Origin of the sequence: Neolewinella marina, from assembly GCF_002631205.1 — a bacterium.
Classification (GTDB): domain Bacteria; phylum Bacteroidota; class Bacteroidia; order Chitinophagales; family Saprospiraceae; genus Neolewinella; species Neolewinella marina.
In genome coordinates this window covers 115,344-229,316 of record NZ_PDLO01000006.1, presented here as the reverse complement: position 1 = coordinate 229,316, position 113,973 = coordinate 115,344, and the positions used below count along the sequence as shown (strand labels likewise).

Genomic DNA, 113,973 nt, shown 5'->3' with positions numbered 1-113,973 from the left:
GCAAGCCGTGGACGCCATGGACCGGTTGCGGGACGGGGTGGATCAGTCGGAGCGGGACAGTATTTTTGATTTGGAGGAGGGTTTGTAGTACGGTAGTACAGCAGTACCGTAGTCACACAGTATAGCAGTGTTAGTAGTATGACGCTCAGCAGTGTATTGCCCTGATAGCTGGCTACTGCCTGCTCTTGGCAAGCGTATAGAGATATACAGGGATAGGTGGTATTCCGTCCACGGTCTTCGAGCGAGTATCTGTTGCCCCGGCACTTTTTCCTGAGGACACTACTGGTTTTTGCCCTATTATACAAGGAATATTTACTCTACAGCTCTATTCGCCGATGGGTACCGCCGTTCTACTGTACTGTACTACTGCCGTTCTACTGTACTATTCAGATTCATCATCTTCCAAACCAGTTCCTTCAACAACTCGCTCTCCCCCTTCCCCGCCAGGTTACTGTCTACCCCTTTGCTCTTCAGGTCGTATTCCCGTAGCAGGGCGAAGACGGTGTACATCCCCTTGAGGTCGTAGTTCCTTGCGGTGCGTTCGTAGTCGGCCAGGAAGAAGTCGAAGCGCAAACCGAGGGCCTTCATGATCTCCTGCCGGCTTTCGCGTTTGTGTTGCAGTTCCTTGAGCAGAAAGACCTTGCTGAAGTAGTTGTACAGACTCCCCGTCACCATCGGCAGCGGAGCAGCTTTGGGGTTGCCACGGAAGTACTGCAGGATCCGGGCGGCTTTCATTTGGTCGTGGTGACCGATCGCGCGCTGGAGCTCGAAGACGTTGTAGTCCTTGCTTACGCCAACCTGGTCCTCGACGATCTGGGTAGTTACTTCGGTCCCCTTGGGGAGGTTGAGGAGGAGCTTGTCCAGCTCATTGGTGATCTTGCCCAGACTGGTACCCAGGAACTCCGCCAGCAGGTTGCTCGCCTCGGGCTCGATCTTGTACTTGCGGTCGCGGAGGTAGCCCGTGATCCAGGCCGGCACCTTGTTTTCGTACAGCCCCTTGGACTCGAAGACCACCCCGTTCTTCTTGATGTTCTTGGTGACCACCAGGTTCCCGTTCAGCTTCTTGTGCTTGTGGCTGATGACGAGCACGGTGGTGGGTGCGGGGTTCTCGGCGTACCTGGCCAGCTCCTTGATGTCGCGCATGTCCTGGGCTTCCCGCAGCAGGATCAGCTGGCGCTCGGCCATCATCGGGAAACGGCGGGCGGCGTCCACCACTTGCAGGTGATCGGTGTCCTTGCCGTAGAGGATGGTCTGGTTAAAGGCCCTTTCGTGCTCCTGCAGGGCGTGGGCCTCGATGGCCTCCTCCAGTTGGTCAATAAAGTAGGGCTCCTCCCCGTGTAGCAGGTACACCGGGGAGAAGTCCTTAGCCTTTATCGATTTTAACAGCGCACTGAAATCCATCGGCGCGAAGGTAACGGCCGCCGACGGAAATCACTGCCGCACGGGATCAGTTCCGATCCGCCTTGATCACCATCTGGGCATCGTTGACCGTGCCCTCCAGGGTGATTTCGTCTCCGTCAAGGTCGGCCGTGAACTGCTTGCCGTTGATGTGGACTTCCTGTCCCTCATTCTTGACCTCATACCTGGAAGTCTCGGTTTCGGTTGAGCCATCCACGAAAACGTAGGATTGCTTTAGCTCCCCACTCGTTGGACCGTCCTTCTTGAAGTCCATCTCAAGGGTTGAAATGGAGTAATCCATTTGTTCATACCCGTCGTGGGTGAAGGAGGTAACGTTCCAGTCTCCCTGCAACTTGTTGTTGAGTTCAACGCTTGGGTCGGAGGCGGCAGGATCCCCTCCTGGTGCGCAACCGATGGAAAAGATGCTGCAAAAAAGCAGGACGTAGCCAATACGGCAGAAGGCAATCATAAGTGTGAGGTATGCGCAAGAGCGCGGTTAGAGTAATGCAGTAAAAATATGCATTGCCATTAATCCTAGATATGGGTAGGAAGAAAAAATTATCCGGTCATTCCATACTTTTTATCCTGAGCGCCAGTGGACTACGGAGCTAATCGGCGACGAAATACGCTGTAGACTATAAGTCCAGACGCGCCGGACATTCATACCACAACATACTTGTTATTGCACTTCTGACACCAGCATTATATATTCAGTGACTAACGGACAAAACCGGGTTAACATATCCCTGCCCCGGTGTTTCGCACGGCCCTTCTGCTGCCTTTGGCACCCGCGCGCCGCCGCCCTGCAAACCGAGCGCAGGCCGGCTAAGACATCAGATGATGCCCTCCTGCGCCAGTCAACATCTGATGACGCTCCGGCTCCCTACCCCAGTGCCTCCAGAATCACCCCGCAAGCCCACTCAATCTCCTCCTCGGAGATGGTGAGGGGTGGCGCGATGCGCAGGCTGCGCTCGTTGAAGAGGAACCAGTCGGTGACCAGCCCGCGCTCCAGGCAGCCGGCGATGGTCCACTGGATCTCGCTGAAATCGGCCAGTTCCACGGCCATCCAGAGTCCGGCCGAGCGGACGTCGCGGATGCGGGGGTGCACCAGCCGGCGACGGAAGAGGGCTTCCTTTTCCTTTACCGAGGCAATGAGTTCGGGCCGTTCCACCAGGGTGCGCAGGGTCGCCAGTCCGGCCGCACAGCTCACGGGGTGGCCGCCGAAAGTGGTGATGTGCCCCAGGACGGGATTGGCGGTGAGCGTCTGCATCACCTCCCGCCGCGCCACGAAGGCGCCCAGGGGCATGCCCCCGCCGAAGCCCTTGGCGAGCAGCAGGATGTCGGGCACCACGCCGTATTGCTCGAAAGCAAACAGGGTGCCGGTACGGCCCATGCCGGCCTGGATTTCGTCGAGGATGAGCAGGGCACCGGTCTCGTCGCAGCGCCGGCGCACGGCCTGCAGCCACTCCGGACGGGGGGTGCGCAGTCCCCACTCCGCCTGCACCGTTTCCAGGATTACGGCGGCGGTGTGCTCGGTGATGCGGTCCAGCCCCGCGTCGTCATTGAATTCCAGGTGGGTAATCCCCGGCAGCAGGGGGTGAAAGGCCTGGGTGAAGTCCTTCGGCCACATCAGGCTCGCCGCCCCCTGGGTGCTGCCGTGGTAGGCGTGGGTGGCGGCCACGAATTCCGCCCGGCCGGTGTAGCGCTTGGCCAGCTTCATGGCCCCCTCGGTGGCTTCGGTGCCGGAGTTGGTGAAGTAGACGTTGTCGAGTTCCGGCGGCAACTGGGCGCAGAGCAGGGTGGCCAGCTCGACCTGGGGACTCAGGATGAACTCCCCGTACACCAGCGTATGCATGTAGGTGGCCGCCTGCCGCTGTACGGCCTCCACCACGGCGGGGTGGTTGTGGCCCAGGGCGCTCACGCCGATACCGGCGATGAGGTCGAGGTAGCGTTTACCGGCGGTATCGATGAGGTAGACCCCCTCCCCGCCCGCGATTTCCAGGGCCATGGGCGCCGGACTGGTCTGGGCGATGTGTTTCAGAAAGTTGGCACGCATCCGGCAAAAGTACGCTGACCGGCTACATCCGCTGCAGGTCCGACACCAGCTTGCCCAGCTCCCGGGCGGTCAGGTCGGTCCTGGCAGCAGCCAGGGTGGTCCGCTCGCCCTCGCTGATCACCACCACCAGGTCCTTGATTTTTTCGCGGGCGTAGCGCACCGTCAGCGTCACCCGCTCCCCCTCCGGCGTGCGCACTTCGGCCCAGCGCTCGAAATCCTTGTAGCGTTCCAGGACGTAGAGCAGGTTGACCACGCTGTCCTCCGGCTCCGGGAAATCGTCGTTGTTGTAGGTGACGAAGCGGACCGTGCCTACCTCACCCAGTAGCTGGAACGCCACCCGTTCGGCGGGGTCGTCGGTGGTCGTGGCGGCAACGTCGCTGGCCAGGCCCACGAGCCAGCCGGGTACTTTCACCGCCACGTTCTCCTCGCCCCGGCGGTGCACCTTGATGAAGTCCTTGATGACGGCCTCTTGCGCGACGACGAGGGCGGCGGAACAACAGCAGAGGCAAAGTAAAAGCAGGCGTAACATGGCGGGGGATTTTGGTTGACGAAGATGTTATTCGAGGGCTTTTTGCAGTTGGCCAAGCTTGCTCAGGTCGATTTCCCCCACGAAACTCAGCATGGCGAAGCCGTCGGTGGCCCCCACCAGCAGGAACAGTTCGCGGATGGTGGCGCCCTCGTCCTGGATGAAGGCTTCCACGTTCTGCCCATCCTGGGTGCGCACCTTGAACAGCAGTTCGTAGGCATCGGTCCGGATGCGGTCCTTGGCCTGGCGGTAGAAGGTCAGGGGGGTGGTTTCCGTGTGCAGTACGCGGACGGCCTGCAGGTCCTTCACCACTTCGAGCACGGCGGCGATCTCCTTTTCGTCCATCCCGTCGAGGTCAAACTGAGCATCCTCGAGGAGGGCAAACATCTTGCCGCTTACGTACACGGCCGTGAAGCGCTCGTCATCCACGTACTCACCGAAGTAGCTGGAAATGGCGTCAGCGGCAGCCTTTTTTTGCGCGGACGCGGGTGCCAGGAAAAGCAGCAAGAGCAGGGCAATCAGGTATTTCATGGTAGCATTCGTTGGTGCAGCCGGGGGCTGGGAGGTTATTTAATGGAGGATCTGGTCTGCCTTCCGGAGTTCGCGCAGGGTGATGGCGGTTCCCCGGGTCATGTGTTGGGAGGTGGTGTTCAGGACGGTCCGCAGGAAGCGCATGGCCTCCTCCTCGTCCTTGATCTCGTGGCGGCTCCAGTCAACGGCGGGCGCGCGCTCCGCCACGGGGAAGTCGCTGAGCGGCGGGGCGTACATCCGGTGTACTCCGCGGACCACCAGCAGGAGCAGCAGGGCGGCCGCGAGGGCCAGGAGTACCCGGGGGAGCCGGCGGCGGCGGCGCCGGGCCGGGGGGGCGGTGATGCGGGCTTCCCTTTCCCAGTACCCGAACAGCGGGGCGTAGGGCTTCAGCTCCTCCGCCACGGGATCGGCGGTTCGGAAGTAGTCCTTCAGGGCGGCTTCTTCCGCCAGGGTGGTTTCCCCGGCGAAGTAGCGTTCGACCAGGGCGGTAGCGCGTTCGTGGTTCATCGTTCGACAATTTTTTCCTGCAGCAGCCACTGCCGCAGCTGGCGGCGGCCGCGGTGCAGGTACACCTTCACTTGTTCGGTACTCAGTCCGGTGGCCTCGGCGATCTCGCGGTAGCTCATCCCTTCGATCTCCCGCAGTTGCAGCACACTGCGCTGCTCGGGCGAGAGCCGGGCCATCTGCCGGTGGATCAGGTCGAGGGTATCCCGGGTTTCCAGCAGTCGCAGGGGGGTGAGGCCGTGGTAGTCGGCCGGCGCGGCCGCCCTTTCGTAGCCCGTGCGAGCCTTGCGCGACCGCAGCCGGTCGATGGCCCGGTTGTGGGTCATGCGCATAAGCCAGGCGGGTGGGTTTTCGAGTTGCACGATCTCCTCCTTGCGTTGCCAGCCGCTGATGAGTACTTCCTGGACTACGTCCTCGGCCTCGCTGCCGTCGCCCGTCATACGCACGGCCAGCCGGTAGAGGCGGTCGCGAACGGATTCGACAAGGGAAGAGAAGCTTTGCACGCCGGTACGTTTGTCAGGTACACGGAGCAACCTAGGGGCTTTGTTACAGGGGGAGTGGTTTTTTTCGACGAATTCCCTGGGCTCGACGGACATCGGATGTCGATCCACCCGCCGCGCCCCCTGAGGACATCGGATGTTGTTTTCACGCACCAGGCGTCGATAAGCCCCAAATTGCTGGCCTTCTTGTCCTGGAAAGACCCGCGAAAGCCAGTAAAACCGTCGAAAACCTCCTTTCCGGCCCGCTGAGGACATCGGATGTTGTTTTCACGCACCAAGCGTCGAAAAGCCTTGTTTTACCGGCCTTTCTGCCCGGCAAAGCCCCGCGAAAACCAGTAAAACCGTCAGAATTCCCCTTTCACGCCCGCTGAGGACATCGGATGTTGGTTTAACCCTGCTACACCTCAGCCCCCAGCCACACCTCGCACCCTTCCGTACAATTCTTGCAGATGTCGATCTCGGCACGGCCGGTCAGGAGCTTGCGGCGGAAATCGTCGTAGGCGCCGCCGTTCCACACCTCGGCCAGGGGTTCGGTCTTGACGTCACCGAGGCGGTGGGTAACGTCCTTGTCGAAGCAGCAGGGCGCCACCAGCCCGTCCCAGGTGATGACGCAGCTGTGCCACAGTTTCCAGCAGTGGTTCTGGAGCTTGTTCTTCAGGCCGTAGGTGCCGTCCGACTTCTTGTAGTAACGGGCGTACTGCTCCTGCTCGGGCATGAGGGGGTTGCCGTTTTCGTAGTCGTAGAGCTGGGCGGATTTGAACTTCACCTCGTCGATGCCGATCTCCTCGGCCAGGCGGACCACCTCGCCCATCTGGTGCTCATTGGGCTTCACGACCAGGAACTGGAAGATGAGGTGGGGGGTGGCCGACTTCAGCTCCCGCTTCCAGCGCACGACGTTGCGGGCGCCCTGTAGGACGGTCTCGAGCTTGCCCGATTTGCGGTATTGCTCGTATACCTCCTGGGTGGTCCCGTCGACGCTGATGATGAGGCGGTCCAGGCCGCTTTCAATGGTGCGGCGGGCGTTGGCGTCGTTGAGGAAGTGGCCATTGGTGGAGGTGATGGTGTACACCCCGCGGTCGGTGGCCTCGCGCACCATATCCAGGAAGTCGGGATTGATGTAAGGCTCCCCCTGGAAGTAGAAGATGAGGTAGAGCAGCCGGTCGGCAATGTCATCGAGGGTGCGGCGGAAGAAGTCGGCCCGCAGGTTGCCGGTCGGACGGGTAAACTGCCGCAGCCCACTCGGGCACTCCGGACAGCGGAGGTTGCAGGCCGTGGTCGGCTCGAAGGAAACGGTGAAGGGCTTGCCCCACACCACCGGCCGTTGCAGCCAGCGAGTGGCGTAGTAGCTGGCGATGACCCGGGTGGCGTTGATTACCCGACGTGGCGTGAGCTTCCGCAGAAAATTGAGGGTATCGCGGGGGTACAACTTCGCCATGCGCCAAAGATAAGAGCTTGTTTGGGCTTTGGCCTTCTGACCGAAAATGGGGCTCTTTGGTGCTGACCGAGGCGCCGGAAGTGGATCGTAGCACCGCGAAGCGCGGGGCAGGGGCCCTGCGCTGAAGCCGAAGCCACTTCCGGGAACGAAGGGCAGTAGCAAAGAGACCGTTTGCAGGGCGAATGTTAAAGTCCAAACGAGCTCTAAAAAAGGAACCCGCCGGCGGTGCCGACCGGTAACCCAAAAAGACTGTGTAATCAACTAAGCGCTTGCTACAGCAGCCAACGGTAGGTCATTTTTACCAGGAAATTGTTCCGCACGTCCTGGAGGTCATGCAGATACGCCGAGGCGGTGATAATCAGGACCTCGGAATGTGGCCGTGCGTAGCGAAGGGCTCTTCCGAGGGTCCAGATAGTCGCAGACCGCACCCTCGGAGGTCTTGCAGACACTCCGAGGTGCTGATCATCAGGACCTCGGAATGTGGCCGAGCGCAGCGAAGGACTCTTCCGAGTGTCCGGCTCGCAGAGCCCCCGCGCCCTCAGTGGTAGGCCAAAAACTCGGGCCACAGGCCCGAACGCTGCCCTGCCCATGGTACTGCGAGAATGGAAAATCTATCCTCGCCCGGCCCTGGCAGGGACGGCTGCAAAATAGCGAGGTCAATTCCCAGGAATGGGCCTCGCGGTCATAGTGCGTGAGCCAACCGAATCGGGCCTGGAGACCCTCCACCCGGGGTGGGCCGAGCGCAGTGAAGGGCTCTCCCGAGTATCCAGTTAGAAGCAGACCGCACCCTCGGAAGTCTTGCAGACACTCCAAGGTGCTGATAATCAGGACCTCGGAATGTGGCCGAGCGTAGCGAAGGACTCTTCCGAGGGTCCGGCTCGCAGAGACCGCGCCTTCCGTGGTAGACCAAAAACTCGGGCCGCAGGCCCTCGACCTAAGCACGAGTGCCCCCCAAAAGGAACATCCCCCCCCTCCGGCCGTTTCGCTTCACGAGCTACCCGCATTGCTATGTCACGACGCAACCCGGCACCCGCGCCCGCGCCCGAAAAGAAGAGTTCCTCCACCCTGAAAAAGGTGGTTTACGTCATCATCCTGCTGATCGCGCTTTCCTTGATCCTGCAGGCTTTGGGATTGGGGGTAGTCGACCACCGCGAAGAGAATACCCTCATCGAGCAGCCGCACGTGGAGTAGGGCTAGAACCAGCCGCCCATGAGGCCCTCGCGCCAGGGCCAGGGGATGGAGAGCAGGATGATCGCCAGGCCGATGCCGTAGAAGAGGGCTATGGTTTTCCAGCCCTTGTTGAGCTCCGCCTGCCGCTTGGCGCGGCTGTAACCGATGGTGATGAGGATGACCGCGATGATCATGCCCGCGAAGTGTTCCACGGTATAGAAGCGGATCTGGGGGTCGGCCATCACGTTGCCCTCAAAGCGGACGTAGGGGCTCAGCCACAGGTAAAGGACCAGGCCGAGCAGCAACTGCACGTGGACGGAAATGAGCCCGAGGAGCGCCAGCTTGTCCTTGCCGGGATAGACGGTGCCGCCGCTGCGTCGCGACAGGGCCCGCCCGATGGCGGCGACCAGCAGGACGAGGACGATCCAGCGCAGGCCGGAATGAGCGTGTTGAACGGCGGTGTAGAGTACTCCCATGGTTATTGGCTATGGGGCGCAAGATAGTCCGCCCCGGCTTATTCCTCCTGTCCGAGGAGGTAGGCGTAATCTTCCATCCCGTGGACGTGCTTGAAGATGATGCGCACGATGGCGATGACGGGGATGGCCACGATGGCGCCGACCGCTCCCCACATGACGGTGAAACCGATGACGGCCACGATGGTGGTGAGGGGGTTGATGTCGACTTCGTCGCCCACGATCAGGGGAGTGAGAACGTAGCTCTCCAGGGTTTGCGCCAAGGCAATGGTCCCCAGTACGCCCAGAATCATATTGCCCCCGCCGCCGCTGGCGATTGCTATGGCCACCGCGATGAACCCGCCGATGATGTTGCCCAGGTAGGGAATGATGCTCAGGATGGCCACCAGGAAGGCGATCACGATGGCGTAATCAAGGCCTACGAGAGAGAAGCCGATCCCGTAGAGTACCGACAGGATCAGGATGAGGATGAGGCGTCCCTTGAGGTAATGCTGGGCTACGTTAGCAGCTTCGTTCATGGCTTGGTGGGCCTCACCCCGGTGCTCGTCGGGAGTACGCCGCAAAACGAACTCCCGTAAACGCTCCTTCTGGCTCAGGAAGAGCACGACGTAGACGAACATGAGCAGGAAATCCCCGACCACGCTCAGGGTCTGGGAAAGGGCCCCGGTGATGGTGCCGCTCTGGATGGGCAGTCCCTGGAGCAGACCGCCGCTGCCGCCCCCGGCCTGTCCGCCCGTCGTAGCGGTGCTGTCGGCGGGTGGGGTCGTGGAGGAAGATGGGGCACTTTGGTCGGATCCGCCGTCGCCTCCCGGCAGCATGGGGATCTTCTCCTGCACCCTCTCCACCTGCTCGGTGAGGCGCTGCTCGATTTGCGGCCAGTTCTCGGAGAAGCGGGCGGCCTGCTTGCCTACCGCGAAGAAGATGCCGGCAAAGAACAGCAGGAGGAGGAAGGTGGCCCCGGCAATGGCGAAACCGGGCTTCCACCCCCAGCTGCGCAGCTTGTTGTCGACGGGGTCGAGCAGGATCGCCAGCAGCCCCGCGATGGTCAGTAGGATGAGCAGCGACTTGCCGTAATACAGAATGGCTACCACGCCCAGCAGCGCGAACAGCCGAAGCACGAAATTCACCAACTTGGGGGACACCTGCATGGAATACGTTTAAGTTTTCCCCTTTGATAGGTCGAAGGCGGGGCCTCTGTTCACTCCGGCGTACTTTTGCGGTCCACCCAACTCCCCCGCCGTGGTTTCCCAACAGACCTTTCGCCTTTCCGCCCGCCCCCGCGGTTTCCACGTCGTCACCCGCGAGATCATGGAGCAGCTCCCCGACCTCCCCCAGACCGGCCTGCTGCACCTCTTCATCCAGCACACCTCGGCCGCCATCACCGTGAACGAGGCGGCGGACCCGGACGTGCTCACCGACTTTGAGTCCATCTTCAACCAGCTCGTACCCGAAAACCTCCCCTTCCTGGTCCACACCCTCGAGGGGCCGGACGACATGCCCGCCCACATCAAGGCGGCCATGATCGGCCACAGCATCATGCTGCCCATCTCCGAAGGCCGGCTGGCCCTGGGCACCTGGCAGGGCATCTACCTCTGTGAATTCCGCAACCGCGCCTCAGCGCGCTGTATCGTAGCTACGGTCTACGGTTGACCGCCACGCGAGGTAGCCGTACACGGCCATGATGACGTACAGGACCATCAGCAATGCGAACAGCAGGGCACCGGAGCGGAGGTAGATGTAGACGTAAGCCGCGTCAATGACGATAAAGTAAATCCAGTTCTCCAGTCGCCGTCCGATCAGCAGAAAGGTAGCGATCACGCTGAAGGTGGTGGTGACCGCGTCCAGGTAGGTTTGAGTGGCCGTAGTCAGTGAGCCCACCGTATAACCCAGCAGCAGCCCGGTGGCCAGCCCGCCGCCGAGGGTCAGGGCGTGCTCGAGGATGGACATCCGTTGAATATCCGTTTCAGGGGGCGCCGGTTCCACGGCCAGACCGTCCAGCATTTCGTTTTCGGGGCGGGTACCGCGGGTGCGTTGCCACCGGAAAAGCCCCACGCCGGCCATCACCAGGTAGAACGCCTGCAGCAGGGCATCGGAGACCAGCTGGTACACCACGAACGACTGATACCCCCACAGCGCCGCGCTGAGGGCGGCAAAGAACCAGCACCAGTTGCTGTCGCGGGCCGCCAGGTAGACGTAGGCCAGGGCGGCAGCCGTGGCGATCCACTCCACGGTGTCGGTAGCGTAGACTTGGGCGAGCAGTTCTTCCATGGCGGGCGCCTAGAGCGCCACGTGCATCAGGTCGGCAAAGCGCTGGACGCGGTGGTCGATCTGCTCACGGTCCAGGGTCTGCATGCGGCGGGTACCGAAGTCCTCCACCACGAAGCTGGCCATGGCCGAGCCGTAGATGACGGCCCGCTTCAGGTTCTCGAAGCTCAGGTCGTCGGTGGCGGCCAGGTAGCCCATCAGTCCACCGGCGAAGGTGTCGCCGGCACCGGTGGGGTCCACTACGGTGGGCAGCAGCAGGGCGGGGGCGGAGAAAAGGTTGTCCTCGCTGAAGAGCAGGGCGCCGTGTTCGCCCTTCTTGATGATGAGGATCTTGGGACCCATCTCCACGATCTTGGCGGCGGCCTTCAGCAGGCTGAGCTCGCCGCTGAGTTGGCGGGCCTCCTCGTCGTTGACGATGAGTACGTCGATGCGCCGCAGTACGGCCTTGAGGTCTTCCAGGGCGTGGTCCATCCAGAAGTTCATGGTATCGAGGGCTATGAGCTTGGGCTGCCCCTCGAGCTGGTCGAGAACGCTGGACTGTACGGCGGGCGTCAGGTTACCGAGCATGATGTAGTCGGTCTTCCGGTAGCTGGCGGGCAGCTTCGGGGCGAAGTCGGCCAGGACGTTGAGCTGGGTATCGAGGGTATCGCGGCCCATCATATCGTCGTGGTAGCGGCCGGCCCAGTAGAACGACTTGCCGTCGGGGATCACCTCCACCCCTTCCAGGTCGGCACCGCGGCGCTCGAGGTCGGCCAGGAAGTCGTCATTGAAGTCGCCCCCGATGACGGACACCAGTTGAACGGGTTCCACGAAGTGGGTGGCGGCCATGGCGATGTAGGTGCAACTGCCCGCCTCGATCATTTTTACTTCTCCGTAGGGGGTGTAAACGTCATCGTAGGCAAGGGTTCCGACTGCGAGCAGACTCATATTTTTAATTTTAGGCCCGCAAAGATTGCAAAATAAACCCGGACCACGTAAATTTGCGTCCGCTTAAGCGTCCTGCCTCAGTAGCTCAGTTGGTTAGAGCGGCGGACTGTTAATCCGTAGGTCAAAGGTTCGAGCCCTTTCTGAGGCGCCTAGCATACAAACCCCGTTTCCTTGGTTGGAGGCGGGGTTTTGTGTTTTTGGTGGGCTGTGACAGACATCGGATGTTGTCCTCATGACTTTTTGTCAGACATCGGATGTTGATTGGGCGAAAACAGCGCGAAATCGAGCTTTACCGATGTTGTTTCGGCCAAACATCAAGGAAATACTAGCCTGACAAAATTTCAGACATCCGATGTCTGCCATTTTAGCAGGCGGACAACATCCGATGTCTGACAACTCGACAGCTCCTCTACTTCACCTTCCCCTCCCGCAGCTTGTCCAGGTACTGGCGGACCCCGTGGTGACTGATGGTGCGGCCCTCAAAGAAGCTTACGGTCTGCCGGCGCTCGGGAGGACTGGCCTGGAGGCTGGACAGGATGTTCTGCAGGTGCATTTTCATGTGTCCCTGCTGAATGCCGGTAGTGACCAGGCTGCGCAGGGCGGCAAAGTTCTGGGCGAGGCCAGTGGCTGCTGCGATGCACATCAACTCCTCGGCGTCGGGGCGTTCCAGCAGGTTCAGGGAGAGGTCGGCCAGGGGGTGAAGGCGGGTGAGCCCTCCTACGGTGCCCAGGGCCAGGGGAAGGGTTAGCTCAAAGTGGAACACCTTGTCGGTTACCCGGCAGCGGCTCAGGGAGGCATACTGCCCCCCCGCAGCGGCAAAGGCGTGGGCGGCGGCCTCGACGGCCCGGAAGTCGTTGCCGGTAGCAAGCACCACGGCATCGATGCCGTTCATGATGCCCTTGTTGTGGGTGACGGCCCGATAGGGGTCCTCACGGGCAATGGCGACGGCCATTTCAAAGCGGCGGACGAAGTCGGCCGCGTCCACCCCCGAGCCGGGGATGTTCATGTCTTCGATGGGGCAGCTCACCCAGGCCTTCACCGCGCAGTTCGGGGTGTGGTTGCTCAGGATGGCCATGATGATCTCCAGCTCCCGCTCGTCGTCGGAGAGGGCCGCGCTTTCCTCCGCCCAGCGCTCCAGTTCGGCGGCGTAGGTTTCCAGGACGGTGTTGATGAAGTTCGCGCCCATACTGTCGCCGGTACCGAAACTGACCAGCAACTGGTAACACTGGGGATCTACCTGGGGGAAGTGCTTCCACTGCATGCGGCGTACGCCCCCACCCCGCTTCTCCATGCGGGCGGTGATGTCGGCCGTGGCTTCCTGCAGGCGGTCTTCCACCTCCCGGAACAGGGCGGCCCGGCGCTCCGGACGGCCGCTCCAGCGAAAGTGCAGCTGACCGAGCTTCTCCGAGGCGATCACCTCGGCGTGGAATCCTCCGCGGGTGGACCAGTACTTCGCCGAGCTGCTGGCCGCGGCGACCACGCTGCTCTCCTCGATGACCATGGGCACGGCGTAGGTTTTGCCGTTGATGATGAAGTTGGGGGCCACGCCGAAGGGCAGGGGGAAGTTGGCTACCGTATTCTCGCTGAAGTTGTCGAGGACCTCCTGGAGATCCGGGCTGCCGGCTTCGAAGAAGGCGAAATCATCCTCCCCGTATTCCGGCAGAAAATGCTCCAGAAGCCACTGGCGCCGCTGCGCCTTATCGAATTTACTGAATCCGCTGATGCGGTGAGGATCGCGTACTTGCTCGGCCACAGGGGAAGGGTGTAAGATTTAAGGCCGGGGGCGAAGATAGGCCTTGGCCAACTCTAAACCACGCAACTGGGTAGCAACGTAGCGCTGAAGGGTGAGGTAATCCTCCCGGGCGTGGCGCAAAAAGGCCGAGGCCTGTCCGTAGATCGCCGGCAGGGCGGAAAGCTCCGTCAGGTAATATCCGTCCAGGAAATCACTCACCCCACCACTCACGATGACGTTCGCGCAGCGCACCTTGTCGCCCTCTTCTACGACCAGCCGGTTGATCTGCCGCACCATTTCCTCCGCGGAATGGCCTACCTGGGTCAAGCCCCCGTAGGCGGTGCGGGCCAGGGCATCGGAGCGGAAGAGTTCCAGTTTACTGAAGTTGGTACCGCCGTTAGCGGCCGTGTCCAGGGCCAGGATCGGCAGCTGCAACAGGGCGCGCAGACTGGCGGGGCCCATCCCCTGCCCCACTTCCTTGACGATGAGGGGAAGCGTCGGCAACTCGCGGAGCAGTTCGCGGATCGTCTCCAGGGGAGACACCGTAAACCGGTCGCCCTCGGGCTGCAGCCACTCCTGGAAGGGGTTGACGTGCACGATGAGGCCGTCGAGCTGCAGGGCGTCGATGAGCTGGGTAACCAGCCCCGCCTCACCCCGCTCCAGCAAATGCTGCACCTGGGCCGCGCCCAGGTTGGCGAAAATGGGCACTTCGGATCCGGCCAGGGGGCGGACGTTAAAATCCTCGAACCGCTGGTCCTCGTAGAGCAGGCTCCGGCAACTGCCCAGGCCCATCCCGATGCCGAATTCGCCGGCCGCCCGGGCCAGGTTGTGGTTGATGGTGAGGGCCTTTTCCGTGCCGCCGGTCATGCTGCTTACCCACAGCGGGGCCCGCAGGCGCTTGCCGCCCCACGTTACCGGGGGCAGACTGCCCGGTGCCGGGTGGGCCGCCAGCAAAGGCTCATAGTCGAACCGCTGATCCAGGGTAGCGCGATCCGTCTGCGACTGAAAGGCCAACTCAATGTGATCCTCCTTGCGCCCGGGCGCGGTAGGGTCATTGGCCGCCGCGGGGGGAAAGGGGAAGGAAGAGGGTTCGGACATAGTACTGCCAACGTCGAAGGAAAAAGAATGGTTTAAGCAAAAAAAGGGAGCACCTGACGGTGCTCCCTGAAAAAACGGTCTTTCCAAAAAGCAAACACTTGACAAAATCTTGTGCCCTGGTGGGCGGCGGTAAGGCATTTCCCGAATTTATCGGGCCTGAGTAAACCGATACCGCGCTAAATATCTTTGGGTTCTAGAACTTAATCTTTTCGTTACCGTCGGTCAATGAAGAAATCATCCGTTGTCGTTTTCGTCATCCTCATTTTGTGCCTGGTGGCTTTGTCGCTCCTGATCTCTCAGGTGCTTTCCGCTTCCCGGGAAGACACAACCGGGTTCGAAGATAATGTCAATTATACGGAACTGCCAAAATCCTACCCGATAGATTCAACCGACCTCCGCACGGAGACGGTGGGAAGCCGGGAATCCGGCCTGCAACAGGAGCAGCAATTCCGCGACCTCGTACCCGCAACGGCCAACGACACCATGGAAACCGCGGCCGGAGACTCAACGGGCCGCTTCCTGGTCATCGCCGGTACCTTCCGACAGGAGATCAACGCCCGCACCCGGGTTCGTGACTTGGTCCAGGCCGGCTTCGCCGAAACCGCCCTCCGGATTTTCGACCGCGGCACTTACGCCGTGGCGCTGGTCGACCGGACCGACACCTACACCGAAGCCCGGGAACTGGCCGGGCGCGTTCGCTCGGCCGGTTTTGAAGCCGACGTCTACCGCAAACGGTAATGCCTAGCCTTGGTAGGCCAGCATGCCGCCCTCCAGGTTGCGTACGTTCTTGAAACCCGATTGCCGCAGCAATTCCTGGGCCATGGCCGAGCGCTTGCCGCTGCGGCAGTACACGATAATCTCCTGGTCGCGGTAGGGGGTCAGTTTATCCATCGACATGCTCAGTTGTCCGAGCGGGACGTGGATGCCGCCGACGTTGAATTCCGCCCGCTCGTAGTCCTCGCGGACATCAAGCAGTACGTAGTCGTCCTTGCCTTCCTTTTCCCGTTTTTTGAGTTCGTCGACGGTTGCTTCCATGTTGCTAAACTGTTTCTCAACCCAACAAGGAAAAAAGCAAATAGGTTAGTGCCTGACAATCTTTTGACGCCCGGCGCGGTCCCCGACGCGGTATTCAAGCAGGTAAATCCCGCGGGGCAAGTCGCTCAGGTCCAGGCGATCAACCCCCTGCCCCGCCTTAACCGTACGCCCGGCCAGATCCAGCAGCCGGACGTGCAGCTCCGCCAGCGAAAGGGAAGGCGACAGCCGGAATGACAGGGTGCCGCTGGTCGGGTTAGGGAACACTTCCAGTGGCAGGTCCGCCTCCGTATCATCGGTGGCCGTGGGCATCACCTCCGCTCCGGAAAGCAGGGGCCGGATCATGATGGCGCCGCCGGTCGATCCGCTCAGGGACTGCCAGCCGCTGCCGGCATCGAAGAACTGTACGTCTGCAACGGGATTGTTCCGGTCGAAACCCACCGGCAGGGAACGGCTGGCCGTAGCCTGCCGCCACCCGACGAAGAAATCACCCGCGGGAAGGTCCAGGGGTTCCGGCAGGGCGTAGCTGGTGAAGGCCTGTAGGGAATCGGTGTAGAAGTCCTCGGCGTAGAGCACGGGCTCGCTGGCGCTGTAGAGCAGCTCACCGGGCTGCCCGTCCTCCCCGGCGCCGTACACCACGAGGTTAAGGGGTTGGTCGCCCACCCCGCCGAGTCCGCGCGGCAGCCGGATGCGAATCCCCACCAGCTGGTCGGGCACGAAGGCCGTATAGCGTTGGACGATCACGTTGCCGGACTGCCCCTCAATGGCCACCTCCGCGGTGCCGTCGTCGTAGGCGAAGTAGTCGTCCAACACGGTCACCTGGGTCGCGGTGTTGTTGGCGGCAATGAAGGGAGAGAAGCCAGGGTCCTCGGTGGCCACCGTGAGCGAGTAGGTCGTCTCCAGCCGGTAGTCCTGCTCGGGGTCAAGGTCGAAAAGGAAGCTGCGGATCGCCTGGTAGGTGGGCAGCTGGTCGAAGGTGGCGCCCCGGATCTCCAGGCTGAGGGGGGCAATGCCGTTGTCCTGGCCAAAGTACGATGAGGGGAATAGCCCCGCTCCGGATATAAAGGTGGGAACGGCCCGGTGCCTCACCTCGTAGGTCGAACGGGTAACCGGGGTAACGTCGGCGCGGTGGTTCCAGAGTTTCAGGAAGATGCTGTCCACCAACAACGCCTGGCCGGCGGCCTGGAGGTGGCGCACGGGCAGACTGGTATAGGGGGCCACCAGCCGGAAAGGCTCCTCGCTGAGGGCCAGGTCCTGGGTGACCAGCGAAGTGGACTGGTCGCTCAGCTTCACGTAGTCGAGGTTCCAGTTGTCGACCGCCCCCTGCTCGGTGCTCAGGTTCACGAAGCGGAACTGGAAGCCATCGTAGAGGTATTCATTGGGTACCGGGACCACTACGCCCGTAAAGGCACTCACCTCGGTGTTGGAGGTGGTAGTGGGCAGGCCTTCCCGGGCGAATACGGTATTCCAGTTGCCCTGGGCAGAGAGGAACTGTACCAGGAAGCTGTCCTGCACCTCCGGACGATTGCCGAGGCCCCGGGGCTGAAGGTAGAACGACAGCACGCTGCCGGTCCGGCCGGACAGCTGAATGGGCACCGAGGTCAGGTAGTCGCGGGGTACGCCACGCCGGCCGCTGCCGGTACCGGCGTAGGGCCGTCCGTCCAGGTCGATGGCGTCGAAGGTGGCCACCCCCAGCGAGGGCGGGTTCACCCCGTAGCTGCGGTTGACGAGCACGTCCTCGTCCTGCCAGAGGGACGTGGCGGGCCGCACGCCCGCGTAAGAGAAGTCGTCGAAGAAGGGCAGGGCTACCGCCGGCCGGTCGATGGTGAAGGTGGCCCGGTAAGTATCGCAGAGGCCGAGGTCGTTGCAGACGGTGACGCAAACGGCGTCCGTCCCCCCGTAGCGGCCGGCCTCATAGGTGAAGTCGTTGTCCTGGCCGAGGGTACCGGTAAACGACAGCCGCTGGCCCCGGCCGGCGTAGTCGTCCGCGCAGCCCGCGATCGTCCGGCAGAAGGCACCCCCGGGCAGGAGGGAATCGGCCGGGATGCGGATGGCGGTGGTGGATTCCGGGGCCACCAGGCGGTTGCCGAGCTCTACGGTGCGGGGCGCGCGCTGCACAAGCACCACCAGCTGGGTGGTGTCGGAGCATACCCCACGGGGTGAACAGACCGTAAGTCCAAGGGTATCCAGCCCCTGAACCACCCCCGGCAGGGCCGTATACACCACGGTATCCGACCGGAGCAATACGGTCCCGAAGTTCAAGTCATCGCAGCCGATGCAGCGGTAGTCGGTCAGGTCACTGCCCAGTCCGGCCGTATCCAGGTCAATGCGGACCGAGCGGTCGCCACCGGAAATGATCCGTTCCACGCCGGGCAGCTCGGGGTCGCCACACACCACCAGCCCTGACGCCGCCACTCCGGGCCGCCCGTCAAAGAGCTGGGCGTGCTCCGCCAGGGGTACGATGCGCTGGGCGGCCAGGGGGCTCAGCAGGAGGACAAACAGGGGGAACAGGTAATGCTTCATGTCTCTTCTTTGGCCCCTACCGCGGAGGTGAAGGGTGGATGGTTGATCGACGGTGCCCGCTTAGGGGCATTCTTCCGGCAGATCGTCGCTGAGGAATACATCGACCCGGCTGCCGGCTTCCACGGTGGTGCCCGCCGGCGGGTCGGTGCGTACGATCCAGGCTTCGTTCCGGTCGGCTACGTCACCGACGATGCGGCCCACGAGCAGCTGGCTGCCGGTGATGGCGAACTCCCCGGTACCGAAGGTCTGACAGCGGTAGTCGCCCACCGTCACGTCGTCGCCCTTGCGCTCGGTAATGACGAATTCCACGGTACTGCCCATGGGTACCTTTACCCCTTCGCGCAGGTCCTCGTCGGTAATTTTCTTGCCGTCGTAGTAGAGGTAGAGGATGGTACCGTCTTCCTGCCGGGCGTCGAATTGCCGTTCCCGTACCCGGTAGTTGATGTTTTTCACCTTGAGCAGGCGAATGTACTGGTTGTAGTCGTAGTTGCCCACCAGGCTGGGCAGCTCCACGTCGGGGGCCTCGTCGCTGAGGATGGTCAGATACACCGTGCGGTTGTTCTTGACGCGGCTGCCGATGCGGGGCTGTTGCTGCACCACCAGTCCGGCGGGTTGCTCGGGGTCGAAGGCGCCGACCGTCACGTCGATCTTCAGGTCATTGGATTCGGCCAGTTGCCGGGCCTCGTCGATCAGCATTCCCTCAAAGGTGGGGATCGCCATGCTTTCTCCGTGATTGGTGTACCAGTTCAGTCCCGTCTTCAGCAACAGGAAGAGGATCCCCAGGAAGATGAGGGCGGCCACCACGTTCTTCAGCAGCGGCCCGAGAAAGGAGGATTTTTCCGGCGTTTCTTCTGTCATGGGCGGGGGCGCGGCCGCGGGTGCCGGGTCCGGGCGGGAAGCCGGGGGCTCAGGCGCGGCAACGGTGGGCACTACACCACCCCGGCGGACGCGTTCCTTCGCAAAATCCAGGATGGCGGCAATGAACTGATAGGGCTGGTAGCCGGCGATGGCCGCCTGGTGGAAGATGGCGGTGGCGGGGGTGATGCCGGGCAGGCTGTTCACCTCGATCACTACGGTCTCGGCCCGCCCATCGGGGAAGATCCGTACGAAGGCGTCGATACGGCAGTAACCGGTCACGCCAAGCAGGCGGGCGGCGCGCTCCAGGTCGCCCTTCACCTGGTCGGCCACGTAGTCGTAGCCGTAGGACTTGGTGGCCAGGCGGGCGGGGGTCAGGTTTTGCCCCTCCCCGGCCAGGAATTTTTCTTCCAGGCTCAGGATCTCGCCGCCGGCCAGGGCCTCACTGGGTTCGAAGACCTCATAGCGGATGCGGCCGTCCGGTGCAAAGTGGGTAAGCATGCCCCCAGTGATCTCCAGGAACTTTTCCGCCCCCGCCGCGGTGATGGCCACCTCGAAGAGGATGGTGGATTTGCCCAGGGGCCACTCCTCCTTTTCTCCCAACTTGAGGGTACGGCGGGCCGCTGCCTCCTGGGCGGACCCGGGGCGGAAGGTGAGTTCGCAGTAGGCCTCCAGTTGCTCGCGGTTGCGCAGCAGAAGGACGGCCGAGCTGCAGCCGTCGTCGACCGGCTTGGCGATCAGGGGGTAGGTGAAGCGGTCCTCCACCCGGTTGTAGAAGGCGCGGGTGTTGAGCAGGAAGTCCTCCCGGCGCCCTAGCCACTGCTGGGTGACGGGCAGTCCGCCCTGCTTGAGTACCTGCAGGGTCTCGTACTTGTCGATGGTGATCGAAGAGCTATCCGGCCCGGAGCCGTTGTAGGGCAGCCCCAGCCGCTCGAGTTTGCGCTGTACCTGCCCGTCCTCCCCCGGTCGGCCGTGGAGGGCGATAAAGACCAGATCGGCCACTTCCGGCAATTGCTCCAGGGGAACGTGCCGCGGAGCGAATACCACGTCAGGGTCCGCGTAGCGCGCCGTAATGGCCCGGCAGCTGCGGCGGATCTCGTCGATCACCGGGTGTTCGGCCGGCTTGATGAGCTTGTCGCGGATGTCGTCGGCGTTGTCCTTGAGCAGGAGGTTTACCGGCAGCTGGTACAGCACGAAGTCCTCCCCTTCCTGCCCCGGCGCCAGGGGCGCGGTGAGGAAGAGGGGCAGCGGACGGAACCGCTCGCTGGAACTCAGCTTTTCGTAGACGTTGCGACCGCTCTCCACGCTGATGTGGCGCTCAAAGCTGGTGCCCCCCAGCATTACGGCCACCCTTTCCTTGGCACCCGCGCTCGCCGCCAATGCATCCAGCTCCGCGTCCAGGCGGTCCATGAGTTCCGTGTGGTCCCGCTCCTGCAGGCTGGTGCGGATGATGTAGGTGAGGAATTGGGAAGGGCTCAGGCCGATCTCGGCGGCCTGGTGGAAGAAGAACGACGAGGGCATCATGCCGCTGGTCGTATTGGGGTCGTTGAGGTAGATGGTGCCGTCGGCGGTGTAGAAACCGTCGATGCGGGCGTAAACCGCGAAGCCCAGCTCGGTGAACAGCCGCTCGGTTTCCCGACGGATGCGCTGGATGGCCTCGGCGGGCAGGTTGATGGGCGTCACCTTCCGGCTGCGGCCGGGCAGGTACTTGCTGCGGTAGTCGAAGAGCTCCCCCTGGAACTTGACGATCTCCGTGGGGGGCAGGGCCACTACCCCACCGTCAGGCTGCCGCAGGACGATGGTGCTGAATTCCTTGCCGTCGATGAAGCCCTCAATGATCACCCGCTCCTCACTCTGGTGGCCTTCCAGCACCACCAGGGGGTGGCCGTCATCCGCTACGGCCGCTTCCAGGTAGTCGAAGAGGTCGTCCGGGGTGTAGATCGTCAGGCGGTGGTCGCCCCGCTGGGCGTCCAGGGGGAAGGCGATGCCGTCGCGCAGGTCGCTGACGCGGCGGACGTACTCGATGCGGTCGGCCGGACTGCGGTCGGCGTAGTCAGCCAACAACAGCGGCTCCCGGAAAAAGGCGGCGTTCACGGCCCGCTCGAAGCCGGCCAGCCCGGCTTCCTCCTTCAGGATGGATACCCCGATGCTGCTGCCCTGCCGGGCGGGGCGCACCACCATGGGCCAGCCGATGCGCTCCACGGAGCGGTGGAACAGCTCCTCGATGTCGGCGGTGGGCAGGGATTCCTGCTCGATCACCAGGATCGGGGGGGAGGGGTAGCCGGCCTTGGCCATCAGTTCTTTCTGGAGCGCCTTGTCCATACCCACCTCGCTGGCTTCCACGCCGCTGCCGGTGTAGGGCACGCCGGCGTACTCGAGTTCGCGCTGCAGCACTCCGTCTTCCCCGTATTCCCCGTGGAGGGCCAGGAAGGCAATGTCGATCAGTTCGGGCAGTTCCTCGCGGCGGAGGCGGCGGCCGATGTGGCGGCCCATGTCCTCCAGGGCAAGCTCGTCCAGGGGCCCCAGGCTCTCCTGGTAGACCTGGAAGGCGTGGCGGCTCTCGGGGGCCAGGGCCACGGGCGGGAAGAAATCGCGGATGCTGCCGCGGTAGAGGTACTGCCAGTCCAGCAGGTACCACCGCCGAAAGCTGTCGACGAAGATCGGGACCGGCTCGAAGAGGGATTTGTCCAGGTTATCGTATACCGTACGGCCCCCGGCAAAGGAGATTTCACGCTCCCGGGAGGGGCCGCCGAAGAAGATACCTACTCTGATACTCATACGCTGGATTGAGAGCCCCGCGGGGCCTGGCTGAATGGGCCGCGAAGTTACGGGCTTGGCGGGACTTGTCTACCGAAGCCGGAGGGGCGGCAGAGCCCGGTCAGGGGAAAAAACGAAGCACATTTCGTCAAAGCGGGGCTTGCGCAGCCAGCTCTGCAGGGGACGGCTCAGGGCGTAGGGTTCGGCCGGCAGGCCCAGCAGGTTGGTGTCGAGCTCCCCGTTGTCGTTCTCGTCGTGGAAGACAGCAATGGCGTAGCGCTTGCCCACCCGCAATCCATCGATGGCCAGGCGGGTGCTGCCGGTGGAGCGCACCGGGTGGCGGACGAGCCGCGCGCGCTCCCGGTTCAGGAAGTCCTCCTCCGATTCATAGATGCCCACCCATAATGAGCCCTGGCTGCTGCGGATGTTGGCCACCTCCAGCACCAGGGTGGCGGCCGGCGACCCACCGGGTGGGGCGACGGCGAGGAAAAACAGCGACAGGACCAGCAACAGGCTTCTCACGTACCTTATAACAGAGCGGGCGGCCCCTTTGTGAAAAGGAGCCGCCCGCGGATTACGTTTGGTCGGATACCCTACCCTACTTCACGATAGCATACTTATAGGTACGGTCGGGGCTGTCGGGGTAGACCCCCTCCAGGGTGACGGCGCCCTTGCTGCTCTCCAGCAGTCGCTTCAGCTGGTCGACGTTTTCTACCTGACGGCCGTTGACCTTGGTCAGGATGAAGCCGGGGCGGACGCGGGTCTGCTCGGCCAGCAGGCCGTTGCCCAGGCTGGTTACGGCTACTCCGCCCTTGAGGTTCAGCTGGCTTACGTCTTTCTCATCCAGGTTTTCGAACTCCGCGCCCAGGGAGGCCACGGCGGCGGGTTTCTCGGCGGGCCGGACGATGCCGGTGGTTCCTTCGGAATTCTTCAGCACGACGGTGAAGTCGCGCTGCTTGCCGTCGCGCTCGGCGGTGATGGTCACCTGGTCGCCGGGGCGGTGGCGGCCGAGCTGCTCCAGTAGGGTGCTGCTGCGCAGGGTGCGGACGCCGTCGACGGCAACGATCACGTCGCCGGACTGGATGCCGGCTTCCTGGGCGGCGCTGCCTTCCATTACTTCAGCTACGTAGACGCCGTTGTTGCGGTCGATGTCGAGCTCACGGGCATAGGCCGTATTCAGCTGGCGGATCTGGGCGCCGAGGAGGCCCCGCTGTACCACGCCGTATTCCCGCAGGTCCTCGGCCACTTTCTTGACGATGGCGCTCGGCACGGCGAAGCTGTAGCCGGCGAATACCCCCGTGGGGCTGCTGATGGCGGTGTTGATCCCGACGAGGTCACCGTTCTGGTTCACCAGGGCGCCTCCGCTGTTACCGGGGTTGACCACGGCGTCGGTCTGGATGAAGGATTCGATGGCCAGGTCGCCGCCGCTGCGCCGCACGATGTCGATGCTGCGCCCCTTGGCGGAAACGATGCCGGCGGTTACCGTGCCGGTGAGGCTGAAGGGGTTACCCACGGCCACTACCCACTCGCCGATGCGGACGTCGTCGCTGTTGGCGAAGGGAATGGTGGGCAGACCGGTTTCCTCGATCTTCAGCAGGGCGATATCGGTGGTGGGGTCGGTCCCGATCACCTTGGCGGTGTAGGTACGCTCGTCGTTCAGGACCACCTCCAGGGTTTCGGCGTCCTCGATTACGTGGTTGTTGGAGACGATGTAGCCGTCGCTGCTGATGATCACGCCGGAGCCGCTGCCCTGCTGCAGGGGCATCTCACCGGGGGAGTTGCCGCCGCGTCCGGGGTTGCCGAAGAGGTCGCGGAAGGCGTCCGGCAGCTGGTCGGGGTCGATGCCGAAGGGCACCTGACCGCTGGCCCGTCCGGCGGGTTTGCTGGCCTTGATGTGGACCACGGCCGGCAGGGCCCGTTCGGCGGCAATAACGAAGCCGTCGGTCGGGGCCGGTACCACGCGGGTGCCGGGGGCGGTGGAGAAGGAAGTCAGACTGGTGGGTGTATTCGCGACCTCAACGTATCGGGTATCACCCCACCCCAGGTAATTCGCACCGCCCAGGGCGATGAGTCCTCCCAGAACGGCGACGAATACGATTAAGAGAAATTTCTTCATTGGTTGTTGCTGTTTATTTGTTCCACTCGGAGAAAGCAGGCAGAAAGCACGGCAATAAGACGGCTGTGCCGCAATTATGGTTGGTCGCCCGTCGGCTTCTTAACAGTCTTTAACGGCGGATTGATCACCCCCGGCACCGGCGGGCCGGGCCGGGGGTGATTTCCGTTACGCCAGGGGCACCTCTTCGGCCTCCAGTTCGCCGGCCCGGGCCTGGCGGAAGACCACTACATCGTCGAATACGTCCAGGATGATGCGGCTGCCGGACTTGATGTCGCCCTGTAGCATCTGCTTGGAGAGCTGCCGCAGTACCCGCTTCTTGATGACGCGCTTCAGCGGCCGGGCACCGAACTCGGGGTTGTAGCCCTCGGCGGCCAGCCAATCCATGGCCTCCTCGGCTACGGAGAGGTGGATGCCCTGGTCGGCCAGTTGTTGCTTGACCAGGCTCAACTGGAGCTCCACGATCTGGCGGATGTCGCCGCGGCCCAGCGGTCGGAACATGACGATGTCGTCGATCCGGTTCAGGAACTCGGGGCGCACGGTCTGCTTCAGGACGTTGAAGAGGGTATCCTTCGTTTCCTCGACGATCTCCTCCTCGTTGCTCGGGTTGATCTGGGAGAACTTCTCACGGATGATGTCCGACCCGATATTCGAGGTCATGACGATGATCGTGTTCTTGAAGTTCGCCACCCGCCCCTTATTGTCGGTGAGCCGCCCGTCGTCGAGCACCTGCAGCAGGATGTTGAAGACGTCGGGGTGGGCCTTTTCGATCTCGTCGAGCAGCACCACGCTGTAGGGCTTGCGGCGCACGGCTTCGGTGAGTTGTCCGCCCTCGTCGTAGCCTACGTAGCCCGGAGGGGCACCGACCAGGCGGCTCACGGCGTGGCGTTCCTGGTACTCACTCATGTCGATGCGCGTCATCATGTCGGCGTCGTTGAAGAGGTACTCGGCCAGGGCCTTGGCCAGCTCCGTCTTGCCCACCCCGGTGGTACCCAGGAAGAGGAAGGAACCGATGGGGCGGTCCTGGTTGCTCAGTCCCGTCCGGTTCAGGCGGATGGAGTCGGCCACGGCCTCTACGGCCTCATCCTGACCGATCACCCGGCGGTGGAGCTCATCCTCGAGGAGGAGCAGCTTTTCCCGCTCGCTCTGCAGCATGCGGGTAACGGGGATGCCGGTCCAGCGGGCCACGATTTCCGCGATGTCCTCGCTGTCGACCTCCTCCTTCACCAGCATCTTGGCTTTCGTCTGCATCTCACTCAGGCGGCCGGTATACTCCTGCAGCTCGGCTTCGGCCTGGGGGATCTGACCGTAGCGGATTTCGGCCACCTTGGAGTATTCGCCGGAGCGTTCCAGGCGCATGGCTTCGTTCTTCAGTTCCTCGATGCGCTGCTTGGCCCCCTGGATGCCCAGGACCACTTCCCGCTCGCTTTCCCACTGGGCACGCAGTTCGTTGCGGCGCTCTTCCAGGTTGGCGAGGTCCTGCTTGATGCGGTCGGTCTTGGTCACGTCGTTTTCCCGCTTCACGGCTTCCCGCTCGATTTCCAACTGGCGTATGCGGCGCTCGAGCTCGTCGAGTTCCTCGGGCATGGAGTTCATTTCCAGCCGCAGGCGGGCGGCGGCCTCGTCGATGAGGTCGATGGCCTTGTCGGGCAGGAAGCGGTCGGTGATGTAGCGCTCCGACAGCTGGACGGCGGCGACCACGGCCTCGTCCAGGATGTTGATCTTGTGGTGGGTTTCGTAGCGCTCCTTGAGGCCCCGCAGGATGGAGATGGCGTCCTCCTCACTCGGCTCGTCGACCGTCACCTGCTGGAAACGGCGCTCGAGAGCCTTGTCCGACTCGAAATACTTCTGGTACTCGGCCAGGGTGGTGGCACCGATGGCGCGCAGCTCCCCGCGGGCCAGGGCGGGCTTCAGGATGTTGGCGGCGTCCATGGCCCCCTGCCCCTTGCCGGCGCCTACGAGGGTGTGGATCTCGTCGATGAAGAGGAAGATTTGTCCCTCAGCCTGGGTGACCTCATTGATGACGCCCTTGAGCCGCTCCTCGAATTCACCCTGGTACTTGGCACCCGCGATCAGCGCCCCCATATCCAGGCTGTAGATGTCCTTGTCGCGCAGGTCCTCGGGCACGTCGCCGTTGACGATGCGGTGGGCCAGGCCCTCTACGATGGCGGTCTTACCCACGCCGGGTTCGCCGATCAGGATGGGGTTGTTCTTGCTGCGACGGGCCAGGATGTGGAGTACCCGGCGGATTTCCTCGTCGCGACCGATCACCGGGTCGAGCTTGCCGTCGCGGGCGCGCTCGTTCAGGTTGATGGCGTACTTCTCCAGGGAGTTGTAGGCGTTCTCGGCGCTGTTGGAGGTGACCCGCTTGCCACCGCGCAGCTCGTCGATGGCCAGCTTGAGTTCCTTGGTGCGGACGCCGGCGTCCTTGAGTACCTGTCCGGCCGGGTCATTGATCTTCAGGGCGGCCAGCAGCAGGTGTTCTATGGACACGTACTCGTCCTTCATATCGCGGGCCACCACGTTGGCTTGCTGGGCCAGCTCGACGCCCGCCCGGCTCAGCACCTGCTGGGCACCGGTGACCTTGGGCACCCCGGCCACAATGCTGTCGATGGCCGACTTGATGGCGGAAAAATTGACGGCCAGCTTCTTGAACAGGAAGGGCGTTACGCTCTCATCCACTTCAAAAATGGCCTTCAGGATGTGCGCCGGCTCGATCGACTGCTGCTGGTTGCCCACTGCAATCTCGCTGGCCCGCTGTAGCACCTCCTGGCTTTTGATGGTAAAGTTGTTGAAGTTCATGATCGTTATGGTTGTCGCTCGGCAGCGGGGCTGTCAATCCGGCACCCGCCCCCGCGGAGTATTCAATAAATTCGGGAAGGCCCCAAGTGGTCCGTCCACGCTACCATAAGATAGGCAAAGTACGCGCCCGATGCATGCATCGGACTTTTTGTCACCCTGCCCCGGCTTTCTTATGCCATATTTTCAGTCGAGGCCGCGGGTGCGGGGCCTGGCAGGAATTCCGGACCGGCAGCAACCGTTTTCAGCGGATCTACGACCTCCAATCCGGATTCAGAACATCCACGAACGGATTCAGAACAAGGGGGACAAAACATGCTCCTACATCAATTTTCCCTCCCTACGTTTGTATCACAGAGAACGAGTAGAGAGAGTTACTATTTGCAAAGTTTGATTTCGAGAGAGAGATAATTAGCATTCACTAAATGAACACACAATTTTATAACACAAGCAACGCAAGGTTATAATCCCAAAAAGGGAGACACATTGTTACACACACCGCTCCGCCCGGATCACGCTCAGTGGTCTGGGCGGTTGCTTTATGGCCCCTCACCGGCGGAAAATCACCGATGGGTGAGCCCTCATCACCCGGACTCCCGTTCAGAACAAGTTTGGCGGCATTCAGAACAAGGGGTCCGGAAACGTTGCCCAGGTGGAATAAGTGTCCCTACATTTGTACCAACAGAGAAAGAGAGCGTTTAGAGAGACGGCGCTCCGCCATAATCAGGTTTTTTGAGAGACACGAATTGATTTCAGAGACAGAAGTACACAATTTCATAGAGCATTAGCATACAAGCTTACATTTCAGAGAAGAGACACAATTGAACAAGCATTGAGACGCCCGGATCATCTGTATGATCCGGGCGTTCTTTTTTTCTGCCGACACCGCCCCGGCCTCCCCGACTCCGCCACAACCTCCTCAGGCCTAACGCCTTATAAAATACTGTCTTGGGGTGTGGATTCAGAACAAGCAGGGCCGGATTCAGAACAAGGCGGGTGAATTATTCCTCCAGTCCGCCCCCCCGACCCTACGTTTGTATCAACACGGAAAAAGAGAGACGACAGCAAGTGATGAGAGACACGAGCTGCTTTTTCCAGCACTAACACAGTTTTTAGAGAAAAAAATTCCCTGGTTATTCAACACCGCTTACAACACTTACAACAACACGAGAATACATGTTCTGAGCCTTCCAAGTAGAGAAATGTCAAGTCGCCTGCGCTGTCTTTAATGATGCCGCAGGCGATTTTTTGCCCCTTAAATTCAGATATACCAGTTAGCGTCTCTCATTATAAATTCTTCATGAATACCGTATCAGAGGGATGCTGGCAGGAACCGGCATCCTTCCTTTGGTTATTAGCAGGTAATACTACAACTCCACCCGGACTCAGAACACGACGGGCCGGATTCAGAACATCCCGCCCCGAAAATTCCCCTCCGCCCCGCTGCCGCTCTATGTTTACATTCAGAGAGCGCGCGGAAACGCTTGAGACACGTTTCCGCCAATGTTTTGAGAGAGAGAGATTCAGTGAGTGTATTAAGCCGTTGCTGTCCGGCTTTTTGAAGGCCGGACAGCAACACTATTCGAAAATAGAAATTTACACCTCCCTATTCAGCGCATTAGTATCGGGTGGTTTTATACTCCCAAAAACATATTGGATTTGGAAATTTTTGATTCGCCCGGACCACCATCGTGGTTCGGGCGGGTACTTTTTACACATACCAGATTTGATACCGCCTACCTTGAGAAATATTTCCTCAAGAAGCGGTTCCTCAAAGCAGCAACCCCTGATTCAGAACAAACAGCCCCGGATTCAGAACATGGGATTGTCACCCTCCACGATTCGGCCGGTGCCCTTCGTACTTTAGGAAACCCTCTTCCGATGGCCGCGAAACCGATTGTTTGTCCTTCACCCTCCGGCCGAACGTCCATAAACCTAAGCTTCCCCCTGCAACCCTCCATTAACCGATTTCCCCAAAGATGAAAACCCGTCGAAAGCTTCCCGCGGATTGTGTCCGCAACTAGGCAGGATGCCCGATCGCAGGCCACCCCAGGGCGGCTAACCGATTGTGTTCCTTACCTTTACCAACGAAGTTTTTAGTGGGCGCTTATCACGGTCTGAATCGGCCAGGTGGTATATCTCATGAAAATTCAACCTGTGAACCTACTTCAAAAACTGCTGCTGTCCCTTGCCGTCCTTTCGGCGGCCGCCTTGTCCGGGCAGAGCGAAACCATGTGGCGGCAGTTGTTCGCAGCGGAAGAGTTGATCAGCGCGGCCAAATGCGACAGCGCCATCACTACCCTCGACAACCTGGACGCTTCCCTGGCCTGTGATGACCCCGAGCCCTGGGAGCGCAACTTCCGCTTGCTCATCCGCCTGAAAGAATGCAACGCCCTGGTCCGTGCGCGCCGTTTCGGCGAGGCCACCGAGGCCCTGCTCCACCTGATCGACGACGCCCAGCGTTTGCAGCGCAATTCGATCCTGGCCGAAGCCTACATCCGCCTGGCCTTCATCCATCAACACCAGCACCAGCCGGAGGAATGCCGTGACTTGCTGCAGCAGGCCGACTCCCTCATCCAGCAGCACGGGATCCGTTCACTGGTACCCCTGCTGAACAACCGGATCGCGGGCTACCACCGCTACTTCGGGGACATGGATGAGGTTGAAAAGCACGCCCGTACGGCCCTCACCAGTGCCGAGGAGCAGAACAACGCCCACCAGGTGGCCCTGGCCCACTTCAACCTGAGCTTCTACTACCGGTCTACCGACCTCCAGGCCAGCCAGCGGCACCTGGAAGAAGCCACGGATTACTACTACCACACCGGCAGTATGGGTGATTACTTCGCGATGACGCTGGTACTTACCGGACTGAAGATCGAGAGCGGCAACATGGAAGAGGCCCTGGCCGCCAACGATTCCTCCCTGGTCTATGCTGCCATGGTCATCGAAAAGGACAGTACCTACCTCAACCGGCTGTACGACTACCGGGCCACCATCCTGAAGGAACTCGGGCAGACCGATTCCGCCTGGCACTACCTGAAACTGGCCCACGCCGCCGAACTCGACCACGTCGACCGGATGAACCAACAGAACGCGGTAGCCATCGAAGAACGCTACGACAGCGAAAAGAAGAGCCTGCTGATCGCCGAGCAGAGCAAGATGCTGGCCTACGAACGCTCGCGGGTGGCGCGGGTCATCCTCATTTTCGTACTGGTGGTGGTCATCCTGGTGCTCGCCTACCTGGTCACCAACCGCGTGCGGCGCTCCCGGGCGGCCCTGGAGCAACAGCAACTTACCGAGGAGAAGAACCAGCAGCTGTCCGAATCCCTCGCCCAGCAGAAGCTGCTGCAGGGGGAAGTCCACCACCGGGTAAAGAATAACCTGCAGATCATCATCAGCCTGCTGCAGATGCAGATGAAGAAGCTCAACGACCCGGTAGCCCGCGGCCAGCTGGACGCCATGGCCGGCCGGGTGTACAGCATGGCGGCCGTCCACGAGATCCTCTATCAGCAGGGCCGGGTGGGCGAAATAAACTTCCGCACCTACGCCCAGAAGATCTGCCAGCACTTCGAGATGCTCTCCGAGCTGCCCCACGCCAGCGAATTCGACCTCGACGTCGGCAACCACTGGTTCAACCTGGAAACAGCCATCCCCCTGGGAACCATGTTCAACGAACTGCTGACGAACAGCTTCAAGTACGCCGTGGTCTCCGGCCAGCAACTGCGCATCAGCGTGAAGCTCACCGAAACCGACGACGGTATGTTTCTGCTGGAATACCAGGACAACGGGCCGGGCTTTTCCGCCCCCTCCGGCCAACAGGAAGAAGGACTCGGCAGCTACCTCATCCGCGGCATGAGCCGGCAACTGCGCGGCCGATTGGAAATCAGCAACCAGAACGGGGCCAACACCCGCATCTGGTTCCGCCGCAAAAATGACCCCGCGGAAACGCCGAAGAAAAAACGCAAAACCCGTACATTGGTAGCAACAACTACTGCCTAAGCCCTTCCCTAACCGCCCCCGAGCGCATCCCTCACGCTCATGTCCCAAACACCCCCCCCTGCCTCCCCTGGTCGCCGCATCCTCATCGTGGAGGATGAGTTCATCATTTCCGACACCATAGCCGACCAGCTACGGGAACAGAACTACATCGTCACGGGAGAAGCCATCTCCTACGACGAGGCCGTCGAACTGTACGAAGCCTCCCCGCCGGATCTGGCCCTGCTTGACATCCGCCTCAGCGGGCCGGAATCGGGCATCGACTTCGCCCATTACCTCCTCGAACAGGAAGACCCCATCCCCTTCATCTACCTGACCTCCCAGGTGGATGAGCAGCACATGGCCCTGGCCCGGGAGACCTACCCGGCCGGCTACCTGAGCAAGCCCGTCCAGATCAGCAGCCTGCTGACCACCATCGACGTCGCCCTCCACAACCACCAGTCCCGGCAACGGGAAGAGACGGTGACCGTCAAAACCGGCCAGGCCACCCACATCCTGCCCCTCTCGGCCATCCAGCATTTACGCGCCGACCACGTATACGTCCAGGTCACCCTGGTCGGCCAGAAGCCCCTCGTGCTGCGCCGCTCACTGAGCGACCTGGTTTCCGAGATCAACCACCACAGCATCGTCCAGACCCACCGCAGCCACGCCGTAAACCTCCAGCACGTGACGCGGTACGAGCACCGTTCCGTGTTCGTGGACGACGTGGCCATCCCGATCAGCGACAAGTATCGCGAGCAGGTGATGTCGCTGCTGTAGGCGGTATCCAGGATGTATCTTCACGTCCGCCCAATACCCCCTGCCATGCGCCTTTTGCTCTTCCTCCTGTTCCTGGCACCCGCGCTCGCCGCCGCCCAGGAAAAGGTGACCCCCATCGTACCCTTCGGCGGCATCTACGAAGTGCCGGAAGCCACTGTAGTGCCGGACCCCGAGCTGGAATACCACCTCATCGTCGACGTGGTCAGCGGCGCGGAAACGCCCGATACCCTGGTGCAGGGCCTCTACAACGTCGCCCGGATGCTGAACCTCTTCTCCGTGGGCGGGGTACCCGCCGAACAGGTTCACGTAGTCCTGGCCATCCACGGCTCGGCCGCCTTCGGGGTCATGGAGAACGATCTGTACCGCGAACGCTTCGGGGTGGACAATCCCAACCTCCCACTGATCGAAGCCCTTCACGGGGCCGGCGTCAAGCTGACGGTCTGCGGGCAATCACTGCGCGGCCGCGAGATACCCCTGACGTCGGTGGCCCCCCAGGTAGAAATTGCTACCTCCATGCTCACTACGGTAGCCATGTACCAGATGAAGGGCTACGCGATGCTGAGGTTCTAGGCCGGCGCGGCCGCGGGTGCCAGGTAACTCAGACTTTCCCGGAGGTGCCCGATGCATGAGCGCAGGTATTCGTATTCATTAAGGAAGAGCCGCTTTTCGCGGGTTGCCCCTCCGCCTTCAGCGAAGTAGGCCAGGGCCGCGGAGGTATCTACGGGTTCGGATGAGGGTCCGTCGTACGGGATATCCTCCAGCAAGGTCCGGCAGGCCAGCAGCCGGTTGCTGAGGTCCCGGATAAGGGTGGAAAAGTGGGCGTGGGGAACGCTGACGGCGTGGTACTGCAGATAGGTGCCCAGGTAGGCAATGGAGGAAAGTACCTGGTGGTGATGGGCCACGATGCGGGAGAGCCGTTCCGGAGCGAGGCGCTTGTGGCTGGGTTCCCGAACGGCGCGGCCGTAGCTGTCGTCGAGTTCCCCCAGGCAGACGAAGGCGTGGCGGCGGGCAATGCGGTAAGCCAGGCTGTCGTCCTTCCGGTCGAGGTAGAGGTTAGACTCCTCCAGCAGGTAGTCGCTGCTGCTGTCTAGGGCCCGGGCCACGAGCTTGTGGATCGACCGGCTCTCCCAGGCCGGCCAGAGCAGACGGCTGGCCCCGAACGCCAGGGTGGCACCGATGATGGTATCCACCACCCGGTAGGCGATCACGGCGTAGGCATCGGGGTGCAGCAGGGCGTAGAGAAACACCAGGTTGAGGGTAACGAAGAAGGCCGAAATGCGGAAGTCGCGGTCCAGGTAGGTAAAGAAAAAAGGCATGGAAGCGGTCCCGATCAGGGCGTAGGCCACCGGGCTGTCGGTGACGAAGACTACGGCTGCGGCCACGGCGGCCCCGGCCAGGGTGCCTACGGTGCGCTGGACGGAGCGATCCTTGCTCTGCACGTAGTTCGGCCGCATGATGACCACCACCGTCAGGATGATCCAGTAGGCGTTCTGCAGGGCGAAGTAGCGGCCGAAGAGGTAGCCCAGCAGCACCACCACCGAAAGCCGCACCGCGTGGCGGAAGATGGGGCTGTCCTTGGACAAGTGCTTGCGCAGCAACGACCAGTCGGTACCCAGCCGGGTGCGGAGGCGCGACTTCGCTTCCCGCGAGAAGACCGCGTGGTTGACCAGCCCGCGGGTGTCGGCCAGCCGCTCGATGGACCGCAGTTTGCCGATCTGCTTCTCCAGGTTGTCGCAGAGGATGTACAGGTAGTGGGCGGTGGGGGAATCCGGCAGGCGGCCGTCGGTAAGCCGCAGTTCCCGGCTGATGGTGGCCAGCTCTCCGGACAGGTTATCCGGATAGGGAGAAACGAAGTTGCGGGACTTGAGGGCCACGCGGCGCAGGGCAGTGGACACCCGCTGCAGCACCCCGGCCAGTTCGGCGGTGGGTCCGGCCGCCAACCGGGCCTCGGGGCGGACGGGGACCGCCGCGCCCAGCTCGACCAGGTCGACCAGGTCGAGGTAGAGGACGCCCTCCCGCGATTGCTTGCCGAGGCTGTCGCGTTTGGGCGACTGCCCCAGGAAGTAGTCGGTGAGCACCTTGCGGATCTCGTTGATCTGGTTGTGGGTGCGGATCAGCTCCGGCCACAGCGCGTCGGGGTCCGGGGCGGTCAGTTGCCGGCTTTTCAAATGTAGGTAGTCGGCGGTGAGCTGGATACATTCGTTGAGCAGCCCCACCCGGTAGCGCTTGTAGCGGTAGGGGTGGATGACCAGGTTGAGCAGGATGAACCACAGTCCGCCCAGGCAGAGCAGGCCGGCGTTCACCAGGATATCCCAGCCCGACCGGGGAAAGGCGTAGGCCAGCACGATGGCCATCAGCCCGCTGAACGACACCAGGCCCGCCCGCTTGCCGAATACCGACAGGTAGGCGGTGGTGAAAACCAGGACCGGCAGTACGACGGCATGGAGTTCTCCCGCGCCCAGTACGAGGTGGATGAACGACATATTGACCGCCGCCAGCAGCACCCCATACACCATGGTTTTGAGGTGGTCCACCTTGTGGCCCGGCAGGTCGCAGAGGGAAACCAGCAGTACGCCCACGGCACAGCTGATTGCCGTATTCAACCCGGCCAGCGCCTGAGCCAACAGGAAGATCGACAGGGCGGCCAGTACCGTGAAGACTCCCTTGGAGAAGGCATAATCCTTGGCCAGCCCGACGATACGCCGCTTGAGCCGCAAGGCTACCCGGTCTGCTTCCATCAAATCGTTGTGAGTACGTTAGGTCATAACTACCCTTCAAACCGGAAAAGGGTCACCCCGGCCCGGTCTTTTTCGGGTCACCCAGGGGCGGACCTGCCGTTTTCCCTACCGTATTGTACTTTGAGCTGGCTCACCTTAACCTGCCTGTCCCTTGATCCAGCTCATCCAACGCGCCCAAGCTTTCCGCCAACGCCCGGCCATCAGTACCGGGGAAATGGAGATTTCCTACGCCCAACTGCTGCAGCGGTCGGAGCGCCTGGCCCGGGCGCTGCTGGGGGGCAATCCAGACCTCAACGAGGCCCGCATTGCCTTCCTCGTAGCCCCCGGCATCGACTACGTGACCCTCCAGTGGGGCATCTGGCGGGCGGGCGGCATCGCCGTGCCGCTGTGCGTCAAGCACCCCTTGCCCTCCCTGCGGCACGTCATTGAGGATGCCGGGGCGTTGTTTGTCGTCTACGGACCGGAGTTCGAGGAGACGCTGCAGCCCCTGTTTGGGTTGGAGGATACCGTCTTCGTGGCGGTTGGCGACCTGGAGCAGGGTTCCGGGCAGTCACTACCGGAGGTCGCGCCCGACCGCCGTGCCATGATCCTGTACACCAGCGGTACCACCGGCAAGCCCAAGGGGGTGGTCACTACCCACGCCAACATCGAGGCTTCCATCCGTTCCTTGGTCGACGCCTGGCGCTGGTCGGAGGACGACCGCATCCTGAACATCCTCCCCCTTCACCACGTCCACGGCATCGTCAACGTGCTGTGCTGCGCCCTCTGGAGCGGGGCCTGCTGTGAATTCCTGCCGCAGTTCAGTCCGGAGGCCGTCTTTGCCCGCTTCGCTACCGGCCGGATCAACCTCTTCATGGCCGTGCCGACGATCTACTACAAGCTCATCGCCCACTACCGGGAGTTGCCCGCCGATCAGCAGCAGCGCATCTCGCGGGCGCTGCGGGATTTCCGCCTCATGGTGTCGGGCTCCGCCGCCCTGCCAGTGTCGGTGCTGGAGACCTGGCGGGAGATCAGTGACCATACCCTGCTCGAGCGCTACGGCATGACGGAGATGGGCATGGCCATCAGCAATCCCTACTCCGGAGAGCGGCGGCCGGGCTACATCGGTCAACCCCTCCGGGGCGTGGAGGTCCGCCTGGTCGACGAAGACGACGCGCCAGTGGCCGAGGGGCAGCCCGGAGAAATCCAGGTGAAGGGCGACAACGTCTTCCGCGAATACTGGAACCGCCCCGAGGCCACCGCGGCGGCCTTCACCCCCGACGGGTGGTTCCGCACGGGCGACATTGCCGTCTGGGAGGACGGTGCCTACCGAATCCTGGGTCGCAACTCGGTGGACATCATCAAGTCGGGCGGCTACAAGATCTCCGCCCTCGAAATCGAGGAAGTCCTGCGCAAGCACCCCGCCGTGCGGGAATGCGCCGTAGTGGGGCTGCCGGACGAGGAATGGGGGGAGGTCATCGGCGCCAGCCTCATCGTTGCCGGTCCCGAACCCGACCTCCAGTCGCTGACCGAGTGGCTCCGCGAACGGCTGCCGGGCTACAAGCTGCCGCGGCGCTACATTTTCCAGGATGACCTGCCCCGCAATGTCATGGGCAAGGTGACCAAGCAGGAACTCAAGCAGTACTTCGCATGACCATCTACGGGGTGGCCCTGCTCGCCTTTTGTTTCCTGGCCGGCAAGGTGACCGGTACCCTGCTGGGCGCGGCCATCGGCATCAACGGCGACGTGGGAGGGGTCGGCTTCGCCATGCTCCTGCTCATCTTCCTCAATGCCTGGCTGAAGCGGCGAGGCTGGATGGACGGCCCCACCACCGGCGGCCTCCTCTTCTGGAGTTCGATGTACATCCCCATCATCGTGGCCATGGCCGCGGTGCAGAACGCTACGGCGGCCCTCTCCGGTGGCTGGCTCGCCCTGATCGCGGGGGTGGCGGTCACGGTGGCCGCCCTGCTGCTCGTCCCCCTGCTGTCGCGCATCGGCCGCCCCCAATCCACCCGACCATGAGTGAGCTCATCACCGATGTGCTGGTCCGGAACGGCCTGGTGTTCGCCTTCCTCTTCGTGGGGCTCATCATGCTGTTCTCCTTCTGGGTGGCCCGGCGGGTGCTGCGGGGACTCATTCCCGGGGTGGCCCTGGCCATCCTGCTGGGCCTCGGCCTGGCCTTTCTGGGTGGGGAGCGGGGCATCGCGGAATATCCCCTCTTTGCCGGGATGGCCCTGCTGGGGGGCGCCATGCTCCGCGATTTCGCGGTGGTGGCCACCGCCATGGGGGCTGACCTGGACCAGATCCGTCACGCCGGGCCGGCGGGAGCGGTGGCCCTCCTGGTCGGCATCCTGCTATCCTTCTTGCTCGGCACCCTCATCGCCTGGTCCATGGGTTACACCGACCCGGTGAGCCTGGCCACCATCGGTGCCGGGGCCTGCACCTACATCGTCGGGCCGGTGACCGGCACGGCCCTGGGCGCAACTTCGGAGGTAATGGCCATCAGCATCGCCACGGGGGTGGTCAAGACGATCGCCACTACGGTGCTTACGCCCCTCATTGCCCGGCGGGTGGGGCTCGACAACCCTCACTCCGCCCTGGTGTTCGGCGGATTGTTGGGCACAACCAGTGGCGTGGCGGCCGGCCTGGCGGCAACGGATCCGAAGCTGGTGCCCTACGGAGCGCTTACGGCTACCTTCTATACCGGCCTGGGGTGCCTGCTCTGCCCATCGGTGCTCTACCTGTTGCTGCTGGCGCTGGCCGGGGGCTAGGTCAGGCGCGGGCGATCACCTGGTTGAGGTCCGGCAGCCGGTCGAGGAACTCCCGGGTGAGCCGCAGCTGGTTCCGGGCCCGCAGGAGGTTGTGGTCGGGGGAAGCGATCTTGTAGTAGACGTCGCCGGCGAGGTAGTCGGTCAGGAAGCGCACGCCCATGATGAAGGTCATATAGGCGCCCGACAGCCCCAGGTAGCGGAGCTCCAGGGGGGAGAGCACGTCGCGGGTCACTTCCAGGTAGCCGGTGGCGAAGCCCCGGAACTTTTCCATGTCGACGGTCACCAGGCTCAGGTCCGCCTCGTCCTCGGTGGCCGTACCGATGCCGGACCGCACCGCATCGCCAAAGTCGAAGTGCACCAGCCCCGGCATCACCGTATCCAGATCGATGACGCACTTCCCGCGGTCCTGGGGGGTCAGCAGGACGTTGTTGAACTTGGTATCGTTGTGGGTGACCCGGCGGCGGAGTTCTCCGCTCTTGTCGAGGCGGTCGATGACGAGCAGCTCATCGGCCATATCGCGGACCTGCCGGATGGACTCCGCGCACTCCCGTTCCCGCCCGTTGACCGGGGTGGCGACGGCCCCCTCGAAGGCCCGCAGCCGACGGTCCAGGTCGTGGAATCCGGGAATGACCTCCGTCAGCCGGTCCTCCGGAAAGTCGTCCAGAAAGCGCAGGAAGTAGCCGTAGGAGCGCGCGCCCTCGTAGGCCTGTTCGGGGGTGGCCACCAGGTCATAGACGTGGAGGCCCTGCAGGAACTCAAAGACCCGCCAGTAGTTGCCGTCTTCCTCCCGGAGGTAGGGGGCCCCCTCCAGGGTGAGGACGACGGTCAGGGTAGTCTGCTCGTTGGCCGGGGCGGGGGCCGCGGCGATCCGCCGGCGAATGTGGTCGGTGACCAGGGTGATGTTTTCCATCAGGCCGGCCACGTCGGGGAATACGCGGTGGTTGATCCGCTGCAGGAGGTAGTCGGGGGCCGCGGGATCGGTGTTACGGACGCGGAAGGTGTCGTTGATGTGTCCCCCGCCGAAGGGGTCGATCTGGTCAATACCGCCGTCGAGGCGGAAGCGCCGGGCAATGTCGTACATAAGCGTGGGGAGGGGGGGCTAGCAGTCCATTACCGGTTCCTCGGGCTTGGCCCGGCTGGCCCGCAATACTTTTTCGTAGTAGGCTTCGTACTGGGGGATCATACGGTCGATGTCGAAGCGTTCGGCCTGCTTCAGGGCGGCGGCGCGGAACCGCTGCAGGGTCTCCTCACTCTCGAAGATCTTCATGACGTCCTCGGCCATCTTGTCGACCATGCCTACGCCGGAGGTGAAGCCGGTGACCCCGTCGAGGTTCACTTCCGGGATGCCGCCGACGTTGCTGGACACCACGGGCACCTCGCAGGCCATGGCCTCCAGGGCGGCCAGTCCGAAGCTCTCGCTGGCGGAGGGCAGCAGGAAGACGTCGGCCACGGCCAGCAGTTCCTCCACCGCGTCCTGCTTGCCCAGGAAGCGGATGTCCTTGGTCAGGCCCAGCCGCCGGCTCAGGTCCTCGCACTTGTTGCGCTCCGGCCCGTCGCCAATGAGCAGCAGCTTGCTCGGCGTCTGGTCGTTGATGATCTTGAAGATGTAGATCACGTCGTCGACCCGCTTCACGGGCCGGAAGTTGGAGACGTGGATCAGGATGCGCTCCCCCTGGGGGGCGATGGCCTGCTTGAAGTGGTCCTTGTTGTTCCGCTTGAAGCGCTCGAAGTCGATGAAGTTGTAGATCACCTGGATGGGCCGACAGATCTCGAAATTGTCGAGGGTAGCCTGCTTCAGGGCATCGGAAACCGCGGTTACCCCGTCCGATTTGTTGATCGCGAAGGTGATGGTGGGGGCAAAGGCCGGGTTGGAGCCGACCAGGGTGATGTCCGTCCCGTGCAGGGTGGTCACGAAGGGTACGTAGCGGCCGCGGCTGATGAGGATCTTGCGGGCCATATAGGCCACGGCGGCGTGGGGCACGGCGTAGTGGACGTGCAGCAGGTCGATGCCGTAGTTCTCGACCACGTCGACCAGCTTGGAAGCCAGGGAGGTCTCGTAGGGCGCGAACTCGAAGAGGGGGTAGTCGGCCCCGCTGTCCACCTCGTGGTAGAAGACGTTTTCGTGGAAGAAGCCCAACCGCGCCGGCCGCCGGTAGGTGATGAAGTGGATCTCGTGCCCCCGGCGTGCCAGCCCCAGGCCGAGTTCGGTGGCCAGGACGCCACTACCTCCGTAGGTGGGATAACAAACGACGCCGATCTTCATAAAGCTTCTTTTGCGGGAACGCGGGTGCAGGGTCTATTGCAAATGCCATTCGGCGGTAAATAGTTTGCCGCCCCCGGGCGGGTGAACCTCCCCTCCCTCCGTGACCTTACTGCTCTATGACCCAGATCACCCTACTCCCCGCCAACGGGGCGGACGACCTTACCGATGCCATTCCCCCCGATTCCTACCTGCGTACCCTCTCCCCCGCCGGGATCACGGCCCGCCTTCCTGAGGATGCGGCACCCGCGGCCGCCCGCCACCTCGGACAACGCCTGAGCCACCAGGAAGCCAAGCACCTGAAAGATGCCGTGGAGGTGGTTGCCGACCAGGTGAATCCCGCCCTCGCCGCGGCCTTCCTCGGCGGTCTCCAATTGGGCAGCTACTCCGCCGGCCAGCGCAAGGGAGACTTCAGCGCCCACCCCCTGGCCGATACCGTCCCCACCCTGCGCCCCGCTACCCCCGAGGCCGAGCGGGAGCTTACCTTGGCCAGCGTGCAGAACCGGGTGCGGGCCCTGGTCGACGCCCCCGCCAATAAAAAACGGGCCCAGGACCTGGCTGCCTGGGCCGTCGACAGCGGCAAGGCCTACGGCTACGCGGTGAAGGTGCTGGACAAGAAAGCCTGCCTCGACGAAGGCCTCCACGCCCTGCTGGCCGTCAACCGCGGCAGCGAGGACCCGGCCGTCCTCATCGTCTCCGAATACCGCGGTGCCCCTGACCGCCAGGAAGTGACCGCCATCATCGGTAAGGGCATCACCTTCGACACCGGCGGCGTGAGCATCAAGGGCAGCCAGAACCTTCACCTGATGAAGAGCGACATGGGCGGCGCGGCGGCCACCTTCGGCGCGGTGGAGGCGGCGGCACGACTGCAGCTGCCCGTCAACCTGGTCGGCATCGTTCCGGCCACCGACAACAGCGTCGACGCCCTGAGCATCAAGCCCAGCGACGTGATCGAAAGCCACGCTGGCAAGACCATCGAGATCATCGATACCGACGCCGAGGGCCGGTTGGTGATGGCCGATGGCCTCAGCTACGCCGTCAAGCACTTCAACCCCACCACCCTGATCGACGTGGCCACCCTGACCGGCAGCGCCGTACGCACCTTTGGCTACGTCTGCGCCGCCACCCTGAGCAAGAACGAAGAGTTGGTGGAGCAATTCCGCCGCGCCGGCGACGCCGCCGGAGAAAGGGTATGGCCCCTTCCGCCCTGGGACGACTTCGCCAAGGGACTGGAAAGCGACGTAGCCGACGTCAAGAACTTCAGCGGCAACCCCCTCCACGGCGCCACCGACGCCTTCAAGTTCCTGGAAAACTTCACCCACGGCCACGAACGCTACATCCACTTCGACATCGCCGGGGTAGCCCTCAAGCAGGGCTCCTTCGCCAAGGACCGACAGGCCACCGGCTTCGGAGTGCGGCTGTTCGTGGAGTGGCTGCGGCAGCAGCAGTAACCCGCATTGCAATTAAAAAACGAACAAATTGTTTTAAAATTTACTTTGACAGGAAAGCATACCCCATGAAAGTCAAAGTAAACGAGAAGCCCCGCCTGCAGCATGGCCGCCACGTGGTGACCATCACCGAAATCACCGAAGGCAAGAGCGAATACAAGGGCATCCCCTTCTTCGCCGCCCGGATGGAAACCGATGAAGGATTCGTCGAGCAGCGGTTCTACGACAGTGAACCCAGCCAGCCGGTCCTGGCCGAGCTGATGCGGGCCGTCGGGCTGGAAGGAAAGACCCTCGACACCGAAAAGCTCGTCGGCAAACAACTCAGCGTCGAGGTCCACGAGCGTACCTACCCCGACCCGGATACCGGCCAGGAAAAGACCATCACCGAGGCCGGTCACTTCCGGGCCGTAGGGGAGGCCGATACCAGTCAGCAGGGGCAGTAAGCGCTGTCAATGTCAGCCCTCCGTCGAAAGGCGGACGGCATTGGTCAGAATAGCGCGTCGGGGGTTAACCCTTCGCGCTATTCCCGGTTAACCCAGCAGCTATGAAATACCTGCTTACCGCCGGCCTGAGCCTTGCCTGCTCCCTCCTCCTGCTGGCCCAGGAGAATGCCACCGTGCGCGGTTACGTCCGCGACGCTGCCAACGGCGAAAGCCTGATCGGGGCCACCCTCTACCTGGAAGGTACCGGCAAGGGTACCGTCACGAACGAATACGGCTTTTACTCCCTCACCGTACCCAGTGGCGACTATACCCTGGTGGTCACCTACCTGGGCTACGCCGAGCAGCGGGTGCCCCTGGCCCTGAACGGCAACCAGACGCGTGACTTTGCCCTCGGCGAAGCCGGCAGCGTGCTCGAAGAGGTGGTCGTAACCGCTACGGAGGAAGACGACAACGTCAGCACCGTCCAGATGAGCGTCGAACGCCTCGACATGGGCACCATCGAAAAACTGCCCAGCCTGCTGGGGGAAGTCGACGTACTGCGCAGCATCCAGTTGTTGCCCGGCGTGACCAGCGTGGGCGAGGGGGCGGCCGGCTTCAACGTCCGGGGCGGGAGCATCGACCAGAACCTGGTCATCCTGGACGAGGCGCCGGTCTTCAACAGCAGCCACCTGTTCGGCTTCTTTTCCGTCTTCAATCCGGACGCGGTCAAGGGCGTCAAGCTGTACAAGGGTGGCATCCCGGCCCGCTACGGCGGACGGTTGTCCTCCATCTTGGACGTGCGAATGAAAGAGGGCAACAACCAGCAACTCGAAGTGCAGGGCGGCATCGGCACCATCTTCAGCCGACTGAGCGTGGAAGCCCCCCTGGTGAAGGACAAGTCCTCCTTTCTCCTCGCCGGCCGCCGCAGCTACATCGACGTGCTGGCCGCCCCCTTCCTGAACGATGAGCTGGCCGACACCAGGCTGAACTTCTATGACCTGACGCTAAAGACCAATTACCGCTTCAGCGACCGCGACCAGGTGTTTCTCTCCGGCTACCGCGGTCGCGACATTTTCAGCCCGGGGGGCGACCAGGGTTTCAGCTGGGGCAACGTGACCGGTACCCTGCGCTGGAACCACCTTTTCTCCGACAAGCTGTTCTCCAACCTGACGCTCTACTACAGCGACTACGACTACGCCATCAAGTTCGGCGACCAACCCGAGCAGGACGCCTTCAACTGGGACGCCAGCATCGTTAATCTGAGCCTGAAGCCCGAATTCTCCTTCTACCTGACGCCCGACAACGTCCTCCGCTTCGGCGGCCAGGCCATTCACTACCGCTTCGAGCCCGCCAACGCCGTGGCCGTCAGCGCCGGGGAGGAGATCGACATCAGCCTGAGCCGGCAGTGGGCCGTGGAATCCAGCGCCTACCTGGAGAACGAGCTCAACCTTTTCGACCGCCTCAAGCTCAACTACGGCCTCCGCCTGAGCCACTTTGCCTACCTCGGCGGGCGCAACGTCTACACCTTCGGCGAGCCCCTCCGCCGCGGCCTGCCCCGCCCCCTCTCCGGCGTCGGGCGCAGCGAAAGCGGGGAAATCATCAGCGACTGGCTCTACCTGGAGCCCCGCGCCGCCGCCCAGCTGACCCTCAACCCCACCAGCTCCGTGAAGGCCAGCTACCAGCGCACCGTACAGTACATCCACCTGTTGAGCAACACCACGGCCTCCATCCCCCTAGATATTTGGACGCCCAGTACCAACAACATCGACCCCCAGCGGGCCAACCAGTACGCCGTGGGCTACTTCCGCAACTTCTCCGACAACGCCTACGAGCTCAGCCTCGAGGGCTACTACAAACAGCTGTACGACCTGATCGACTACATCGACGGGGCCGACCTGATCCTGAACGAACTGGTGGAGGGGCAGGTGCTCGCCGGGCGGGGAAGGGCCTACGGCCTGGAGTTCCAGCTCAAGAAAACCGAAGGCCGGGCCTCCGGCTGGCTCAGCTATACCCTGGCCCGCACCGAGCGGCTGGTGGAAGGGATCAACAATAATGCGTGGTACCCCAACCGCTTCGACCAGACCCACAACCTCAACCTGAGCGCCTTCTACGAACTCAGCGACCGCGTCACCCTGAGTTCCACCTTCGTCTACAACACCGGTACCCCCACCACCCTGGCCAACAGCGGCTACTACCAGCTCGGCTACTTCATCCCCCACAACGGCGGCAACGCCCGCAACAACTTCCGCATTCCGGACTACCACCGCCTCGACTTCAGCCTCACCCTGGACCCCGCCAAGGACAAGAGCGGCCGCCGCTGGCAGGGGCAGTGGGTGTTCGGCGTCTACAACCTCTACGCCCGCCGCAACCCCTTCACCGTTTACGGTACCCAGGTCGACGGCCGCGCCCCCGCCGGCGGGCCCGTGGAGACCGAGGCCATCAAGCTTTCAGTCGTCGGCAGCATTATCCCCTCCGTATCCTACAACTTCACCTTCCAATGATGCGCACGGCTACCCTCCTTTTCCTGGCCCTCCTGGGCTTCGGCTGCACCGACGTCATCGACCTGGAAACCAACTTCCAGGATCCCCAGCTGGTGGTCGACGCCTGGCTGACCAACGAGCCGGTGCCCCAGGAGATCCGCCTGTCGCTGAGCCAGGACTACTACGACAACCGCCTGCCACCCGGACTGACCAACGCCGAGGTAGTCGTCTGCCGCACGGCCCCCGACAACCGTTGCTTCACCTTCTTCCACCAGGATTCCGGCCGCTACGTCTGGACGCCGGGCCCCGCCGATAGCCTCGGGGCCGTGGGTGCCGAGTTTGTCCTGGCCATCCAGCTGGAGGATGCCACCTACGGTTCCCAGGCCACCATCCGCCGGGTACCGGAGATCGATTCCCTGGTGGTGCGCTACGAGGAGAATCAGCTCGGCTTCGAAGACGGCCGCTACGCCCAGCTTTACGCCCGCGATTTTCCGGGTACCGGCGACGTCTACCTGACGCGCAGCTACCTCAACGATACCCTGCTGAACCGCCCCTTTGAGCTCAACCTCATCTACGACGGCACCTTCGACGCCGGCAGCCGCACCGACGGGCTGGTCTTCATCGCCCCCATCCGCCAGAACGTCAACCCCCGCGACGACGGCGGCGCCTTCGTACCCCTCCAACCCGGCGACACCCTGAGGGTCGACCTGTGGTCGCTCGCCCCGGAGGCCTATTTCTTCCTCGGCGTGGCCCGCGACCAGCTCCAGAACGGGGCCAACGGCATTTTCCAGATCCCCGTGGCCAACGCCCCCGGCAACATCTACAACCTGGCCACCGAGGAGTCCGCCCTGGGCATGTTCAACATCGCCGGGGTGAGCACCGCCGTCCGGGTGGTGGAGGAATAGGCCCGCGGCCGGCAATTTTTCGTCGTTTGTGACGCTTAGTGTAATTTACCGTCTCACCTTGGGCAACCGCGAATGAACCGTTGCCCAGTAGCTTGCCCAATGAATGCCCAGCGGAGCACCGCAATACGGATGCGATAAGTCGATGGAAGACCTGGATATCGTGCAAGCGTACCGCGCCCACCAGCACGCTACCTGCTTCCAGATCCTCTACGACCGTTACGCCGGGAAAGTGTACAGCAAGGCCATGACCATGCTGCACCGCCCCGGAGAAGCGGAGGACGCAACCCAGGAGATCTTCACCAAGATTTTCCTGAGTCTCGGGCAATTCGAGGGGCAGGCCAAGTTTTCCACCTGGATCTATTCGATCACTTACAACCTGTGCATCGACAAGATTCGCAAAAGCAAACGCAGCCGGGAGCTCTTCGCCAGCGAGGTGGAGAATCCGCCGGATACCGCCGAGGAGGTCCCAGACGAGGCCCTCATGAGCATGCAGGTCAACGAACTGCGGTTCGTGCTCCAGCAACTGACCGAAGCGGAGCGCACCCTGCTCCTGATGAAATATAAAGACGGCGTCAAGATTCGCGCCATTGCCGAGCTCCTCGGCAAGAATGAATCGGCCGTCAAGATGCAGCTCAAGCGCATCAAGGAGAAGGCCAAACGCATCCACGACAAACAATTCACCTCCATAGCCTAACGCCATGAACAGTTTCCTCGCATTGCAGGACCAGGACCTGGCCGCCTTCAACGGGGAGCGGCGCGCCGGTGTACGCAAGCGGGTGGAGCGGGAATTGCGCACGGCCGAGTTCATCGCCAGCATCGTGGAGCTCTTCGGCCCCGTCATGGCCGACACCCTCAGCGCCCTGAGCGGTGGACAGGGCATTGGCGCTGACGAAACCTACCGTACCTTTTCGGCCTCGGAAGACGACGACCCGTTAGGGGAGCCGCCCACCGTACCGACCGGACCCGGCTAGCGCGTCCGTCAAGCGAATATTATGAATTCAGCCATCGACCTCCTGCGCCTGCAGGCCTATGAACTGCTATCGGTCATCCCCGCCCTGCTCAAGGCGGCCTTTATTTTCCTCGTCGGCTACCTGGTGGCCCGCGTGCTTTACCAGGTTGTCCGCCGGCTGGTAACGGCCACCGGCCTGGACCGGCTTACGGAACGGCTGATGAGCATCGACTTTTTCCGCCGCTCCACCGTGCGCGTCTCGCCGAGCCGCATCCTGGCCGCCTTCGTCTACTACTTCACCCTGATCGTCTTCACGATGGCGGCCGTCAACGCCCTGGGCATGGATATGCTCTCGGCCCTGATGGGCAACCTGGTGGCCTACCTGCCCAACGCCATCGTGGCCTTCCTCATCCTGATCGGGGGCATCTTCCTGGCCGATTTCGTCAAGCGGATGGTCGTCTCGGCCTGCCGCTCGCTGGGCATCCCCTCCGACAACCTCATCGGCAACGTCGTCTTCTACTTCATCCTGCTCAACATCATCCTGATCGCCCTGCGGCAGGCCCAGTTGCAGACGGAGTTCATGGAGACCAACATCAGCATCATCCTGGCGGGGGTCGCGGGTGCCTTTGCCATCGGGTACGGCCTGGCTTCCCGTCACATCATGAGCAACATCCTCGCCAGCTTCTACAACCGCAACCAGCTGCGGGTGGGCGACGAGATCAGCATCGACGGCAAGCGCGGCGAGGTGGTACAGCTCAACAACGTGAGCATCACCCTGCGCTCCGAGGAGTCGGAATACACCATTCCCTTCAGCAAACTGAGCACCGAAGGCTTCGAAATGCACAGCCGCCGGGAGGTGGCCGGCCCCCGCCTGCCCCCCCACCGCGGCGCCTAAGCCCCGGCAGGCCTTATTATTGCGGTACCGATCGTTCCGGAAACCGCCGCGCTGCGCGCGGCACGCCAACACCAACCGCATGAAGACCCGCCTGCTCCCCCTGCTCCTGTTCCTGCTTTGCACCTGCGCCCTCGCCGCCCAGGAGAAGGAACCCGTCCCGGAAGGCTGGCGCGTCGGCGCCGGCATTGGGCTGGACATCACCCAGCTGCTGCAGATCAACCCCAAACAGGGTGCCGGGCAGAACCGCCTCGGCTTCGGCAGCGCCATCAACAGCTTCGCCAAGTTCCGCCGCGGGCGGCTCGACTGGGACAACACCCTGCTCTGGCAGTTCGGTCTCCAGCGCCTCGGGGCGGGCATCGTTTCCCAGGGGCTGACCTCCAAGATCCCCTTTCAGAAAACGGTCGATGAGCTGCGCCTCGGCAGCAAGTACGGCTACCGCATCAAGGAGGACGGCAAGCTGTTCTACTCGGTGAATGCCACCTTCCTGAGTCAGTTCTTCCCCACCTACCAGTTCCCCGACATCTACTCCGGCAACTTCATTTCGGACTTCGCGGATACCGGCCGCAGCCCCCTCTCGAAGTTCCTGGCGCCGGCCACGGCCACCCTCTCGGTGGGTATCGACTACCAGCCCAACGAGAACGTATCCATCTTCTTCTCGCCGGTGAGCTCGAAGTTCATCATCGTGGCCAACGACAGCATCGCTAGCCGCGGTGTGCACGGCAACCCGGTCAGCGGGGAGGCCAACGAACTGGGCATCTACCCCGAATTCGACAACATCGACCCCCAGATCGGTGCCCTGGCCCAACTGGGCTACGCCAACAGCTTCCTGGAGGACGACCGCATCACCTTTACCTCCAAGCTGGGTCTCTACAGCAATTACCTCCGCAACCCCCAGAACGTGGACGTGGACTGGCAAAACAGCTTCACCTATGCCCTGACGGAGCACCTGCAGTTCACCCTCTTCGCCAACCTGTTCTACGACGACGACATCCGGGTGCGGATCACCGACTACTCGGCCCCGAACGGCACCGCCGGACTGGGCAAGCGCGTCAGCTTCACGGAACAGATCCTGATCACCTACGCCCGCACCTTCTAGGGTGGCCAAGGGATTCCACCCCAACGTAGCCCACCCGGTCCTGGAGCGGGCGCGCGACTGTACGGTCTGCGCCCCGGCCCTGCCGCTCGGTCCCAACCCTATCTTCCGCATCCACCCCGAGGCCCGTATCGCCCTCATCAGCCAGGCCCCGGGGCGGCTGGCCCACGAATCCAGCGTCGCCTACGATGATGCCAGCGGCCGTCGACTGCGCGACTGGCTGGGGGTGACGGAAGCGGAATTCTACCATTCGACCACCTTCGCCGTATTACCCATCGGCCTCTGCTACCCGGGGAAAGGCAAGGGTGGTGACCTGCCCCCGCGGCCGGAGTGCGCCCCCCTATGGCAGGATGCCCTGTTGGCCCTGATGCCGAAACTGGAACTGAAGCTCCTCATCGGTGCCTACGCCCAGCAGCACTACCTCGGCCCCCGCCGCAAGCGGACCCTGACGGAAACCGTCCGCCACTACACCGAATACCTGCCAGAGTACTTCCCCGCCCCCCACCCCAGCCCGCGGAACGGCATGTACCTGCGCCGCAATCCCTGGTTCGAGTCCGTCAACGTGCCCGACCTCCAGCGGCGGGTGGCGGTCATCCGGGGCGCGGACTAGATCGCGCTGAGCCCGCCGTCCATCCCGATGACCTGTCCGGTGACGAAGGCGGCCTGTTCGCCCAGCAGGAAGGCGGCCAGGGCGGCTACTTCTTCCGGCTTGCCCACCCGGTCGAGGGGGTGACGGCCGGCCGCGGCGGCCCGCTTGTCGTCGGTAGCCAGCAACTTCCCCGCCAGGGGGGTATCGGTGAGGGAGGGGGCGATGGCGTTCACCCGCACCGCGGGAGCGTACTCGGCGGCCAGGCTGCGGGTGAGCCCCTCGATGGCTCCCTTGGCGGCGGCTACGGCGGCGTGGAAGGGCATGCCACGCTGCACGGCCACGGTGGAAAAGAGCACCACGGAGGCCGGACGGCCACTCCGCTTGAGGGCACGCTCGGCGGCCTGCAGACAGCGCACGGCCCCCACGACGTTGATCTCGAAGGCGCTGCGAAAAGCGTCGGGCCGCAGGCTACGGAAGGACCGCAGGTCGATGTTGCCCGGGCAGTACACCAGGCCCTGGAGTTCTTCGGGGACGTTGGCGGACAGGTCGGCGGCCGCATCGGTGACGTCCACCGCGGTAAATTGAACGGCAGCGGGAAGGTCGCGGGCCTCGCGGGCCCAGACATGGACGGTATGGCCGGTGTTCAGGAGCTGGTCGACCAGGGCCCGGCCGATGCCGGAACTGCCGCCGACGATGAGAAAGGTGGACATGGTTAGGGGGGTTGTGCCCGGGGAACCGGACTTTTCCAGCCTAACCACAAATGGTGCAAACGGTTTTGGGATTACCCCCGGCCCGGACGCAAAACGACCCGGCCGGCGCGGGGCCGGTCGGGTCGTTGTTGAGATTTGGGTCTCGGTGAGGGGTCTAGTTGACCGACTCGCTGAGTTTCTTGCCGGGCTTGAACTTCACTACGTTCTTGGCCGCGATCTGGATGGTCTCATTGGTGCGGGGGTTACGTCCCTCGCGGGCGGGCCGGTTGTTCACCGAGAAGGTGCCAAAGCCAACCAGGCTTACGCTGTCGTCGCTCTTCAGTGCTTCCTCGATACTGGCGAGGGTGGCGCTCAGGGCGCTTTCTGCTTGGTCCTTGGTGAGGCCGGATTTATCGGCGATGGCCGATACGAGTTCTCCTTTGTTCATTTGATAGGAATTTGGATAGTTAAAAAAGGGTGGTTTGGGTTTACCGCCTGATGATGGTTGCGTTAGGTAGTTTATCGACGGGCGCGTAACGCCATGCCTCAATTCCCTAGTTCAGCCGTACAAACGTATGAAAAAGCGCTGTGTTTATCCCGCTTTCCTTATTTTGCTAGGCTTTGCGGTCCTTTTTTCCACCTCCTGCAGCCGCAGATCGGGCTGTTACGGCATCCAGAAAACCACCAAGCCGGACAAGCGCAGCAAACCGCCGGGCAACCGCGACCTGTTCGGCCACCGCATGCGCTAGTCGGCGGACCGCTCCCGGGGCGTCGGCCGCAGGGACACATCCAGCAGTTCCTCCCCATCTAACCGTTTGATTTCCCGAATTTTATACGGACGTTTTTTCTGGCTTTCGTAGTAGGTGCGCATCAACACCTCCACCACGATGCCCACCGTAACGAGCTGTATCCCGGCCAGCACCAGCATGGCCCCCAGGATCAGGAGGGGTTTGCCCCAGATGTCCTGCCCCAGCAGTTTCAGGCCCAGCAAATAAACGTTAATGAGGGCCCCGATGGCAAAAAGGGCCAGCCCCGCCTGGGCGAACAGGTGCATGGGCTTCTGCAGGTACTTCTTCAGGAAGACCATCAGGAGCAGGTCGCTCACCACCTTGAAGGTGCGGCCGAGGCCGTACTTGCTTACCCCGAACTGCCGGGCGTGGTGCTTCACAGGTACCTGGGTAATGCGGGCGCCCTCCAAGCTGGCGAGTACCGATATGAAGCGGTGGAGCTCGCCGTAGATCCCCAGGTCCTTGGCGATGTCGGCGCGGAACACCTTCAGGGCGCAGCCGTAGTCGCGCAGGTGCACCCCGCTCAGGTGGCGGATGATCCAGTTGGCGATGCGGCTGGGGACCTTGCGGGTCATGCGCCCGTCCTGCCGGTTCACCCGCTCGCCAACGACGAGGTCCCAGTCGCCCTCCTCCACCAGCCGCAGCATGTGGGGGATATCGGATGGGTCGTTCTGCAGGTCGCCGTCGAGGGTAGCGATGAACTCCCCCCGCGCCACTTCGATGCCGGCCATCAGGGCGAGGCTCTGGCCGTAGTTCTTGCGGAGCTCCACCACCACCAGCCGGGGGTCGGGGAGGCTTTTGAGCAGGGCTACCGATCCGTCGGTACTGCCGTCGTCCACGTAGACGATCTCGTACTCCATGCCCGACAGGGCCGCGTGGATGCGGTCGATCAGCGGCTCGATATTCTCCCGCTCATTCAGGATGGTGACTACGACGGAAAGCTGCACAAACAGGGGACTTTGGGGCCGCAAGGTACGACTTCCCGCCGCGGCTATCGCCTGATGGGCAGGCCGGTGCCCATGCCGTCACGGAGTTCCTCGTCGGTGGGGACCGCCGGAACGGGGGGCTGCAGGGCTCCCACCGGGTACCACCCCTGCTGGTGGCGCAGGTAGAGGGAGTCGGTAGCCATGATCTGCAGTTGGGGGTACTGCCGGGGGCTGCCGATGTAGGCCGCACTGGCGTCAAAATCCTGAAAATGCCGGGGCACCACCGCCCCCAGGGCTTCGGTCAGGTACCAGCCGGTAGCCGGCTCGATCAGGGTATGCCCGTAGATGGCCAGCGGCTGGTCAGCATGGCGTTCCGCCACCACCCGCGCCGTATTCCGCACGGCCGGTCCGCGTTCGTCGGTGGCGGCGCGAACCGGCAGGATGAACAGGTCGAAGGCCACTCGCAATACCAAAAGGAAGCAGCACAGGAGCAGGAGGAAGTTGCGCCGGTCGCGCCAGCCCGCCACGGCCACGGCACCCGCGACCGCGCCTACCACCAGGCTTTTGATCCACGGCTGGCCCACTCCGGCTACCGCCGGCAGGAGGGGAACGAAGGGCAGGCCTACCGCCACCACCGTCATCGCCCCCAGCAAGAGGTAGCGCAGGGTAAGGTAGGTACGGCTCCCCCGGGACGCGTGCGAGCGGTGCAACCACAGCAAACTGGCGAACAGCAGGGGGAAGAGCATCAGGAGGTAACGGGGGTAAACGTTCGGCGAGAGCCAGTACACCGGCAGGTGCACCACGAAGGCGAGCAGGCAGAAGGCCGCGAAATCGCTGGTCAGCAACCTCGACCAGCTCCCCCGCCGCAGAAGGTAGGCCAGCAGGATCGTCCAGGGCAGGAAGTGGTAGCTCATCTCGAAGGGGAAGGCCAGCAGGTGGCGCAGCGTTTCCCCGGCTCCGTGGGCCACCGCGGTCCGCTTGCCGCTCTCCACGAAGAGGCGCTGGGCCACCTGCGCCAGGTCGACGTACTGCCCGTAGGTGTAATAGTAGGTGCCCAGCAGGAGCAGGCACCCCACCCCGCTGAGCAGGTGGGCCGGCCGGAAGAGCTCGTGCCAGGAGCGCTGCCACCCCACCACCGCGAAGACCGTAAGGCCCTGGAAAACGATGGCGGGCAGCCCCTTGAGCATGAAGGCCACGGCGGTGAGCAGGTAGGTCCAGCCGAAGGCCCGCCACCACTCACCCCGCCGGCCGTAGTAATACAGCAGCATGATCTGGGTGTAGATGACCCAGCTGAAGCAGACGTCGATGAGCGCCAGCATGCTGTCCCAGAACAGCATCCGCCCGCAGGTGATGACCGTCAGGGCGTGGACGAAGGCCAGGTAGCGGCCGAAGTGGGGGCGGCTGAACAGGTAAGTGGTGAGGCCAAACCCCAGCAGGGAGATCACCGTCGGCAGCCGGGCCGCCCACTCCCCCGCGGCACCGTGGAGTTCGAAGCTCACCGCCAGGATCCAGTTCCAGAGCGGGGGCTTGTTCAGGTAGGCGTCGGCGTGGAGGGTCGGGGCGATAAAGTTGTCAGACCACAGCATCTCCTGGGCCACCAGGGCCCGGATGGCTTCGTCGTCGATGAAGACCGGCAGCCCCAGGTTGATCAGCAGGGCCGGAAACAGGAGGATGATCGCCAGGATGTAGTACCACTTCCGCACCGGGGCGAAGATACGATCAGCGGCCGGGCTCCCGGGTGAAGGTGGTGGTGCCCCCCAGCAGGGCGTCTCCCGCGGCGGTGCGCAGCAGTACGACCACCCGGAAGGTGCCCGAGTCGTCGGTGGCGGGCAGGGGGATCAGAGTCTGCTCACCTTCGGTAGTGCCGGTTTGCCAGAGCAGCAGGGGCGAAAGCCGGGGCACCTCCTCCCCGCTGCGGGGCGTGAAGTTGAGGGCGGGCTGGAGGCCGTGAAGTTCGAGCAGATTGGCGGCATCGTCGGCGGGCAGGTCGGCGGCCGGTCGCAGGCGGTCGATCTGCACCACCCCCTGGCTGCCGAGGGCGGGGAACTGCTCCCGCAGCTCCCGGTTGCCGTAGTAGAAACTGACGCGGGCCACGTCGGCCGGATCAAGTCGGGCTACGTAGTCGGCATCGCGGGTGAGCCGCCCGTCGACGATGAACAGGGGCGTACCGGTGAAGAACCGCTGGGTGGGCGCATTGTACAGCTGGGCGGTGTAGCCGTCGCGGCGCTCGCGGAACCGCAGTTCTCCAGCCACCTCCCGGAAGAAGGTATAGAGGTCCGGGAAAGCCTTGTAGTCCTGGACGTTGTAACTCTTGCTGGCCCGCAGCGGCAGTGGCCGTTCCGGACGCACCTCCACCTCCAATGGGGTTTCCACCGTGCGGTAGAGCTGGTAGATCTTGCGGCGGCGGTGGCTCAGGTCCAGGTACTCGATCACCTCCGCGGTGAGGGGCGGCCGCTGCTCCAGTCGGGGCAGGCGGGGGGATGACAGACTTCCCTTGAGGGCCTGGTCGGTAATGCTCCTCACCTGTACCGTCTTGCTGCCCGCGAAGGCCGGCAGATTAAGCAGGAATTCGCCCGCCGCGTCCGTTTTGCTGAAGTAGGTGGCGTAGGTGGCTCCGTCGAAGACCGGCAGCAGGTTCACGTTCACTGGGGCAGCGTCCGTCGCGGCTAGGATCTGCCCACGGTAAAACAGGGTATCGAGGCAGGCCGGGGTCGGTTGGGCCGGGGCGGAGCTCACCGTTGCTCCGGCAGCGCTACCCACCACCGCATCGTGGTACACGGCCACGCTGTAGGTCCCCGCGGGGGCGCCCGCGATCCGTAGGGCATCGCCCTCTACCCGCAGGTCCAGGTCGTCAGTAGCAAACTCCGCCGCGTCGTTGGTTGCCGCTTCCGCGGTGGCGTTGCGGTCGTCCACGCGGTAGACGGGGTGGCGAAAGGTGCCAAGCGGCACGTCTTCGCCGGCGGCGGAGAGGGCCGTCAGGGCGATGCGGTAGTAGCCCGTGGGCAGGTCGTAGCCCCAGCGGTAGTAGCCCTCCGCGGTGCCGCCGGCAACGTCAGATTTCAGGAAGAAATAGTCCAGCCGACTCCCGTCCGGGGCGTATACCTCCACGCGGACCGTCGGCGGGGCCGGGGCCGGCAGGTAGGCGCGGAACCAGCTCACCTCCCCCGTAGCGTGATAGGGGCGGTCGTGGTGGAGGACGGTGGCGGGCTGGGCCGTCAGTCCGGACAGGAAAATCAAGAATGCAAGCAACAAGGTCAGGCGCATCGGGCGGGGCGGTTAGAAGGACCAGAAAGGGGGCGGCGTCAGGGAGGCGCCGTCGAGCCGCATACAGTCGTCGCAGCTGGTAGGCGGGGCGTTCGGCCGCTCGGGCGGGGGCAGGGGGCAGTAGGTATTGGGGTTGCCGGCCTCCTCCGGGGAGACGGACACCCGCGCCAGGGTGCGGTTGGCCGTGTAGAAGAAGCCGAATACGTTTGGCGTCAGTCCGTTCAGGTCGGTGACGTTGCCGGCCACCGGTCCCGGGGGGCTGCCGAAGATGCTCCGGTCCTGGTCGGCGATGCTCGCGATCTGGGAAAAGTAGTTGAAGGCGGGCGGACTGAGGGCCTCCTGGTAAATGGTTACGTAGTTGCCCTCGGCGTAGAGATGATTGATCCTCACCGTGGCCAGGGGGTAGTCCACCACCCGCTCGGCCGTGGCCTGGCGCCCGTCGAGGAGGAAGAGTCGGTTGCCGGCCAGGGTCTGGCTTACGTAGCAGGTCTTGGGATCGTTGTTGGTGTAGGGGAACTGGGCCGGCTCGTCGGTCAGGGCGTAGTCGACGCTGAGCTGGTAGCGCAGCCGGGCGGGGGCACCGTCGGGGTAGCGCACCGGGGTGGTCACCGTGTAATTGATGCCGGGCACCGTCACCGGCGTGCCGGCGGGGCTGGTGGTCTGGAGGGAAACGAAGGAGCGGCCCGCGGATTCCAGCGGCAGGGCCGGTTGCAGCACGTCGTAGTCGCTCTGGTAGGCCTCGTCGTCCTGGGTGAAGATCGTCAGCCGGTATCCCACCCCCGGCCGGATGGTCATCTCCGGGTGGTTGCGGCCGATGTCGAGGCGGTAGGCGCCGTTGCGGTAGGGGATGGGCAGCGACTGCCCCTCGGTATTTTCCAGGAGCACCCGGGCCGAGACGACCTGGTTCGGCAGGTTGGAGGAGAACTGGAAGAGTCGCTCCAGGTTGATTTCCGCGACGGCGCCGTCGGAGGTTACGGCCAGGCTGCCCCGTACCACGATACCTTCGGGCAGGGCGTCGGCCTGTCCGAGGTCGATTTCATCGACGCAGCCCAGCAGGAGAAGGGCCAGCAACAGGAGGACGGGGACGCGGGTGCCGTGCAAGGGGGAAGGGAGGGCCGGGCTCATCGGGTTTCGATATTCAGGGTGATGGCGGGGAATACGGTACCCAGCACGGCCAGGCGGTTGGCCACGTTGGTCTGGTCGGCCGACTGGGTGTAGTAGACCGAGAAGGCGTTCTTGCGGGCGTAGACGTTGTAGAGGGAGACCGTCCAGCTGGTCTGTACCGTCCGTTTCTGGTTATAGCCCTTGCCCAGGGTGTAGGCCAGGTCGAGGCGGTGGTAATCCGGGATCCGCAGGCTGTTACGGGCGGTGTAGACCGGGACCAGCAGCCCGTTGTCCACCCGGTAGTTACCCACCGGAGCGGTGATCGGCCGGCCGGTGCCGTAGGTGAAGTTGGCCGTCAGGGTATTGCGCTGGTTCGGGTTCCAGTTGAAGGTGAGGACGAAGTTGTGGGGCTTGTCGAAGTTCGAGGAGTAGTAGTCTCCCCCGTTGATGCCGGCCACCTGCCGTTCGGTGCGGGAGAGGGTGTAGCTCACCAGTCCGTTGATCTCGCCGACCTTCTTCTTGCCGCTGAGCTCCAGGCCGTAGGCGCAGCCTTCCCCGATGCGGATTTCGGTTTCCAGCTGGGGGTTCACGATCACGTCGGCGAAGTCGCGGTAGTCCCACAGCTGGTCGATGAGGCGGGCGTAGCCCTCTACCCCCAGCTCCACGTTGTTGTTGTTCAGGTTGAGGAAGTAGCCCAGGGAGACGTTATGCGACAGGAAGGGCGGAATGTACCCCGTGCTGAGCTGGAACTGGGAGCTCGGCGTCGGAGAGGCGCTCAGGTAGATCTGGTTGAGGAACTGGGCCGTGCGGGCGTAGCCGGCGCGGACCGACCCGCTGCGCCCTACCCGGTAGCGGGCGCTGAGGCGCGGCTGCAGGCTCTGGTAAGCGGCGACGGTTTCTCCGGCCCCGTACTCGCGGGTACCGGTCTCGTTGCCGGAGCGGGGGATGCCATCGGTGTATTCCGTGACGGTCGCCGCGCCGAGGAAGCGGTAGTTGGTGTAGCGCAGTCCGGCGATCACGCTGAACCGCTCGGAGACCCGGTAGTCGGCCTCGCCGAAGAAGCTCAGCTCCACCCCCTGCTCCTCGGGGAGCTGGCGGGGGCTCACCAGGGATTCCTCCCCGCCGGGCTGCCGCTCACCGGGGTTGACGCGGTAGTGATCGAGCTCGAGTCCGCCGGACAGCTGCAGGTCATCCGACACCTCGTAGGTCAGGTGGGGCTTGACGATGAGGTAGGCTACCCCGTTGTCGAGGATTTCGGCGGTGGTGGTCCCCAGGTCGGTCTGCCGGCTCTGGTAGTCGCTGTAGGCCACCCCCAGCCGGCCGTAGAAGCGGTCGCTGAAGATGTGGTTGTACTCGCTTTGCCCGAGCAGCGTCCGGTAGCGGAAGCCGAAGGCATTGTTATAGGTGAACTGGTCCTCGGAGCCGTAGCCCGACACCGACAGGGTACCGGTTTCGCCGATGCGCTGGGTGAGCCGCAGGTTTCCGTCGACGAAGAAGGCCGAGGAGTTCTTCACGTTTTCCTGGCTGGCCAGCCGCAGTACCCAGCCGGTATAGCTGCTGCGCACCCCGGCGATGAAGCTGCTGCGGTCCTTCACGATGGGGCCTTCCAGCATGACGCGGCCGGTGACCGGTCCCAGTCCCGCCTTCACGCGGAGGTGGTCGAAGTTGCCGTCGCGTTGCTGTACGTCGAGCACCGAGGCCAGACGACCGCCGAAGCGGGCGGGCATGTTGGCCTTGTAGAGGTCGACGCTCTTGAGCAGGTCGGCGTTGTAGGTGGAGAAGAAGCCCAGGGCGTGGCTGGAGTTGAGCAGGATGCCGTAGTCCTGCAGCAGCAGGTTTTGGTCGATTTCGCCGCCGCGGACGTTGAAGCCCGTGGCCCCCTCGCCGATGGTGCTCACGCCGGGGTTCAGCAGCAGGGCCTTGACCACGTCCGATTCGCCCATGAAGGTGGGGAGCCGCTCCAGCTGCGCCAGGTCGAGCCGCTGTACCCCGGCCTGTACCCGGCCCACGTTGGCGTCGGCGGCCTGCTCGGTGACCACCACCTGTTGCAGGTCGGTGGCCGAGGGCAGCAGGGCAATGTCGAAGCGGCCGTCGCCCTGCACGCGGATCCCGCGCTCCTGCCGCCCGTATCCGACGTAGCCGATCAGGAGCTCGTAGGTGCCGGGGGCCAGGCGCAGGGTGTAATTGCCTTCCGTATCGGTGGTCGTGGCCTGCTCCGTTCCCGTTACCCTCAGGGTTGCACCGATGACGGGCTCGCCGTCGTCGTCGGTTACCGTACCGGAGACGGTAGCCATGCCCGTAGCCCCTAGGGTGGCAAAGCTGCCGATCGTCTCCGGCCCCCGGGCCCCGGCCTCTTCAGCATCCGCATCCACCTGCTCGGCTACGGCGGCGTAGTAGGCCGCGTCGAACTCCGTACCGATGGTGGTTGCCGGCCCGATCACATAGACGTCGCGGTAGGCGATAAAGGACAGTCCGGTGCCCTCCAGGATTGCCTCCAGGGCTTCTCGCGGGGTGGCCTGCTGCAACGACAGCCGCAGCGGCTCGTCCTTTACCTGGGTGTCCTGCCAGAAGATCCGCAGCGGGGTGTAGCGGTCCATTTGTTGCAGGGCGGCCACCCGTCCGATGGACTCGCTTTGCAGGGTAATGGTGGGGCCAGCGTCCTGCCCGGCTACCGGCAATGCCAGCAAAAGGATCAGCAGGATGGGGAAAACGGTAATTTTCATTGGTAATTTGGCGTTCGGGCGCCGTCTGGGCTTTGGTGCTACCGGTCGGAAACGGACCAACCGGCAAAGCCCCGGCAGCCTCTAATGTAATCGATAATTAATTCGGTGTTAAACCACCCCTTGCGTCTGCCCCGACTAAACTACTGGCCCGCGCAGAACATTTAGTAGCTAGCACTCCGTCCGAACCCAACAATCCGGGGCAGCGCGGCGGAGTTCCTAAAAGAAAATCTATGAAAACGAGAGCCCCCCTGCTCTTCTCCGCCCTACTGCTGGTCTTCGTTCTGATCGCCGCCACCCGCCCCACCCACCAGATCGAGGTGCCGCCGGGTGACGCGCCTTCCGTAATCCTGCGGACGATGCTGGCCAATCTGGAGAACTACCACTACCAGCCGGTCGACATCGACGACGCGTTCTCCGAGCGCGTCTTCGACCAGTACCTCAACGACGTGGACGGGGCCCGCCTTTTCTTTACCCAGGAGGACATCAAGGCCTTCGAGCCCTACCGCACCGCCATCGACGACCAGAGCAAGGCCGGGGAGTACACCTTCTACGACCTGGTGCAGGAACGGTGGATGGCCGCCCTCGACAAGACCCAGGCCTGGTACCAGGAAATCCTGGCCGAGCCCTTCGACCTGGACGCCGACGGTACCTTCGTGGACAGTGACGAAAAATCCCCCTGGCCCGCTACCGACGCCGAACTGAAGCAGTACTGGCACGACTACATGAAGCGGGACGTGATCAACCAGCTCGTAGATAAGCGGGAGGAAATGGCCCGGGACACCACCGGACAGGAGTACCCCTCCCTGGACAGCCTCGAAACCGAGTTCCGCGGCAAGATCCTCGAACGCTACGACGACTGGTTCAAGCGGATGCGGGAAATGAAGCCCAGCATCAAGCGCGGGCAGTACCTGAACGCCATGACGGCCGTCTTCGACCCCCACACCAGCTACTTCCGCCCCAAGGACAAGGAATCCTTCGACATCCGCTTCAGCGGCCGCCTGGAAGGCATCGGCGCCACCCTGCAGACCGACGATGAGTACACCAAGGTGAGCTCCATCGTAGTGGGCGGCCCGGCCTGGAAGGGCAAGGAACTCAAGGAAGACGACGTCATCATGGGCGTCCGCCAGGATGGACAGGAGATGGTCGACATCAAGGGCATGCCCCTGGAAGACGTGGTCGACAAGATCCGCGGCAAGAAGGGCACCACCGTCCACCTGAAGGTACGCAAGCCCGACGGCGTCATCCAGGAGATCTCCATCGAGCGCGACGTGATCATCATCGACGAGACCTACGCCAAGTCGCTCATCCTCGACAGTGAGGAGGGCAACGAAAAGGTGGGCTACATCTCCCTGCCGAGCTTCTACGCCGACTTCGAGAATAACGACGGCCGGTTCAGCGCCAAGGACGTGGAGGCCGAGCTGCAAAAGCTCAAGGACCAGGACGTCGACGGCATCATCCTCGACCTGCGCAATAACGGCGGGGGCTCCCTGCGCGACGTGGTCGACATGACCGGCTTCTTCATCCCCGAAGGCCCCGTGGTACAGGTGGCCGGCCGTGGTATGAATAAGGAAGTACTGAAGGACAAGGACCGCCGCGTCCAGTACGACGGCCCCCTCGTGGTGCTGGTGAACCAGTACTCGGCTTCCGCCAGCGAGATCCTGGCCGCCGCCCTCCAGGACTATGGCCGTGCCGTGATCGTAGGCAGCAACTCCACCTTCGGCAAGGGCACCGTTCAGCGCTTCATCGATATGGACCGCACCATCGCCGGCCACGACGATGCGAAGCCCCTGGGCACCGTCAAGCTGACCATGCAGAAGTTCTACCGCATCAACGGCGGCTCCACCCAGCTGCGCGGCGTCACCCCCGACATCATCCTGCCCGACAGCCGCTCCCTGTTGGAAACCGGCGAGAAGGAGCAGATCGCTCCCCTGGCCTGGTCCGAAATCGACCCCGCCAAGTACGACCAGGACATCTACCGCATCCAGCACCTGGATGCCCTGAAGGCCCGCAGCGCCGCCCGCGTGGAGGCCAGCCCCACCTTCAACCGCATCCAGGAGAACGCCCAGCGGGTGAAGCGGCAGCGCGACCGCAACACCTACCCCCTAAGCCTCACCGAGTACGAGGAGCTGCAGCAGGCCGCGCGTACTGAAGCCGAGATGTACGACGACCTCTTTGAGGACGTGGTGAACCCCGGCGTGCTGAACCTGGAAGTGGACCTCGAGCCCATCCTGGCCGACGAAAGCAAGACCGCCCGCAACGACGATTTCAAGGACAGCGTCAGCAAGGACGTCTACATCCGCGAAGCCGTCAACATCGTAGCCGACCTGATCGAACTGGAAGGCAAGAAGGGCGTGGCCGACCGCAAGTAGGCAGCCCCCTTAATTGAAACGAAAAGGCCCCCGGTGCTCCTTTGGGAATGCACTGGGGGCCTTTGCTTTGGAGGGTTCGGACAGCGCCCTAACGTTCCAGCAGCTCCTCCAGGGAGAGCTTTTCCTGCTCTCCCGTCTTCATGTGCTTGACGGAGTACTGCCCGGTTTCCGCTTCGCGGCTGCCGATGATGATCACCCGGGGGGCGTTGCGCTGGTCGGCGTACTTCATCATCTTGCCGAGCTTGGCGGCTTCGGGGTAGAGGTCGGCGTTGTGGCCCGCCTTGCGAAGCTGCCGCAGGAGGTCGAAGCCGTGGACCAGGGTTTCCTCGTCAAGGCAAAGCAGCAGGTACTCCAGGTCCTCGCTGGCGTCGGCGGGGAAGAGTTCGAGCTCCTCCAGCACGTCGTAGATGCGCTCGGCGCCGAAGCTGATGCCCACGCCGGAAAGGTCGCGGCCACCGAAGATGCCCGTCAGGTCGGCGTAGCGGCCGCCCCCGGCGATGCTGCCCATCCGGATGCCGGGGTGGGCGTCGGTGTCCACGGCCACCTCGTAGATGCAGCCGGTGTAGTAGTTGAGGCCGCGGGCCAGGGTGACGTCGAATTCGAGGCGGTTCGTCAGCTTGCCTACGCGGTCGAAGACCTCCTGCAGCTCGGCGATGCCCTGGCGGCCGACCTCGCTGTCCTGCAGCAGGGGGGCTACCTTTTCCAGGCTGGTCACTCCGAGGAATTGCTTGATGACTTCCACGGCACCCGCGTCCACGCCCCGTTCCAGCAGTTCTTTCTCCACCCCGGCTTCCCCGATCTTATCGAGCTTGTCGATGGCGATGGTGATGTCCATCATGCGGTCGGCGTGACCGGCGATCTCGGCCAGGCCGGCCAGGATCTTGCGGTTGTTCAGGCGGATGACGGCCTTCAGGCCCAGGGCGGCGAAGACCTCGTCGAGCAGCTGGGTGAGTTCGGCCTCGTAGAGGAGGGAATCGGAGCCCACGACGTCGGCGTCACACTGGTAGAACTCGTTGTAGCGTCCCTTCTGCGGCCGGTCGGCCCGCCACACCGGGGCGATGGCGTAGCGCTTGAAGGGGAAGGCCAGGTCGTTCTGGTGCATCACCACGTAGCGGGCGAAGGGCACCGTGAGGTCGTAGCGCAGTCCACGCTTGGAGATCTGCGGCAGCACGGCGTCGCTGTCCTGGGCAGCCAGCTGTTGGGTGTCGGCCTTGCGCAGGAAATCGCCGTTGTTGAGCACCTTGAACAGCAGGCGGTCGCCTTCCTCGCCGTACTTCCCGGTGAGGGTGGAGAGGTTCTCCATCACCGGCGTTTCGATGGGCTGGTAGCCGTAGCGGTGGAAATGCTGACGGATCACGTCGAAGATGTAATTGCGCCGGCGCACTTCGTGGGGCAGGAAATCCCGGGTGCCTTTGGGGATAGACGGTTTCATGGGCGCGAAGGTAGGGAAGTCCGATTTACGGTCTAGGGTACAGGCCCGCCTGAGAGGGCCCTACCCCTACTCCGTTGCCGAGATGATGCGGATGACCTTCCCCTCCGCGTCGAGGAATTCGATGCGCGCTGCCCCCGCGGAATCCACCACCGCCCGGAGGCGTTCCTGGCTTTTCCAGTCGCTCAGTCGCAGGGCAGCCATGCGCCGGTTGCTTTCCAGGGCAACCCGCCGCCCCCCGAATTCTCCCGCATCGGCCCGGGTCTTGAAGCGCTGGAGGACGGCCCGCCGCTCGGCCTCCGGAAGCAGCGCCGCGGAGTCGAGCAGCGCCTTGTAGTCGTAGAGGTCAAAGGCCGGCGACCGGTCGTTCACGTAGAAGCCGGCGCGCTGCCGTTCCCCCTGCCCTTCGTACTGCATCAGGGCTACCTGGTCGTGGCGGTATTGGTCCAGCGACAGGTGCCCCAGGGCATAAGGCACCTCCCGGTGGTCGTCGATGCGGTAGATCAATCCGCCGACCTCGTGACCCTCATAGAAGAAAATGAGTCCGGCCGATCCACCCCGGGTAGTTACCGTATCCCCCTCGAGTACCACCCCGGGCATCTGGACGGAGTTGGCCGTCAGCAGGGCCAGGCTGCCGTCGGGCTCCACCACATCCAGCCGGCCGGTGAGGACGACCTTCGCCCGCAGGGTATCGGCTTCGATTACCCTGGCGGCCAGGTCTCCGAGGTAGACGGTCCTGACGGGCCCCGCCGCCAGGAGAAGCACCCCCGCCAGCAGCAGGAACAGGACGGTAGTCAGGCGAGTAAGCAGGCGGACGCGGCGTTCGAGTTGGTCAAGGGTCATGGCGGGGATATTGCGCCGGCGGCAGTGGCACCGGCGATTGAAAAATCTTGGCGGTCTGAGCTTCCCGGACCGGGAACAGCCTCCGGATGGAATTTACAATTCCCCGAGCAAGTCGGCCGCCTGGCTCCGGTAGGGGTGGTTGGCGTCCTGGGTGATGCGCGTCAGCCGGGAGCGTGCCCTGGAGTGGTCTTCCCGGGCCAGGGCGGCCAGGGCGGCGTACCAGTCGGCCGGGTCGCGGTAGGGGCTGTCGGCCGGCAGGCGGGCCAGCCATTCTTCGGCGCGGGCCGGGTCGTTCAGGGCCAGGGCGCTTACGCCCAGGTAGAGGGGGGCGGCCGGGTAGGCGTCGGCCGTGGGCAGCAGTTCCTCGTAGGCCCGGTGGTAGTCGCCGCGGTCGTAGTAATAGAGGATCTGGTTCAGGTCGCGCTCCTCGTAGGTAGCCGGCGGGCTGTCGGCGAAGGGATTCGGGTAGGGCGCGAAGTAGGTGGCGTAGAGCCCCTCGGGGGAGGCCCGGGCGTAGAAGGTGTCGTAGACCAGCCACAGCAGGATGCCCGTGAGCAGTCCGGCCACCACGATCGCCGGCGTGGGGGTGCCGATGCGCCAGCGGTGACGGGGGGAGAGCCTTACGTCTTTCGGGGGCGCGGCCGCGGGTTCCGGGGAATCCACCGGCGGCGGCGGAGGGGTGTTGCGTCCGAGGGTTTCCATCAGGTCCTGCCGCCCGGCGACGGTGATGACCGGAATGTACAGCAGGGAGCCGCCGGGGGATTCCAGTTCCAGCGAGCGCCGGCAGGCGGCAATCTCCTCGGTCAGGGTTTCGGCATCCTCCTCCCGGTCGAGTACCCGGGCGATGACCGCCGGTTCCAGCTGGTGGTAGTCGGCCAGGAGCAGCAGTTCGCGACAGTCATTCCGCGCGTTGAGGCGGGCCAGCAGTTCCCGGCCGGGCTCCTCCAGGCGGACGGTCCGGGGCAGGTAATCCAGCGGCCCGCTGCCGAGGGGGAAATCGCCCTTGCGGCTGGTCTCTCCGGTAAAGTAGCGTTCCGCCACCACGGTGATGTACTCGAATACGTCTCCGGTATAGGGATCGTCAGTCTGTTTCCGCGCTTCGTACCAGGCGATGAGGGCCCTGCGGTAGTTCACCAGTGCCCCTTCCACGGGATAGCCCCGGTCGGCTACCCAGGCCAGGTAGTCGTCGAGGTATTCAGCGTAGTGTTGCCGGAGCTCGGCGAGCAGGCGTCCGTTCTGCATGGGGGCGGGTTACCTGAGGACCAACAGCGGGGGATGGGGCGGGGTTTTCCTGATCAAGGGGTGAAGGGGTCACGGGGTCAAGGGGTGGATGAGTGAATGGGTGAATGGGTGAATGGGTGAATGCTAGTGTTGCTGGGAGCATTGGAATACCGGATACTTGCCCAACCGGTTATTCCGAGGGGCCACCACACCCTGAGGTCCAGAAGATGTCGGGAAACTGGGCGGAGGACCTCGTAGTATCACCCTAGTGCAGCGGGGGATCTGCGAGGTGCTGGACGCAAAGACCGTCATCCGCACCTCGGAATGTGACCAGGTGCAGCACAGAGCTCTTCTGAGGGGGCGGCACAGGCCTTATGACCGCGAGGCCCATTCCTGGGAATTGACCCCGCTAGTTTGAAGCCGTCCCTTCCAGGGCCGGGAGACGGTCGATTTACCAATTGCGGGGCAGCCCGCTGTGCTCGTCGCACCCCGGGCTGAGGGCCTCCCGGCCCGATTTCATAACACCACCGAGACACACTGATGTACACGGAGATAACAATACCACCCCTCCGTGAAACTCCGTGCCTCCGTGGTTTCAGACCCGCACCTTGGCATGTGGCCAGGTGCAGTAAAGGGCTCTTCCCAGGGAGCGGCCTAAGCCTTAGCCATCGTACCTACCCGGGCGATTCATTGGCCGCCGCGGGGAACAAAAGGGGTCCTCATCCCTTAGTAATACCTAAATTCGCGACTCCCTTGCCGCAACGGCAGCGTATACAAACATTTACCCTTTATGGCAGACATCCAAGAACTTAAGAAAATTGCCTCTCAGGTCCGGCGCGACATCATCCGGGAGGTGTACCTCTGCCAGAGCGGTCACCCCGGTGGCGCCCTCGGCAACGCCGACCTACTGGTGGCCCTCTACTTCGAGGTCATGAAGCACGACCCTTCTTTCAATATGGAAGCCGAGGGTGAAGACGTATTCTTCCTTTCCAACGGCCACATCTCCCCGGTCTGGTACAGCGTACTGGCCCGCTCGGGATACTTCCCCGTAGAGGAGCTCAAGACCTTCCGCGCCATCGACAGCCGCCTGCAGGGCCACCCCACCACCCACGAGGGACTGCCCGGGGTGCGCGTGGCCTCCGGCTCCCTCGGACAGGGCGTCAGCGTAGCCTGCGGAATGGCGCTGTCCAAGAAGATGAACGGCGATGACCGCACCGTTTTCGTGTTGACCGGCGACGGTGAGCACCAGGAAGGGCAGATCTGGGAAGCCGCCCTCTTCGCCCCTGACAAGAAGCTGGACAACCTCGTCCTCATCATCGACGACAACGGACAGCAGATCGACGGCGCCACCAAGGACGTGATGTACATGGGCTCCTTCGAAGACAAATACAAGGCCTTCGGCTGGGACGTACAGCACATGGACGGCAACAACATCGAAGAGGTAGTCACCACCCTGAAGAAGGTCCAGACCAAGCGCAACGGACAACCCACCTGCATCGTCATGAAGACCGAAATGGGCATGGGCGTCGACTTCATGATGGGCTCCCACCACTGGCACGGCAAGGCCCCGAGCAAGGAACAGGCCGAAACTGCCCTGAACCAGCTGGAGGAGACGCTGGGGGACTTTCCTGCTGAAGGGATATGAGTAGGTCTTTAGGCCGTTAGTTCTTTAGGCAGTTAGGCCGGCGCTCGCTTCCGGCCCGCTTTTCAATCATCAACCAAGAATATCATAGCGCATGCTATCTCTCGATAAATTACAATCTACCGGCAAGAAGGCCACCCGCGACGGCTTCGGTGCCGGACTCAAGGCCGCCGGTGACCAGCACGACAACGTGGTGATGCTGACCGCCGACCTGCGCGGTTCCATGAAGTCGGAGGACTTCATCAATACCTACCCCGACCGCTTCATCCAGTGCGGCATTTCGGAGGCTAACATGATGGGCGTCGCCGCCGGTCTGGCCACCGCGGGCAAGATTCCCGTCACGACCACCTTCGCCAACTTCAGCACGGGCCGCGTCTACGACCAGATTCGCCAGTCGATCGCCTACAGCGACAAGAACGTGAAGATCTGCGCCAGCCACGCCGGCCTTACCCTGGGCGAGGACGGAGCCACCCACCAGATCCTGGAGGACATCGGCATGATGCGGATGCTGCCCGGCATGACCGTCATCAACCCCTGCGACTACAACCAGACCAAAGCCGCCGTACAGGCCATCGCCGACCACCACGGACCGGTGTACCTGCGCTTCGGTCGCCCGAGCTGGCCCATCTTCATCCCCGAGGACACCAAGTTCGAGATCGGCAAGGCCCTCCACCTCAGTGAAGGCAGCGACGTGACCATCTTCGCCACCGGCCACCTGGTCTGGAAAGCCGTCGAGGCCGCCCGCCAGCTCGCCGAGGAAGGCATCAGCGTCGACCTGATCAACATCCACACGATCAAGCCCCTCGATGAGGAGGCCGTCATCGCCAGTGCCAAGAAGACCGGCGCCGTCGTCACCTGCGAAGAGCACAACAAGTACGGCGGACTCGGCAGCGCCATCGCCGAATGCCTCGCCAAGCACCACCCCACCCGCCAGGAGTTCGTCGCTACCGACGACACCTTCGGCGAATCCGGGGAAGCCGAAGAACTGCTCGAGAAGTACGGACTCGGCACCAAGGACGTGGTCGCCGCCGTCAAACGCGTACTGGGCAAGTAAACCCACCGACCGACACCCAAACAGACGAAGGATTGAAGCCAAGCCGAAAGGCGCTTCAATCCTTTGTTATTTCCGCACGAGTCGTCAGACGAACTTTGGGGGGAGGCCACCAGTCGTCAGACGAACTTTGCGCTAGGCGCAAAGGGTTCGTCGGACGACGGTGGCCGACGAGCCGAAGGCGAGCAGCGCCACCCCTTGACTCCTTATCCCCTTAATCCTTACCCCCACGGCCATGGAAGCGCCCATCAAGATCACCCTAGCCCGCAAGGACTACCAGCTCAAGCAGATCCTCGCCCTCCAGCGGGCCAACTTGCTCGACAGCGTCGACGCGGATACCGCCTCGGCCCAGGGCTTCGTCACGGCCACCCACGACCTGCCCCTGCTGCAGCGCATGACCGCCGCGGCCGCTTCGGTGATCGCCATCCGGGAGCGGAAGGTGCTTGGGTACTGCCTGGCCATGACGCGGGACTTCAGCCAGGACATTCCGGCCCTCACCTACCTCATCGAGCGGCAGGACGGCGTGATGCACCGCGGCCAGCTGCTCGGGGAAAGCGAATATTTGATTATGGGACAGATCTGCGTGGCCGAGGAGGCCCGCGGCCTGCGACTGCCCGACCGGATGTACAAGTACCTGCGCGCCTGCTACCACCTGCGGTACACCTACTGCGTGACCGCCATCGACGCCCGCAACACGCGGTCGCAGCGGGTGCACGAGCGCGTAGGATTCGAGGAACTGGACCGTTTCACCTCCGCCGACGGCCGCGACTGGATCCTGGTGATCTGGAACTGGCGCGACGGAATGGAAGGTTTCGAGAAGGGCTAGCTGTCCTGGAGCATAGGCTCCTCGTCCGTAGCTACGCCCAGTCCGTTGCCCTCCACGTAGGGCAGACCGGGCAGCCAGTTGTCCTCGGCCGCTTCCGGTACGTAGAGGTGGACGTAGAAATCGCTGTCCAGGTCCGCCACGACCATCTGGTGGCCCAGGAAGACAATCTTGGCCCGGTCGATCTCCTCCGGGAACTCCAGCTCCTCCTCCAGGGCGAAGGTGAACGCCCGCTCCTGCTCCTCATCGCGGAATACGAAGTGGAGCACCTCCTCCCCGTCGGGCCGGGCCCGGAACTTTACTTCCGAGACGGTACCAATGGCGCAGAAGGCTTCAGGCGTCTCGTTCACCGAGGCGTTGTAGACCTCCACGAGGGTTTCCGCATCCACGCCCGTGACCGGCAGCACGGCCTCCGGGTCGTCGCAGGACAACAGGCCCAACAGCAGTAAAAACGGCAGGAGGGGAGAGAGAAAGCGCATGGTGGTGGTGTTTGATTCAGGCGGTAGAAGAGCTCCCCGTAATTTACGCATTCTGCCGCGTTCTAACAAGGTGTTTACACCACCCAACCGAAATCTTCCGTTCGCGTTTTGAATGTATATACAACTGACGCCCTATGACTTACCGCACCGTCGCCAATATCCTTCCCGCTCACCCCCTGCAGATGGGCGTCCTTACGGTTTACCAGCCCCTGCCTACCCAGCGGGTGGACCAGATCGACCCCTTCCTGCTGCTGCACCACTTCGGGCCGGTGGAGGTGAAGGCCGGCGGCCGTGACCCCCTGGATGTAGGCCCCCACCCCCACCGGGGCTTTGAGCCCGTGACGTTTTTGTACCAGGGCGGCATCCGGCACCGGGACAGTCGCGACAATACCGGGCACCTGCGCGCCGGCGACGTACAGTGGATGACGGCCGGCAGAGGCATTATCCACAGCGAGCGCGGCAGCCGGGAATTCATGGAAGCGGGCGGCACCCTGGAGGGCATACAGCTGTGGGTGAACCTGAGCCCTGAACACAAGATGGTGCAGCCGCGGTACCAGGACCTGAAGGCGGATACCATCCCCCGGGTAGACCTGGGCGACGGGGCTTCCCTGCGGATCGTAGCTGGCAACTTTGGCGGGCTCGCGGGTGCCGCGCAAACCCACGGTGCCGTGCTGGCCTGGCAGCTCTCCCTGCCCCCCGGCGTGAGCATCGACCTGCCCGTGCCGGAAGCCTATAACCTGGCCGCCTACCTCCTCGACGGCGGGGTGGCCGGCAGCAGCGGCTTCGAGAACCCGGCCCGCACTCTGCTCCACTACCTCAACGACGGTACGGGCATCCACCTGACCAATACCGCCCAGACCCCGGCCCGCGTGCTCGTGCTCGGCGGCGAACCCATCGGCGCACCCGTCGTGAGCCACGGACCCTTCGTGATGAACGACCAGACCCAGATCATGGAGGCCATGCGGGACTACAAGATGGGCAAGATGGGATTCTACGTGGAGGAGTGAGGGAACACGCTTCCGCGACAGCAGCGAGCAAACCTGATACTCAGCCAAGCATCCCGCTCATGACCAGTTGCCGGGGGGGTGGCCTGCCCCGGCCCCATGCTTGTTGTCACATTGTAAAAAACCCCCTATATTAGGTACACGCACCAGTGACCGCTGAATTCCCCCTTCTTTCCGCAGGGCGTGGGTCACTTACCCTGACAAGTTTTTGTGGGGCTGCCTGCCCGCGGGCAGCAGCCGATTCAGCACTATTGAACTACACATGCCATGTTTCCACTCGCCTTTCTCCGATGGGGTCTCCCCCTGTTGGTGCTGATTGCGCCATTATCCCTGACGGCCCAGTCCACCAAACTATACCTGGACATCCCCGGGATCAAAGGGACGTCAACCACGGCTGGGTACGAAAATCTGATAGAAATTCAGGACTTCTCCTGGAATACGGAGACCACCGCATCCGATCCTTCCGCCCCCGGGCCCAGGGATGCCTCGCGGCCATCCTTGTGCACCATCCGGTTGGGCAAGGAAGTCGACATATCTTCCCCTTACCTCTTCAAGAGTACGGTTCTGGGTGAGGTGCACTACCAAATAACGCTCCAACAGGTACAATCATCCATGGACAAACCTTCCCAGGTTCTTGTGGAGTATGTGCTGAACAACGTCATCTTTTCACTCTACGACACCGGAGGAGCCGGAACCGACCCTGGGCAGGAAGTGATTGCCCTTAGTCCCTCCCGGATTGAAATGACGGTATACGAGATTGAACCAGCTACCGGGAGGGTGCGAACAACCCATACTTCCTATTACGACTTCGAAACCGGTACCGGAGGATGAAACGGGGGGCAACAAGGTTGCTCTACTGTGTCCTGCTGTTATTCGGCTGGGGGTATTCGGGCCTGATCAACGGGCAAACCTCCTCCTATGCCGTTGAGAACAGCCGCGTTTCCGGCTACGAGGTGGGGGGCTACTCCATTGCCCCGCTGTCGGAAACCATTGAAAACTCCTCGATCTGTACGGCCGCCGCCGCCGAAGCCCCGCCCCCCTTCCCCCTGCGCATTACCGACCTGGAGGCCACCCGCGACAACGCAACTACCGTGACCCTGAGCTGGGAAATCGAAGAAAGCGACAGCGAATACCGCTGGACGCTGGAGCGCCGCCTGGACGTGGAGGCCGTATTCACCACCGTCCGCGAACTGCCGCGGGCACTCATCCTGCAGCGGGAGTATCTCGACCCCAACGCCCACTCCGGCACCTCCTACTACCGGGTCCGGGGGGAAGCCGCCGACGGAGCCAATATCTACAGCCGCATCCGGGCGGTGGACAACGAATTCCAGCGCCCCGAGCTGAGGGTGTTCCCCACCCCGACGCGCCGCGCCGCCAGCGTACAGCTACCCGATGCGGACCACCCCTTCGCCCTGCGGCTGTCCGACCACTTCGGCCGCACCGTCTGGGCCCGCCGCTTCCCCGCCGCCTCGGCCAATCCCCTGCGGCTCACCTTTCCCGACCTGCCCCCCGGCGTGTACCTTCTCCACTGGTCATCGGGCGCCGCCCCGGGTACGGTGGCCCGGGTGGTGGTGGGGTATTGAGGGGGGTATTGGCTGGGGGTTATTGGCTGATGGGGGGGAAGTCCTCCGCAGAACCTGACTAATCTGAACCGAATAATTCCTCAAGAATCTCGACTACCTATTCATATTTTCGAGCGGCGGCGGGGGTGACGGAACGATCACCTGCGCTACACTCCACAATCAATCTACCGATCGGCAAAAGCGCTTGATCCATTAAACTCAAAATCCCCAAATGAAATACCTACTCCCCTTAGCGTTACTATTGATCGCTATCTCCTGTATAGAGAGCTCAAACGATTCTTTAGACGATTACAATTCAAATCAATCGTCTGGAGAATTATACTATCACGAAGATAGTCGCTATAAATATGAGCACAGGACGGGGCGGGCCGGTGCATACAACTACAACTACGACATTGAAGGCTACGATGAGGATGGAAACTATGTTTATGGCAACATTGATATATCCGGGAAAAATGGCCATGGGTACATTACCACCGAAGATGGGAATGATTTGTCAATTGACATAGAGTGGGTTGATTATGGAGAATTAGAAGGTTACGATGAAAATGGAACGTATTACAATCTAGAACTCGAATAGGATTCGTTAAAGAGTATTTCAGAAAGTGCGTCGCCTACTTTTTTTGCAGCGGGAGTAATATTTGGCGAAGCCCCGTATCAGGTGAGGAGCCCAGAAACTACAACTACGGACGCTCGCAATCTTCGCCGGGAACATGCCGCTGGCCAAATCGCTCACGTCCAGAAAGCAGGTGTAGTGCGTTCCACATGAGCCGAAGCGGACCCAAGTACACCTAAGCGCACCAACTACTAATTGCCAGCTTCAGGAGCATCGTTGTTCCAGATGTCGCGGATACAGACGTATTTCCCATCCCGTTTTTCGAAGACGGAGACGTACTTCCCCGTGGTGACGTTGCCCGCGGCGTCGGTTGAGGTACTGGTTCCCGCTTCTACGAGTAGGTCGCCGGCCGCTTTGATGTCCGTGACCTGGAAGGTAGTGGTAGTGCCCGCGGTATCCCGGGCCATGTCTTCCCTGACCCGGTCCAGGATGGCGGCCTTCCCGCTAACCGCTGGCTGGTTGTTGGGCATGTTGACCGCGTCGTCGGCGTAGTAAACGACTACCCCGTCCGGGTCTTTGGCGTTTTGGGCCTCGGCGTATGCGTCCTCCATCGCCTGGATTTCCGCTCTGAGCTCGTTCATGTGCAGGGCCTGGGCTTCTTCCCTTTCCGGTTCATTGCAGGAAACGAGGGCGAGCAGCAGCATGGCTGCAAGGAGTGGAATTGATGTGATGTTCATGGTGATTGTCTTCTCTAAGTGGAAATGATCGTGGCGGTGTTCCCGGGCGGATGTGTTTGTTCCGGCAGGTTGCCGCACGACAGATTTCTTAATATACAATCTATTTAACTGGTTTTCACCGGATTGTTACTGTCCGCCTGGGTCGTGATTAACCGGCCTCGATGGCTGCGGAAGCATAGCTGTCATAGCAAAGGATGCCCCACTGGATAAGGATCGGTGTCGATCAGGAATTACGACGTGATCAGTTTGGAGGGTCGCCGGCACCTACCTCCTTTACCAGAGAGATTGCAAAAACCTGCTATTTTTCACACTTAGCCCCCCCCAGGCAAATCATTTCTTCCCCCATGCCCACCCCAACGAGCAAAAGGCTGATCCTCACCGGTTTGATTCTGGGAACATTGGTTTCCCTGTACTTCGTGCCGTGGCCGCTGGTCGCGGCGTGGGTGGTGCCCCTGCCGGATACGGTGGTGGAACAGGTTGCGGCGGCTCCGGAGTACGGATTTGCGGGAACGATCGTGTACGTGGACCAGGCCGACCGGGAGCCGGAGTACTACGCGGCGGATTGGCACAACCGGGAAACCCGGGAACCCGCGACCCCGCACGCCCTGTTCAAGATTGCCAGTATCGGCAAGCTGTACGACGCGGTGGCGGTCACGAAACTGGTGGGTGAGGGGCGGCTGTCGCTGGACGAATCCCTGGCTGCCTACCTCCCCGAGCTCGCGGGGCGCATCGAGAACGCCGATCGCATCACCCTGCGGATGCTCGTGCAACACCGCAGCGGCATCCCCAACTACACGGATACGCCGGGCTTCTGGACCGACCCACCCACCAACGAGGCGGAGGCCCTGGCACGGGTGCTCGACCAGTCGGCCGACTTCGCGCCCGGCGAACGCCTTGCCTACTCGAACACCAACTACTTGCTGATCTCCCTGCTCCTCGAAAAGGTGGTGGGCTACGACAAGTTTCGCTACATCCGGGAGGTGATCCTGGACCCGCTGGGCCTGGAGCGTACCTACGGCTCCCTGCACGAGGTGCACCCGGACAGCGTGATGAGCGGCTACTACGTCGGGGTGCCCCACGACATCAAGTCGACGGACTACGGCTCCATGCTGGCCACGGCTGCGGACGTCGGGGTTTTCCTGCGCGCGCTGAACGACGGCACCCTCTTCGCGGAGGGGGAAAGGGAGATCTACGGCTCCCTCTACGCATTCCAGCACACGGGACTCGTGGCTGGTTACCAGAGCATCGCCCGCTACCACGGCGATATCGACGCGGTGGTGGTGCAGTTCACCAACACCACCGATTTCGACGGGTACCACTGGAGCCTTTCGGAATTGCTGTATGGCCGCATCTTGAAGATAATGCGGGGGCAATCCCGCGCGGCTGCACGCTAGGTACTCCGCCCTTCGTGCTGCGGGTGGTGGGTAAGGGAGGGGGTTGAATTGTCCTGGAATGCGGCTGCCATCAGGGCTTCATATTTTAGCTGCGCCACCGTAGGCGGCAGGACTTCCACCTTGCATTCGCTGAGGACTTCCTCTTCCTGCTCGCTTCCCTTCACCAGTTGAATCCGGTAATCTCCTGGTTCACTGGGGGCCCAGGCCCCTACCTGGCGGTCGTCCTTCAGGGTTTGCCCATTCACCTTCCAGGATAGCCCGGACTGCTCCCAGTTCAGCTGGCGACCATTTTCGTCGAATACCGCGGCAATCAGGCTGCCGCGCTTTTTGTAGGGCCACTTGCTTTGGTCGGTGGGTTCGAGGATCAGTCCCCGGGCCTCGGCTGCGGGGGTGGTGACCGGACCGGCCTCCAGCCGGCTGGTACGCATCTCCCGCGTGGCTTCCACGATCAGGCTCACTTCTCCCTGTCCGCTGAGGCTGTTCAGGTCGACGACAAAGTCACCATTCCTTGCTTCCCATCGGGGTTTGACCAGGCGCTCGTCCGCGAGTCTGGCAAACACCTGGACATCATCCAGCATGACGTCGGTGGTGAATTCCAGGATAGCCTGATGCCCGAATGACTTTACGGTAAGTCCGGACAGCTTCGGGCCGGACCGGCCAATGGGGGAAGTGAATACTTCGATGCCGCGAAAGCGGGCGATGAGTTTGCTTGCTCCTGGGAAAAGCGGTATTGCGGCGCGGACGGGCGCTTGTCCGATCACTTTCTTGCTCAGGTCACAGCCGTGGTTGAACACCAGCGGGAGCCTTTCCACGAAGCGGGAATCGCCGTTGTCGTCCACCTGATCCAGTTCCAGCGTAGCCACTCCGGCAAAGTGGGAGGAGGACCGCAGCGCTTCTCTGGTTTCTAATCCCCGGTACAGGGTAAATGCACCGGTTTCGCTCAGCAGGCCTTCAATAAATAGGTAAGTATTCATAACTTCTTTGGGTTTGTTGCTAATACCGGGAGTTCATCATGGTGCGGCCTTCCACCCACAGTTCGGGGCTCAGCCAGCGGTTGTTCCATCCCCGGTAGCTCATCAGGTCAAAGGCCCGCCTCACCGCGCGGTTGCCGGCAATATCGAAGGGGACCTGGTTCAACTGCCCCGTTGGTCGGCCCGGGAGCCGGTGGCAGGGTACGGGTTGGGTATCTGCCCCACCAGTTAGGGCGGGTCCGTCCCAGCAGCCTTCTCCTTCCCCCGTGACGGTATGCCCCAGTCCGACGGTATGCATGATCTCGTGGGCCGCCGTGGTCACGTCCTGGATACTCAGACAGGTGGAAGTAGAGGGCCAGGCCATCATCCCGTCGGGCGTACAGTCGAACGGAGTGACCAGCCCGATCCAGGTGGAGGAATGGGAGGCCGGTGGGTAGCCCTCATTGTCGTTGTGTTCGTAGGCGATGGACAGGGCCAGCTGGTAGAACCCGCCGTCGTGGCAGTAGTTGTCCTCCGTAGTGCCCCGCCGGATCTGGTGTACGCCCGGGTGGAAGGTAATAGCCGTTTTGGGGCTCGGAATTTTGAAAAAGGCCCGGTTGATGAAGGCCGTGGCATTGGGCAGGGACATCTGCGTGCCGTCGGAATTGGCTACCCGCCGGACGGTCACCGGGAAGGCGGCCCGGCCATGCCAGTGCAGCATTTCGGCCCGGTAGCGTACGGGGTTGTAACAGGGATTTGTGGCGCTGATCACCCTGATGTGGGCGGTTACTCCCCGCCCCCTGGCATCCGCGGCGGGAATAAGGAAATTCAGCGAGTGGTTGGTGTCCGTCCGGTCTGGAGTCTCGGGCGCCGTAATGATCGGATTGGGCCCGATGAAATCCGCATTGATGGGTGAGTAGGTGTTTCCGCTGAGCTCCATGCTCCCCGTTACCCGCGTCGGGGCCGGAGACAATGCCCTTACGTATACCCGCAATACGGTATCCATGCCCCGGATGAGTTCCAGGCTGTTGTTGGTTGGGGCGGTGGGATCCGCGAGGTCATAGATCTGAATGGCCTGCGTCTGTTCCACCCCCACGATTTCGAACGGCGGCGGTGCCGGATCGCGGACCTCGACCGATATCACCTGACCGCCGGTATTGCAGCCCCTGCCCAAGGGATTAATGGCCGCCAGTTCAAATTCGTGTATCCCGGTCCGGGACGGAGTAAAGGCAACTGAGTCAACGGCGCCAAGTCCCGACCCCAGGGAGGTTACCGCCCCGCGAAACCGGTGGATGATCTCCACGTCCACCGCGGAGGGGGATACCCGCCAGTTCAGCGTAATGGTTTCTCCCCTCGGGAGGCAATCCCGGCCCGCGGAAAACGAAACCACGTGGGGTGCTCCGACAATCAGTTCGCCCCTTTCTCCGGGTATGGCAACGGTATGTTCGGTCAGGCAGAGCCGGACCCTACGGGGGATATCGAGCCATACCGGTCCGGACACGGCATCTTCCGCCAGGGTGAAGGTGATCCGCTCACTCGTAGCCGAGTCTGGGGTGGTGGAAATCGTCCTTCCCCGGTGGTTCTTGTAGCGAACAGCTACTACCCCGTCAAAGCGCTCCCCGGCAATGGTGATTTGTTCCCCCGGACATGCGTGGCTGGGGCTTACCCGGTCAATCGCGTAGTGGGTCCCCACTCCGTATACGAGGTCGCGGAACCCGATTCCCAGCCGGTGAATCTCCGGGATGATGGAGAAGATGAAACACTCTTCAAAATGCTCCACCAGGCCACCTTCCAACCGCGGGACTTCGGGGACGGGCACTGCAGGATCCGGACTATCAGGCAAGGGAAATGGTTCACCGGGAGTGGGCATCGGCCACTCGTACCAGGGACCACCGAAACCCGGTCCGAAGCCCATTCCGGGTTGCCAACCCTCCCCCGGGGTAAATCCGTTCATGGGAGGGAAGGCAAAAGACGATATCCTGACGGCCGTGTCAAAGGCATCGGCCACCTCCGTTGGATCCGCTTGCTTCACCATGAGTCCGTAGAGTGTATTCAGCTGGTCAGCGGCGGCGAGCGCGTGTTCCAGGCTGGCGGCCAGGGAGGCCAGCTCTCCCGTACTTCTGGCGGAAACCGCTGCGGCTATCATCAGCTGTTCGAGCCGCAACAGGTTAATCAGCCCCGGGGGGCTGTCCTTGGGGAGGCTGGGGGTTGCGACCTTTTTCCTGCCCCTTCTCGAGGATTCTCCGGCATATCGCCCGTTCTGGTACTGCCTCAGCACCCGCCAGCCCAACTGCGTAGGCACGACTTTCCCCCCGTAACTCCACAGCATTTCCCGCAACCGCTTCCCTTGCTGCTGGTCTCCAGATACGGTAGCGGAAGCCAGGTCCAGCAGATTCGACACGCCGTCGAACGGGATGCGCAACTCCTTCAGGTCGTCCGCGGTATATCTCGAGCCTAATGATGCCAGTGTCTTCGAAAGTGCCTGCTTGAACACGAACAGCTCCTCGGGCTCGATCAGGGGGCCGGAGAAAGGAACCGTAGGTGGAGGTGACTCGCCATTTTCCGCGGGCAGGTCCAGGTGAATCTTTACGGTATGCTGGCCGGGGTCCAGGGTGCAGACCAACTCATGGATGGTGTTTTTGAGCACGACGGTGCCGTCGAAAATTCGGAAGAATACGTCGGGACGGCGTTCCAGGCCGAAATCACTGAATTGGGCGTCGTTAAAGTTCAGGTGGAAATGACCCCGGGAATCGGTGTAGGTAATCCCCAGAAAATCGTGAAAGATAAAATCCTTGTCCCAGGCCTCGACCCTCAGGTCAGCTACGCCCTGGCCGGTATTGCGGTTGATAATATATCCGGCAAGGGTAAAACGGGGATCTGTATGCATAACCGATACTGTTGATTAATATCCCCCTGTACAATTTAGGGGAAATAGCCGTTGGTCGCAAGTGGGATATCTCCGGATATACGTATTAATGCGGGGCGAGATATACTGCAGTGATGTTGCTGCGCCTCCTTCCACAAATGGCCCGGACAAACCGTGTATATTCGGTCCGACCAAGTTCAATCCACCATGCTCCCCCGCCCCCTGCTACTTCTTCTCTCTTGGCTGACGGCCATCAGCCTCCTGGCGCAGACGCCTTCCGTACAGCAGTCCCCGCCGCTCACCACCGCCGATCCGGCCAGCGTGGGGATGTCGGAGGCGCGGCTGGCGCGCATTGGCAGCATGCTGGAGGAGGCGATTGCGGAGGGGCAGGTCCCCGGGGCGGTAGCACTGGTGGCCCGCAACGGGAAGATCGTCTACCACAAGGCCTTCGGTACGGCCGCGGCCGACGGGCGGGAGCTGGAGCGGGACGCCATCTTCCGCATCGCTTCCCAGACCAAGGCCATCACCTCCACCGCCGTGATGATGCTGTGGGAGCGGGGGCTCTTCCAGCTGGACGACCCGATCAGCAAGTACATCCCGGCCTTCGCGGACGCCCGGGTGCTCGATACCCTATACGAAGATGGGACCTACGATACCCGGCCGGCGGACAAGCCCATCACCATCCGCCACCTGCTCACCCACACCTCAGGACTGGGCTACGGCGTCATCGACGGCGACCCGCGCTTCAAGCGGCTCTACGCGGACGCGGGGGTCACCGACCTCTTCACCACCGAGGACGTCTCCATCGAGGAGAGCGTGCTGAAACTGGCCACCCTGCCCCTCCACCACGATCCCGGCGCGGCCTACACCTACAGCGAGGGGCTGGACGTGCTCGGTTACTTCATCGAGGTGGTGTCCGGCGAGCCGCTGGATGAGTACTTCCGCAACCACATCTTCGAGCCCCTGGGCATGGACGACACCTGGTTTTACCTGCCCCCGGACAAGCACGACCGCCTCGTGGCCATCCAGCGGCCCACGGACGACGGCTGGGAGAACTACCCCACCACCTTCTACGATCCGGACTACCCGGTGACCGGCGCCCGCCGCTTCTTCTCCGGCGGGGCGGGGCTTTCGAGCACGGCTGAGGACTACGCGGCCTTCCTGCAGATGTACCTCAACGGCGGAGAGCTGAACGGCACCCGCCTGCTCAGCCGCACCACCGTACAGAGCATCATGGCCAACCAGGTGGGCGACCTGCTGAAGCCCGGCGCCTACTACGGACTGGCCTTCGGCGTGGTGGACGAGACCGGTCAGGGCCGCGGTGGACGCGGCAGCGAGGGCACCTTCGACTGGGGCGGCTACTTCAACACCCAGTACTTCGCCGACCCGCAGGAGCAGCTCATCGGCATCCTGATGAAGCAGACCCAGGGCACCTCCAAAGACCAGACGGCGTGGAAGTTCCGCCTGCTGGTGGGCGCGGCGGTGGACGACTGAGGCGGTCTGGCGGCTTACCCCTGCAACCTACCGGAGGTATTCGGCATTAGGCTGCCACCCGGCGCCCGGTGCACCGGGAAAGCCTACCTATGGACCTGACTGCCGTCGCCACTTATTTCTCGGGACTTTCCTTCCTGTTCTTCGGGACGGGCTGCCTGACTTCTTCTTATATGAAAAGCGAGTTCGTCCGCTACGGGTACGATCGCCAGCGCCCCATTACGGGGGTATTGCAGCTGCTGGGGGGCGCGGGCCTGATGCTTGGGTACTGGCTATGGCCCGTACTGGCCTGGCTGCGGGGCTGGGGCTGGTGATGGTGTACGGCTTCAGAGTGCGGATGAAGATTGGCGACAGCCTGCGGGCGGCCACGCCTGCCTTCCTGTACGCCGTGCTCAACCTCTACCTCGCCCTGCACTACGCCGGCAGCTGGTGAGGCAGGCCGGCCTGCGACAAAACCTCCTGCCGGGCTCACCCGCCGGGCACGAAGGCGATGACCAGGCACAGTACCAGAAATAGCGCCGCCGGGAAGGACTTGTAGAGGGGATCGCTGATCTTGAAGTGCATCAGTATCGAGCCGGTGAGCATGGCCGCCAGACCGAGGGCGGCGGGGAACCGCAGCTCCGGGTACCAGATGGCCGCGATGAGCAGGAGCGACAGGACGACCTTGATGAACCCCACGACGTAGAGCGACCAGTCGGGCAGGCCGTAGGAGTGGAACTCCTCCGCAAGGGTGGTGGCGTTGCCGCCGCGCCAGCGGGTGGCTTTCTGGTTCTGTACCAGCCAGACGTTCAGGATACTGAGTCCGACGATGAGCTGGAGGGCGATGATGAAGTATTCCATGGTGCTGCCTTATCTGAAACCGCTGGACAATCCCCCGGCCTGGCGGCTGTGGAACAGCAAATCCCGTATCCGGTTCCGGAGCGGAGGCGGCAGAGGAATAGCAAAGCCTTCCGTTTGGCGCGGGCGCGGGTGCCGGGTTCGGGGGGAATGGCCCGTGGGGGGGTGGTCCGGGTGCCGCCGATCGGCTACATCGTGTTGGAATGCCGTACATTCGCCACCCGTACCGGCGGCACCTGAAAATCTGTACTTTCTTTTGTGAGGACAGGAATTTCGTCTTCTGTTTTCATTCCGGAACAAACACTCATTTTCCGGCCCTTTCGGTCCAACACAACACAAGTATCTATGCTACTGCACCGCCCCAGCCGATGGGTATTACTCCTTTGTCTATGCACCTCATCTGCTTTCCTGCATGCCCAGCTGGAACATTACCTCCACATTCCCACAATCCCCGGTGAGGCGGAACATCAAGACTTTAAGAACTGGATAGCGGTCAATGGATTTTCGTGGAATATTGAATACCCTGCTCCGAATCATGCGAGCGGGAGTCCTTCCACCCCGAGACCGACCATGTGCCCCATTCGGATCGGAAAAAGCTCTGACAAAGCTTCTCCCCTGCTTTTCAGGGCCGCGGCCCTCGTGGAAACATTCCCGGAGATGACCTTAAAAGTCCTTGCACGTGTTGGAGGAAGCGGAAGTCAAGTAATCAGAGAATACCGCTTTACCAATGTATACGTAACGCTGTACGAGGAGGGAGGAACGGCCGGGAATAATGCAGTGGATGAAGTAATTTCCATTTCACCTGGCCAGGTAGAGATTACGCATCACGAGTTCGACCGTACTACTGGCAACCTCAAGGGTACTACCGTTGCCTATTTCGACTTCGCCACAAACACTGGAGGATGACCTTGCGGACCGGTCATCTTTTCTCTTCTTTCCTGCTAATGGTTTGTTTCGGCTTAACAAACCAAATTTCAGGACAACCTTCGGTGTCAACCGTCAGCAGTTCAACCGTTTCCTGCCGCCAGGTAGGCTCCCCCGGAGTTGCCCGGTTGACCGCATCGAGTGGAACCTCCTCTAGTTGCGGCGCGGCAGTTGCTGAGCCGGCCCCCGCTCCCTTGCCCCTGTTGATTACTGATCTGGTGGCCCGTCGCAACGACGGTACGACGGTCACCCTGACGTGGGAGGTGGAGTCCACCAATATTGAATACCGCTGGACACTGGAGCGGCGGTTCGATACGGAAGGCGCGTTCGTGGTCCTTCGCCACCTGTCGGCTACCCAGGTACAGGGCCGCAAGTACTTGGACCCGAATCCTCACTCCGGCACCACTTACTACCGCATCCGCGGCAGCGCCCCGGACGGCGCCGAAAACATGAGCCCCATCCGGGCCGTGGTCAATGACTTCGATCCACCGGCTTTCCAGGCGTACCCCAATCCCGTACACCGTGCGGCCACGGTGCGAGTACCCGCTACGGAGCACTCCTTCACCCTGTCGCTGGCCAACCAACTGGGGCGCCGGGTATGGACGAAACGGTTTGCGGCCCGCGCCCACAACCCCGTTTCCATTACCCTGCCCGACCTACCGCCCGGCGTCTACCTGCTGCGGTGGACCATGGAGGGTGTACCGGCGGCTACCATTCGCGTGGTGGTGGGGTATTGAAGGGGGGGCTGTGCTCCGGTTTTGAAGGTCTGGGCCATGCTGATCCCGGGTGCGCACACCCGTCAATTAAGGCACACCCGTCATTAATTGTGCTATTGCGGGCGGATGCGCAGTACGGCGACGGGCGTACGGTTCCTATCACCTGGCCTCGATTCAGGGGGGGCAAGCGCCGGGCGCACACCCGTCAACTAGTGCACACCCGTCATTAATTGGGCCCCTGCAGGCGTATACGCCTTGCGGGCAGATTTGTGGGGAAGTAGATCAGGGCGGACGGTCCATGGAATGCTGCCTGGAGAGTACAGGGCGGTTGACAATGCCGGTGCTTTCCTATAACTTCCTTGGAAAGCCAACACTCCCGTGACCATAGCTCCCAATTAAGGCTGGCGGTTGTGTTACCTGGCCATTCCAACTCCAGCCATAAAGGATGGGAAAAGGAAATGTGAATCGCGTAACCATAAACCGAACCGCCATGACCTCGATTCGCCAGTTATTTGGTGGCCATTCTACTCCTCATTCCGTGCTCGATCGTGTCCGCCCAGGCGACGGTGGAACAAAAGCTGCGGTACAAAACCGGAAATCCGGCCGACTGGCCAAAAGAACAGGACGCCGTGGTGTCCGCCCCCGGCAACCACAAGGTCCTGCTGGAAAACGACCGGGTTAGGGTACTGGAAGTAACCCTGGCGCCAAACGAACTGGAGCCGGTACACCACCACCAGTGGCCCAGTGTACTCTACATCATAGAGGCCGGCCACTTCATCGACCGCGACGGCGAAGGAAACATCATCATGGATACGCGGGAGATTCCGGAACCCCTGGTTTTCCCGATGACCATGTTCAAGGAGCCCGAAGCCCCGCATTCCGTGGAGAACCTGAGCGACACCCAACCCATCCGCCTGATCCGGGTGGAAATGAAACGGTAGGGTTGGGGAAGTGATGTTTTATGCCGGTCCCGGATCGGAAGTCGAATGCGGCGATGGATCCCCGGCCCTCGCCCTTGCATGCGGCACCTGCGTACGCGCCATAAAACGACAACTTTCTGAGGAGACTCCATCGGCAGATTTCTAGCTGCGAATTGGAAGAAAGTATTGCTCCGGGGTAAGGCCCCTGGTCCAAGTCCTGGGTAGCGGATGCAGGGCTCCTCAGAGTGGGTGGGAGAACCCACCCGGCCACCGCCGCGCTGACGTCCCCCCACCGGCCGCGCCACCGCCCACGCCGGTGGCCTTTCCACCCCGGGTGTGGAAGGGGGGCGGAGGAGGGTTAACGGGCAGATCGTCCCCTGTCCGTCCGGTACCGGGGCACGGCGGGGCAGGCTGCCTATGGAAGTATGGATTACCGGCGGCATTGGTGCGAAATGTGAGCAAGGGATCGGAAGGGATGGCGCACCGGTTCAAACCGAAAATAGGGTAATTATTTTATAAATACAATTTGTTGAACATATTTTCCCCTACTTCCCGAAGGCGAGCGGGGACGGGTCGCGGCGGCTTTCCGGCTGATTGTCAGCAATTTTGGCCTGGCAAGGGGGCTGACAGAACCCCGGATAGTGGCCCGCCGAATTCTATTTTAATTCACTACCTTCGCGGCCACACCAAGCACCTGGCATGGCAACTGTATTAAGCTTACTGAACCACAAAGGAGGCGTCGGAAAAACCACCAGCGCCATCAACATCGGAGCCGGACTCGTTGAACTGGGCAAGCGCGTACTGCTGGTCGACCTGGATCCCCAGGCCAACCTGACGCTCAGCCTCGGTATCCCCCGGCAGTCGGTCACGATCTACGAGAGCATGATGGGCGAATCCGACCTGGTGCCCTTCGAGATCAAGCCCGGCTTTGAAGTCGTCACTTCTAGCCTCGACCTGTCGAGCGCCGAGATGGAACTGGTCAACGAGGCGGGACGGGAATTCATCCTCCGCGAGCTCTTCTCCGCCGTCGACGAAGACTACGACTTCATCATCATCGACTGCCCCCCGAGCCTCGGCCTGCTCACCCTGAACGCCCTGACGAGCAGCCAGCAGGTGATCATCCCCCTGCAGACGGAGTTCCTGGCCATGCAGGGCCTGGCCAAGATCAAGCAGGTGATCCAGAAGGTGAAGCTGCGCCTCAACAAGGAGCTGCACATCAGCGGCGTACTGGCCACCATGTACGACCAGCGCAAGGTGCTCAACCGCGATGTGGTAGAGACCATAAAAAAGTACTTTGGCCCCCTGCTCTTCGAAACTTACATCCGCGATAACGTTTCACTAGCGGAGGCTCCGGCCAACCGTCAGGACATCTTCACCTACAGTCGCTCGAGCCACGGCGCCAAGGATTATCTGAAGCTCTGCAAGGAAATCATTGCACGGACGGAAAATCCCATCCACCTGCGCCCCCGCAAGAAAGACGAACCCGCCACGACCCCCGTCAAGTAAACCGTAATGGCTAAGAAACGCTTCACCGACGACCTTTCCGGACTCTTCGAGGACAACTACCTCACGGGTACCGACACCGCCGCGCAGGAGGACGAGGAGGCCGTGGAGGTAAGCGTACCCGTGCGGACCAAGAAGGCCAAGAAGAAGATCTCCAGCAAGAACTTCACCCAGAACCTCGACGTCTTCCTGAGCGACGACCAGCGCCGCGCCGCCGCCGGCCGCACCGCCGACCGGCAGACGCCCCGCCGCCGTACGGGCCTCGACTACCTCATCCGCAGTACCGTCGAAGACGAAGACCGCGCCGCGCCCACCGAACCCGCCAAGCCCGACACCAAGCGGGTGACCCTCATCTTCAACAAGGAGCACCTGGTCACCCTCAAGGAGCAGGCCAAGGAACGCAAGATGTACCTCAAGGATGTCGTGCAGGAGATGGTCGCCCAGTACCTGGAGAAGTAGGCTAACCAATCCCTCCGTTTTCCGTTATCTTGACCTTACCATTGTCTTCCGACCCGGGTGAGGAACCCCGCCGTGCCCGGAACCGGAAGTAAGCTTTTAAAGGTCAACCTTGATGCGTCTACCCCTTTTCCTCCTGGCCTGCCTCGTGCTGACCGCCCTTTCGGCCCAGACTTCCCGCGTGGAGTTCGGCAAGAACCGGGTGCAGTACCACGACGACTTCGAGGAGTGGGAGAAGTACGAATCCGACAACTTCATCACCTACTGGTACGGCAACAACCAGGGCGTGGGCCAGGCGGTGGTCCAGCTGGCCGAGTACGACTTCGCCTACATCCAGAAGATGCTGGAGAGCCGGCTGAACGAGAAGGTGCAGCTGATCACCTACCGAGACATCACCGACGTCAAGCAGAGCAACATCGGCAGCGAGGAGGTCTTCGAGCTGACCGGCAACCAGTCGCTGCGCACCAATACCAGCTATATCTCCGGCACCGAGGCCAAATTCCTCGGCAACAAGGCCTTTGTCTACTTCAACGGCGACCACACCGACCTGCGCCGGCAGGTGCGCGAGGCCATGGCCAGCGTCTACATCGAACAGCTGCTCTACGGATCCACCGTCCAGGAGGTGGTACAGAACGCCGTGCTGCTGAACCTTCCCCCCTGGTTCAAACCCGGACTGGTGGCCTACCTCGGGCAGGACTGGAGCAGCGAGCTCGACGACCAGCTGCGCGACCTGATGGCCACGGGGGAATATGAGGACTTCAACGACCTGGCCGCCGACTACCCCCGGCTGGCCGGCCACTCCTTCTGGTACTACATCGCCGAAAACCTGGGCAAGCCCACGGTATCCAACCTCCTTTACCTGACGCGGATCAACCGCTCGGTGGAGAACGGCTTCCTCTACGTGCTGGGCAGCAACTACGAAACGGTGCTCTACAACTGGCTGGAGTTCTACCGCAACCGCTTCACCGAAGACAGCCGCGGCCGCACGACGCCCACCGACGACCTGCTGACCATCCCCAACAAGAAGCAACTGCCCGTCACCCAGCTGAAGGTGAGCCCCGACGGCCGCCGGATCGCCTACGTCCTGAACGAGATCGGCAAGTACCGGGTCTATCTCCAGGACGTGGAAACCGGCGAACGGGAGGTGATCCACAAGGGCGGGCAGCGTAACCTCCTGCAGGCCACCGACTACAACTACCCCCTCATCGATTTCTCGCCGACCAACCAGGAGGTGGCCATCATGTACGAGCACCGCGACCAGCCCAAGCTGCTGCTCTACGACCTGAACACGGGCAAGTCGACCACCGACATCCTGGGCATCCGCCTCGACCGGGTGCTGAGCCTGAAGTACTACGACCCCAGCAACTTCCTCATTTCGGCCATGGCCGACGGCTTCACCGACATCTACACCTATTTCCCTGCCTCCCGCCAGGCGGTCAAGATCACCAACGACTTCTGGGACGACCTCGACGCCACCCCGGTGAACGTGCGGGGCCGCAAGGGCGTGGTCTTCGCCAGCAACCGCCCCGACACCTCCCTGCTGCCCCAGCGGCTGGACACCCTGCTGCCCATCGGGCGCTACGACCTCTTCTACTACGACCTGGAGAACAAGCCGGGCGAGCTCGTACGCATCACCAACACCCCCCTGGCCAACGAGCGGCAACCCGCCCCGGTGGACGGCGAGCACTTCGCCTACCTCAGCGACGCCAACGGCATCTACAACCGCTACCAGGCCCACCTGGAAGACTATATCCACCACTACGAACAGCGGATTTACCTCCAGGACGGCACCCAGATCGTGTTGCACGGCGACTCGACCCTGGAGAAACTCGATACAGCCCTGATCGACTCCATCTCCATCTACCCGGTCATCAAGGAACGCGCCGTAACCGAGGCCACCACCAACTACGGCACCAACCTCCTGACCCTGGACGGCAGCAGCAAACTGCCCGTCGGGGTAGAAAGCTTCATCGTGAACGGGGCCACCGCCGTGCGTCGCTTCACCTTCGACACCACCACCACCGTCAGCCTGACGCCCACCGCCTACCGCCGCCGCAGCTACCGGGCCGCCGGACAGGTCGTACCCCAGTTCACCAACGTAGTGAAGGGATCCCCGGACCGGGTCATGCGCCCCAACCGCCGCAACCCCCTCATTGAATCCGACGACGAGGGGCTGCTGTTCCAGACCCGCTTCCAGGATACTGTGCCCCCACCCCCGGCCGTACCGGACCCCGCCGAAGACCTGCTGGCCGAACCACCGGTGAGCGACAACCGCCCCGCCCCGGGCGCCGCGCCGGACACCACGGGCACCCGTCCGCCCCTCACCGTAGTGGGCACTCCGCGACAACAACGCCGCCAACAGGAAGCAGCCGCGGGCGCGGGTACCGTGTTCCGCAGCGAACGGCCCGTACCCCAGCTCAACCGCACCTACCAGTTCCGCCCGGGGCGCGTGACTTCCTACCGTACCACCTTCCGGCTGAACTACGTAAAGACCACCGTCGACAATGAGCCTCTCTTCAACGGGATGAACGTCTTCGCGGCCAACCCCGATGGCTACACCCAGCAGCCCGTCGGCATCCTGATCAAGGGCAACGTGATGGACCTCCTGGAAGACTACACCATCACCGGCGGCATCCGCGTACCCACCAGCTTCAACGGCACGGAGTACTTCCTCACCGGCTCGGACCTCAAGCACCGCCTGGACCGCACCTACTCCTTCTACCGCCGCAATCGCCGCGCCCAGGAAGGGATCTACAACACCTCCACCTTCCTCAACGGTCCCCGCCTGGTCGAGGAGAACACCCTGATGGCCCAGTACGGACTGCGGTACCCCCTCGACATCTTCCGCAGCCTGCGCGCCTACGCCACCCTGCGCCGCGACCGGGTCCAGACCCTATCCACCGAGCTGGCCGCCCTGCAGTCCGAACCCCTCAGCACCGAGCGGGTGGGCCTGCGGCTGGAATACGTATTCGACAACACCATCAACCTCGGCACCAACCTGCGGATGGGTACCCGGTACAAGGTGTACGGCGACGTATTCAAGAGCTTCAATATCTCCTTCGACGAGGGCCTGGACTCCCAGTTTGAGCCCGGTCTGCTCGGCATCGTCGGCATCGACGCCCGCCACTACGAGCGCATCCTGAAGCGGAGCGTGCTGGCCTTCCGGGTGGCCGCCGCCACCAACTACGGCCGACAAAAGATCCTCTACTACCTCGGCGGGGCCGATAACAGCGTCGTCAACAACTTTAACCAGTCGATCCCCACCCCCCAGACCGGCGAGTTTGTCTTCCAGGACCTGGCCAATCCCCTCCGCGGATTCGACATCAATATCCGCAACGGCGGCACCTATACCCTGGCCAACGCCGAACTGCGGGTACCGGCCTTCACCTACCTCTTCGACAACCTGCGCTCCGCCTTCCTCCGCGATTTCCAGATCGTAGGCTTCTTCGACGTCGGCACCGCCTGGGCCGGCAAGAACCCCTTCGACGAAGACAACCCCGTCAACATCACCGAATACCCCGACCAGAACGCCAGCGGCTACAGCCCCGTCCGCGTGCGGGTACGCAGGTTCCGGGAACCCATCGTCTACGGCTACGGCGGTGGCGTACGCACTACCCTCTTCGGCTACTTCCTACGCGCCGATTACGCCTGGGGCGTGGAAACGGGCAATGTGCAACCTGCTAAACTGCACGTTTCTTTGGGGTTGGATTTTTGACAAGGGGTCAAGGGCTGAATGGGTCAAGGACTGAAGGAGTGAATGGGCGGCAAGGCGTAGCATTCACCCCTCGCTTTGCTCGGGTGGGTCCGACACGGGCGTCTCTTTTGCCCCTCGCTTTGCTTGGGTTTGGTTGTCAGACACCCGTAGTTCTACACTTCTCGGCCCGGAGGTGCGAGGGGGCAGCTGGATTACTCATCCCTTTCGTGGAGCACACAGCGTGTCATCTTCCTAGAATACAGAGCAACCTTTTGGAGAGGAGAACGCGGCATTTGGTGCATGCCGAGGGGAGCGAAAGGCAGCTGTCACGCCTTTGCCGCACCTACCCGAGCGAAGCGAGGGATAAAGGGAAACATCATTGACCCCTTGACCCCTTAGCCCCTTGCTCAAACAATCAGCATAGCGTCCCCATAAGCGAAGAACTTGTACTTCTCCTTCTGGGCCTGGGCGTAAGCCTCCAGGATGAGGTCGATGCCGCCGAAGGCGCAAGTGGTGATGAACAGGCTGCTCTTCGGCAGGTGGAAGTTGGTGAGCAGGTGGTCGGGGATGTGGAAGTCGTAGGGGGGGAAGATGAACTTGTTGGTCCAGCCTTCGCTGGTGGCCAGCAGGCGCTCGGCGCTCACGCTGTTTTCCAGGGCGCGCAGGGAGGTGGTGCCTACGGCGCAGACCAGTCCGCCGTCTTTCTTGGTGGCGTTCACGGTATCCACGGCGGGCTGCTCGATGCGGTAGTACTCGGCGTCCATCTTGTGCTTGGAGAGGTCTTCCACCTCAATGTCGCGGAAGGTGCCCAGTCCGAGGTGGAGGGTTACTTCGGCCTTCTTCACGCCGGCCAGTTCCATGCGCATGAGGGTTTCGCGGCTGAAGTGGAGACCGGCGGCGGGGGCGGCTACGGCGCCGACTTCACTGGCGAAGACCGTCTGGTAGCGCTCGGCGTCGCGGCTGTCGGCTTCCCGCTCCAGCAGCTTGGGCAGGGGGGTATTGCCGAGGCCGTGGAGTTCCTTGGTGAACTCGTCGTTCGGGCCGTCGTAGAGGAAGCGGATGGTACGGCCGCGGCTGGTGGTATTGTCGACCACCTCGGCCACCAGGCGGTTGTTGCCGCGCTTGTCGTTGAAGTAGAGCTTGTTGCCCACGCGGATCTTGCGGGCGGGATCCACCAGTACGTCCCAGAGGCGGGCCTGGCTGTTGAGCTCGCGCAGGAGGAACACCTCGATGCGGGCCTGGGTCTTTTCCTTCAGACCGTAAAGGCGGGCCGGGAAGACCTTGGTGTTGTTGAAGACCAGCGTATCGCCTTCGCTGTAGTATTCGAGCAGGTCGGAGAACTGCTTGTGCTCGATTTCCCCCGTGGCCCGGTTCACCACCATCAGGCGGCTGTCGTCGCGCCGTTTGCTCGGGGTTCTGGCGATGAGTTTGTCGTTGAGTTCAAATTTAAATTGCGAAAGTTTGGTCCTCATCCCGGGATAGTATTAATTGCTCTGTGTACACGAAACAGCGCGCAAAGGTAAGAGTTTCCCGATAAATGGCTGGGCCACGGGAAGTAATGCGCCGTCCGCCCCCGCGTCGGGGCCTTTCGTCGAAAACCCGGCACCCGCGGCCGCGCCCCGCCCTATTTTAGCCCTTCAAAGCAACACAGCATGGTCCTCTCCAAGGTTATCGCGGAAAGCTTCCGCCAGGCGTGGCAGCAGCTTACGGGCAACAAGCTGCGCACCTTTCTGTCGTTGCTCGGCATCTCGATCGGTATTTTCTGCATCATCGGGGTGCTCTCCGCCGTGCAGTCCCTGCAAAAGGAAGTCTCGGGCAGCCTCGCCAAGCTCGGCGACGACGTGATCTACATCGACAAGTGGCCCTGGAAGGACAACAGCGACGACTGGTGGGAGTACTACCAGCGCCCCTACCCCGACCACGACGACTACGAGGCCCTGAAGGAAAACCTGGCCACCGCCAACCTGGTCAGCTACTGGACGGTGCCCGGCACCCGTACCCTGAAGTACGAGGGCAAGGCCGTGGAGGGCGGCTACCTCTTCGTGACCACCTACGAGCTCGACCGGCTGTTCAGCATCGAGATCGACCGCGGCCGCTACTGGTCCACCTCCGAATACCGCAACGGCACCGACCGCATCCTGCTCGGCCACGAGATCGCCGAGCAGCTCTTCGGCCCCGTGAACCCCATTGGCCGCGAGGTGAAGATGCAAGGCCGCAAGTACCAGGTGATCGGCACCCTGGCGCCGGCCGGCGACGACCTGGTGAACCCCCTCGACTTCGACGATGCCATCATGGTCACCTACAACAACGCCGCCCGCTTCATCAACCTCAAGACCCGCAACCAGTTCGGCGGCACCATCGGCGTGAAGGCGGCCGGCGGAGTGGAGCTGGAGCGGCTGCAGGACGACATCCGCGGCATCCTGCGCGCCAACCGCCAGCTGCGGCCCCGGGAGGACGACAACTTCGCCCTCAACGAGCTCAGCATGACCACCGAGGCCCTCGGCAACATCTTCGGCGTGCTCAACGTGATCGGCCTGGTGATCGGCCTGTTCTCCATCGTCGTGGGGGCGATCAGCGTGGCCAACATCATGTTCGTCAGCGTCAAGGAGCGCACCAGTCTGATCGGGGTGAAGAAGGCCCTCGGCGCGCGGCAGTACATCATCCTGCTGGAGTTCCTCACCGAGTCGGTCATCCTCTGCGTCATCGGCGGGGCCATGGGCCTGCTCATGGTGGTGGCCATCACCTCGGTCATCAACCTTTTCCTGCCCGGCTTCCAGATCAGCCTGAGCGTGCTCTACGCCATTGCCGGGGTGGTGATCTCCGCGGTGGTGGGCATCTTCGCCGGACTGGTTCCCGCCCTGCTCGCCGCCCGGATGGATCCGGTGGAGGCGATGCGCAGCTAGGGCGAACAAAGGATCCCGGCGTTCGGGTTGCTTGCGGTATGCAGCAGATTCTTTACATCGCGGGCGCCTTCGCCGTCGGGGCCCTGGTCTCCACCTACCTCACCGTCAACTCCCTGCTGGCCGAGCGCGTCGGCTCGCCGGCCCAGGCCAACCTTCTCTACTTTACCCTGGCCTTCGCCCTCACTGCGGCGGTATTCCTGTTTCGGGAATCCCCCTCCGCCCTGCAGCGGTTTTCGGATATCCCCCTGTGGGCCCTCTGCGCGGGGGTGGGCGGTGCCATTGCCCTGTTTGCCTCTACCTACCTCATCGAGGCCATCGGTCCGGACCGCTACTTCGTGGCCGGGGTGGCCGGACAGGTCATCGTCTCCGTCCTGCTGGCCCACTTTGCCTGGTTCGGGGTGGAGGAGAATGCCATCAACTGGCAGAAGGTCCTGGGCGTGCTGCTGTCGGTCGGTGGGGTCGTGCTGGTGGCCCTGGGCAATGCCGCTTCCGCGAAGTAGCTACTGCACCCGCCGCACGGTGGCTTCCCGGTATCCTGCTTCCCGCACCCGGTCGCGCAGTCCGCGGGCCTCGTCCTGGAAATAGTAACGGCCGGTAAACACCCGGTGCACCTTGCCCACGCGGGCGGTCCAGGCGTCGGCGAACCCCTTTTCGTGGAGGGAGTCCACCAGGGCGCGGGCGTTTTCCTCCTGACTGAAGGCCCCTACCTGTACGCCGAACAGCATCTCGTCGGCGGCGAATTCCCGGCGCTTCTGCCGCTCTTCCTTCTTTGTAGCCGTGGTGGCGGCGGGCGCGGGTACCGTATCCAGGGCAACAGCCGGGCTGTCCGGCACCCAGCCGCTGCGGTCGCAGGTGGGGCCCTGGTCGCCGAGGCTCACCACCCTTACTTCCACCTGGGCGGTGCCGGCGCGCAGCAGTCCGATCTTCCGGGCCGCGGCCCGACTGAGGTCCACGATCCGCTCCGGATGGTGGGGCCCACAGTCGTTGACCCTCACCTCTACGGAGCGGCCGCTGCTCACGTTGGTCACTTCCAGCACCGTTCCGTAGGGGTAGGCCTTGCTGGCGGCGGTGAAGTCATCCTTGTCGTAGGCCTCTCCCGTACTGGTGGGCCGGTCGTGGAAACGGTCGGCGTAGTAGCTGGCGATGCCTTCCTGGGGTTGTGCGGCCAGTGGCCACGTGACCAGCAGCAGGAGGAGGAAAAATATCGCGTGCCGGAGGGCGTGGCGGGTGAGTGACATGTCGGTCCGGTTTTGGGCGGCGGGCAAAATAAGGGGAATTTGCCGAGGTGGGGGGTGGGGGTAGTGGTAGTGGTCCATGATTTACTGGTCGGACCACTAAGTCGTCCGACCAAAAAAGCGCGGACCAGAGGGGGGTGTAACAACCTCCACCCAAAAGAGAATCAAGGGGTAAAGCCCACCCCCAGTGGGAATTCGCTAACAAAACCCATACATTTGAAATGAACCACTCATGAACACGCAAGGGCACCGGATGCAGACGCAAACCGAGGACAACGAACTATTCGAAGCAATCAAGCGTGGTCAGTACGAGTTGATCGATCAGCTCTACCTCCACCACCGGGATGCGTTCGTGACCTACGCCCAGCGGCAGTTGTCGGCTACGGAAGAAGACGCGGTAGACTGTTTCCAGGATTCGGTAATCGCATTCTACAAGAACGTGGTCAGTGGTCGCCTTACTGAACTTCGCTGTACGATCCGCACTTATTTATTCAGCATCGGCAAGCGACTGGTCTACCGCCGCAACCACCAGCGCCGGCGGGAACCCCCCACCGACCATGAGTCCGGCAGCAACCCGGCCGACGAACTCGACTGGAGCCTGATCGACCGATTCGAGGAGCAACACAACCGCAAACTGCTGCAGTCGGCGATGGACCAGCTCGGCAGCCCTTGTCGCGAGATCTTGACCCTCTATTATTTTCACCATTATCCCATTGAGAGCATTACGCAATCCGTGGGACTGCCTTCGCCCGGAGCGACCCGCATCAAGAAAATGCGCTGTTTACAATCGCTCAAGCAACTGGTTAACCCCTAAAGCCACCGAATGAACCATGACGAGCAGCAAGAGCGGATCGACGACTATCTGCGGGGCCGTTTGCCTACGCCCCAGGTCTTCGAACGCGACTTACAAGCCCACCCCCAATTGCAATCCGAAATGGAAGCCACCCGCCTGGCCCTCGACGCCATCGACATCAGCGAACACCAGCGCCTGAAAAGCCGCCTTCAACGCCTCGAGGCGGAGCGTGCCCCGGTGGAGGGTGCCGGCGCCCGCGTGATTCCCATCCACCGCCGCAAGCACCGCCGCCTGCTGACCTACGTGGCCGCTACGGCCCTGCTGCTGTTCCTGGCCGGCTACTTCATCCTGGCACCCGACGGAACCGAAAGTGCCCTCCTGGCCGCCCGGACGGTAGAACCCTACGAAAATATCGCCTACCCCATCACCAAATCCGGTGAAGCTACCGATGATGCCCGCGCCGTGGCCTACGTGGCCTACGAAAGCGGCGACTACGCCCGGGCCGCGGAGGCCTTCCGCGGTTTGTCGGATGCCGAGCCGGCCGACCGCTTTTACCTGGCGCAGAGCCTGCTGGCCGAAGGGTCCTTTGATGAGGCGGCTACCCACTTCGGTGCCCTGGCCTCCCGGAACGACTTCAACCTGGCCCCCGAGTCCGCCTTCTACCGCGCCGTGGCCCGCCTCGGCACCGGCGAGGTGGTCGACGCCAAGGCCGAACTGAGCCGGATCGCCGATACCCCTGGCCACCCCTTCCGCGGGGAGGCCGAACGCCTACTCAACAACCTGTAAGTCCATGATGGCAACAATCGGCCTCGAGGACGTGCGCTTCCACGCCCCCCACGGCTTCTTCGAAGAGGAGCACCTCATGGGCAATGAATTCAGTATCGACGTAGAGGTGGATACCCAGGTGGGGGAAGCCGCCACCGAGGACGACCTCGGCGGCACGGTCAACTACGCCACCATCTACTACCTCCTGCAGGCGGAAATGAAAAAACCCACCCGGCTGCTCGAAGCACTCGCCTTCCGGATGGGCAACCGCATCCTGAACCAGTTCGACTCGGTCACCGCCGTGCGCCTAAAACTGCGCAAGCTCAGTCCGCCCCTGGGCGGCCGCGTCGGTGCGGCCTTTGTCGAGGTCAACCTGGGCGCGGGTGGCGCGGCCCCGGCCGGCCAGCACACCTTTGAGGACCCCGACGAGGATGAATTTGGCGACGACGACGATTTCCGGGGCGGCAACTTCGACCTGAGCGGGTTCAACTTCTAGCAAGGCCAGCGGGTGGCGGCCAAACCAATCACCCCGAATACCGCTTATAGAGGGGCCTCACCAAACCGAGCCTATGCAGCGCCTCCTATTCCTTTTCCTTCCCCTTTGCTTCCTGGGGTGTACCAGTCAGCAAATCAACCAGACCCTGGCCACCGTCCTCAACGGCGGCCTGACCTCCACCGACATCGCCAACGGATTGAAGGAAGCCCTCCGCATCGGCGCCCAGGAGGGGGCTGAAGAACTCTCCAGGACCGGCGGCTACTACGACGACCTCACCTACCGCATCCTGCTCCCCGAAGAAGTCCGCAAGGTCACCGACCGCCTGCAGAACGTACCCGGCTTCAGCAACCTGGAGGCCGTCATCCTCAAAAAAATCAATCAAGGCGCCGAGGACGCCGCCTCTAAAGCCGCCCCCATCTTCGTCGACGCCATTCGCCAGATGTCAATCCAGGACGCCGTGGGTATCCTCAAGGGCGACGACCACGCCGCCACTGAATACCTTCGCCGCACTACTTCGCAGGCCCTGACCGCGGAATTCGCACCGGTCATCAACGCCAGCCTCGACAAATACGACGCCAACAAGGTCTGGCTCGACGCCGCCAGCGCCTACAACAACTTCCCCCTCACCCGCGAGAAGGTGGAAACCGACCTCGGGGCCTACGTTACCCAGCGGGCACTGGACGGTCTCTTCCTCAAGGTGGCGCTGAAGGAGGAGGACATCCGCAAGAACGTCGCCGCCCGTACCACCGATCTCCTGCGGCGGGTATTCGCCCAGCAGGATACACCCAACTAGCATTTCACCAATACAAGGTCAACCAATATGAAACTTCAGGGTAGAAAGGGGAGCAGCAACATCGACGACCGCCGCGGTCGCAGCGGCGGCAGCTTCATCGGCGGGGCCGGCAAGGCCGGCAGCTTCGGCATCGGCACCGTCATCATCATGATCATCATCTTCTTCCTGGGAGGCAACCCGCTGGAGTACCTGGGCCTGGGCGGCGGTTCGGCACCCACTGAAACCCGGTCCAACCCCGGTGCCCAGATCGCCGAAGACGACACCAACGCCCGGATCGTATCCGTCACCCTGGCCGAAACCGAGGACGTCTGGAACACCATCTTCCAGCAGCAGTACGGCAGAAACTACCAGGAACCGGTGCTGGTACTCTTCAGCGGACAGGACCGCAGCGCCTGCGGGTTCGCCTCCGCCGCTACGGGGCCCTTCTACTGTCCGGCCGACCAGCAGGTATATATCGACCTCTCGTTCGCCGATCAGTTACGGGAACGGTTCGGCGCGCCGGGCGACTTCGCCCTGGCCTACGTCGTTGCCCACGAGGTGGGCCACCACGTGCAGAACCTCCTCGGCTACAGCCAGCGCGTGAGCCAGGCCCGCCAGCGGATGAGTGAAGAGGATGCCAACGCCATGTCGGTGCGCCTGGAACTCCAGGCTGATTACCTCGCGGGAGTGTGGGCCAAATACGCCAACCAGCAATCGCAGCTTCTGGAACCCGGCGACATCGAGGAGGCCATCACGGCCGCTACAGCCATCGGTGACGACCGGCTGCAGATGGAGTCCCAGGGCTACGTGGTTCCGGAAAGCTTCACCCACGGCACCTCGGAGCAGCGGGTACGGGCCTTCACCGGCGGCTACCAGAGTGGCGACGCCAGTCAGGCGGCCCTGGACCGTTTCTTCTCAGCCCGCGACCTCTAATCAGGCACTGACCGCCCCGTACACTTCGTAGATCTCGTCGAGGGTGGCGTGCAGCACGGAGGGATCGAACTCGCTGACCAGCGTCTTGCGGTACTGCTTGATGTGGGGCAGCCCCCGGAAATAGTTCGTGTAGTGGCGGCGCATTTCCAGGATACCCAGCATCTCTCCCTTCCAGTCAATGCTGCGCTCCAGGTGCTCCCGGGCGGCGGCGACCCGCTCTTCGACGGTCGGGGGCGGCAGGAGTTCACCGGTGGCAAAGTAGTGCTTGATCTCCCGGAATATCCAGGGGTAGCCGATGGCAGCCCGGCCGATCATGATGCCGTCGACGCCGTAGCGCTCGCGGTAGGCGGCGGCCTTTTCGGGGCTGTCGATGTCGCCGTTGCCGAAGATGGGGATCTTGATCCGCGGGTTGTCCTTGATCTTGCCGATGAGGGTCCAGTCGGCCTCCCCTTTGTACATCTGTTTGCGGGTTCGGCCGTGGATGCTCAGGGCCTTGATGCCTACGTCCTGCAGCCGCTCGGCCACCTCCTCGATGTATTTGCTGTTGTCGTCCCAGCCCAGGCGGGTCTTGACGGTGACGGGCAGGTCCGTGCGGTCGACGATGGCCTTGGTGAGCTCGACCATCTTGGGGATATCCTGCAGGATGCCGGCACCGGCTCCCTTGCAGACTACCTTCTTGACGGGGCAGCCGAAGTTGATGTCGAGCACCTCCGGATTGGCCTCGGTGACGATATCGGCGGCCTGCACCATGCTCTCCAGGTTGGCCCCGAAGATCTGGATGCCAATGGGCCGCTCGTAATCGTAGATGTCCAGCTTGGCGACGCTCTTGTCCGCGTCCCGGATCAGCCCCTCCACGCTGATGAACTCGGTGTACATCATATCACAACCCTGGGCCTTGCAGAGGGCCCGGAAGGGTGGATCACTCACGTCTTCCATGGGGGCGAGCAGCAGGGGGAATTCTCCCAGTTCGATGTCGGCAATTTTAACCAAAGGGCAGTAGGGTTTGGCGCAGGTAAAATTACAACTGGGCGGGGCGAATGGTTGTGGCTGTCAGACATCGGATGTTGTCTACCGGAAATTATGACAGACATCGGATGTCTGACATAATGACACCCCAGCAAATCCTACCACTCCTGGCCTCCTTTTCTCTTTTTTTCTGAAATAGACAACAAAACGCCCTGTCAGACATCCGATGTCTGACAACCTGACACCCCGACAACATCCGATGTCTGACCTGACAACGCAATAAGTCGTATCATTCGCCCCCGGTCCCGAAACCAATCCCGAATTATCTTCAGCCCATGAACCAAGCAGGCAGCATTACCTCCGAGCTACGCACGAACTGGATGCGTATCGTCTTTTCTCACCCTTCCCACAACAGCATGCCCTCCAGCCTGCTGGCCGAACTCGTGGAGCACATCGAGGCGGCAGCCAGCAACGAGGCCGTCAAGTCGATCATGATCCGCAGCGCCGGCGACGACACCTTCTGTGCCGGGGCCAACCTGGACGAGCTGCTGGCCATACAGGACGAGGAAAGTGGCCGCAAGTTTTTCATGGGATTCGCCAACGTGATCCTGGCCATGCGCCGCTGCCCCAAGCCCATCGTGGTGGCCGTGCAGGGCAAGGCCATCGGCGGCGGCGTGGGCATCGCCGCGGCGGCCGACTACTGCCTGGGCTGCCGCGCCTCGGAGGTCAAGCTCAGTGAGCTGGCCATCGCCATAGGCCCCTTCGTGATCCTGCCCGCCCTGATCCGCAAGATGGGTGTAGCCGCCGCCAGTGAGCTCTGTCTCGACACCGAATGGCACGACGCCAAATGGGGCCGCGAAAAAGGCCTCTACCAGCGGGTGTACGCCGGCCCCGAAGAGCTGTTCCGCGAAGCCCGCCTCGTGGCCCGCAAACTCGCCAGCTACAGCCCGGGTGCCGCCGAGCGCCTGAAGCGCAGCCTCTGGGAAGGTACCGAGGACTGGCCCCAGCTGCTGGCCGAACGCGCCGGCATCACCGGTCAGCTCGTACTGCAGCCCGACGCCAAGGCGGCCCTGGCCAAGTTCAAGAAAAAGTAACGCCCCACCCCGTGAAACACCTCGTCGTCCTTTCCGGTGCCGGTATCAGCGCCGAGTCCGGCCTGAAGACCTTCCGCGACAGCAACGGGCTGTGGGAAGAACACCGGGTGGAAGACGTGGCCACCCCCGAAGCCTTCGCCCGGGACCCCGAGCTGGTGCTGCGGTTCTACAACCTGCGCCGCGCCCAGCTGGCGACCGCCCAGCCCAACGACGGCCACCGGCGCATCGCGGAACTCGAACGGCACTACCGGGTTACGGTCGTGACCCAGAACGTGGATGACCTCCACGAGCGGGCCGGCTCCAGCCGGGTACTCCACCTCCACGGTGAACTGACCAAGGTGCGGCCCGTCCGGGGTGAGGGGAAGCCCCGCTCCTGGACGGGTGACCTGGTACTGGGCGATGTCGACGAATCTGGCGTCCAGCTGCGCCCCCACATCGTGTGGTTCGGCGAGGAGGTGCCCATGATCGAGCCCGCGGCCCGGGAGGTACAGTCGGCCGACGCCGTCATCATCGTGGGCACCTCCTTGCAGGTGTACCCGGCGGCGGGGTTGGTGGGCGTCGCGCCGGAGGAGGCCCCCGTCATCTACATCGACCCCCGGCCGGCGGTGAGCTACCAGCTGCGGGGGCGGCGCAACCTCCACCTGCTGGAAATGGGCGGCGGCGACGGCATGCGGGAAGCCACCCGCCTGCTGCAGGATTTGCTCTAGGCGGCGGCGCGCCGGTGCCGGGCAACGGGTACCAAGCCGCTTACTTTTGGCGTTCGCATTCCTTTACCCCGGTTACTATGCGGTTCAGAACCACCCTCCTTGCTTTTCTGGTCTTGCTCGGCACCTGCGCGGCGCGCCACCTGAACGCCCAGGTGGAAACGGCCACGATCTCGGGGAAGGTGACCGATCTGGTGACGGAACTGCCGGTAGACTTCGCGACCATCTACGTACGGGGAGCGACCAGCGCCGTGGAAAGCAGCGAGACGGGCCGCTACGTGGCCACCGTGCCCGCCGGGATCGACTTCGTGCTCGTCTTCAGCCGCATCGGCTACCGGGAAACGGAAGTGAAGGTGAGCGAGCTGCCCCCCGCCACCCGCAAGCAGATCGACGTGGCCCTCGTCCCGGTGGAAAGCAGCCTGGAGGTGGTCGTGCGCGAAAGCAAGGTCGAGGAAGGCGGCATGATCCGCGAGGACCCCGCCCAGCTGCGGCTGCTGCCCTCGGTGACCGGCAACCTGGAGAGCCTGCTGCCCAGCATCGCCCTCGGGGTAAGCAGCGGTGCCGGAGGAGAACTCACCAGCCAGTACAACGTGCGCGGCGGCAACTACGACGAGAACCTGGTGTACGTCAACGATTTCGAGATCTACCGCCCCCAGCTCATCCGCCAGGGGCAGCAGGAGGGCCTCACCTTTGCCAACCCCAAACTGATGCGGAGCCTGAGCTTCAGCTCCGGGGGCTTCGAGGCGCGCTACGGCGACAAGCTCTCCTCCGTACTCGACATCAAATACAAGCGCCCGGACAGCCTGCGCGGCTCCGTGGAAGCCAGCCTGCTCGGCGGGGCCGCCCACGTGGAGGGCAGCAAGCGACTCGGCCGCAGCAATTATCAACGACTGCGCTACCTGCTGGGCGCCCGCTACAAGACCACCCGTTACCTCCTCGGCTCCCTGGAAACCACCGGCGAATACCTGCCGAACTTCTTTGACCTGCAGGGCTATCTGACCTACGACTTCAGCCGCACCCTCCAGCTCGGGCTGCTGGGCAACTACAACCGCAGCATCTACAACTTCAATCCGGTGAGCCGGTCCACGGCCTTCGGCGGATTCTTCGAGACCCTGCAGCTGTTCAGCGCCTTCGAGGGGGCGGAGCGGGACGACTTCCTGACCCAGATGGGGGGACTGTCGCTGACCTACATCCCCGAGCGGCTGGACAATCCCCTCTTCCTCAAGTTCCTCACCTCGGCCTTCCGCAGTGACGAGAACGAGGGCATCAGCATTGGCGGCCGTTACACCCTCGGGGAGCTGGATACCGACCTGGGCTCCGAAAGTTTCGGGGAAATCACCCGCACCATCGGTACCGGCATTCAGCAGGAGTATGTCCGCAACTTCCTCGACATCCAGGTCTACAACGCCGAACTCCGCGGCGGACTCGAGCTCAACGGCGGCGACGAGAACACCACGCGGGCCCACTTCCTGCAATGGAGCTTCAAGGCCCAGCACGAGCGGGTGAACGACTATATCCACGAATGGGAGCGGCTGGACTCGGCCGGCTACAGCCTGCCCTTCGACGAGGACGGCGTGCGGCTGTTCAGCGTGCTGCAGACCGAAAACGAGATCCTGAGTAATCGCTTCAGCGCCTTCTTCCAGGACACCTACACCTGGCGGGCGGAGGACCGCGCCGACATCCGCCTCAGCGCCGGCGTACGGGCCGTGGCCTGGGACCTGAACGGCGATCTGGACGTGAGCCCCCGCGCCCAGCTGCTCTACAAGCCCCTGGGCGGTACGGCCGACATCACCTACAAGCTCGCGGGCGGCCTCTACGTCCAGCAGCCCTTCTACCGGGAGATGCGCGCCCCGGACGGCAGCGTGAATACCGACCTGCGCAGCCAGAAATCCCTCCACTTCGTGGGGGGCATCACCAGCGACTTCTACTACGGCAAGCGGAACCCCAAGAAATTCCGCCTCATCACTGAAGCCTACTACAAGTCGCTCTGGGACCTGGTCAGCTACGAGATCGAGAATGTCCGCATCCAGTACTCGGGGCTGAACGACGCCAGCGGCTACGTGGCCGGACTGGACTTCCGTCTGAACGGAGAGTTCGTGCCCGGAGCCGACAGCTGGCTGAACCTGAGCCTGCTGCGCGCCCGCGAAAAACTACTCGGAGTAGAACACAAGGAAGTGATCGGCCGCGGACAGGACGGCGAGGTGATCGACGAGGCGAAGGAATACGTGCCCCGGCCCACCGACCAGCTCTTTCAGCTGTCGCTCTTCTTCCAGGACTACCTGCGCAACAACCCCAACTTCCGCACCCACGTAAACCTGACCGTCGGCGGTGGACTGCCCTTCGGCATCCAGGGCGAGAACCGGATCTACCGCAACACCCTGCGCTTCGATACCTACCACCGGATCGACATCGGCTTCAGCCTCCGACTTTTCGACCGGGAAACCTCCCGCAACGTTGCCACTTCCCCCCTTCGCTTCACCCGTTCCACCTTCCTTAGCCTGGAGGTCTACAACCTGATGAACGTGGGCAACCAGGCCGGCAATACCTGGATCAAGACCATCTTCCAGCAGCAGTATGCCGTACCGAACCGACTGACGGGGCGACGGGTGAATCTGCGATTGGTGGTGGAGATTTAGTGTTTTAGTACGGTAGTAGGTTAGTACGGTAGAGTTGCGCGAGCTTCGCTCGCTCCTTCCCCGGCTCACCAGCTAAGCTCACGGCACCACGCCAGTTCCACCCGCAGCCCCCCCGGCTCACCTGCTAAGCTCGCGGCACCACGCCAGTTCCACCCGCAGCCCCCCGGCTCACCTGCTAAGCTCGCGGCACCACGCCAGTTCCACCCGCAGCCCCCGCCCGAGCGAAGCGAGGGGTAAAGGCCACACCAACTCAACAACCCAAAAACTCGAAAACTCAAAGCCGCCCCGCCCGCGGAAAGGCCAGCCAGAAAAAGGCCGCGGCCCCCACGCCAACGCAGCCGGGGACGAGCCAGATGGCCCACCAGTTGTGGGATCCGTCGGCCAGGAGGTTGGCGCTGACGACCTCGCCGGCGATCCAGCTGCCCACGAAGGCGCCGATGCCGAGGTTGGCGAAGGAGATCAGTCCCTGGGCCGTATTGCGCAGGTAGGTGGGTACCCGGTTGTTGACGTAGATCTGGGCGGCGATGATGATCCAGGCGAAGGCTACGCCCTGCACTACGATGCCGGCGTAGAGGAGCCATTCGTGGTCGCCGGGACGGCCGATGCCGAAAGCGAAATAGCGCAGTCCCCAGGCCATGAGTCCCCAGAAGATGATGTTCCGGAAGCGGAAGCGCCGGAAGATGAACGGCATGGCCAGCACCACCCCGATCTCGAAGAGCTGTCCCAGGGCCATCTTCGCGGCGGCGGCGGGCCAGCCCACTTCGTTCAGAAAGGGATTAAGGAAGCTGTAGTAGAATGAGGAGGGGATGCAACTTGCCAGCAGGGCGATCAGCAGGACGATCATCCCGCGTTCGCGGAAGATGCTGTGGACCTCCTCCCCCTTCAGGGTGGTCCAGTTGAAGCCCGGCTCCGGGGGGGTATGCGGCAGGAAAAAGGAATATCCCGCCAGCAGCAGGCCGGTGAAGCCGCCCGCCAGCAGGGGCAGGGCCGACTGCTCCACCTGAAAGACGCTCAGGGCAATGCCTACCAGCATGAAGGATACCGTGCCCCAGACGCGGATGAGAGGATACTGCTCCGCCGGCCGCTCCAGGTGATAAAAACACATGGCCGCCGCCAGGCTGAAGGTGGGAATGAAGCAGAGGTTGAAGAGCAGCATCCAGCCGTAGAACCAGGGGAAACTGACGGTGAAGTAGCAGGCGATGAGGCTCAGTCCGCCCACCGTATTCAGCACCCCCATCAGCCGCTCGGAGGGATAGCTGCGGTCGGCCAGCCAGCCCATGAGCGGCGGGGCCACGGTGGCGGCGATGGCGTTGGTCGCGTAGATCATACCCACCTGCAGCCCCGTGAAGTGCAGGCTTTCCAGCAGGTAGGTACCCAGGTTGATCAGCCAGCTGGCCCAGACGGCAAACTGGAAGAAGAGTAAGAGCGAGAGCCGAACCCTAAGCGTCAAGCCGGGCGCGGACCCGGTCCGCGATTTTCTTCACCACCCCATCCTCGAAGGGGTTTTCCAGTCCGGCCAGCTCCACCAGTTCCAGGAACGACCGGGAGCCGCCGGCCTCGCAGAGCTTTACGTAGTCGGCCCAGGCCGATTCGTGGTCCGCCTCATCCTTGAGCAGGAACTGGAAGGCACAGATCTGCGCCAGGCAGTAGTCGATGTAGTAGAAGGGCACGCTGAAGATGTGGCCCTGGCTTTGCCAGAAGGTGCCGACGTTGAGGTGGTCGTTGTCGCTGTAGTCGAGGTGCGGCAAGTAGGCGGCCTCCATTTCCTTCCAGATCGCATTGCGGCCGGCGTTGTCCAGGTCGGGGTTTTCGTAGACCCGGTGCTGGAACTCGTCTACCGCGCAGCCGTAGGGCAGGAAGCGGAAGGAGCCGGCCACGTGGCTGAAATAGTACTTCTGGGTATCCTCCCCGAAGAAGCCTTCCATCCAGGGGTAGGTGAAAAACTCCATGCTCATGCTGTGGATCTCCGCCGCGTCGAAGGTGGGCCAGTTGTACTCCATCGGCCGCTGGTGGCGGCTGCTGTACACCTGAAAGGCGTGGCCGAACTCATGGGTAAGCACGTCAATGTCGTGGCTCGTGCCGTTGAAGTTGCTGAAGATGTAGGGCGTCTGGTACTCGTTGATGTAGGTGCAGTAGCCGCCGGGGGCCTTGCCGTCCTTGGCTTCGAGGTCCATCAGCTTCTTGTCCTGGAGCAGGCGGAAGAACTCGCCGGTTTCCGGGCTCAGCTCCCGGTACATCTTCTCGGCGTGGGCCACGATGGCCGCGGGGTCGCCCTTGGGGGTGGGGTTGCCGGTGGGGAAGCGGAAGGCCAGGTCGTAGTAGTGAAGCCGGTCCACGCCCAGGCGTTCGCGCTGCTGCTCGTAGAGCCGCTGGGCGATGGGTACGATGTGCTCGCGGACCTGCCGCCGGAAGTTGGCCACCTCCTCCGGACCGTAGTCGGTGCGGTTCATGTTGGCGTAGCCGAGACCGACGTAGTTCTCGTACTCCAGCTTGTGGGCCATGGTAGTGCGCAGGCGGACCATCTCGGCGTAGATGTCCTCCAGCCGCTGCCGGTGTTCGGCGAACCAGTTCCACTTGGCGGTGCTGGCCTGCTTGCGCTTTTCGCGGTCGGCCACCTGCTCCAGGGGGGCAATGCTGGAGAGGTTATAGATCTTGCCGTCGACCTCGATTTCGGCCCCGCCCCTGAGCTGGGTGAATTCGCTGCTGAGCTTATTGACCGCCTGCAGCTCCTGGAGGATCTCCGGGCGGAAGGTGTTGATGCTCACCGTGGCTGAGTCGAAGAGCTGGCGGCCGAAGTGGGCCTCGAGGGCTTCCCGGTGGGGGTTGTCGAGGAGGGCGCGGTAATAATCCACCCGCCACTGCTCCGTGCGGGGCAGGTGCTCGTCGAACCAGTCCTTTTCCGCCCGGTAGAAGGGGTCGCGGGTATTGATGCTGTAGCGGATGTAACCGATATTATAGGCCGTGGATACGCTGGCGCGGATGCTGTCGATCTGCTCGACGGCGGCGATGGCGTCGTTTACGGTTTCGGCCTCCTTCAATTCAACAAGTACGGCCTGAAATGCCTTCTCTAACTGATCAAGATCCGGCCGCTTGTACTCGAATTCGGGAAACGTAATTTGTGACATATGGTAGGGGGTAGAAGATTGATCTGAGGTTCCACCGGGAACACGTTTTCACCGATCCGAGTGGTGCCCCGTCGGGGGCGTCCCATCTTAACCGCTAACTTACACCCGATAGTTCAACCGCATGCTAGGACAATCGCTCAAGCAGTCGCAGCTCCAGAAGCTTAGCCCCCGGCAGATTCAGCTCATGCAGCTGATGCAGCTCCCCCTGTACGAGCTCGAGCAACGGGTGAAGGAGGAACTGGAACGCAATCCTACCTTGGAAGAAGCCACCCCCGACCCCCTGGACGGCCCCGCCGATCACGACGCCCAGGAAACGGAGGGCGCCAAGGATGACCCCTTCGAGATGGAGGAACTCTTCCAGCAGTACATCGAGGACGACCCCACCAACTACCAGCAGAACGGCAACAACGAAGACCCCTACGACGCCCCCGGCAGTTATACGGCCGACGAAAATTCCTTCTTTGAGTACCTCGAGGGGCAACTCGCCAACCTGGAGTTCGATACCCCCCTCGACCGCACCATTGCCCTACAGATCATCGGCAACCTCGACGACGACGGCTACCTGCAGCGGCTGCCCAGCGCCATCGCCGACGACCTCCTGATCAACTACGACATCGAGGTGGAACCCGGCCGGATCCGGGAAGTCCTCCGCGTGGTGCAGTCCCTGGAGCCCCCCGGCCTGGCCGCCCGCAACCTGCGCGAATGCCTGCTGCTGCAGCTCAACCACAAGGTCGACAACGGCGAGGAGCTCGACGACCACCGCTTTGCCGACCTGGTGCTGGCCCAGACCATCATCCGCGACCACTTCGACCTCTTCAGCAAGAAGCACTACGAAAAGCTGCGCGACAAGCTCGAGGTGGAGGAGGATGAGCTCCGCGATGCCCTCGGGGAAATCCTGAAGCTGAACCCCAAACCCGCCAGTGGCCTCAGCGGCCGCGCCGGTGGGCGGGCCGCCCGGGTGGTGGTGCCCGACTTCCTGGTCACCGTGGTCGACGGCGAGCTACGGCTGAGCCTCACCGCCCGCAACGCCCCCGACCTGAAGATCAACGATTACTACCAGCAGCAACTGGCCGAATACCGCCGCAAGCAGAAGGAATCGGGCAAGCTCACCACCGCCCAGAAGCAGGCCGCCGGCTTCATCCGCCAGAATATCGACTCCGCCAACTGGTTCATCGAGGCCATCCAGCAGCGGCAGCAGACCCTCTACAGCGTGATGCACGCCATCGTCCGCTACCAGGACAAGTTCTTCCGAACCGGCGACCTGAAGACCCTCCGCCCCATGATCCTGAAGGACATCGCCGGGCCCACCGAGCTCGACATCAGTACCGTGAGCCGGGTGGTGAATTCCAAGTTTGTCCAGACCGACTTCGGCACCTTCTCCCTGCGGGAGTTCTTCAGCGAGGGCATGACCAACGACGAGGGCGAGGAGGTGAGCACCACCCAGGTAAAGAAGGTGCTGGCCGAGATCATCTCCGCCGAAGACAAGCGCAAACCACTCAACGACAGCAAGCTCCAGCGGGCCCTCAAGGACGCCGGCTACGAGATTGCCCGCCGTACCGTAGCCAAATACCGCGAACAGCTCGGCCTGCCGGTGGCCCGCCTGCGCAAGGAACTTTAACGAACCTCTAGGGATGCTCAACGTATCATTGGCATCAGTATAATCCAAGTAGTATGTCCACCAACCATGAATCCGTTGTTAACAATGTTGATAAGAGCCGATTCGAAGTCGTCAGCGGTTCCCAGCGATCCGAGCTGATCTACCGCATGAAAGGCGACGACCAGATCGACCTCGTCCACACCGAAGTACCGGAAGACCTGACCGGCCAGGGCATCGGCAGCGCCCTGGTGACCACCGCCCTCCAGTACGCCCGCGACAACGATCTGGATGCTATCCCCTCCTGCCCCTTCGTGGCCTCCTACGTGAGCCGCCACCCGGAATGGAACGACGTGGTGGTCGAACCCTAGATGCTTTTCCTGCTCCTGCTGGCCACCTTCGTCCAGCTCCTGGTCTGGTGCTTTATCTTCTTTCCCGCCCTCCGCGGCGGCTCCGGCGCGGCCACCCACGACCGCCCGGTTTCCGTGATCGTCTGTTTCCGCAACGAGGCTACCCGGTTGGAGGACTGTCTGCGGGGTATCCTCGCCCAGCGCCACCCGGCCTTTGAGGTAATCGCCGTCGATGACCACTCCACCGACAACTCGGCCGCCATCGTCCAGGACCTCAGCCGCGAAGCCCCCCAGCTGCGGCTCCTCCGCCCCGGCCCCACCCGCCCCGGCAAGAAGGACGCGCTCACGGCCGGCATCGCCGCGGCCACCCACCCCCTGCTCTTGCTCACCGACGCCGACTGCGTACCCGCCTCCCCCGATTGGCTGTCCCGCATGACCGCCCCCCTGAAAGGAGAAGCGGAAACCGTGCTCGGCTGCTCCCCCTACCGCCGGGCACCCGGATGGCTCAACCGCTGGCAGCGCTTCGAGGCCACCCAGACGGTGCTGCAGTACCAGGGCATGGCCCGCCTGGGGCTGCCCTACATGGGGGTGGGTCGCAACCTGGCCTATACCGCCGACTTCTTCGCCCGTGCCGGGGGGTTGGCCGCCCACGCCCACCTGCCCGGCGGAGACGACGACCTGCTGGTGAACCAGCACGCTACCGCCGACCGGACGGCCCGGGTGGTGGACCCCGCATCTTGGACCCTCTCGGATGCTTCTCCAGACTGGGAAAGCTATTTTTTCCAGAAGACCCGCCACCAGTCGGTCGGCCTCCACTACCGCCGCCGCCACCAGCTGCTGTTGGTCGCCATCGCGGCCAGCCACGGCCTCTTTTACCTGAGCGGTCTGGTGCTGCTGCTCACGCCCCTGGCCTCCCTTGCCCTGGGGCTGTACGGCCTGCGGGCCCTCGCGGTGGTAGCTACCTACCTCCGTTCCCCCGTTAACCGCTTTCTGGGCGGGGGCGCGGGTGCCGTGGCCCTCTGGAAAGTGCCGGGGCTACTGGTTTTCGATGCCCTGTATTCCTTTTTTTACCTCTTTCTATTCTTCGCCAGTTTCTCTTCCCGGCGAATTTGGTGAGGCAAGCTTACTATCTTCCGGCCCATGCCGAAAAAATCCCGCCGCAAGCGTCAGGCCCGTATCCTCCGTCAGACCCGCCGCATCCACCGCTGGTCGGGCATCACCCTGTTCGTCTTCTTCTTCGTGATCGGCGTCACTAGTGTTCTACTGGGGTGGAAGAAGGACAGCAGCTACATCATGCCGGCCACCGCCCGCGGGAGCAGTACGGAGCTGGCGGAATGGCTGCCCACCGCGGAGCTGCTGCAGCGCGCCCAGGTTACCCTATCCGATTCCCTCGGACCGGCCTACACCACCACCATCGACCGCATCGATTACCGCCCCGACAAGGGATCGCTGAAGTTCCTCTTCAAGGACCACTACGGTGAGGTGCAGCTCGACGGGGCCACCGGGGCGGTGCTGAGCGTGGGCATCCGCCGGGCCGACTTCATCGAGCAGATTCACGACGGCAGCATCGTAAGCGACCTGTTCAAGCTGATCTACTCCACGGTGATGGGCCTGGCCACCATCGTCTTCACGGTGTCGGGATTCTGGTTGTGGTATGGTCCGCGGCGGATGCGGCGCTAACCGCTATTATTCCTTCCACTTGATGCCGCAGCCCGCGCTGGGGTACTGCTTTTCCGGGCTGGGCTTTCCGGCCAGGAGGTCGTCGAGGGCGGCGCGGAGGTCGGTGCCGGTAACGGGCTTGCCGGAGCGGGGGCGGCTGTCGTCGAGGCGGCCGCGGTAGTAGAGCTTGCCCTGTCCGTCGAAGAGGTAGATGTCGGGAGTGCAGGCCGCGTCGTAGGCTCGGGCTACTTCCTGGGTCTCGTCGTAGAGGTAGGGGAAGGTGAAGAGGTTGTTCAGGGCGAAGGCCTCCATGTTGTCGGGGCTGTCCACCGGGTATTTCTCCACGTCGTTGCTGCTGATGGCCACCGCGCCGATGCCCCGCTCCTCGTAGTCGTTGGCCACGTCGACGAGCTCCTCAATGGTGTGGATGACGTAGGGGCAGTGGTTGCAGATGAAGTACACCAGGGTGCCCTTGCTTCCCTTCACGTCGTCGTAGTTCAGCTTGGCGCCGGACATGGTATCGGTGAGGTTGAAGTCGGGGGCGGGGGTGCCGATGTTGACCATGGTGGATTCGGTAAGTGCCATCTTGCGTTACTTTAGGGCGTTCTTGGTTAGCTTGCGTATTCCTGTAAAGGCTTTCCCCCGCCGGTGGGTTTACTTCGAGTTCACCGGCCCAGTCCACCGCCAACCTTTTGCCATGACCTTCCTCTGCATCAGCTGTTATTTCAAGGGCGTGCCCTTCCTGCGGGCCCTTAAGGACGCGGGCAACACCGTCTACCTGCTCACCGTCAAGAAACTGGAGCACGACCCCTGGCCGCGGGAATCGATCGACGAATTTTTCTACCTGGAGGACGACAGCAACGCCCCTGCCGCCCTGGCCAACCTGGCCCAGGGATTCGCCTGGATGATGCGCAGCCGCCCTATCGACCGCATCGTCGCCCTGGACGACTTCGACGTGGAGAAGGCCGCTTACCTGCGCGAGGAGTTCCGCCTGCCGGGCATGGGGCAGACCACCGCCCGCTACTTCCGCGACAAGCTGGCCATGCGCGTCCGCGCCCGCGAGCACGGGGTGCCCGTCCCTGCCTTTTCCAGCCTGTTCAACGACGTGGCCCTGACCGAATTCGCCAACCGCGTGGAATACCCCTGCCTGATCAAGCCGCGGGGGGAGGCCAGCGCCACCGGCATCACCAAGGTGCACTCCGCCGAGGAGCTCTGGCAGCAGGTACACGCCCTGGGCGAGCGCCGCAAGGACTACCTGGTGGAGCAGTTCCGCCCCGGCGACGTCTACCACGTCGATGCCCTGTCGGTCGACGGGGAGATCGCCTTCTGCCAGGTGTCGCGCTACCTGAGCACCCCCTTCGAGGTGGCCCACGGCGGCGGCATCTTCCGTTCGGTCAGCGTACCCTACCACGACGAGGAGGCCGTCATCCTGCGGCGCATGACCGAGGGCGTGATGCAGGCCTTCCGGATGCAGTTCAGCGCTTCCCACACTGAATTCATCAAGACGGCGGAGGGCAACTTCGTCTTTCTCGAGACGGCCAGCCGCGTCGGCGGCGCCCACCTGGCCGAGATGGTCGAAGCCGCTACCGGCGTGGGACTTTGGACGGAATGGGCCCGGCTGGAATCCGCCAAGGCCGCCGGCACCCCATACCGGGTACCGGAGCGCCGCTACGACCAGTCGGGAATCATCGTGAGCCTCTGCCGCTACGAGCACCCCGACACCTCCTCCTTCAACGATCCGGAGATCGTGTGGCGGATGGACAAGAAGCAGCACGTGGGGCTCATCGTGGCTTCCCACTCCACGGCCCGGGTGCGGGAGCTGCTCGACAACTACGCCCACCGGGTGGCCCACGAATTCCACGCTTCCGCCCCCGCCCCGCGGAAATCAACGCACTGACCTTCCGTCCGGCCCCGGAACCCGCGCCCCGCCGCCGGAACCTGAACGGGCCACGGACTATCTTTACCCGTAAACCAAATAGCTTTCGACATGCGACTACGCTTACTAACCCTTTGTCTGGCCCTCTTCGCCACCACCCTCCACGCCCAGATCCAGAGCCCCCCGGCTTCCCCCGGCGTGACCATGAAAACCAGCGTCGGCCTGACCGACGTGACCCTGGAGTACAGCCGCCCCGGCCAGAAGGGACGTACCCTCTTCGCCGCCGACGGACTGGTACCCTACGGTGAGATCTGGCGCACCGGAGCCAACCAGGCCACCAAGATCACCTTCAGCGACTCCATCCGCCTGGGCGGCAAGTCGGTTGCCGCCGGCAGCTACGCCATCCTGACCAAACCGCAGGCCGATGCCTGGGTAGTGATGATCTACCCTTACGCCGGCGGCGCCTGGACCAACTACGTGGAAATGGACCCCGCGGCCACCGTGAAAGCCAAGGTCACCAAGACCCAGGACGCCACCGAGACCTTCACCATCGACCTGCAGAACTACACCATGGACGGTGCCGACCTCGTCATGAAGTGGGGCAACACCGCAGCCACCCTGCCCATCACCTCCAACGCCAAGCAAAGCGTGATGGCCACCATCGACCGCGTGATGGCCGGCCCCAGCGTGAACGACTACTTCCAGGCCGCTACCTTCCTGAGCGAGACGGGCGCCAACAACGAGAAGGCCCTGGAGTACGTCCAGAAGGCCATCAGCATGAGCAGTAACCCCGCCTACTGGATGGTGCGCCGCGAAGCCGTGATCCTGTACGACCTCGGCCGCAAGCAGGAAGCCGTGGCCGCCGCCAAGAAGTCCAAGGAACTGGCCCAGAAAGCCGGCAACATGGACTACGTACGGATGAACGAAAAGTCCATCGAAGAGTGGTCGAAGTAAGCCACCCCCTCTGAATGAAAAAGGGCGCGATGGATCTTCCATCGCGCCCTTTTCTTTTTCCGGGATAGCAACCTACCGCCTGACCAGCGAGGAGGTGATCAGGCTGGTGGCCGCGATGACGCTGCCGAAGACCACCAGTGAGGCCAGGGCCCGGACGGTGGAGCCCTTTACCACGATGCCGCTCTCCTTGGCCACGTCGTCGAAATTGCCGTGGCTGCCGTGGTCGCCGGGTACGGGCTCGAAGAGGTAGTCCTTGCCGTGGGTGGCGGGCTGGTCGGTCTGCTGTCCGCTCACGCCGGTCTTGCTGAGGAAGATGTCCATGAGGCCCGGGAAGAACTTGTTGCCCAGGATGGTCTGCACCGCCGGCAGGCCCACGTAGTATTCGCGGTCGTTGGTATCGGCGGCGGCCACGATGGCGCGGGCGGCCACTTCCGGCTGGTAGATGGTGCCCATGGGCCGGGGGGCTTTCTCCACCTTGTTGCGGACGAGGTTGAACTGGGTGGTGTTGACGCCCGGCAACTGGACCATGGTGGTCATCACGTTGCTGTTTTCGTACTTCAGCTCGGTGCGCAGGCTGTCGTAGAAGCCCTCAATGGCGTGCTTGGCGCCGCAGTAGGCCGTTTGCAGGGGGATGCCGCGGTAGGCCAGGGCCGAGCCCACGAACACGATGCTGCCACGGTTGCGGGGCTGCATCCGCTTCAGGGCGCACTTGGCGCCGTAGACGGTACCGAGGTAGGTCACTTCGGTCACCCGCTTGAATTCCTCCATTTCGATGTCCTTAAACAGGCCGAGGACGCTGTTCATGGCGTTGTTCACCCAGACGTCGATCGGCCCGAAGGTTTCTTCAATCTTGCTGGCGGCCTGGTCGAGGGCCTGAAAATCCGCGATGTCCAGGGCGAGCACCAGGGCTTCTCCGCCCAGTGCCTCCACCTCCTTGCGGGCGGCTTCCAGCCCTTCCTCGTTGCGGGCGATCAGTCCGATGCGGGCGTGTTCCCGGGCAAATTCCCGGGCGATGGCCCGGCCGATTCCGGCGGATGCACCGGTGATGACGATGGTGCGGGGGCGTTCAAATTTTGGGCTGTGCATGTTAATTTTATTCGTTTTATCCTAACGAATACAACCGGATCCACCGCCGGGATTGTTCGGATACCCTATGAGTGCAACCGCCGAAATGCCCTACTTCGTTCGCCCTTCGCAAAACCTCCCCGCGGAGGAGAAGGAGCGGGCCTATGCCCAGGCCTACGCCGCCATTGCCGCCACCCTCACCGGGGAGACCAATGAGCTGGTCGTGATGGTTACCATCAACAGCGTACTGAAGACCTACCTGCCCTATTTCTACTGGACGGGCTTCTACCTCGTTTCCGGTCCCGACCGGCTCTCCGTGGGCCCCTACCAGGGCACCCTGGGCTGCCTCCACATTGAATTTGGCCGCGGCGTCTGCGGCACGGTGGCCGCCAGTGGCCGCGCCAAGATCGTAGCCGACACCCACGCCCTGGAAGAAGGGCGGGAGCACATCGCCTGCGACCCGAACAGCCGCTCGGAGATCGTACTGCCCGTACGCCGACCGGACGGCAGCCTGCTCGGGGTCTTCGACGTGGACAGCACGGAGTGCGACAGTTTCGATGCGGTGGACCAGCGGTGGCTCGAAAAGATCCTCTCCATCTTTTCTGATCCCGTCCTGCCCCTGCGGGCCACCTGGGCTGCCCCGGCCGTAAGCCGCTGAGCGGCGGCTGCTTACCTTTGCAACCAGCAATCCTGATTCACCGTGGGTTATAACATCCGGCTTCCCCAATTCGAGGGCCCCTTCGACCTGTTGCTCTTCTTCATTGAGCGCGACGAGCTGGACATTTACGACATCCCCATCTCCCAGGTGACGAATGACTTCCTGGACTATATGCGGCAGGCGGAGCGGATGGATATCGACCTGGCCAGTGAGTTCGTACTGGTGGCCTCTACCCTCTGCCGGATCAAGGCCAAGATGCTGATCCCCCGCAAGCCCGTCGACGAGGAGGGCAACGAGATCGACCCCCGGGAGGAGCTGGTCCACCGGCTGCTGGAATACAAGCGCTACAAGAGTGTACTGGAAGAACTGCGCAAGCTGGAAAGCGAACGGGGCCTGCGCAATTACCGCGGCAACATCACCGACGAGCTGGCCGACCTGGCCACCCGTGCCCTGGTGGACGTGGAACTGGAGAGCGTCACACTGTTCAAACTGCTACGGGCCTACGAGCGGATGCTGGGGCGGCTGGAGGAAGCCAGCCAGCGGCCGGTCGTCCACGAAATTGCCCAGTTTACCCACACGATTGAGGAGCAGCAGGAGCGGATCATGGCTCTCGTAGCCGGGACGGCCTACGGTAAGGCCCGCCCCGGCTTCGATGACATTTTCGGGGTGTGCAGGACGCGGCTGCACGCCATCATCACCTTCCTCGGCCTGCTGGAGTTGCTCAATGCCCACCAAGTGCGGCTGCTGCCCGGCGACGGGGGCGTCAACGACTTCTGCCTGGAGGTCGGGTCGGGGGAAGAAGAATAGGCGGTACTGATCTAGTTCAGCACGGCGGGTACGATGTGCAGGAAACGCGGCACCGTGACGTGGAAGTAGGTTTCCACCCCGTCCGTTTTGCGGTACATGACGTAGCTGCCTTCCATGGCCCCGATGGGGGTATCGAACTGTACCCAGCTGTTGTATTCATAGGATTCGCCCGGGGGAATGACCGGCTGCTGCCCTACCACCCCGTCGCCTTCCACGTGGCGGCGGAAGCCGGTGGCGTCGATTACGTCCCAGCTCCGGCTGAGGAGCTGGATGGGCAGGGGACTGTTGTTTTCGATCCGGATCCGGTAGGCGTGGACGTACTGTCCTTCCTCGGGTTGGGAGTACCGCTCCTGGTAGAAGCTTTCCGCGCTTACCCGGATGCGCTGGGTGGTTTGGCTGGTCATGACTTCGGGGTTAATTAGAAGGGCAGGTCGTCGTCGGCTTCGACCACCGGGGCGTCGTCCGCCGTGGGGAAGTTGCCGGGCACGTCGCCGGGGTTGGAAGTTGAGGGGGCGCCGCCGGTGGACATGGCCTCCACCCGCCAGGCGTTGAGGTTGGTAAAGTACTTGTCCTGCCACTGCCGGCCGCGCAGGTCGAAGTGGACCTTGAGCTCGTCGCCTTCGTTGAAATCGTCGATGATGGCCGTCCGGTCCTGGGTGGTCTGGAACTTCACGAAATTGTCGTACTGCCCGCCATCGTTGGCTTTGATGACAAAATCGCGCACGCGAAAGCTCTCGCCTTTGGTTTCGGTTTCGTACTTCTTGACGAGCGTTCCGGTAATTTCGAAGGACATAAGTAAAGATTTAGTCTTTAGTATTCAAGCAAATAAGTGGCCGTCCCGGTTCGGGAAGCGGGCCAATTTAAGTATTTCGGAGGGCTATTGGGTGCGTTCGCAGGCACCCGCGCACTCGCCAAAGAGGTTCAGGCTGTGGCCGGTGACGCGGAAGTTCAGGATCTCACCCATCATGTTCTTGATCTGCTGCACCCGGGGGTCGCAGAACTCCGTTACCCGCCCGCAGGTATTGCAGATGAGGTGATCGTGCTGTTTGTAGCCGTAGCTCTTCTCGTACTGGGCCAGGTTCTTGCCGAACTGGTGCTTCTTGACCAGGTCGCAGCTCACCAGCAGTTCCAGGGTATTGTAGACCGTAGCGCGGCTGACGCGGTAGTTGTTGGTCTTCATGTGGATGTAGAGCGACTCGGCGTCGAAGTGGTCGTCGCGGTTGTAGATCTCCTCCAGAATAGCAAACCGCTCCGGCGTACGGCGGGCCTTGCGCTCGCGTAGGTGCTCGGAGAAAATATCCTTTACCTGCTGAATGTCGGTGGTGGGATTGGATTGCATAGATGAGGGGCGGAAGATCTTTATTCTACCCGGGAAACGGTTGAGACGTTGTCTAAGTTTTGCAGGGCCCGGGTAGCCAGCCGCAGCTGGTCGGTATTGCGCACCAGCAGACTGATGCGTGCGGTGAAGGTGCCGCTCTCGGCGGCGATGTTGAAACTGCGGATGTCGAGGTCGAGGTGGGTGATCTCGTGGCTGATGCGTTCGATGACGCCCTTGCCGCTGTCCAGGCCGGTGAGCTTGAGTTCGGCCACGAAGCTGTGCTCCGAGGTGCTCACCCATTCGGCCTTCA

At 62.8% G+C, this 113,973-nt stretch carries 105 protein-coding genes and 1 tRNA gene (2 of these 106 running past the window's edge); 57 read left to right on the top strand and 49 right to left on the bottom strand.

Annotated elements, in window-relative coordinates; genetic code table 11:
- Positions 1-88 carry the 3' end of a CvpA family protein gene (locus CGL56_RS14185; RefSeq protein ID WP_099107230.1) on the top strand. The gene continues 494 nt to the left of window position 1, outside the view, so 88 of the gene's 582 nt are visible here — the last part of the coding sequence; the start codon falls outside the window, past its left edge; it ends in the stop codon at positions 86-88.
- 275 nt (positions 89-363) lie between these two features.
- Here CGL56_RS14185 and holA read toward each other — a convergent pair whose 3' ends face one another.
- The 8 genes from holA to CGL56_RS14145 all read right to left on the bottom strand — a co-directional run bounded on the left by holA (position 364) and on the right by CGL56_RS14145 (position 6,950).
- Positions 364-1,401, bottom strand: a complete 1,038-nt coding sequence (holA, locus tag CGL56_RS14180; RefSeq protein ID WP_099107229.1) for a DNA polymerase III subunit delta — start codon at positions 1,399-1,401, stop codon at positions 364-366.
- Between the two features lie 46 nt (positions 1,402-1,447).
- Positions 1,448-1,867 (bottom strand): hypothetical protein, encoded by a 420-nt coding sequence (locus CGL56_RS14175; protein WP_099107228.1) that lies wholly within the window; start codon positions 1,865-1,867, stop codon positions 1,448-1,450.
- A gap of 414 nt (positions 1,868-2,281) precedes the next feature.
- On the bottom strand, positions 2,282-3,454 hold the full coding sequence (locus CGL56_RS14170) for an aspartate aminotransferase family protein (protein WP_245184175.1): 1,173 nt from the start codon (positions 3,452-3,454) through the stop codon (positions 2,282-2,284).
- A 22-nt stretch (positions 3,455-3,476) separates the two neighbouring features.
- The gene (locus CGL56_RS14165) at positions 3,477-3,983 is read right to left on the bottom strand and encodes a DUF4252 domain-containing protein (RefSeq protein WP_099107227.1); all 507 of its coding nucleotides are present in this window, start codon (positions 3,981-3,983) and stop codon (positions 3,477-3,479) included.
- A gap of 27 nt (positions 3,984-4,010) precedes the next feature.
- Positions 4,011-4,511 carry a DUF4252 domain-containing protein gene (locus CGL56_RS14160; RefSeq protein ID WP_099107226.1) on the bottom strand — a complete coding sequence of 167 codons (501 nt, stop codon included), beginning with the start codon at positions 4,509-4,511 and terminating at the stop codon, positions 4,011-4,013.
- 39 nt (positions 4,512-4,550) lie between these two features.
- Positions 4,551-5,018 carry a hypothetical protein gene (locus CGL56_RS14155; RefSeq protein WP_099107225.1) on the bottom strand — a complete coding sequence of 156 codons (468 nt, stop codon included), beginning with the start codon at positions 5,016-5,018 and terminating at the stop codon, positions 4,551-4,553.
- On the bottom strand, positions 5,015-5,518 hold the full coding sequence (locus tag CGL56_RS14150; protein WP_167641645.1) for an RNA polymerase sigma factor: 504 nt from the start codon (positions 5,516-5,518) through the stop codon (positions 5,015-5,017). Before CGL56_RS14150 ends, CGL56_RS14155 begins: the two co-directional genes overlap by 4 nt.
- Before the next feature lie 394 nt (positions 5,519-5,912).
- Positions 5,913-6,950 carry an SPASM domain-containing protein gene (locus CGL56_RS14145; protein WP_099107223.1) on the bottom strand — a complete coding sequence of 346 codons (1,038 nt, stop codon included), beginning with the start codon at positions 6,948-6,950 and terminating at the stop codon, positions 5,913-5,915.
- Positions 6,951-7,958: 1,008 nt separating this feature from the next.
- Between CGL56_RS14145 and CGL56_RS14140 the strand changes: the two genes are divergently transcribed.
- Positions 7,959-8,141, top strand: a complete 183-nt coding sequence (locus CGL56_RS14140; RefSeq protein ID WP_099107222.1) for a hypothetical protein — start codon at positions 7,959-7,961, stop codon at positions 8,139-8,141.
- Between the two features lie 2 nt (positions 8,142-8,143).
- On the opposite strand, the gene CGL56_RS14135 is transcribed toward CGL56_RS14140, so the two are convergent.
- Together CGL56_RS14135 and CGL56_RS14130 are read right to left on the bottom strand one after the other, a co-directional pair.
- The gene (locus CGL56_RS14135; RefSeq protein ID WP_099107221.1) at positions 8,144-8,596 is read right to left on the bottom strand and encodes a cytochrome B; all 453 of its coding nucleotides are present in this window, start codon (positions 8,594-8,596) and stop codon (positions 8,144-8,146) included.
- A 38-nt stretch (positions 8,597-8,634) separates the two neighbouring features.
- Positions 8,635-9,741, bottom strand: a complete 1,107-nt coding sequence (locus CGL56_RS14130) for an AI-2E family transporter (RefSeq protein ID WP_099107220.1) — start codon at positions 9,739-9,741, stop codon at positions 8,635-8,637.
- Between the two features lie 91 nt (positions 9,742-9,832).
- Here CGL56_RS14130 and CGL56_RS14125 point away from each other — a divergent pair, with 91 nt between their 5' ends.
- Positions 9,833-10,243, top strand: coding sequence for a secondary thiamine-phosphate synthase enzyme YjbQ (locus tag CGL56_RS14125; RefSeq protein ID WP_099107219.1), 411 nt, complete (start codon positions 9,833-9,835; stop codon positions 10,241-10,243).
- On the opposite strand, the gene pnuC is transcribed toward CGL56_RS14125, so the two are convergent.
- Entirely contained in the window at positions 10,208-10,861 is a 654-nt protein-coding gene (gene pnuC / locus CGL56_RS14120; protein ID WP_099107218.1) for a nicotinamide riboside transporter PnuC, read from the bottom strand. The genes CGL56_RS14125 and pnuC overlap by 36 nt on opposite strands.
- A 9-nt stretch (positions 10,862-10,870) precedes the next feature.
- Positions 10,871-11,785 carry a PfkB family carbohydrate kinase gene (locus CGL56_RS14115; RefSeq protein ID WP_099107217.1) on the bottom strand — a complete coding sequence of 305 codons (915 nt, stop codon included), beginning with the start codon at positions 11,783-11,785 and terminating at the stop codon, positions 10,871-10,873.
- A gap of 74 nt (positions 11,786-11,859) precedes the next feature.
- Here CGL56_RS14115 and CGL56_RS14110 point away from each other — a divergent pair.
- Positions 11,860-11,933 (top strand) — tRNA-Asn (locus CGL56_RS14110).
- A 261-nt stretch (positions 11,934-12,194) separates the two neighbouring features.
- On the opposite strand, the gene CGL56_RS14105 is transcribed toward CGL56_RS14110, so the two are convergent.
- Positions 12,195-13,538, bottom strand: a complete 1,344-nt coding sequence (locus tag CGL56_RS14105; protein ID WP_099107216.1) for a hydroxymethylglutaryl-CoA reductase, degradative — start codon at positions 13,536-13,538, stop codon at positions 12,195-12,197.
- A gap of 18 nt (positions 13,539-13,556) precedes the next feature.
- Positions 13,557-14,615, bottom strand: a complete 1,059-nt coding sequence (locus CGL56_RS14100) for a beta/alpha barrel domain-containing protein (protein ID WP_099107215.1) — start codon at positions 14,613-14,615, stop codon at positions 13,557-13,559.
- 225 nt (positions 14,616-14,840) lie between these two features.
- Here CGL56_RS14100 and CGL56_RS14095 point away from each other — a divergent pair, with 225 nt between their 5' ends.
- The gene (locus tag CGL56_RS14095) at positions 14,841-15,353 is read left to right on the top strand and encodes an SPOR domain-containing protein (RefSeq protein WP_099107214.1); all 513 of its coding nucleotides are present in this window, start codon (positions 14,841-14,843) and stop codon (positions 15,351-15,353) included.
- A 3-nt stretch (positions 15,354-15,356) separates the two neighbouring features.
- Here CGL56_RS14095 and CGL56_RS14090 read toward each other — a convergent pair whose 3' ends face one another.
- The 6 genes from CGL56_RS14090 to clpB form a co-directional block, all read right to left on the bottom strand.
- A complete protein-coding gene (locus tag CGL56_RS14090) occupies positions 15,357-15,650 on the bottom strand; it encodes a rhodanese-like domain-containing protein (protein WP_099107213.1) in 294 nt (97 codons plus the stop codon).
- A gap of 45 nt (positions 15,651-15,695) precedes the next feature.
- Entirely contained in the window at positions 15,696-18,170 is a 2,475-nt protein-coding gene (locus tag CGL56_RS14085) for a T9SS type A sorting domain-containing protein (RefSeq protein WP_099107212.1), read from the bottom strand.
- Between the two features lie 60 nt (positions 18,171-18,230).
- A complete protein-coding gene (locus CGL56_RS14080) occupies positions 18,231-21,803 on the bottom strand; it encodes a PASTA domain-containing protein (RefSeq protein WP_099107211.1) in 3,573 nt (1,190 codons plus the stop codon).
- Positions 21,804-21,872: 69 nt separating this feature from the next.
- Positions 21,873-22,304, bottom strand: coding sequence for a DUF2141 domain-containing protein (locus CGL56_RS14075; protein WP_167641646.1), 432 nt, complete (start codon positions 22,302-22,304; stop codon positions 21,873-21,875).
- 76 nt (positions 22,305-22,380) lie between these two features.
- Positions 22,381-23,898: a Do family serine endopeptidase gene (locus CGL56_RS14070; protein WP_099107209.1), complete on the bottom strand. Its 1,518-nt coding sequence runs from the start codon at positions 23,896-23,898 to the stop codon at positions 22,381-22,383.
- 165 nt (positions 23,899-24,063) lie between these two features.
- Positions 24,064-26,697, bottom strand: a complete 2,634-nt coding sequence (gene clpB, locus CGL56_RS14065; protein WP_099107208.1) for an ATP-dependent chaperone ClpB — start codon at positions 26,695-26,697, stop codon at positions 24,064-24,066.
- 2,154 nt (positions 26,698-28,851) lie between these two features.
- On the opposite strand from clpB, the gene CGL56_RS14060 reads away from it, so the two are divergent.
- From CGL56_RS14060 to CGL56_RS14050, 3 genes are read left to right on the top strand one after another with little or no spacing between them, the layout of a single operon-like run.
- Positions 28,852-30,693, top strand: coding sequence for a sensor histidine kinase (locus tag CGL56_RS14060; protein WP_167641647.1), 1,842 nt, complete (start codon positions 28,852-28,854; stop codon positions 30,691-30,693).
- Positions 30,694-30,732: 39 nt separating this feature from the next.
- Positions 30,733-31,449: a LytR/AlgR family response regulator transcription factor gene (locus tag CGL56_RS14055; RefSeq protein WP_099107206.1), complete on the top strand. Its 717-nt coding sequence runs from the start codon at positions 30,733-30,735 to the stop codon at positions 31,447-31,449.
- Between the two features lie 45 nt (positions 31,450-31,494).
- Entirely contained in the window at positions 31,495-32,019 is a 525-nt protein-coding gene (locus CGL56_RS14050; RefSeq protein WP_099107205.1) for a DsrE family protein, read from the top strand.
- On the opposite strand, the gene CGL56_RS14045 is transcribed toward CGL56_RS14050, so the two are convergent.
- On the bottom strand, positions 32,016-34,187 hold the full coding sequence (locus tag CGL56_RS14045) for an FUSC family protein (RefSeq protein WP_099107204.1): 2,172 nt from the start codon (positions 34,185-34,187) through the stop codon (positions 32,016-32,018). The two genes, CGL56_RS14050 and CGL56_RS14045, sit on opposite strands and share 4 nt — an antisense overlap.
- 151 nt (positions 34,188-34,338) lie before the next feature.
- Here CGL56_RS14045 and CGL56_RS14040 point away from each other — a divergent pair, with 151 nt between their 5' ends.
- From CGL56_RS14040 to madM, 3 genes are read left to right on the top strand one after another with little or no spacing between them, the layout of a single operon-like run.
- The gene (locus CGL56_RS14040; protein WP_099107203.1) at positions 34,339-35,820 is read left to right on the top strand and encodes an acyl-CoA synthetase; all 1,482 of its coding nucleotides are present in this window, start codon (positions 34,339-34,341) and stop codon (positions 35,818-35,820) included.
- Positions 35,817-36,188: a malonate transporter subunit MadL gene (madL, locus tag CGL56_RS14035; protein ID WP_099107202.1), complete on the top strand. Its 372-nt coding sequence runs from the start codon at positions 35,817-35,819 to the stop codon at positions 36,186-36,188. Before CGL56_RS14040 ends, madL begins: the two co-directional genes overlap by 4 nt.
- A complete protein-coding gene (gene madM, locus CGL56_RS14030; protein ID WP_099107201.1) occupies positions 36,185-36,937 on the top strand; it encodes a malonate transporter subunit MadM in 753 nt (250 codons plus the stop codon). The genes madL and madM overlap by 4 nt, the downstream gene beginning before the upstream one ends.
- Before the next feature lies 1 nt (position 36,938).
- Here the strand turns inward: madM and CGL56_RS14025 are convergent, their stop codons facing one another.
- Both CGL56_RS14025 and bshA read right to left on the bottom strand, forming a co-directional pair.
- Positions 36,939-38,018, bottom strand: coding sequence for a phosphotransferase enzyme family protein (locus CGL56_RS14025; protein WP_099107200.1), 1,080 nt, complete (start codon positions 38,016-38,018; stop codon positions 36,939-36,941).
- An 18-nt stretch (positions 38,019-38,036) separates the two neighbouring features.
- Entirely contained in the window at positions 38,037-39,200 is a 1,164-nt protein-coding gene (bshA, locus tag CGL56_RS14020; protein WP_099107199.1) for an N-acetyl-alpha-D-glucosaminyl L-malate synthase BshA, read from the bottom strand.
- Between the two features lie 116 nt (positions 39,201-39,316).
- Between bshA and CGL56_RS14015 the strand changes: the two genes are divergently transcribed.
- The 9 genes from CGL56_RS14015 to CGL56_RS13975 all read left to right on the top strand — a co-directional run bounded on the left by CGL56_RS14015 (position 39,317) and on the right by CGL56_RS13975 (position 47,999).
- On the top strand, positions 39,317-40,648 hold the full coding sequence (locus CGL56_RS14015) for a leucyl aminopeptidase family protein (RefSeq protein ID WP_099107198.1): 1,332 nt from the start codon (positions 39,317-39,319) through the stop codon (positions 40,646-40,648).
- A gap of 65 nt (positions 40,649-40,713) precedes the next feature.
- Complete coding sequence (locus tag CGL56_RS14010; protein ID WP_099107197.1) at positions 40,714-41,088, top strand: hypothetical protein; 375 nt, start codon at positions 40,714-40,716, stop codon at positions 41,086-41,088.
- 101 nt (positions 41,089-41,189) lie between these two features.
- Entirely contained in the window at positions 41,190-43,568 is a 2,379-nt protein-coding gene (locus CGL56_RS14005) for a TonB-dependent receptor (RefSeq protein WP_099107196.1), read from the top strand.
- A complete protein-coding gene (locus CGL56_RS14000) occupies positions 43,565-44,452 on the top strand; it encodes a DUF4249 family protein (RefSeq protein WP_099107195.1) in 888 nt (295 codons plus the stop codon). The genes CGL56_RS14005 and CGL56_RS14000 overlap by 4 nt, the downstream gene beginning before the upstream one ends.
- 103 nt (positions 44,453-44,555) lie before the next feature.
- Positions 44,556-45,146 (top strand): RNA polymerase sigma factor, encoded by a 591-nt coding sequence (locus tag CGL56_RS13995; RefSeq protein ID WP_245184176.1) that lies wholly within the window; start codon positions 44,556-44,558, stop codon positions 45,144-45,146.
- 4 nt (positions 45,147-45,150) lie between these two features.
- The gene (locus CGL56_RS13990; RefSeq protein WP_099107193.1) at positions 45,151-45,423 is read left to right on the top strand and encodes a hypothetical protein; all 273 of its coding nucleotides are present in this window, start codon (positions 45,151-45,153) and stop codon (positions 45,421-45,423) included.
- 21 nt (positions 45,424-45,444) lie between these two features.
- On the top strand, positions 45,445-46,296 hold the full coding sequence (locus CGL56_RS13985; protein WP_099107192.1) for a mechanosensitive ion channel family protein: 852 nt from the start codon (positions 45,445-45,447) through the stop codon (positions 46,294-46,296).
- 79 nt (positions 46,297-46,375) lie between these two features.
- Entirely contained in the window at positions 46,376-47,392 is a 1,017-nt protein-coding gene (locus CGL56_RS13980; protein ID WP_099107191.1) for a DUF3078 domain-containing protein, read from the top strand.
- A gap of 1 nt (position 47,393) precedes the next feature.
- Positions 47,394-47,999, top strand: a complete 606-nt coding sequence (locus CGL56_RS13975) for a uracil-DNA glycosylase family protein (protein WP_099107190.1) — start codon at positions 47,394-47,396, stop codon at positions 47,997-47,999.
- Here the strand turns inward: CGL56_RS13975 and CGL56_RS13970 are convergent.
- Together CGL56_RS13970 and CGL56_RS13965 are read right to left on the bottom strand one after the other, a co-directional pair.
- Entirely contained in the window at positions 47,996-48,688 is a 693-nt protein-coding gene (locus CGL56_RS13970; protein ID WP_099107189.1) for an SDR family NAD(P)-dependent oxidoreductase, read from the bottom strand. The two genes, CGL56_RS13975 and CGL56_RS13970, sit on opposite strands and share 4 nt — an antisense overlap.
- A gap of 154 nt (positions 48,689-48,842) precedes the next feature.
- Positions 48,843-49,217 carry an HU family DNA-binding protein gene (locus CGL56_RS13965; protein WP_262490634.1) on the bottom strand — a complete coding sequence of 125 codons (375 nt, stop codon included), beginning with the start codon at positions 49,215-49,217 and terminating at the stop codon, positions 48,843-48,845.
- 25 nt (positions 49,218-49,242) lie between these two features.
- On the opposite strand from CGL56_RS13965, the gene CGL56_RS18275 reads away from it, so the two are divergent.
- Positions 49,243-49,416: a hypothetical protein gene (locus CGL56_RS18275; protein ID WP_167641648.1), complete on the top strand. Its 174-nt coding sequence runs from the start codon at positions 49,243-49,245 to the stop codon at positions 49,414-49,416.
- Here the strand turns inward: CGL56_RS18275 and CGL56_RS13960 are convergent.
- The 5 genes from CGL56_RS13960 to CGL56_RS13940 are packed head-to-tail and all read right to left on the bottom strand — an operon-like array spanning position 49,413 to position 57,472.
- Positions 49,413-50,402: a glycosyltransferase family 2 protein gene (locus tag CGL56_RS13960; protein ID WP_099107187.1), complete on the bottom strand. Its 990-nt coding sequence runs from the start codon at positions 50,400-50,402 to the stop codon at positions 49,413-49,415. The genes CGL56_RS18275 and CGL56_RS13960 overlap by 4 nt on opposite strands.
- A 44-nt stretch (positions 50,403-50,446) precedes the next feature.
- Complete coding sequence (locus tag CGL56_RS13955) at positions 50,447-52,084, bottom strand: ArnT family glycosyltransferase (RefSeq protein WP_099107186.1); 1,638 nt, start codon at positions 52,082-52,084, stop codon at positions 50,447-50,449.
- 16 nt (positions 52,085-52,100) lie between these two features.
- Positions 52,101-53,645, bottom strand: coding sequence for a hypothetical protein (locus CGL56_RS13950; protein WP_143470741.1), 1,545 nt, complete (start codon positions 53,643-53,645; stop codon positions 52,101-52,103).
- Between the two features lie 12 nt (positions 53,646-53,657).
- Positions 53,658-54,770: a DUF4249 family protein gene (locus tag CGL56_RS13945; RefSeq protein WP_099107184.1), complete on the bottom strand. Its 1,113-nt coding sequence runs from the start codon at positions 54,768-54,770 to the stop codon at positions 53,658-53,660.
- Positions 54,767-57,472 (bottom strand): TonB-dependent receptor, encoded by a 2,706-nt coding sequence (locus tag CGL56_RS13940; protein WP_099107183.1) that lies wholly within the window; start codon positions 57,470-57,472, stop codon positions 54,767-54,769. Before CGL56_RS13940 ends, CGL56_RS13945 begins: the two co-directional genes overlap by 4 nt.
- Positions 57,473-57,702: 230 nt before the next feature.
- Here CGL56_RS13940 and CGL56_RS13935 point away from each other — a divergent pair, with 230 nt between their 5' ends.
- Positions 57,703-59,841: a carboxy terminal-processing peptidase gene (locus tag CGL56_RS13935; protein ID WP_099107182.1), complete on the top strand. Its 2,139-nt coding sequence runs from the start codon at positions 57,703-57,705 to the stop codon at positions 59,839-59,841.
- Between the two features lie 88 nt (positions 59,842-59,929).
- Here the strand turns inward: CGL56_RS13935 and hisS are convergent, their stop codons facing one another.
- The 3 genes from hisS to CGL56_RS13920 form a co-directional block, all read right to left on the bottom strand.
- A complete protein-coding gene (hisS, locus tag CGL56_RS13930) occupies positions 59,930-61,273 on the bottom strand; it encodes a histidine--tRNA ligase (protein ID WP_099107181.1) in 1,344 nt (447 codons plus the stop codon).
- Positions 61,274-61,339: 66 nt separating this feature from the next.
- A complete protein-coding gene (locus CGL56_RS13925; protein WP_099107180.1) occupies positions 61,340-62,113 on the bottom strand; it encodes a hypothetical protein in 774 nt (257 codons plus the stop codon).
- A gap of 93 nt (positions 62,114-62,206) precedes the next feature.
- The gene (locus CGL56_RS13920; RefSeq protein ID WP_099107179.1) at positions 62,207-63,355 is read right to left on the bottom strand and encodes a tetratricopeptide repeat protein; all 1,149 of its coding nucleotides are present in this window, start codon (positions 63,353-63,355) and stop codon (positions 62,207-62,209) included.
- A gap of 769 nt (positions 63,356-64,124) precedes the next feature.
- On the opposite strand from CGL56_RS13920, the gene CGL56_RS13915 reads away from it, so the two are divergent.
- The 3 genes from CGL56_RS13915 (at position 64,125) to CGL56_RS13905 (ending at position 66,853) form a co-directional block, all read left to right on the top strand.
- Positions 64,125-64,979 carry a transketolase gene (locus CGL56_RS13915; protein WP_099107178.1) on the top strand — a complete coding sequence of 285 codons (855 nt, stop codon included), beginning with the start codon at positions 64,125-64,127 and terminating at the stop codon, positions 64,977-64,979.
- 91 nt (positions 64,980-65,070) lie between these two features.
- A complete protein-coding gene (locus tag CGL56_RS13910) occupies positions 65,071-66,030 on the top strand; it encodes a transketolase family protein (RefSeq protein WP_099107177.1) in 960 nt (319 codons plus the stop codon).
- 232 nt (positions 66,031-66,262) lie between these two features.
- Complete coding sequence (locus CGL56_RS13905; protein WP_099107176.1) at positions 66,263-66,853, top strand: GNAT family N-acetyltransferase; 591 nt, start codon at positions 66,263-66,265, stop codon at positions 66,851-66,853.
- On the opposite strand, the gene CGL56_RS13900 is transcribed toward CGL56_RS13905, so the two are convergent.
- Positions 66,850-67,329: a hypothetical protein gene (locus tag CGL56_RS13900; protein WP_143470740.1), complete on the bottom strand. Its 480-nt coding sequence runs from the start codon at positions 67,327-67,329 to the stop codon at positions 66,850-66,852. The genes CGL56_RS13905 and CGL56_RS13900 overlap by 4 nt on opposite strands.
- A gap of 134 nt (positions 67,330-67,463) precedes the next feature.
- On the opposite strand from CGL56_RS13900, the gene CGL56_RS13895 reads away from it, so the two are divergent.
- The 4 genes from CGL56_RS13895 (at position 67,464) to CGL56_RS13880 (ending at position 70,496) form a co-directional block, all read left to right on the top strand.
- Positions 67,464-68,336 carry a pirin family protein gene (locus CGL56_RS13895; RefSeq protein ID WP_099107174.1) on the top strand — a complete coding sequence of 291 codons (873 nt, stop codon included), beginning with the start codon at positions 67,464-67,466 and terminating at the stop codon, positions 68,334-68,336.
- Positions 68,337-68,600: 264 nt separating this feature from the next.
- On the top strand, positions 68,601-69,164 hold the full coding sequence (locus CGL56_RS13890) for a type VI secretion system tube protein Hcp (RefSeq protein ID WP_099107173.1): 564 nt from the start codon (positions 68,601-68,603) through the stop codon (positions 69,162-69,164).
- A 17-nt stretch (positions 69,165-69,181) separates the two neighbouring features.
- Positions 69,182-69,916, top strand: coding sequence for a hypothetical protein (locus tag CGL56_RS13885; RefSeq protein WP_099107172.1), 735 nt, complete (start codon positions 69,182-69,184; stop codon positions 69,914-69,916).
- A gap of 211 nt (positions 69,917-70,127) precedes the next feature.
- Positions 70,128-70,496, top strand: coding sequence for a hypothetical protein (locus tag CGL56_RS13880; protein WP_099107171.1), 369 nt, complete (start codon positions 70,128-70,130; stop codon positions 70,494-70,496).
- Positions 70,497-70,723: 227 nt separating this feature from the next.
- On the opposite strand, the gene CGL56_RS13875 is transcribed toward CGL56_RS13880, so the two are convergent.
- The gene (locus tag CGL56_RS13875) at positions 70,724-71,209 is read right to left on the bottom strand and encodes a YybH family protein (RefSeq protein WP_099107170.1); all 486 of its coding nucleotides are present in this window, start codon (positions 71,207-71,209) and stop codon (positions 70,724-70,726) included.
- A gap of 344 nt (positions 71,210-71,553) precedes the next feature.
- Here CGL56_RS13875 and CGL56_RS13870 point away from each other — a divergent pair, with 344 nt between their 5' ends.
- The gene (locus tag CGL56_RS13870; RefSeq protein WP_099107169.1) at positions 71,554-72,603 is read left to right on the top strand and encodes a serine hydrolase domain-containing protein; all 1,050 of its coding nucleotides are present in this window, start codon (positions 71,554-71,556) and stop codon (positions 72,601-72,603) included.
- Here CGL56_RS13870 and CGL56_RS13865 read toward each other — a convergent pair.
- Together CGL56_RS13865 and CGL56_RS13860 are read right to left on the bottom strand one after the other, a co-directional pair.
- Entirely contained in the window at positions 72,600-73,577 is a 978-nt protein-coding gene (locus CGL56_RS13865; protein ID WP_099107168.1) for a hypothetical protein, read from the bottom strand. The genes CGL56_RS13870 and CGL56_RS13865 overlap by 4 nt on opposite strands.
- 19 nt (positions 73,578-73,596) lie before the next feature.
- Positions 73,597-76,440: a transthyretin-like family protein gene (locus CGL56_RS13860; protein ID WP_099107167.1), complete on the bottom strand. Its 2,844-nt coding sequence runs from the start codon at positions 76,438-76,440 to the stop codon at positions 73,597-73,599.
- A 186-nt stretch (positions 76,441-76,626) separates the two neighbouring features.
- Between CGL56_RS13860 and CGL56_RS13855 the strand changes: the two genes are divergently transcribed.
- From CGL56_RS13855 to CGL56_RS18270, 3 genes are all read left to right on the top strand, one after another.
- On the top strand, positions 76,627-77,913 hold the full coding sequence (locus tag CGL56_RS13855; RefSeq protein ID WP_099107166.1) for a serine hydrolase domain-containing protein: 1,287 nt from the start codon (positions 76,627-76,629) through the stop codon (positions 77,911-77,913).
- Positions 77,914-78,002: 89 nt separating this feature from the next.
- Positions 78,003-78,224 (top strand): hypothetical protein, encoded by a 222-nt coding sequence (locus CGL56_RS13850; RefSeq protein ID WP_099107165.1) that lies wholly within the window; start codon positions 78,003-78,005, stop codon positions 78,222-78,224.
- Entirely contained in the window at positions 78,185-78,343 is a 159-nt protein-coding gene (locus tag CGL56_RS18270; protein WP_187305583.1) for a hypothetical protein, read from the top strand. Before CGL56_RS13850 ends, CGL56_RS18270 begins: the two co-directional genes overlap by 40 nt.
- A gap of 35 nt (positions 78,344-78,378) precedes the next feature.
- Here the strand turns inward: CGL56_RS18270 and CGL56_RS13845 are convergent, their stop codons facing one another.
- Positions 78,379-78,750, bottom strand: coding sequence for a DoxX family protein (locus CGL56_RS13845; protein ID WP_099107164.1), 372 nt, complete (start codon positions 78,748-78,750; stop codon positions 78,379-78,381).
- 342 nt (positions 78,751-79,092) lie between these two features.
- Between CGL56_RS13845 and CGL56_RS13840 the strand changes: the two genes are divergently transcribed.
- From CGL56_RS13840 to CGL56_RS13815, 6 genes are all read left to right on the top strand, one after another.
- Positions 79,093-79,653, top strand: coding sequence for an Hcp family type VI secretion system effector (locus CGL56_RS13840; RefSeq protein ID WP_099107163.1), 561 nt, complete (start codon positions 79,093-79,095; stop codon positions 79,651-79,653).
- A 221-nt stretch (positions 79,654-79,874) separates the two neighbouring features.
- The gene (locus CGL56_RS13835) at positions 79,875-80,408 is read left to right on the top strand and encodes a T9SS type A sorting domain-containing protein (RefSeq protein WP_099107162.1); all 534 of its coding nucleotides are present in this window, start codon (positions 79,875-79,877) and stop codon (positions 80,406-80,408) included.
- A gap of 494 nt (positions 80,409-80,902) precedes the next feature.
- Positions 80,903-81,328: a cupin domain-containing protein gene (locus CGL56_RS13830; protein WP_143470738.1), complete on the top strand. Its 426-nt coding sequence runs from the start codon at positions 80,903-80,905 to the stop codon at positions 81,326-81,328.
- Between the two features lie 678 nt (positions 81,329-82,006).
- A complete protein-coding gene (locus tag CGL56_RS13825; protein ID WP_099107160.1) occupies positions 82,007-82,813 on the top strand; it encodes a ParA family protein in 807 nt (268 codons plus the stop codon).
- Positions 82,814-82,819: 6 nt separating this feature from the next.
- A complete protein-coding gene (locus CGL56_RS13820; protein ID WP_099107159.1) occupies positions 82,820-83,269 on the top strand; it encodes a hypothetical protein in 450 nt (149 codons plus the stop codon).
- A gap of 112 nt (positions 83,270-83,381) precedes the next feature.
- A complete protein-coding gene (locus CGL56_RS13815; RefSeq protein ID WP_099107158.1) occupies positions 83,382-86,981 on the top strand; it encodes a hypothetical protein in 3,600 nt (1,199 codons plus the stop codon).
- Between the two features lie 386 nt (positions 86,982-87,367).
- Here the strand turns inward: CGL56_RS13815 and queA are convergent, their stop codons facing one another.
- Positions 87,368-88,432 (bottom strand): tRNA preQ1(34) S-adenosylmethionine ribosyltransferase-isomerase QueA, encoded by a 1,065-nt coding sequence (queA, locus tag CGL56_RS13810; protein ID WP_099107157.1) that lies wholly within the window; start codon positions 88,430-88,432, stop codon positions 87,368-87,370.
- Between the two features lie 180 nt (positions 88,433-88,612).
- On the opposite strand from queA, the gene CGL56_RS13805 reads away from it, so the two are divergent.
- Both CGL56_RS13805 and CGL56_RS13800 read left to right on the top strand, forming a co-directional pair.
- The gene (locus tag CGL56_RS13805; RefSeq protein WP_099107156.1) at positions 88,613-89,863 is read left to right on the top strand and encodes an ABC transporter permease; all 1,251 of its coding nucleotides are present in this window, start codon (positions 88,613-88,615) and stop codon (positions 89,861-89,863) included.
- Positions 89,864-89,901: 38 nt separating this feature from the next.
- The gene (locus CGL56_RS13800) at positions 89,902-90,363 is read left to right on the top strand and encodes a DMT family transporter (protein WP_099107155.1); all 462 of its coding nucleotides are present in this window, start codon (positions 89,902-89,904) and stop codon (positions 90,361-90,363) included.
- On the opposite strand, the gene CGL56_RS13795 is transcribed toward CGL56_RS13800, so the two are convergent.
- Positions 90,364-91,101 (bottom strand): septal ring lytic transglycosylase RlpA family protein, encoded by a 738-nt coding sequence (locus CGL56_RS13795; protein WP_167641649.1) that lies wholly within the window; start codon positions 91,099-91,101, stop codon positions 90,364-90,366.
- Between the two features lie 229 nt (positions 91,102-91,330).
- On the opposite strand from CGL56_RS13795, the gene CGL56_RS13790 reads away from it, so the two are divergent.
- The 5 genes from CGL56_RS13790 to ypfJ all read left to right on the top strand — a co-directional run bounded on the left by CGL56_RS13790 (position 91,331) and on the right by ypfJ (position 94,857).
- Entirely contained in the window at positions 91,331-91,912 is a 582-nt protein-coding gene (locus CGL56_RS13790) for an RNA polymerase sigma factor (protein ID WP_099107153.1), read from the top strand.
- Positions 91,913-91,921: 9 nt separating this feature from the next.
- Positions 91,922-92,677, top strand: coding sequence for a tetratricopeptide repeat protein (locus CGL56_RS13785; RefSeq protein WP_099107152.1), 756 nt, complete (start codon positions 91,922-91,924; stop codon positions 92,675-92,677).
- Positions 92,678-92,681: 4 nt separating this feature from the next.
- Positions 92,682-93,152 carry a dihydroneopterin aldolase gene (gene folB / locus CGL56_RS13780; RefSeq protein WP_099107151.1) on the top strand — a complete coding sequence of 157 codons (471 nt, stop codon included), beginning with the start codon at positions 92,682-92,684 and terminating at the stop codon, positions 93,150-93,152.
- Positions 93,153-93,225: 73 nt separating this feature from the next.
- Positions 93,226-93,945 (top strand): DUF4197 domain-containing protein, encoded by a 720-nt coding sequence (locus tag CGL56_RS13775; protein WP_099107150.1) that lies wholly within the window; start codon positions 93,226-93,228, stop codon positions 93,943-93,945.
- Between the two features lie 27 nt (positions 93,946-93,972).
- Positions 93,973-94,857, top strand: a complete 885-nt coding sequence (ypfJ, locus tag CGL56_RS13770) for a KPN_02809 family neutral zinc metallopeptidase (protein ID WP_099107149.1) — start codon at positions 93,973-93,975, stop codon at positions 94,855-94,857.
- Here ypfJ and dusB read toward each other — a convergent pair whose 3' ends face one another.
- The gene (gene dusB, locus CGL56_RS13765; protein WP_099107148.1) at positions 94,858-95,847 is read right to left on the bottom strand and encodes a tRNA dihydrouridine synthase DusB; all 990 of its coding nucleotides are present in this window, start codon (positions 95,845-95,847) and stop codon (positions 94,858-94,860) included.
- Positions 95,848-96,158: 311 nt separating this feature from the next.
- Between dusB and CGL56_RS13760 the strand changes: the two genes are divergently transcribed.
- The 3 genes from CGL56_RS13760 to CGL56_RS13750 all read left to right on the top strand — a co-directional run bounded on the left by CGL56_RS13760 (position 96,159) and on the right by CGL56_RS13750 (position 100,257).
- Positions 96,159-96,917, top strand: coding sequence for an enoyl-CoA hydratase/isomerase family protein (locus CGL56_RS13760; protein WP_099107147.1), 759 nt, complete (start codon positions 96,159-96,161; stop codon positions 96,915-96,917).
- 11 nt (positions 96,918-96,928) lie between these two features.
- Positions 96,929-97,624 (top strand): SIR2 family NAD-dependent protein deacylase, encoded by a 696-nt coding sequence (locus CGL56_RS13755; RefSeq protein ID WP_099107146.1) that lies wholly within the window; start codon positions 96,929-96,931, stop codon positions 97,622-97,624.
- Between the two features lie 77 nt (positions 97,625-97,701).
- Positions 97,702-100,257 (top strand): TonB-dependent receptor, encoded by a 2,556-nt coding sequence (locus tag CGL56_RS13750; RefSeq protein ID WP_099107145.1) that lies wholly within the window; start codon positions 97,702-97,704, stop codon positions 100,255-100,257.
- Between the two features lie 274 nt (positions 100,258-100,531).
- Here CGL56_RS13750 and CGL56_RS13745 read toward each other — a convergent pair whose 3' ends face one another.
- Positions 100,532-101,707 (bottom strand): MFS transporter, encoded by a 1,176-nt coding sequence (locus CGL56_RS13745; RefSeq protein WP_099107144.1) that lies wholly within the window; start codon positions 101,705-101,707, stop codon positions 100,532-100,534.
- A complete protein-coding gene (locus CGL56_RS13740) occupies positions 101,697-103,382 on the bottom strand; it encodes a M3 family oligoendopeptidase (RefSeq protein ID WP_187305582.1) in 1,686 nt (561 codons plus the stop codon). Before CGL56_RS13740 ends, CGL56_RS13745 begins: the two co-directional genes overlap by 11 nt.
- 121 nt (positions 103,383-103,503) lie before the next feature.
- On the opposite strand from CGL56_RS13740, the gene rpoN reads away from it, so the two are divergent.
- The 4 genes from rpoN to CGL56_RS13720 are packed head-to-tail and all read left to right on the top strand — an operon-like array spanning position 103,504 to position 107,006.
- Positions 103,504-105,000 carry an RNA polymerase factor sigma-54 gene (gene rpoN / locus CGL56_RS13735; protein ID WP_099107143.1) on the top strand — a complete coding sequence of 499 codons (1,497 nt, stop codon included), beginning with the start codon at positions 103,504-103,506 and terminating at the stop codon, positions 104,998-105,000.
- Positions 105,001-105,053: 53 nt separating this feature from the next.
- Entirely contained in the window at positions 105,054-105,347 is a 294-nt protein-coding gene (locus CGL56_RS13730; protein ID WP_099107142.1) for a GNAT family N-acetyltransferase, read from the top strand.
- Positions 105,348-106,442: a glycosyltransferase gene (locus tag CGL56_RS13725; protein WP_099107141.1), complete on the top strand. Its 1,095-nt coding sequence runs from the start codon at positions 105,348-105,350 to the stop codon at positions 106,440-106,442.
- A gap of 24 nt (positions 106,443-106,466) precedes the next feature.
- Complete coding sequence (locus CGL56_RS13720; protein ID WP_099107140.1) at positions 106,467-107,006, top strand: PepSY-associated TM helix domain-containing protein; 540 nt, start codon at positions 106,467-106,469, stop codon at positions 107,004-107,006.
- A gap of 6 nt (positions 107,007-107,012) precedes the next feature.
- Here the strand turns inward: CGL56_RS13720 and CGL56_RS13715 are convergent, their stop codons facing one another.
- Entirely contained in the window at positions 107,013-107,570 is a 558-nt protein-coding gene (locus tag CGL56_RS13715) for a thioredoxin family protein (RefSeq protein WP_099107139.1), read from the bottom strand.
- Between the two features lie 112 nt (positions 107,571-107,682).
- On the opposite strand from CGL56_RS13715, the gene CGL56_RS13710 reads away from it, so the two are divergent.
- Together CGL56_RS13710 and CGL56_RS13705 are read left to right on the top strand one after the other, a co-directional pair.
- Complete coding sequence (locus tag CGL56_RS13710; protein WP_099107138.1) at positions 107,683-108,882, top strand: ATP-grasp domain-containing protein; 1,200 nt, start codon at positions 107,683-107,685, stop codon at positions 108,880-108,882.
- A gap of 90 nt (positions 108,883-108,972) precedes the next feature.
- On the top strand, positions 108,973-109,815 hold the full coding sequence (locus tag CGL56_RS13705) for a DUF2911 domain-containing protein (RefSeq protein WP_099107137.1): 843 nt from the start codon (positions 108,973-108,975) through the stop codon (positions 109,813-109,815).
- Positions 109,816-109,887: 72 nt separating this feature from the next.
- Here CGL56_RS13705 and CGL56_RS13700 read toward each other — a convergent pair whose 3' ends face one another.
- Complete coding sequence (locus CGL56_RS13700; RefSeq protein ID WP_099107136.1) at positions 109,888-110,901, bottom strand: SDR family oxidoreductase; 1,014 nt, start codon at positions 110,899-110,901, stop codon at positions 109,888-109,890.
- A 67-nt stretch (positions 110,902-110,968) separates the two neighbouring features.
- On the opposite strand from CGL56_RS13700, the gene CGL56_RS13695 reads away from it, so the two are divergent.
- Together CGL56_RS13695 and CGL56_RS13690 are read left to right on the top strand one after the other, a co-directional pair.
- Complete coding sequence (locus tag CGL56_RS13695) at positions 110,969-111,538, top strand: GAF domain-containing protein (protein WP_099107135.1); 570 nt, start codon at positions 110,969-110,971, stop codon at positions 111,536-111,538.
- A gap of 42 nt (positions 111,539-111,580) precedes the next feature.
- The gene (locus CGL56_RS13690; RefSeq protein ID WP_099107134.1) at positions 111,581-112,345 is read left to right on the top strand and encodes a segregation and condensation protein A; all 765 of its coding nucleotides are present in this window, start codon (positions 111,581-111,583) and stop codon (positions 112,343-112,345) included.
- 11 nt (positions 112,346-112,356) lie between these two features.
- On the opposite strand, the gene apaG is transcribed toward CGL56_RS13690, so the two are convergent.
- The 4 genes from apaG to CGL56_RS13670 all read right to left on the bottom strand — a co-directional run.
- Positions 112,357-112,749: a Co2+/Mg2+ efflux protein ApaG gene (gene apaG, locus CGL56_RS13685; protein WP_099107133.1), complete on the bottom strand. Its 393-nt coding sequence runs from the start codon at positions 112,747-112,749 to the stop codon at positions 112,357-112,359.
- Positions 112,750-112,763: 14 nt separating this feature from the next.
- Positions 112,764-113,138: a DUF3127 domain-containing protein gene (locus CGL56_RS13680; protein WP_099107132.1), complete on the bottom strand. Its 375-nt coding sequence runs from the start codon at positions 113,136-113,138 to the stop codon at positions 112,764-112,766.
- 84 nt (positions 113,139-113,222) lie between these two features.
- Positions 113,223-113,684 carry a Fur family transcriptional regulator gene (locus CGL56_RS13675; protein ID WP_099107131.1) on the bottom strand — a complete coding sequence of 154 codons (462 nt, stop codon included), beginning with the start codon at positions 113,682-113,684 and terminating at the stop codon, positions 113,223-113,225.
- 20 nt (positions 113,685-113,704) lie between these two features.
- Positions 113,705-113,973, bottom strand: the end of a protein-coding gene (locus tag CGL56_RS13670) for a RelA/SpoT family protein (protein WP_099107130.1). The gene runs 1,966 nt beyond the window's last position; 269 of the gene's 2,235 nt are visible here — the last part of the coding sequence; the start codon falls outside the window, past its right edge; it ends in the stop codon at positions 113,705-113,707.

Excerpts from the sequence above, each read along its gene's own strand:
- CGL56_RS13880 (WP_099107171.1), top strand. The coding sequence starts at position 70,128 with ATGAAATACCTACTCCCCTTAGCGTTACTATTGATCGCTATCTCCTGT.
- CGL56_RS13800 (WP_099107155.1), top strand. The coding sequence starts at position 89,902 with ATGCAGCAGATTCTTTACATCGCGGGCGCCTTCGCCGTCGGGGCCCTG.
- CGL56_RS14055 (WP_099107206.1), top strand. The coding sequence starts at position 30,733 with ATGTCCCAAACACCCCCCCCTGCCTCCCCTGGTCGCCGCATCCTCATC.
- CGL56_RS13950 (WP_143470741.1), bottom strand. The coding sequence starts at position 53,645 with ATGCGCCTGACCTTGTTGCTTGCATTCTTGATTTTCCTGTCCGGACTG.
- CGL56_RS13840 (WP_099107163.1), top strand. The coding sequence starts at position 79,093 with ATGCTACTGCACCGCCCCAGCCGATGGGTATTACTCCTTTGTCTATGC.
- CGL56_RS13790 (WP_099107153.1), top strand. The coding sequence starts at position 91,331 with ATGAACACGCAAGGGCACCGGATGCAGACGCAAACCGAGGACAACGAA.
- hisS (WP_099107181.1), bottom strand. The coding sequence starts at position 61,273 with ATGAAACCGTCTATCCCCAAAGGCACCCGGGATTTCCTGCCCCACGAA.
- CGL56_RS13935 (WP_099107182.1), top strand. The coding sequence starts at position 57,703 with ATGAAAACGAGAGCCCCCCTGCTCTTCTCCGCCCTACTGCTGGTCTTC.
- CGL56_RS14005 (WP_099107196.1), top strand. The coding sequence starts at position 41,190 with ATGAAATACCTGCTTACCGCCGGCCTGAGCCTTGCCTGCTCCCTCCTC.
- CGL56_RS14045 (WP_099107204.1), bottom strand. The coding sequence starts at position 34,187 with ATGGAAGCAGACCGGGTAGCCTTGCGGCTCAAGCGGCGTATCGTCGGG.
- CGL56_RS14000 (WP_099107195.1), top strand. The coding sequence starts at position 43,565 with ATGATGCGCACGGCTACCCTCCTTTTCCTGGCCCTCCTGGGCTTCGGC.
- CGL56_RS14100 (WP_099107215.1), bottom strand. The coding sequence starts at position 14,615 with ATGTCCGAACCCTCTTCCTTCCCCTTTCCCCCCGCGGCGGCCAATGAC.
- CGL56_RS14135 (WP_099107221.1), bottom strand. The coding sequence starts at position 8,596 with ATGGGAGTACTCTACACCGCCGTTCAACACGCTCATTCCGGCCTGCGC.
- CGL56_RS13675 (WP_099107131.1), bottom strand. The coding sequence starts at position 113,684 with ATGCAATCCAATCCCACCACCGACATTCAGCAGGTAAAGGATATTTTC.
- CGL56_RS13895 (WP_099107174.1), top strand. The coding sequence starts at position 67,464 with ATGACTTACCGCACCGTCGCCAATATCCTTCCCGCTCACCCCCTGCAG.
- CGL56_RS14085 (WP_099107212.1), bottom strand. The coding sequence starts at position 18,170 with ATGAAGCATTACCTGTTCCCCCTGTTTGTCCTCCTGCTGAGCCCCCTG.
- CGL56_RS13845 (WP_099107164.1), bottom strand. The coding sequence starts at position 78,750 with ATGGAATACTTCATCATCGCCCTCCAGCTCATCGTCGGACTCAGTATC.
- bshA (WP_099107199.1), bottom strand. The coding sequence starts at position 39,200 with ATGAAGATCGGCGTCGTTTGTTATCCCACCTACGGAGGTAGTGGCGTC.
- CGL56_RS13945 (WP_099107184.1), bottom strand. The coding sequence starts at position 54,770 with ATGAGCCCGGCCCTCCCTTCCCCCTTGCACGGCACCCGCGTCCCCGTC.
- madL (WP_099107202.1), top strand. The coding sequence starts at position 35,817 with ATGACCATCTACGGGGTGGCCCTGCTCGCCTTTTGTTTCCTGGCCGGC.
- CGL56_RS13760 (WP_099107147.1), top strand. The coding sequence starts at position 96,159 with ATGAACCAAGCAGGCAGCATTACCTCCGAGCTACGCACGAACTGGATG.
- CGL56_RS13710 (WP_099107138.1), top strand. The coding sequence starts at position 107,683 with ATGACCTTCCTCTGCATCAGCTGTTATTTCAAGGGCGTGCCCTTCCTG.
- CGL56_RS13865 (WP_099107168.1), bottom strand. The coding sequence starts at position 73,577 with ATGAATACTTACCTATTTATTGAAGGCCTGCTGAGCGAAACCGGTGCA.
- CGL56_RS13990 (WP_099107193.1), top strand. The coding sequence starts at position 45,151 with ATGAACAGTTTCCTCGCATTGCAGGACCAGGACCTGGCCGCCTTCAAC.
- CGL56_RS13870 (WP_099107169.1), top strand. The coding sequence starts at position 71,554 with ATGCCCACCCCAACGAGCAAAAGGCTGATCCTCACCGGTTTGATTCTG.
- CGL56_RS13785 (WP_099107152.1), top strand. The coding sequence starts at position 91,922 with ATGAACCATGACGAGCAGCAAGAGCGGATCGACGACTATCTGCGGGGC.
- CGL56_RS14010 (WP_099107197.1), top strand. The coding sequence starts at position 40,714 with ATGAAAGTCAAAGTAAACGAGAAGCCCCGCCTGCAGCATGGCCGCCAC.
- clpB (WP_099107208.1), bottom strand. The coding sequence starts at position 26,697 with ATGAACTTCAACAACTTTACCATCAAAAGCCAGGAGGTGCTACAGCGG.
- CGL56_RS14115 (WP_099107217.1), bottom strand. The coding sequence starts at position 11,785 with ATGAGTCTGCTCGCAGTCGGAACCCTTGCCTACGATGACGTTTACACC.
- CGL56_RS14025 (WP_099107200.1), bottom strand. The coding sequence starts at position 38,018 with ATGTACGACATTGCCCGGCGCTTCCGCCTCGACGGCGGTATTGACCAG.
- madM (WP_099107201.1), top strand. The coding sequence starts at position 36,185 with ATGAGTGAGCTCATCACCGATGTGCTGGTCCGGAACGGCCTGGTGTTC.
- CGL56_RS13900 (WP_143470740.1), bottom strand. The coding sequence starts at position 67,329 with ATGCGCTTTCTCTCTCCCCTCCTGCCGTTTTTACTGCTGTTGGGCCTG.
- CGL56_RS13855 (WP_099107166.1), top strand. The coding sequence starts at position 76,627 with ATGCTCCCCCGCCCCCTGCTACTTCTTCTCTCTTGGCTGACGGCCATC.
- CGL56_RS14095 (WP_099107214.1), top strand. The coding sequence starts at position 14,841 with ATGAAGAAATCATCCGTTGTCGTTTTCGTCATCCTCATTTTGTGCCTG.
- CGL56_RS14070 (WP_099107209.1), bottom strand. The coding sequence starts at position 23,898 with ATGAAGAAATTTCTCTTAATCGTATTCGTCGCCGTTCTGGGAGGACTC.
- CGL56_RS13805 (WP_099107156.1), top strand. The coding sequence starts at position 88,613 with ATGGTCCTCTCCAAGGTTATCGCGGAAAGCTTCCGCCAGGCGTGGCAG.
- CGL56_RS13795 (WP_167641649.1), bottom strand. The coding sequence starts at position 91,101 with ATGTCACTCACCCGCCACGCCCTCCGGCACGCGATATTTTTCCTCCTC.
- CGL56_RS13985 (WP_099107192.1), top strand. The coding sequence starts at position 45,445 with ATGAATTCAGCCATCGACCTCCTGCGCCTGCAGGCCTATGAACTGCTA.
- CGL56_RS13715 (WP_099107139.1), bottom strand. The coding sequence starts at position 107,570 with ATGGCACTTACCGAATCCACCATGGTCAACATCGGCACCCCCGCCCCC.
- CGL56_RS14160 (WP_099107226.1), bottom strand. The coding sequence starts at position 4,511 with ATGAAATACCTGATTGCCCTGCTCTTGCTGCTTTTCCTGGCACCCGCG.
- CGL56_RS13970 (WP_099107189.1), bottom strand. The coding sequence starts at position 48,688 with ATGTCCACCTTTCTCATCGTCGGCGGCAGTTCCGGCATCGGCCGGGCC.
- CGL56_RS14175 (WP_099107228.1), bottom strand. The coding sequence starts at position 1,867 with ATGATTGCCTTCTGCCGTATTGGCTACGTCCTGCTTTTTTGCAGCATC.
- CGL56_RS13775 (WP_099107150.1), top strand. The coding sequence starts at position 93,226 with ATGCAGCGCCTCCTATTCCTTTTCCTTCCCCTTTGCTTCCTGGGGTGT.
- CGL56_RS13695 (WP_099107135.1), top strand. The coding sequence starts at position 110,969 with ATGAGTGCAACCGCCGAAATGCCCTACTTCGTTCGCCCTTCGCAAAAC.
- CGL56_RS14165 (WP_099107227.1), bottom strand. The coding sequence starts at position 3,983 with ATGTTACGCCTGCTTTTACTTTGCCTCTGCTGTTGTTCCGCCGCCCTC.
- CGL56_RS13680 (WP_099107132.1), bottom strand. The coding sequence starts at position 113,138 with ATGTCCTTCGAAATTACCGGAACGCTCGTCAAGAAGTACGAAACCGAA.
- CGL56_RS13850 (WP_099107165.1), top strand. The coding sequence starts at position 78,003 with ATGGACCTGACTGCCGTCGCCACTTATTTCTCGGGACTTTCCTTCCTG.
- CGL56_RS14140 (WP_099107222.1), top strand. The coding sequence starts at position 7,959 with ATGTCACGACGCAACCCGGCACCCGCGCCCGCGCCCGAAAAGAAGAGT.
- pnuC (WP_099107218.1), bottom strand. The coding sequence starts at position 10,861 with ATGGAAGAACTGCTCGCCCAAGTCTACGCTACCGACACCGTGGAGTGG.
- CGL56_RS13750 (WP_099107145.1), top strand. The coding sequence starts at position 97,702 with ATGCGGTTCAGAACCACCCTCCTTGCTTTTCTGGTCTTGCTCGGCACC.
- CGL56_RS14155 (WP_099107225.1), bottom strand. The coding sequence starts at position 5,018 with ATGAACCACGAACGCGCTACCGCCCTGGTCGAACGCTACTTCGCCGGG.
- CGL56_RS14170 (WP_245184175.1), bottom strand. The coding sequence starts at position 3,454 with ATGCGTGCCAACTTTCTGAAACACATCGCCCAGACCAGTCCGGCGCCC.
- CGL56_RS13890 (WP_099107173.1), top strand. The coding sequence starts at position 68,601 with ATGTTTCCACTCGCCTTTCTCCGATGGGGTCTCCCCCTGTTGGTGCTG.
- holA (WP_099107229.1), bottom strand. The coding sequence starts at position 1,401 with ATGGATTTCAGTGCGCTGTTAAAATCGATAAAGGCTAAGGACTTCTCC.
- apaG (WP_099107133.1), bottom strand. The coding sequence starts at position 112,749 with ATGACCAGCCAAACCACCCAGCGCATCCGGGTAAGCGCGGAAAGCTTC.
- CGL56_RS13740 (WP_187305582.1), bottom strand. The coding sequence starts at position 103,382 with ATGTCACAAATTACGTTTCCCGAATTCGAGTACAAGCGGCCGGATCTT.
- queA (WP_099107157.1), bottom strand. The coding sequence starts at position 88,432 with ATGAGGACCAAACTTTCGCAATTTAAATTTGAACTCAACGACAAACTC.
- ypfJ (WP_099107149.1), top strand. The coding sequence starts at position 93,973 with ATGAAACTTCAGGGTAGAAAGGGGAGCAGCAACATCGACGACCGCCGC.
- CGL56_RS13925 (WP_099107180.1), bottom strand. The coding sequence starts at position 62,113 with ATGACCCTTGACCAACTCGAACGCCGCGTCCGCCTGCTTACTCGCCTG.
- CGL56_RS13700 (WP_099107136.1), bottom strand. The coding sequence starts at position 110,901 with ATGCACAGCCCAAAATTTGAACGCCCCCGCACCATCGTCATCACCGGT.
- CGL56_RS13725 (WP_099107141.1), top strand. The coding sequence starts at position 105,348 with ATGCTTTTCCTGCTCCTGCTGGCCACCTTCGTCCAGCTCCTGGTCTGG.
- CGL56_RS13915 (WP_099107178.1), top strand. The coding sequence starts at position 64,125 with ATGGCAGACATCCAAGAACTTAAGAAAATTGCCTCTCAGGTCCGGCGC.
- CGL56_RS14080 (WP_099107211.1), bottom strand. The coding sequence starts at position 21,803 with ATGAGTATCAGAGTAGGTATCTTCTTCGGCGGCCCCTCCCGGGAGCGT.
- CGL56_RS13905 (WP_099107176.1), top strand. The coding sequence starts at position 66,263 with ATGGAAGCGCCCATCAAGATCACCCTAGCCCGCAAGGACTACCAGCTC.
- folB (WP_099107151.1), top strand. The coding sequence starts at position 92,682 with ATGATGGCAACAATCGGCCTCGAGGACGTGCGCTTCCACGCCCCCCAC.
- CGL56_RS13940 (WP_099107183.1), bottom strand. The coding sequence starts at position 57,472 with ATGAAAATTACCGTTTTCCCCATCCTGCTGATCCTTTTGCTGGCATTG.
- CGL56_RS13860 (WP_099107167.1), bottom strand. The coding sequence starts at position 76,440 with ATGCATACAGATCCCCGTTTTACCCTTGCCGGATATATTATCAACCGC.
- CGL56_RS13980 (WP_099107191.1), top strand. The coding sequence starts at position 46,376 with ATGAAGACCCGCCTGCTCCCCCTGCTCCTGTTCCTGCTTTGCACCTGC.
- CGL56_RS13910 (WP_099107177.1), top strand. The coding sequence starts at position 65,071 with ATGCTATCTCTCGATAAATTACAATCTACCGGCAAGAAGGCCACCCGC.
- CGL56_RS13920 (WP_099107179.1), bottom strand. The coding sequence starts at position 63,355 with ATGCAGAACGGACGCCTGCTCGCCGAGCTCCGGCAACACTACGCTGAA.
- CGL56_RS13730 (WP_099107142.1), top strand. The coding sequence starts at position 105,054 with ATGTCCACCAACCATGAATCCGTTGTTAACAATGTTGATAAGAGCCGA.
- CGL56_RS13820 (WP_099107159.1), top strand. The coding sequence starts at position 82,820 with ATGGCTAAGAAACGCTTCACCGACGACCTTTCCGGACTCTTCGAGGAC.
- CGL56_RS13875 (WP_099107170.1), bottom strand. The coding sequence starts at position 71,209 with ATGAACATCACATCAATTCCACTCCTTGCAGCCATGCTGCTGCTCGCC.
- CGL56_RS14050 (WP_099107205.1), top strand. The coding sequence starts at position 31,495 with ATGCGCCTTTTGCTCTTCCTCCTGTTCCTGGCACCCGCGCTCGCCGCC.
- rpoN (WP_099107143.1), top strand. The coding sequence starts at position 103,504 with ATGCTAGGACAATCGCTCAAGCAGTCGCAGCTCCAGAAGCTTAGCCCC.
- CGL56_RS13825 (WP_099107160.1), top strand. The coding sequence starts at position 82,007 with ATGGCAACTGTATTAAGCTTACTGAACCACAAAGGAGGCGTCGGAAAA.
- CGL56_RS14090 (WP_099107213.1), bottom strand. The coding sequence starts at position 15,650 with ATGGAAGCAACCGTCGACGAACTCAAAAAACGGGAAAAGGAAGGCAAG.
- CGL56_RS14130 (WP_099107220.1), bottom strand. The coding sequence starts at position 9,741 with ATGCAGGTGTCCCCCAAGTTGGTGAATTTCGTGCTTCGGCTGTTCGCG.
- CGL56_RS13995 (WP_245184176.1), top strand. The coding sequence starts at position 44,556 with ATGCCCAGCGGAGCACCGCAATACGGATGCGATAAGTCGATGGAAGAC.
- CGL56_RS14015 (WP_099107198.1), top strand. The coding sequence starts at position 39,317 with ATGACCCAGATCACCCTACTCCCCGCCAACGGGGCGGACGACCTTACC.
- CGL56_RS13815 (WP_099107158.1), top strand. The coding sequence starts at position 83,382 with ATGCGTCTACCCCTTTTCCTCCTGGCCTGCCTCGTGCTGACCGCCCTT.
- CGL56_RS18270 (WP_187305583.1), top strand. The coding sequence starts at position 78,185 with ATGGCCCGTACTGGCCTGGCTGCGGGGCTGGGGCTGGTGATGGTGTAC.
- CGL56_RS13720 (WP_099107140.1), top strand. The coding sequence starts at position 106,467 with ATGCCGAAAAAATCCCGCCGCAAGCGTCAGGCCCGTATCCTCCGTCAG.
- CGL56_RS14145 (WP_099107223.1), bottom strand. The coding sequence starts at position 6,950 with ATGGCGAAGTTGTACCCCCGCGATACCCTCAATTTTCTGCGGAAGCTC.
- CGL56_RS18275 (WP_167641648.1), top strand. The coding sequence starts at position 49,243 with ATGAAAAAGCGCTGTGTTTATCCCGCTTTCCTTATTTTGCTAGGCTTT.
- CGL56_RS13705 (WP_099107137.1), top strand. The coding sequence starts at position 108,973 with ATGCGACTACGCTTACTAACCCTTTGTCTGGCCCTCTTCGCCACCACC.